This window comes from Rhodohalobacter sp. 8-1 (assembly GCF_038150125.1).
Lineage (GTDB): Bacteria > Bacteroidota > Rhodothermia > Balneolales > Balneolaceae > SW132.
The window spans coordinates 1-115,343 of record NZ_JBBVMF010000004.1 but is presented as its reverse complement, the minus strand read 5'-3'; the positions used below and the strand labels follow the sequence as shown (position 1 = coordinate 115,343).

The 115,343-nt window shown below is 44.6% G+C and carries 87 protein-coding genes and 1 pseudogene (1 of these 88 running past the window's edge); 49 read left to right on the top strand and 39 right to left on the bottom strand.

Annotation, left to right across the window (positions count from 1 at the left end; genetic code table 11):
• Together AABW11_RS05140 and AABW11_RS05135 are read left to right on the top strand one after the other, a co-directional pair.
• Positions 1 to 34, top strand: the 3' portion of a protein-coding gene (locus AABW11_RS05140; protein WP_340103716.1) for a T9SS type A sorting domain-containing protein. 233 nt of this gene lie to the left of the window's left edge; 34 of the gene's 267 nt are visible here — the last part of the coding sequence; the start codon falls outside the window, past its left edge; it ends in the stop codon at positions 32 to 34.
• Between the two features lie 550 nt (positions 35 to 584).
• The gene (locus AABW11_RS05135) at positions 585 to 2,282 is read left to right on the top strand and encodes an Ig-like domain-containing protein (RefSeq protein WP_340103715.1); all 1,698 of its coding nucleotides are present in this window, start codon (positions 585 to 587) and stop codon (positions 2,280 to 2,282) included.
• Between the two features lie 179 nt (positions 2,283 to 2,461).
• On the opposite strand, the gene AABW11_RS05130 is transcribed toward AABW11_RS05135, so the two are convergent.
• From AABW11_RS05130 to AABW11_RS05090, 10 genes and pseudogenes are all read right to left on the bottom strand, one after another.
• Positions 2,462 to 2,980 carry a hypothetical protein gene (locus AABW11_RS05130; RefSeq protein ID WP_340103714.1) on the bottom strand — a complete coding sequence of 173 codons (519 nt, stop codon included), beginning with the start codon at positions 2,978 to 2,980 and terminating at the stop codon, positions 2,462 to 2,464.
• Positions 2,981 to 3,345: 365 nt separating this feature from the next.
• Positions 3,346 to 3,549: a BspA family leucine-rich repeat surface protein gene (locus tag AABW11_RS05125; protein ID WP_340103713.1), complete on the bottom strand. Its 204-nt coding sequence runs from the start codon at positions 3,547 to 3,549 to the stop codon at positions 3,346 to 3,348.
• Positions 3,550 to 3,875: 326 nt separating this feature from the next.
• Positions 3,876 to 5,258: a magnesium transporter gene (gene mgtE / locus AABW11_RS05120; RefSeq protein ID WP_340103712.1), complete on the bottom strand. Its 1,383-nt coding sequence runs from the start codon at positions 5,256 to 5,258 to the stop codon at positions 3,876 to 3,878.
• A gap of 200 nt (positions 5,259 to 5,458) precedes the next feature.
• Positions 5,459 to 5,680, bottom strand: a pseudogene (locus AABW11_RS20090) (cation-transporting P-type ATPase); the annotation flags it as partial.
• Between the two features lie 207 nt (positions 5,681 to 5,887).
• Positions 5,888 to 8,323, bottom strand: a complete 2,436-nt coding sequence (ppsA, locus tag AABW11_RS05115; protein WP_340103711.1) for a phosphoenolpyruvate synthase — start codon at positions 8,321 to 8,323, stop codon at positions 5,888 to 5,890.
• A gap of 75 nt (positions 8,324 to 8,398) precedes the next feature.
• Positions 8,399 to 8,848 carry an Hsp20/alpha crystallin family protein gene (locus AABW11_RS05110; RefSeq protein WP_340103710.1) on the bottom strand — a complete coding sequence of 150 codons (450 nt, stop codon included), beginning with the start codon at positions 8,846 to 8,848 and terminating at the stop codon, positions 8,399 to 8,401.
• A gap of 528 nt (positions 8,849 to 9,376) precedes the next feature.
• On the bottom strand, positions 9,377 to 10,048 hold the full coding sequence (locus AABW11_RS05105) for a response regulator transcription factor (protein ID WP_340103709.1): 672 nt from the start codon (positions 10,046 to 10,048) through the stop codon (positions 9,377 to 9,379).
• A 44-nt stretch (positions 10,049 to 10,092) separates the two neighbouring features.
• Positions 10,093 to 11,487, bottom strand: coding sequence for a PAS domain-containing sensor histidine kinase (locus AABW11_RS05100; RefSeq protein ID WP_340103708.1), 1,395 nt, complete (start codon positions 11,485 to 11,487; stop codon positions 10,093 to 10,095).
• 844 nt (positions 11,488 to 12,331) lie between these two features.
• On the bottom strand, positions 12,332 to 13,519 hold the full coding sequence (locus AABW11_RS05095; RefSeq protein ID WP_340103707.1) for a chemotaxis protein CheB: 1,188 nt from the start codon (positions 13,517 to 13,519) through the stop codon (positions 12,332 to 12,334).
• A gap of 165 nt (positions 13,520 to 13,684) precedes the next feature.
• Positions 13,685 to 22,375, bottom strand: coding sequence for a GH36-type glycosyl hydrolase domain-containing protein (locus tag AABW11_RS05090; protein ID WP_340103706.1), 8,691 nt, complete (start codon positions 22,373 to 22,375; stop codon positions 13,685 to 13,687).
• Between the two features lie 166 nt (positions 22,376 to 22,541).
• Here AABW11_RS05090 and AABW11_RS05085 point away from each other — a divergent pair, with 166 nt between their 5' ends.
• The 3 genes from AABW11_RS05085 to AABW11_RS05075 all read left to right on the top strand — a co-directional run bounded on the left by AABW11_RS05085 (position 22,542) and on the right by AABW11_RS05075 (position 25,271).
• Complete coding sequence (locus AABW11_RS05085; RefSeq protein WP_340103705.1) at positions 22,542 to 23,213, top strand: CDP-alcohol phosphatidyltransferase family protein; 672 nt, start codon at positions 22,542 to 22,544, stop codon at positions 23,211 to 23,213.
• 165 nt (positions 23,214 to 23,378) lie between these two features.
• Positions 23,379 to 24,857, top strand: a complete 1,479-nt coding sequence (locus AABW11_RS05080; RefSeq protein WP_340103704.1) for an SLC13 family permease — start codon at positions 23,379 to 23,381, stop codon at positions 24,855 to 24,857.
• Positions 24,858 to 24,863: 6 nt separating this feature from the next.
• Positions 24,864 to 25,271 (top strand): hypothetical protein, encoded by a 408-nt coding sequence (locus tag AABW11_RS05075; RefSeq protein WP_340103703.1) that lies wholly within the window; start codon positions 24,864 to 24,866, stop codon positions 25,269 to 25,271.
• A 367-nt stretch (positions 25,272 to 25,638) separates the two neighbouring features.
• On the opposite strand, the gene AABW11_RS05070 is transcribed toward AABW11_RS05075, so the two are convergent.
• From AABW11_RS05070 to AABW11_RS05050, 5 genes are all read right to left on the bottom strand, one after another.
• The gene (locus AABW11_RS05070; RefSeq protein ID WP_340103702.1) at positions 25,639 to 26,931 is read right to left on the bottom strand and encodes a ferredoxin reductase family protein; all 1,293 of its coding nucleotides are present in this window, start codon (positions 26,929 to 26,931) and stop codon (positions 25,639 to 25,641) included.
• Between the two features lie 589 nt (positions 26,932 to 27,520).
• On the bottom strand, positions 27,521 to 28,705 hold the full coding sequence (locus AABW11_RS05065; RefSeq protein ID WP_340103701.1) for a hypothetical protein: 1,185 nt from the start codon (positions 28,703 to 28,705) through the stop codon (positions 27,521 to 27,523).
• A 664-nt stretch (positions 28,706 to 29,369) separates the two neighbouring features.
• Positions 29,370 to 29,852: a hypothetical protein gene (locus AABW11_RS05060; RefSeq protein ID WP_340103700.1), complete on the bottom strand. Its 483-nt coding sequence runs from the start codon at positions 29,850 to 29,852 to the stop codon at positions 29,370 to 29,372.
• 195 nt (positions 29,853 to 30,047) lie between these two features.
• The gene (locus AABW11_RS05055) at positions 30,048 to 33,533 is read right to left on the bottom strand and encodes an ATP-binding protein (RefSeq protein ID WP_340103699.1); all 3,486 of its coding nucleotides are present in this window, start codon (positions 33,531 to 33,533) and stop codon (positions 30,048 to 30,050) included.
• Positions 33,534 to 33,536: 3 nt separating this feature from the next.
• Positions 33,537 to 34,826: a metallophosphoesterase family protein gene (locus tag AABW11_RS05050; protein ID WP_340103698.1), complete on the bottom strand. Its 1,290-nt coding sequence runs from the start codon at positions 34,824 to 34,826 to the stop codon at positions 33,537 to 33,539.
• A 568-nt stretch (positions 34,827 to 35,394) separates the two neighbouring features.
• On the opposite strand from AABW11_RS05050, the gene AABW11_RS05045 reads away from it, so the two are divergent.
• Positions 35,395 to 37,698 (top strand): BspA family leucine-rich repeat surface protein, encoded by a 2,304-nt coding sequence (locus AABW11_RS05045; protein WP_340103697.1) that lies wholly within the window; start codon positions 35,395 to 35,397, stop codon positions 37,696 to 37,698.
• Positions 37,699 to 38,713: 1,015 nt separating this feature from the next.
• Here the strand turns inward: AABW11_RS05045 and AABW11_RS05040 are convergent.
• The gene (locus tag AABW11_RS05040) at positions 38,714 to 39,367 is read right to left on the bottom strand and encodes a class I SAM-dependent methyltransferase (protein WP_340103696.1); all 654 of its coding nucleotides are present in this window, start codon (positions 39,365 to 39,367) and stop codon (positions 38,714 to 38,716) included.
• A gap of 220 nt (positions 39,368 to 39,587) precedes the next feature.
• Here AABW11_RS05040 and AABW11_RS05035 point away from each other — a divergent pair, with 220 nt between their 5' ends.
• The 3 genes from AABW11_RS05035 to AABW11_RS05025 all read left to right on the top strand — a co-directional run bounded on the left by AABW11_RS05035 (position 39,588) and on the right by AABW11_RS05025 (position 43,267).
• Positions 39,588 to 41,048 (top strand): phytoene desaturase family protein, encoded by a 1,461-nt coding sequence (locus AABW11_RS05035; protein ID WP_340103695.1) that lies wholly within the window; start codon positions 39,588 to 39,590, stop codon positions 41,046 to 41,048.
• A complete protein-coding gene (locus AABW11_RS05030) occupies positions 41,041 to 42,750 on the top strand; it encodes an ABC transporter permease (protein WP_340103694.1) in 1,710 nt (569 codons plus the stop codon). The genes AABW11_RS05035 and AABW11_RS05030 overlap by 8 nt, the downstream gene beginning before the upstream one ends.
• A 349-nt stretch (positions 42,751 to 43,099) precedes the next feature.
• Positions 43,100 to 43,267, top strand: a complete 168-nt coding sequence (locus AABW11_RS05025) for a DUF2283 domain-containing protein (RefSeq protein WP_340103693.1) — start codon at positions 43,100 to 43,102, stop codon at positions 43,265 to 43,267.
• A 179-nt stretch (positions 43,268 to 43,446) separates the two neighbouring features.
• Here the strand turns inward: AABW11_RS05025 and AABW11_RS05020 are convergent, their stop codons facing one another.
• Positions 43,447 to 45,894 (bottom strand): hypothetical protein, encoded by a 2,448-nt coding sequence (locus AABW11_RS05020; protein ID WP_340103692.1) that lies wholly within the window; start codon positions 45,892 to 45,894, stop codon positions 43,447 to 43,449.
• A gap of 47 nt (positions 45,895 to 45,941) precedes the next feature.
• On the bottom strand, positions 45,942 to 46,676 hold the full coding sequence (locus AABW11_RS05015) for a protein-L-isoaspartate(D-aspartate) O-methyltransferase (protein ID WP_340103691.1): 735 nt from the start codon (positions 46,674 to 46,676) through the stop codon (positions 45,942 to 45,944).
• Between the two features lie 526 nt (positions 46,677 to 47,202).
• Between AABW11_RS05015 and AABW11_RS05010 the strand changes: the two genes are divergently transcribed.
• Positions 47,203 to 47,673 (top strand): DinB family protein, encoded by a 471-nt coding sequence (locus tag AABW11_RS05010; protein ID WP_340103690.1) that lies wholly within the window; start codon positions 47,203 to 47,205, stop codon positions 47,671 to 47,673.
• A gap of 41 nt (positions 47,674 to 47,714) precedes the next feature.
• Here the strand turns inward: AABW11_RS05010 and AABW11_RS05005 are convergent, their stop codons facing one another.
• Positions 47,715 to 48,611 carry a patatin-like phospholipase family protein gene (locus tag AABW11_RS05005; RefSeq protein WP_340103689.1) on the bottom strand — a complete coding sequence of 299 codons (897 nt, stop codon included), beginning with the start codon at positions 48,609 to 48,611 and terminating at the stop codon, positions 47,715 to 47,717.
• 210 nt (positions 48,612 to 48,821) lie between these two features.
• Positions 48,822 to 49,841: a Fe(3+) ABC transporter substrate-binding protein gene (locus AABW11_RS05000; RefSeq protein ID WP_340103688.1), complete on the bottom strand. Its 1,020-nt coding sequence runs from the start codon at positions 49,839 to 49,841 to the stop codon at positions 48,822 to 48,824.
• A 163-nt stretch (positions 49,842 to 50,004) separates the two neighbouring features.
• On the opposite strand from AABW11_RS05000, the gene AABW11_RS04995 reads away from it, so the two are divergent.
• The 7 genes from AABW11_RS04995 (at position 50,005) to coaBC (ending at position 56,271) form a co-directional block, all read left to right on the top strand.
• Positions 50,005 to 51,378, top strand: a complete 1,374-nt coding sequence (locus tag AABW11_RS04995; protein WP_340103687.1) for an APC family permease — start codon at positions 50,005 to 50,007, stop codon at positions 51,376 to 51,378.
• A 120-nt stretch (positions 51,379 to 51,498) separates the two neighbouring features.
• A complete protein-coding gene (locus tag AABW11_RS04990; RefSeq protein WP_340103686.1) occupies positions 51,499 to 52,494 on the top strand; it encodes an asparaginase in 996 nt (331 codons plus the stop codon).
• A gap of 2 nt (positions 52,495 to 52,496) precedes the next feature.
• A complete protein-coding gene (locus AABW11_RS04985; RefSeq protein ID WP_340103685.1) occupies positions 52,497 to 53,207 on the top strand; it encodes a ribonuclease H-like domain-containing protein in 711 nt (236 codons plus the stop codon).
• Between the two features lie 109 nt (positions 53,208 to 53,316).
• On the top strand, positions 53,317 to 54,198 hold the full coding sequence (locus AABW11_RS04980; protein ID WP_340103684.1) for a YicC/YloC family endoribonuclease: 882 nt from the start codon (positions 53,317 to 53,319) through the stop codon (positions 54,196 to 54,198).
• Positions 54,191 to 54,769 carry a guanylate kinase gene (gmk, locus tag AABW11_RS04975; RefSeq protein WP_340103683.1) on the top strand — a complete coding sequence of 193 codons (579 nt, stop codon included), beginning with the start codon at positions 54,191 to 54,193 and terminating at the stop codon, positions 54,767 to 54,769. The genes AABW11_RS04980 and gmk overlap by 8 nt, the downstream gene beginning before the upstream one ends.
• Positions 54,770 to 54,778: 9 nt before the next feature.
• A complete protein-coding gene (locus AABW11_RS04970) occupies positions 54,779 to 55,072 on the top strand; it encodes a DNA-directed RNA polymerase subunit omega (RefSeq protein ID WP_340103682.1) in 294 nt (97 codons plus the stop codon).
• Entirely contained in the window at positions 55,072 to 56,271 is a 1,200-nt protein-coding gene (gene coaBC / locus AABW11_RS04965) for a bifunctional phosphopantothenoylcysteine decarboxylase/phosphopantothenate--cysteine ligase CoaBC (RefSeq protein ID WP_340103681.1), read from the top strand. The genes AABW11_RS04970 and coaBC overlap by 1 nt, the downstream gene beginning before the upstream one ends.
• A gap of 508 nt (positions 56,272 to 56,779) precedes the next feature.
• On the opposite strand, the gene AABW11_RS04960 is transcribed toward coaBC, so the two are convergent.
• The 3 genes from AABW11_RS04960 to AABW11_RS04950 form a co-directional block, all read right to left on the bottom strand.
• A complete protein-coding gene (locus tag AABW11_RS04960) occupies positions 56,780 to 57,211 on the bottom strand; it encodes a cytochrome B (RefSeq protein ID WP_340103680.1) in 432 nt (143 codons plus the stop codon).
• 150 nt (positions 57,212 to 57,361) lie between these two features.
• Positions 57,362 to 58,843 (bottom strand): dihydrolipoyl dehydrogenase family protein, encoded by a 1,482-nt coding sequence (locus AABW11_RS04955; RefSeq protein ID WP_340103679.1) that lies wholly within the window; start codon positions 58,841 to 58,843, stop codon positions 57,362 to 57,364.
• On the bottom strand, positions 58,830 to 59,180 hold the full coding sequence (locus AABW11_RS04950; protein ID WP_340103678.1) for a hypothetical protein: 351 nt from the start codon (positions 59,178 to 59,180) through the stop codon (positions 58,830 to 58,832). The genes AABW11_RS04955 and AABW11_RS04950 overlap by 14 nt, the downstream gene beginning before the upstream one ends.
• A gap of 190 nt (positions 59,181 to 59,370) precedes the next feature.
• Here AABW11_RS04950 and AABW11_RS04945 point away from each other — a divergent pair, with 190 nt between their 5' ends.
• From AABW11_RS04945 to AABW11_RS04925, 5 genes are all read left to right on the top strand, one after another.
• Complete coding sequence (locus AABW11_RS04945; RefSeq protein WP_340103677.1) at positions 59,371 to 59,682, top strand: hypothetical protein; 312 nt, start codon at positions 59,371 to 59,373, stop codon at positions 59,680 to 59,682.
• Between the two features lie 106 nt (positions 59,683 to 59,788).
• Positions 59,789 to 60,646 carry a hypothetical protein gene (locus AABW11_RS04940; RefSeq protein WP_340103676.1) on the top strand — a complete coding sequence of 286 codons (858 nt, stop codon included), beginning with the start codon at positions 59,789 to 59,791 and terminating at the stop codon, positions 60,644 to 60,646.
• A 45-nt stretch (positions 60,647 to 60,691) separates the two neighbouring features.
• Entirely contained in the window at positions 60,692 to 62,929 is a 2,238-nt protein-coding gene (locus AABW11_RS04935; RefSeq protein ID WP_340103675.1) for a TonB-dependent receptor, read from the top strand.
• 100 nt (positions 62,930 to 63,029) lie between these two features.
• Positions 63,030 to 64,205, top strand: coding sequence for an MFS transporter (locus AABW11_RS04930; protein ID WP_340103674.1), 1,176 nt, complete (start codon positions 63,030 to 63,032; stop codon positions 64,203 to 64,205).
• 225 nt (positions 64,206 to 64,430) lie between these two features.
• Entirely contained in the window at positions 64,431 to 66,029 is a 1,599-nt protein-coding gene (locus AABW11_RS04925) for an amidohydrolase family protein (protein WP_340103673.1), read from the top strand.
• A gap of 934 nt (positions 66,030 to 66,963) precedes the next feature.
• Here the strand turns inward: AABW11_RS04925 and AABW11_RS04920 are convergent.
• Positions 66,964 to 68,043, bottom strand: coding sequence for a hypothetical protein (locus AABW11_RS04920; RefSeq protein ID WP_340103672.1), 1,080 nt, complete (start codon positions 68,041 to 68,043; stop codon positions 66,964 to 66,966).
• A 90-nt stretch (positions 68,044 to 68,133) separates the two neighbouring features.
• Between AABW11_RS04920 and AABW11_RS04915 the strand changes: the two genes are divergently transcribed.
• The 5 genes from AABW11_RS04915 to AABW11_RS04895 all read left to right on the top strand — a co-directional run bounded on the left by AABW11_RS04915 (position 68,134) and on the right by AABW11_RS04895 (position 72,737).
• Positions 68,134 to 69,312: a glycosyltransferase gene (locus tag AABW11_RS04915; protein WP_340103671.1), complete on the top strand. Its 1,179-nt coding sequence runs from the start codon at positions 68,134 to 68,136 to the stop codon at positions 69,310 to 69,312.
• Positions 69,313 to 69,381: 69 nt separating this feature from the next.
• Entirely contained in the window at positions 69,382 to 70,299 is a 918-nt protein-coding gene (locus tag AABW11_RS04910) for a tyrosine recombinase (RefSeq protein WP_340103670.1), read from the top strand.
• A gap of 15 nt (positions 70,300 to 70,314) precedes the next feature.
• On the top strand, positions 70,315 to 70,614 hold the full coding sequence (hpf, locus tag AABW11_RS04905) for a ribosome hibernation-promoting factor, HPF/YfiA family (protein WP_340103669.1): 300 nt from the start codon (positions 70,315 to 70,317) through the stop codon (positions 70,612 to 70,614).
• An 11-nt stretch (positions 70,615 to 70,625) separates the two neighbouring features.
• On the top strand, positions 70,626 to 71,654 hold the full coding sequence (gene hprK, locus AABW11_RS04900) for an HPr(Ser) kinase/phosphatase (RefSeq protein ID WP_340103668.1): 1,029 nt from the start codon (positions 70,626 to 70,628) through the stop codon (positions 71,652 to 71,654).
• A 108-nt stretch (positions 71,655 to 71,762) separates the two neighbouring features.
• Positions 71,763 to 72,737: a M23 family metallopeptidase gene (locus tag AABW11_RS04895; protein ID WP_340103667.1), complete on the top strand. Its 975-nt coding sequence runs from the start codon at positions 71,763 to 71,765 to the stop codon at positions 72,735 to 72,737.
• A 2,682-nt stretch (positions 72,738 to 75,419) separates the two neighbouring features.
• Here AABW11_RS04895 and AABW11_RS04890 read toward each other — a convergent pair.
• The 8 genes from AABW11_RS04890 to ccsA all read right to left on the bottom strand — a co-directional run bounded on the left by AABW11_RS04890 (position 75,420) and on the right by ccsA (position 82,219).
• Positions 75,420 to 76,148, bottom strand: a complete 729-nt coding sequence (locus AABW11_RS04890; RefSeq protein WP_340103666.1) for a response regulator transcription factor — start codon at positions 76,146 to 76,148, stop codon at positions 75,420 to 75,422.
• A gap of 61 nt (positions 76,149 to 76,209) precedes the next feature.
• Positions 76,210 to 76,929: an alpha/beta hydrolase gene (locus AABW11_RS04885; RefSeq protein ID WP_340103665.1), complete on the bottom strand. Its 720-nt coding sequence runs from the start codon at positions 76,927 to 76,929 to the stop codon at positions 76,210 to 76,212.
• A gap of 29 nt (positions 76,930 to 76,958) precedes the next feature.
• Complete coding sequence (truA, locus tag AABW11_RS04880) at positions 76,959 to 77,693, bottom strand: tRNA pseudouridine(38-40) synthase TruA (RefSeq protein WP_340103664.1); 735 nt, start codon at positions 77,691 to 77,693, stop codon at positions 76,959 to 76,961.
• Positions 77,693 to 78,364 (bottom strand): hypothetical protein, encoded by a 672-nt coding sequence (locus AABW11_RS04875; RefSeq protein ID WP_340103663.1) that lies wholly within the window; start codon positions 78,362 to 78,364, stop codon positions 77,693 to 77,695. The genes truA and AABW11_RS04875 overlap by 1 nt, the downstream gene beginning before the upstream one ends.
• Before the next feature lie 36 nt (positions 78,365 to 78,400).
• A complete protein-coding gene (locus AABW11_RS04870) occupies positions 78,401 to 80,911 on the bottom strand; it encodes a heme lyase CcmF/NrfE family subunit (RefSeq protein WP_340103662.1) in 2,511 nt (836 codons plus the stop codon).
• Positions 80,912 to 80,916: 5 nt separating this feature from the next.
• Positions 80,917 to 81,312: a cytochrome c maturation protein CcmE domain-containing protein gene (locus AABW11_RS04865; protein ID WP_340103661.1), complete on the bottom strand. Its 396-nt coding sequence runs from the start codon at positions 81,310 to 81,312 to the stop codon at positions 80,917 to 80,919.
• Positions 81,309 to 81,563 (bottom strand): CcmD family protein, encoded by a 255-nt coding sequence (locus tag AABW11_RS04860; protein WP_340103660.1) that lies wholly within the window; start codon positions 81,561 to 81,563, stop codon positions 81,309 to 81,311. Before AABW11_RS04860 ends, AABW11_RS04865 begins: the two co-directional genes overlap by 4 nt.
• On the bottom strand, positions 81,560 to 82,219 hold the full coding sequence (gene ccsA, locus AABW11_RS04855; protein WP_340103659.1) for a cytochrome c biogenesis protein CcsA: 660 nt from the start codon (positions 82,217 to 82,219) through the stop codon (positions 81,560 to 81,562). Before ccsA ends, AABW11_RS04860 begins: the two co-directional genes overlap by 4 nt.
• A gap of 217 nt (positions 82,220 to 82,436) precedes the next feature.
• Between ccsA and glmM the strand changes: the two genes are divergently transcribed.
• Entirely contained in the window at positions 82,437 to 83,783 is a 1,347-nt protein-coding gene (gene glmM, locus AABW11_RS04850; RefSeq protein ID WP_340103658.1) for a phosphoglucosamine mutase, read from the top strand.
• Positions 83,784 to 84,311: 528 nt separating this feature from the next.
• Here glmM and mtnA read toward each other — a convergent pair.
• Positions 84,312 to 85,373: an S-methyl-5-thioribose-1-phosphate isomerase gene (gene mtnA / locus AABW11_RS04845; RefSeq protein ID WP_340103657.1), complete on the bottom strand. Its 1,062-nt coding sequence runs from the start codon at positions 85,371 to 85,373 to the stop codon at positions 84,312 to 84,314.
• A 127-nt stretch (positions 85,374 to 85,500) separates the two neighbouring features.
• A complete protein-coding gene (locus tag AABW11_RS04840; RefSeq protein WP_340103656.1) occupies positions 85,501 to 86,049 on the bottom strand; it encodes a PH domain-containing protein in 549 nt (182 codons plus the stop codon).
• Between the two features lie 163 nt (positions 86,050 to 86,212).
• Between AABW11_RS04840 and AABW11_RS04835 the strand changes: the two genes are divergently transcribed.
• Complete coding sequence (locus AABW11_RS04835) at positions 86,213 to 86,713, top strand: cupin domain-containing protein (RefSeq protein ID WP_340103655.1); 501 nt, start codon at positions 86,213 to 86,215, stop codon at positions 86,711 to 86,713.
• Between the two features lie 16 nt (positions 86,714 to 86,729).
• Here the strand turns inward: AABW11_RS04835 and ytxJ are convergent, their stop codons facing one another.
• Positions 86,730 to 87,167, bottom strand: coding sequence for a bacillithiol system redox-active protein YtxJ (ytxJ, locus tag AABW11_RS04830; RefSeq protein WP_340103654.1), 438 nt, complete (start codon positions 87,165 to 87,167; stop codon positions 86,730 to 86,732).
• A 273-nt stretch (positions 87,168 to 87,440) separates the two neighbouring features.
• Positions 87,441 to 88,118, bottom strand: coding sequence for an L-threonylcarbamoyladenylate synthase (locus tag AABW11_RS04825; protein ID WP_340103653.1), 678 nt, complete (start codon positions 88,116 to 88,118; stop codon positions 87,441 to 87,443).
• A gap of 179 nt (positions 88,119 to 88,297) precedes the next feature.
• Between AABW11_RS04825 and AABW11_RS04820 the strand changes: the two genes are divergently transcribed.
• Entirely contained in the window at positions 88,298 to 89,005 is a 708-nt protein-coding gene (locus tag AABW11_RS04820) for a metal-dependent hydrolase (RefSeq protein ID WP_340103652.1), read from the top strand.
• An 86-nt stretch (positions 89,006 to 89,091) separates the two neighbouring features.
• Here AABW11_RS04820 and AABW11_RS04815 read toward each other — a convergent pair whose 3' ends face one another.
• The gene (locus AABW11_RS04815) at positions 89,092 to 89,661 is read right to left on the bottom strand and encodes a DUF420 domain-containing protein (protein WP_340103651.1); all 570 of its coding nucleotides are present in this window, start codon (positions 89,659 to 89,661) and stop codon (positions 89,092 to 89,094) included.
• Between the two features lie 447 nt (positions 89,662 to 90,108).
• Between AABW11_RS04815 and AABW11_RS04810 the strand changes: the two genes are divergently transcribed.
• The 15 genes from AABW11_RS04810 to AABW11_RS04740 all read left to right on the top strand — a co-directional run bounded on the left by AABW11_RS04810 (position 90,109) and on the right by AABW11_RS04740 (position 108,654).
• Positions 90,109 to 90,753, top strand: a complete 645-nt coding sequence (locus AABW11_RS04810; RefSeq protein WP_340103650.1) for a cytochrome c3 family protein — start codon at positions 90,109 to 90,111, stop codon at positions 90,751 to 90,753.
• A gap of 58 nt (positions 90,754 to 90,811) precedes the next feature.
• Positions 90,812 to 93,865 carry a TAT-variant-translocated molybdopterin oxidoreductase gene (locus tag AABW11_RS04805; protein WP_340103649.1) on the top strand — a complete coding sequence of 1,018 codons (3,054 nt, stop codon included), beginning with the start codon at positions 90,812 to 90,814 and terminating at the stop codon, positions 93,863 to 93,865.
• 34 nt (positions 93,866 to 93,899) lie between these two features.
• Positions 93,900 to 95,330 carry an NrfD/PsrC family molybdoenzyme membrane anchor subunit gene (gene nrfD, locus AABW11_RS04800; protein WP_340103648.1) on the top strand — a complete coding sequence of 477 codons (1,431 nt, stop codon included), beginning with the start codon at positions 93,900 to 93,902 and terminating at the stop codon, positions 95,328 to 95,330.
• A gap of 2 nt (positions 95,331 to 95,332) precedes the next feature.
• The gene (locus tag AABW11_RS04795) at positions 95,333 to 95,887 is read left to right on the top strand and encodes a DUF3341 domain-containing protein (protein ID WP_340103647.1); all 555 of its coding nucleotides are present in this window, start codon (positions 95,333 to 95,335) and stop codon (positions 95,885 to 95,887) included.
• Between the two features lie 36 nt (positions 95,888 to 95,923).
• Positions 95,924 to 96,910 carry a c-type cytochrome gene (locus tag AABW11_RS04790; RefSeq protein ID WP_340103646.1) on the top strand — a complete coding sequence of 329 codons (987 nt, stop codon included), beginning with the start codon at positions 95,924 to 95,926 and terminating at the stop codon, positions 96,908 to 96,910.
• 23 nt (positions 96,911 to 96,933) lie between these two features.
• Positions 96,934 to 98,133 (top strand): hypothetical protein, encoded by a 1,200-nt coding sequence (locus AABW11_RS04785; protein ID WP_340103645.1) that lies wholly within the window; start codon positions 96,934 to 96,936, stop codon positions 98,131 to 98,133.
• Positions 98,134 to 98,155: 22 nt separating this feature from the next.
• Positions 98,156 to 98,677, top strand: coding sequence for a hypothetical protein (locus AABW11_RS04780; RefSeq protein ID WP_340103644.1), 522 nt, complete (start codon positions 98,156 to 98,158; stop codon positions 98,675 to 98,677).
• Positions 98,678 to 98,690: 13 nt separating this feature from the next.
• On the top strand, positions 98,691 to 99,521 hold the full coding sequence (locus AABW11_RS04775; protein ID WP_340103643.1) for an SCO family protein: 831 nt from the start codon (positions 98,691 to 98,693) through the stop codon (positions 99,519 to 99,521).
• Positions 99,518 to 100,459 carry a cytochrome c oxidase subunit II gene (gene coxB, locus AABW11_RS04770; protein WP_340103642.1) on the top strand — a complete coding sequence of 314 codons (942 nt, stop codon included), beginning with the start codon at positions 99,518 to 99,520 and terminating at the stop codon, positions 100,457 to 100,459. Before AABW11_RS04775 ends, coxB begins: the two co-directional genes overlap by 4 nt.
• Positions 100,460 to 100,467: 8 nt before the next feature.
• On the top strand, positions 100,468 to 102,207 hold the full coding sequence (ctaD, locus tag AABW11_RS04765) for a cytochrome c oxidase subunit I (protein ID WP_340103641.1): 1,740 nt from the start codon (positions 100,468 to 100,470) through the stop codon (positions 102,205 to 102,207).
• Between the two features lie 15 nt (positions 102,208 to 102,222).
• The gene (locus AABW11_RS04760; RefSeq protein ID WP_340103640.1) at positions 102,223 to 102,879 is read left to right on the top strand and encodes a cytochrome c oxidase subunit 3 family protein; all 657 of its coding nucleotides are present in this window, start codon (positions 102,223 to 102,225) and stop codon (positions 102,877 to 102,879) included.
• Positions 102,880 to 102,898: 19 nt separating this feature from the next.
• Entirely contained in the window at positions 102,899 to 103,201 is a 303-nt protein-coding gene (locus AABW11_RS04755) for a cytochrome C oxidase subunit IV family protein (protein ID WP_340103639.1), read from the top strand.
• A 266-nt stretch (positions 103,202 to 103,467) separates the two neighbouring features.
• Entirely contained in the window at positions 103,468 to 104,361 is an 894-nt protein-coding gene (locus AABW11_RS04750; RefSeq protein WP_340103638.1) for an MBL fold metallo-hydrolase, read from the top strand.
• Positions 104,362 to 104,621: 260 nt separating this feature from the next.
• A complete protein-coding gene (locus AABW11_RS04745; protein WP_340103637.1) occupies positions 104,622 to 107,819 on the top strand; it encodes a DUF4175 family protein in 3,198 nt (1,065 codons plus the stop codon).
• A 25-nt stretch (positions 107,820 to 107,844) separates the two neighbouring features.
• A complete protein-coding gene (locus AABW11_RS04740) occupies positions 107,845 to 108,654 on the top strand; it encodes a uracil-DNA glycosylase (RefSeq protein WP_340103636.1) in 810 nt (269 codons plus the stop codon).
• A gap of 115 nt (positions 108,655 to 108,769) precedes the next feature.
• Here AABW11_RS04740 and AABW11_RS04735 read toward each other — a convergent pair whose 3' ends face one another.
• Positions 108,770 to 109,057: a hypothetical protein gene (locus AABW11_RS04735; RefSeq protein ID WP_340103635.1), complete on the bottom strand. Its 288-nt coding sequence runs from the start codon at positions 109,055 to 109,057 to the stop codon at positions 108,770 to 108,772.
• Positions 109,058 to 109,402: 345 nt separating this feature from the next.
• Here AABW11_RS04735 and AABW11_RS04730 point away from each other — a divergent pair, with 345 nt between their 5' ends.
• Positions 109,403 to 111,124 (top strand): serine hydrolase, encoded by a 1,722-nt coding sequence (locus AABW11_RS04730; RefSeq protein WP_340103634.1) that lies wholly within the window; start codon positions 109,403 to 109,405, stop codon positions 111,122 to 111,124.
• A 26-nt stretch (positions 111,125 to 111,150) separates the two neighbouring features.
• Here AABW11_RS04730 and AABW11_RS04725 read toward each other — a convergent pair whose 3' ends face one another.
• The gene (locus tag AABW11_RS04725) at positions 111,151 to 111,582 is read right to left on the bottom strand and encodes a Dabb family protein (RefSeq protein WP_340103633.1); all 432 of its coding nucleotides are present in this window, start codon (positions 111,580 to 111,582) and stop codon (positions 111,151 to 111,153) included.
• 270 nt (positions 111,583 to 111,852) lie between these two features.
• On the opposite strand from AABW11_RS04725, the gene AABW11_RS04720 reads away from it, so the two are divergent.
• From AABW11_RS04720 to AABW11_RS04710, 3 genes are all read left to right on the top strand, one after another.
• A complete protein-coding gene (locus tag AABW11_RS04720; protein WP_340103632.1) occupies positions 111,853 to 113,262 on the top strand; it encodes an NAD-dependent malic enzyme in 1,410 nt (469 codons plus the stop codon).
• Positions 113,263 to 113,500: 238 nt separating this feature from the next.
• Complete coding sequence (locus AABW11_RS04715; protein ID WP_340103631.1) at positions 113,501 to 113,737, top strand: hypothetical protein; 237 nt, start codon at positions 113,501 to 113,503, stop codon at positions 113,735 to 113,737.
• A gap of 157 nt (positions 113,738 to 113,894) precedes the next feature.
• Positions 113,895 to 115,343, top strand: a 1,449-nt coding sequence (locus tag AABW11_RS04710) for an FG-GAP repeat domain-containing protein (protein WP_340103630.1), incomplete at its 3' end; no start/stop codon positions are given.

The following is a 115,343-nucleotide window of genomic DNA, read 5'->3' as shown; positions in this document are numbered from 1 at the left end:
GTGGGATGCGAGACGTGTGGCAAGCGAAACGTAAACGTACTTTTATAGAATTAAGGCTAGCGAATTTACGGCTGTAAAGCAGCTGGCGCTACTAAAATGAGGTTCTTTTATAGTCATTTAGAGCTCCTAATTTTGACTGGAAGCAAAGCAACACCGCTTGAGAGTTTACGTCGGTGAAGAAATTGACACCAGTGAAATGAATAGTTGACACATAAAAAAATAAATGTAGTCGTAAACCCTGGAATTTTTACCAGAGATTGAGCTAAATGAAATCAAAACTAAGCATATCCAGCAAATATATACAGGATTTTTTATTTAACTGAACTTCATTAGATGAAATTTAAATTTCTCGATACCAATACATTGAAGTTAAATTTATTGATCTATATAATAGAATTAAAGATGAATATTAAATTATACTAATTCATATTTATTAAATAATTCCATTCATTTGTCTAGGAGTGATAATATAGAAATATGTCTAAGTCAATTACTCTTTTAAATTACTTTTTGCTGAAACTTGTAAAGCTTATTCGAGTGTTGGCTAAAGATTAATCAATCAATAATAACCATTGGGGAATATCATGAGAAACTTTAAACTTTCAAGCATAATACTAATTGCTTTAGGGCTTCTATATTTTACTGCTTGCGATAATACACTTAATAATGCACCTGAACTTGAAGATTCTCTCGAACTCTTTGCTGGACTGGAATTGATACCGGAAACTGAAAAGAGTACTGTAAAAATAAATAAAGGAACTGATCTGCATAAAGACGGCTACTTTAAGGTAAAAGTGGAAAACGTACTTCCAAATAAGCATATCCAAAATGTTGAGACCGAAGCCTGGTGCCTTGAGTGGAAAAAGCCACTTCGTGATAACAACGATATTCATACCGGTGTCAAGATGTTTGCAACAGGTAATAATGATAAGTGGAAACCATTGAACTATCTATTCAGCATTCGCCATGAGCTTCAGGCGAATGATCCTGATTTAACCTATCGGGAAATACAAGCAGTGGTTTGGTCCCTTGCCGGGTATATGAATATCGCTCCTGAATTTAACCTGGACAAGTTACCTGACAGTGAACTGCCAAGTCGTTTGAGAACAGATGGAACAGCTAACTTTAGTCGCGATAAAGCCAAAACCATAACTCAAAAAGTGCTTAGTGAATATTCTACGAGCACGACTATGGTGGGTGGATTTGCACTCCAGACCGCTGCGAATGAGCAGGATGTGATCATACCAGGCGATCCACAACCTGGTAATGATGTGGCAACAATATCATTGGACCCTGAAGAAGGTGAAGTAAAAGTATCCGAAACAATACAGTTGATTGCCACATTCTTTGATGCAGACGGTAATGAAGTTGGATGTGAAGATACCCAATGGAGCAGTGATGATGAGTCAATAGCTACGGTAGATTCCAATGGGGAAGTTTTCGGCGAAAATCAAGGTGAGGCAAATATTAGTGTTGAATGTGATGGAGTAACAGCAACATCCTCTATTACTGTTGAACGTGAAGATATACAAATTCCGGGAAGAGACATCATTGTTTTTAACGATGTAGAACCATTTGATCAAATCAGATTACGAAATCCAAATAACGTCAGTTTTATAAAAAATCTAATCAATTTTTCAACTACTGGCTCCAGGAATGATGGAGATACTGTTTTGTGGGATTGTGGACGTAATACAAGATTTAATGGCTGCACGTCGGGAAGACATATAAATGGAGCCCAAGAATTAATTAAAAATGAAGGTTATATATTTTCTACAATTAATTCATCTTCAGGAACTTTAGTTGATATTCCATCAAACGTTAAATCACTATGGTTGTGGCTTCCTACAGTTGCATATACCGTTGATGAAATTAATGCATTAAAACAATTTGCTGCGGAAGGCGGACGAATTGTATTTATTGGTGAATGGGATGGATTCTATGGGTCCCAAGGCCTTGCAGTTGAAAATCAGCTCTTGATAAATTTGGGTGCAGTGATGAGAAATGTGGGAAATCAAGTTGATTGTGGAAGCGTAGTACTGCCAGGGACTTCAATTAGGGAACATCCAATTACCGAGGATGTAACTAATCTGACAATAGGATGCGCTTCAGTAATTGAATTGGGTCCTGATGATTTCCCTCTTTTTTATGATACTACAAATAGATTTGTATTAGCAGGCGTTGCTAAGATAGAAACAGTACCAATTACTGAACTACAAAATGCTGTATCAAAAATAGCAATCACCCAATCTGGAAATACAATGTCGACTATGGGTGAATAAATTATTTAAAATCTATAAATACACTACAAATAGTATAAAGAGTGCTGACGAATATTTAAAAAAGGCTAAATCATTTTGATTTAGCCTTTTTTTTGATGGAATTCAGCTTAACAAACACAGTTTGAATCAGCATAAATGTTTGATTAGCCGAACTCAGATGTTTCCCTATTTCATCAGCGTCAGTTTCCGAAATGCTGTAAAAGAACCTTATTCGAGTTGGACCATGTAGATGCTGCTGGAGATGTTGCCGGCATAAAACTGAACCTGGTGGCTTCCCCCCGCATCATGCCGTCAACCAGGGTTACAAGATTACGTTCGAGCATATCGTAGATTTCTACTTTAACATGAGCTGACGTCGGCAGATCGTAGGGAATCATTGTGGCCGGGTTAAAGGGATTGGGATAGTTCTGCAAAAGCGCCGCAACCCTTGGGATTTCATCCTTGGGCTGATTGGATGTTACCGTGCCCACTTCAAAACTCCAGACAGCACTCCAGCTGTTGGTTTCTCCATTTCCATGAGAACAAACAAGCCGGTAGTAGGGTGAGCCGACTTCATGTTTAATCACCTCAAAAGTTGTCTCGGGTATGGAATCAGCTTCAGCCACAATCATCAAAAACTCATCATCAGCGGCAACCTCGAGTCTGTATACCTCCGCATGATCTGCGAATCTCCATTTCAGGGTTACAGGAAGCTCCACATCTACGGCAATATTGATGGGTAAATAAAGTTGCGGGATGGCAAGCGTACTCTTTGAGTCGTCACATTCTTCTGTATAAGAATCACCTTTTATGATCCAATTTGAGGCTTGCCCATCTGAATATCATGTGCATCGGAGCCTGCGCAGTAAGTCAGCCCGTCCGCTCCAAGTTTCACGTCACTTTGAACACCGCTGCTTTCTGCCAATGCCACCCAGCCGTTAATGGGGCATCTTAATTTTGCACAGACAGACCCGAATTTTCAAAGATTCTTGGCATTCTCGGCGTTTATGAAATATCCCATCCACTCAGATCCTGCTTGAACGACGTCGCATTTCGGAACACTCATGTCAAAGAAGTTACTCCGCTAATACCCACCCGCTAATATTTGTCTGAATGAGGTTGCACCTCTGAAAATGTCGGTGATTGAAACAAGGCTTTCCGTTTTCCAGCCGGACATATCCTGGTTGAACAATATCGAATTTTCAAGCATATCAGCCATTTGGATTACTTTTCTCACACCACAGTCACCAATGTCGCTTTTAAAAGCCCCGTCATGCATTTGATTCACAGAAGTGACTCCGCCGGATTGCTATGCTTTTGGATGATAACCACCCTGCCGGGTATCATAACATAGATTGGAACGGAGAAAATGTTTCCAGCGGTACATACATCTCGGATTCAGGCAGGTGAGTTTTCTTCGGTGAAGAAGCTTTCGCTATTGGGATGAGATTATTTTATTGATGTTTATTGTTTTGACAACAGTAAGATGCCGAAATCGAGTCAGGGTATAAGTCATCCATAGATATTATAGTAATCCAATGTGACTCAATTCTTCGAAAAACTCATCCGATGATCTTTCACAATTTCATCAAAAACACTACAAAAGAGAAGTTTTTAAAGCACAACACCGGTCAGTAAAAACACCGCAATCGAAAAATAGATTATAATACCCGTTACATCAACGAGTGTTGCAACAAATGGAGCAGACGTCACTGCCGGATCAAGTCCAACCTTTGACATAATGAAAGGCAGCATCGCTCCGCTAAAATTCCCAAACATTACAACTCCCACCAGGCTGGAACCAACAGTTAAGGCCTGCATAAAAACAGCGTATGAAAATACCTCACCTCGTAACACCATCCATGCAGAAATTACCACGGTACCCATAATTCCCAGTATTGACCCCAGTAATAAACCTGAAAGCAACTCCCTCTTTAAAACGGTCAGCCAATCTTTAAGTTTTATATCATCAGTGGAAATGGCCCTGATAATCAGGGTTGCGGCTTGCGACCCGGAGTTCCCGCCGCTTGAGATAATCATAGGAATAAAAAGTGCCAATACTGCAGCGGCAGCCAGTGTATCCTCAAATCCCGCCATTGCAGTTACTGTAAACATTTGTCCCATGAATAATAAAATGAGCCACCCCGCTCTTTTCCGAACCATTTCCACGATTTTGGTTTGGGAATAGTAGTTATCCAGAGCACTCATACCTGCCATCAGCTGCATATCTTCAGTTGTCTCCTCTTCGGCAACATCCAGAACATCATCAACCGTTACAATTCCAACCAAAACACCATCGCTGTCTAAAACCGGCAGAGCAACCCTGTCGTATTTGCTGAGCATTCGAACAGCCTCTTCCTGATCATCAAAAGCACTAAGTGCTTCAAATGATTTATCCATGATACTTTCAATAAGAGAGTCGGGATCCGCAACAATCAACTGATTCAGCTTTAAGTCATCAATCAGCCTTTCCTGTTCATTTACAACATAAATTACGTTGACCGTTTCAGCAATCCGGCCGTATTTACGGATATGATTAAAGCCCTCATCAATCGTCCAGTCTTCTCTTACTTTAACATAGTTGGTTGTCATTAAACGACCGACACTTTCAGGCGGGTAACCGAGAAGCCGCCTGACCTGGGCAATATTCTCGGGATCCATTGAGCTGAGCACTCTTTGAGTCAAATGGCCAGGAAGCTCCTCCATGAGTGAAACACGCTCATCAGGCTCAAGATTGTTCATTACATCACTCAGCTGCTGCCTGGAGAAAACTTCAAGAAGTTCAACACCCTTTCCTGAACTCAGATACGTAAATACATCAGCGGCTTTACTCTTTTTCAGAAGCCTGAACACCACTACGGCTACTTCCGGCTCCAGATCTTCGAGCAGCTCGGCAACATCAACTGCTGGTACATCATCCAAGATGTCTTTGAGCGTAATCCAGTCTTTCTTCTGGATCAGTTCATCTATTTCAGGTTTTAGTAATTGTGCAAGCATAAAGAACCTTTTTCTAAAGCTAAGTGCGTACTTTTTCGATTCAAAGAAACGAAGGTTTAGGTACAAAACACAATCAGAATTTCAGGCTGTTTTATGAATTGCGCCGAAATATTCAAAAACCAAAAGCGACAACCACCAGATTGTAAAATATTAGTGCCTGTTATGGAACTGTAAGGCTTGTTCAGTCGATAGCTAAATACTTATTCAGAGAGTACTTTGGTCTCTTGAATGTAACCAATTACGGCGTTAAATATCACCACGGCCATAATTACACCTGAATCGATATAATCCCTGAGAACCAGGGTGATAAAAGCTGCAAAGAGAAGAATATAGATCAGGGGATCTTTAAATTGATGAACCAGGATTTGCCAGCGGGTCAACCCTTCTTCCCTCTCAATTTTATTTAGTCCAAAGTGTGCAAGCCTCTGAGCCGCTTAATTATCGCCCAGCCCCTCTCTTAATGAACTTTTCAACTTATCCAGCAGCTCTTCTTCGGAAAAGCATACCAGATCTCAGGCTTTTTTAACTCCTCGTACCGCACTTGGTTGTTCTTGTTCATAATAGCTGGGTTACGTCATATAGAGACATCTTTTTGCCAGATTAAAAACTTATTGAAGTTTAGACTTACCTCAAACCAGGGGTAGTTTTTCTGATTGTTTTTCAGCCTCTGCGATTTTTTGCACAACCCCGACCACGCTGTCGGGCACTACGGATATCGAATCGATGCCACAATCAACGAGGAATTTTGCGTATTCAGTGTCATCACTTGGCGCCTGGCCGCAAAAGCCTACTTTGATCCCTCCTTTGTGCGCTCTTTCAATGACTTCTCGTATAACTGTCTTCATGGCCGGATCATTTTCATCAAACAGATGCGCCATCGAACCCGAATCCCGGTCAACACCGAGCACGAGCTGGGTCAGGTCGTTTGAGCCAATCGAGAAGCCATCGAACTTTTTGGCAAACTTTTCAGCTAGGATATAGTTGGATGGAATTTCGCACATCATAAAGATTTGAAGCCCGTTTTCACCCCGTTTCAAACCGTAATCAGCCATAACCTGCAGTACCTGGTCAGCTTCGTATAAAGTGCGGCAGAATGGAATCATCACAATCAGGTTCTCCAGTCCAATATCTTCCCTCACTTTTTTTAACGCACGGCATTCGAGCTCAAACCCTTCGCGGTAGTTGTCGCTGTAATATCGTGAGGCACCGCGCCACCCAAGCATCGGATTTTCCTCATGCGGCTCAAAATAGCTGCCGCCAATCAGTCCCGCATATTCATTCGTTTTAAAGTCACTCGTTCGTACTATCACGGGATGCGGGTGTTGCGATGCCGCAATTTTAGATATTCCACTTGCCAGCCGATCGATAAAGTACTCCTTCAGATCCCCATATCCGGCTGTCAGTTTCCTTATTTTCCGAATCTCGTCTTCATCTTCAATCCTCTCGGGGTGAACAAGCGCCATCGGGTGAATGCGGATGTGATTGCTTATGATGAACTCCATTCGTGCAAGTCCCACCCCTTTTACCGGCATTTTCCACCATTTAAATGCCGATTCAGGTGTTGCCAGGTTCAGCATTACAGAGGTTTTTGTATCGGGTAAAATTCCCAGGTCTATCTCTTCAACGCTGAACTGCAGCAGGCCTTTATAGATTTTACCCTCATCTCCCTCAGCGCTCGAAATAGTGATCTGCTCCTCCTCTTTCAGCGTCCTGGTCGCCTTGCCCGTTCCTACGACAGCAGGAATTCCCAGTTCCCGGCTTACGATTGCTGCGTGACAGGTACGGCCACCAAAATCGGTAACAATTCCCGCAGCATTTCTCAGGGCGGGAACCCAGTCGGGTTCTGTCATTTCGGTAACCAGTATAGTGTCACTGTCAATATTTGAGAGATCTGTTGTGTCATGTACGATTTTTACTTTTCCGCTTACAATCGTATTCCCCACGCTCAATCCCGTCAGTATCAGTTCGGGATCTTTCTCTTTAAGCGAATAGTTTTTAAAAGTCCCGTTGCTGTGCATAGAATGAATGGTTTCCGGCCGGGCCTGAACGATATACAGATCACCGGTCAGGTCGTCTTTTACCCATTCGATATCCATCGCCCGGCCATAGTGCTTTTCAATGATCACTCCCCATCTAGCCAGCTTCAGCACTTCGTCGTTGGTCAACACAAACGACTGGCGTTCTGAAATAGACGTGGGTATATTTTCAGTACTCCCCCCTTCATCTGAGGCATAAATCATCTTCACCTCTTTCGACCCAAGTACTCGCTCCAGTATGGGATTCTTGTGATGGTCATCGAGTGTTGGTTTAAACACATAGAACTGATCCGGGTTCACGGTCCCTTTCACCACATTTTCGCCTAACCCCCAGGAACCGTTAATAATCAATGCATTGGGAAAACCGGTTTCAGTATCCACGGTAAACATCACTCCTGAAGAACTATTATTAGCACGAACCATTTTTTGAATGCCCACGGAAAGTGCTACACTCATGTGGTCGAACCCCATTTTTTCACGGTAAGCTATCGCCCTGTTGGTGAACAGGGATGCGAAACAATTTTTACAGGCTGTTACCAGTGCTTCCCTGCCGCGTATGTTAAGGTAGGTTTCCTGTTGACCTGCAAAACTGGCATTAGGTAAATCTTCTGCCGTGGCACTGCTTCGGACCGCTACATCCACGTTGTAGAATTCATGATGATCCTGCAAATCGGGCATAAAATCCAGGCTCAGTTCACGATACGCCTGCTGGATACTTTCTGCCAGAGCGATTGGAAAGATGCTTTTTTGAAACAGCTGACGAATTGAACAGCCGGCTTCATCCAGCTTTATCATATTTGAATTATACTCATCGAGAATCTTTTCGATTCGTTCATCAAGGTTATTCGATTTTAAAAAATATCGATAGGCATCGGATGTAGTTGCAAATCCATCCGGAATATTCACTCCAAGTGGTTCAAGGTATCTTACCATTTCGCCAAGTGATGCGTTTTTCCCACCAACTTTTGGTACATCATCAATAGTCATTTCTGAAAACGGAATGATATATAGTGTTTGAAGTGATTTCATAACCTTTTGAATTAATCTTCAACCATAAATTAAGTACCGAAGTATCACCCTTCGGTACTATCGAAAATTCAACATTCAGCTGACTTCAATTGATTTTGGTTTTACAACTTCAGCTTTGGGAATCATAACTTTCAGTACCCCATCTTCAAAGGAGGCTTTGATGTCATCTTCTTTCACTTTTTCAGGAAGCATGAAGGATCTGTAAAAACTGCCGTAGTATCTTTCCTGACGAATGAAATCATCTTTCTCATCTTTCTCTTCTGATTTCCGTTCTCCTGTGATCGACACTCTGCCATCATGGTAGCTGACTTTAATGTCGTTTTTATCCATTCCAGGCATATCCATCATAACTTGATATCTCTCCTCATTCTCCGTGATATCAGCATTTGGCGTCCATGTACCTAATGATCGTCCGCTTTGCTCACGGTTCCATGAGAATGGCACTAAATCATCAAAAAAATGATCCATCTCACGCCGCAGGGTATCAATAGTGTTGGGTCCGTTTCTGGTTTTTGTAAGTTTCATAATAGTACCTCCGTTTGATTTTGTTTTTGGTGAAAAAAAAGCATCCCGTTTTATTGGCTGGTTGCTAAAATCAATTAAAGCAGAATTTGACTGAGTCTATGAAATCACAGTCTGAAACTTTTTGTAATACATAAGAGAGATAATGTATCAGGATTCCTTTACAAAAAGGTTCTTTATGAACCGTTTAAAACGATGCCTTGCGACTATTTGAGATTTTTTAGTCTTTGCAGAAATAAGTTCATTGTTACAAACTACCGGATATTATCAGGGGTACACATCCCGTAGTGAAGAAAGCAGCAAAAGATCTACGAGAATAGCTGTACGCTGAAGGGTTTCTTTCAAAAAAATTCTTTCCGCAGGTCTGTGTTTTTACCAAACTCTATTGTGAACGTGACATTGAAATCTTCACGTAGAGTATATACGATTTGGTTCTTTGTAGCTATGGGCTTGGATTACGTAAAAATCTATAGTTTTGAAAGACCCTTTTATGTCGTAACGAAAGTTGCTTATCCTGTTTTAAAGCCAAACTTATTGCTTAACAAACTTCTCATTTTCCACCCATTTAACAGCATAGTAAATGAGTTCTGTTGAATTTTTGAGATTTAATTTCTCTTTGATCCTGAAGCGATACGTTTCTATAGTTTTAATCGCAAGATGGAGCTGTTCTGCAATTTCGGAACTGCTTTTGCCTCGTCCTGTAAGATCAAAAACTTCCAGCTCTCTGTCACTTAATACATCAACAGGAGATTCAGATGCCCCCGATTTACCTGTTATTGCATTCTGAAGAAGTTGTTCACTGATCTCTTCACTTACAAAAATCCCTCCGTTTAAAATTTTTTTAACAGCTTTGAGAAGGATTTCACTCGGTTCAAATTTCATTACATACCCTTTAGCCCCGGCCCGCAGGGCTCTTTCTGCATACAGGGAGACTTCATGGCGAGAGACAATCAAACACGGAAAAACAGGAAATTGAAATAGAAGATTCTTAACGAGCTCAATGCCACTCATTCCTGGCAACGACACGTCAACAATGATAAGATCAGCTTCCAGACTTTTAAAGTCATCTAAAACATCTTCCGCTTTTTCAAATTGTGCAACTACTTCGTACCCGGGCTCAGACTCCAGTGTACTTGTCAGTCCTTTTCTCATTAACGGATGATCATCTACAATTACGATCCTTTTATTAAAACTCTGTGCCATGGTTAATCCGGTTTTAAATTTTGCAAAAGGCATTTTAGTTCATACTACGTGAACTGTTCGTAACTGAGCGGAACTATGCACTTGACCATCGTCTTGTTAAGGTCCGTGCGAACCAGATCAAGATTTCCTCCCATCATTCTCGCTCTGTGTTTCATAATCTGAATACCTTTTCCGTTATGATCTTCCGGCAGATTGGTAAATCCTACACCATCATCCTGGACCACGACCGAGAAATGGCGGTCGTTCTCCGATAGCCGGACATCAATGTTTTTAGCGTTTCCATGCTTTACAGCATTATTAATTGCTTCCTGAACAATTCTATAAAGATGAAGTGCTCTTGAGTGATTTTCGATCTCAACGCCTGATCCGTTCTCAAGGTTACAAGTTACCCCAGTCATTCTCTCTGTTTTCTTGCAAAGCTCTTCAACTGCGAATTGCAATCCTTTTTTCTCAATTTCAACCTGTACCATATCTCTGGCAATGGAACGAGCTACACCATCTGCTTCATTAATCATTTCGGCAATTTCTTTCACCTCATCAGCTCCCGGTACTGCATTGGCATGAAGTTTCCTTGCCAGGTTCTCTGCAAGCATCCTGATCCCTGTCAGCATCTGCCCTAATCCATCGTGAAGATCTCTGCCGATACGTCGTCTTTCTTCATTACCAATTTCTATTATGCGATGTTCTAGTTTCCTGCGCATGCTTAAATCTCGTATAATGCCTGCAAACATCTGATCTCCGTTACAAACAATTTCACTTACGGCGAGTTCAATAGGAAAGATGGTATGATCTTTTTTTAAGCCCTGTGTTTCCTTACCCTTATCAGTAACTTTCCTTTCTCCGTTGAACAGATTGCTGTCGGTATGTTCATTCTGATTAATTTGATAATGATAAGGCATTAACATTTTTAGGTTTTCACCTAAAAGTTCATCAGATTCATAGCCGAACATTCTTGACGCTGCTTTATTAACAGAAAGTATCTTCCCGTTAGAATCGGCGGTAATGATGGCATCAGTACTTGTACTGAATATGGCTTCAGCTACGGCTTGGGTGTGATTGAGCCGTGTTTCGGTATTCTTCAACTTGTCTATATTTACAAGTGTGATAACACAATGCTGCGGCCTGCCTTCAGAATCTTTTACTACTTTAGCTCTTACTTCCAGCCATATTGATGAACCTTGCTTGTGGATTCCATGCCAGCGCCCCTTAACAGGTTCAGAGAGGGAACATTTTTGAAGAAGTTCTTTTAGCGGAAGGTCGCTTTTATCATCAAAAAGCACATTTATAGGGCGGCTTATAATCTCTTGTTTTGAATATCCAAATATCTCTTCATTTGCAGTATTCCAAAACAGGATGTGACCCCTCTTATCGGTCAAAATTACGCCATGAAGAATATTATCCAGAATACCTTTTGTTTGTTCTGTGAAATAGTTGCCCATGACACTCTCCTATTTTTTACAATATACAAATTATTAGATTCAGATCATTTAATCGCCATATGTTATCGTGATAAAGTCAAAGCAGAATCTGCCTGCGTTACTTTACTCTACTATTTGATTTTGAGCCGCCCCTAACGATCAGCTCAAAGTGAATGTATATCAATTTTGACCCATTCACTCTTGTTGTTACCGGACCTATCCCGGTGTTTGGTCAGAATAAAATCCAGAGAGGCCAATAGAAAATGGATTTCCAAGTAAATTGATCTCCTTAAATTAAGATTTCTCTCAGCTTCAGCTCTACCAGTTCTTATAACTCACCTCCGTCTATTCCCTACTCGGCCTTGGTACGAATAGGAGTTTCATAATAAATCCCTGACCTCATAAAAGTTAAGCTAGTGTTGCGTCATATATGTTCTCGCATGCGAATCATCGGATGAGTCACCCCTGAATACTATACTGATCCGTTATACCTCGAATTTTCGAAAAACTCACCCTAAAATCGTTCGGGGTTATACAACATTTCATATATGAGATGACACTAACCGGAACTTATTTTGTATTTCTCACAATCTCTAAAGCAGAATTTAATGACGAGCATTTCCAGTGAATATTCCCGCTGAGCCAAATTTGATGCAGGGGTACTCTCAGGCTGAACACCTGCAAGCAGAATCATTCTGAGGTGTTTCATTGACCGGCTTAAAAAGACGATCTAAAAGAGGGCTTTGCTAAACCTGACTGCAGCGTAATCAGGCGCTTTTGCACGCCCTTTAATCGCTGAAAAAAATCGGAGGATAGTTATCAGAATACAGATGACAGTTGCTGGAAGGGTTTTGCAAAGCCATCCTCACATTGTCATACCAACACCAGGTTCTGACATCGTCCTATAATCCGGGTTGATTGAGACCTGAGCATTTTTATAATCAGATACATTTTGCAGCGACAGCTGTTTTAAAAGATCCGCTATCTCCTGCGGCATAAATTCAGCAGCCATCTCTTTAATTTCACTATTAAATATTTTCACCTTTCGGGGTAGTTCTGATACCAATGCACTTTCCTTGCTCTCGAGCAGCAGTGTTCCGCCGTGTTCTAAAACGGCCAGTGCTCCCAAAACGCCATCATTTCCCATTCCCGACAGTAAAATTCCCAGCACGTTACCGCCGTATTCCTGAACGGCAGAACGGTATAAAACATCAATAGAAGGTCGGCACTTGTGCTCCCTGGGACCTTTATGCAAAACTAACTGTTTACGGCCCTTATCATTCTTTATGACGGTATGAAAACCACCTGGTGCTATATAGACATTACCAGGAGCTGGTAAACATCCGTTTGAGGCCTCCTTAACAGTTAGATCTGATTGCTTGTTAAGATCTGCAGCGAACTCTTTTGTATAAACTCCGGGCATATGCTGCACTATAACAACTGGCACATGTAAATGCTTGGGAAGTGACGAAATAACTTTATAAAGTGATGAAACACCTCCCAAACACCCACCAATAGTTATTAAGTCGATGTTATCTGGAGCCATTAGGCCCACATTAGGAAAAGACTCCTTCGATACTGCCCGCTCGGTTTTATCTTTTTCCCCATCTACCCGGTACTTGTGGTTTAGTCCTGATATGGTCTTCAAAAGTGGCATCACCCGTTTATGAAAATGCCTTTCGGCAAACAGTAGCCCAAAACTATTTTCGGGTTTGGTTACATAATCTATAGCGCCATATTTTAAGCCCTCGATAGCCACAGCCGCTCCTTTCTTATTGAGTTGGGTCATCAACACAATAGGCAGATCCGGATGTCTGTCTCTAAGCTTGTAAAAAAGTGTCATCTCATTCGAATCCAATTCATCCACCCCCAGAAACAGCAGTGCGGGCTTCTTATTTTCCATCCTGGAAATCACGGTTCCATAATTAGCTTTATCGGACGAGTATGATATGAAAACGCGTCTCTCTTTATGCAAAATATTTGCTAAAACCCGCCTCATCAGTACGTTCTGATCAATAATAAAAACTGTGATAGGATTTGTTTGCTTTTCCACGTGATTTCAGTTTTTTAAAGATTTAGATAAGCCTCTCAAATCTTAAAATATCACAATCGAGCCATACCTTTGGTAGGCCAACTCCCAACTAAAAAGTAGTGCATCCCTGAGACATCTTGTAATAAATACATTACAACCGCCATGGCCTTTCTACGTTTCCGCCGATTACTTAGCAGATGCAAGTATTAACGACACTGTATGAATCTGCCCATCTTTTTTAACGGGAATAGATCTCTCTTCACTGATGGATTTTTCCGGCTTACCATCAATTTCTCCATACAATTCCCCCGTTACGAGGCCATCCGGGTTTTCAACATGGATCTTGTACTCTGTGGCGCCATCATCAAGCTTAAGATGAATTTCAAACTCTTTCCATGCAGAGGAAATTGAAGGTTTAATTAGGATCGAATTCTTTTCATAGCTGAACCCGAGGATCGATTCCAGTGCAACACGATAAAACCACCCACCTGAACCGGTATACCAGCTCCACCCCCCCATCCCGATCAAGGGCGCTTCCCCGTAAACGTCAGCTGTTATTACATAGGGTTCAACTTTAAATCTTTGCACATCCTCCGGCTTTAAAGCATGATTTACAGGATTAATCATATTCAGGTATTGTACAGCCCTTTCTCCCATGCCTTGCTCTGCCATTGCTTTGATGAGCCAGAGAGCGGCGTGTGTATACTGACCGCCATTTTCCCTTACCCCCGGAATGTAGCCTTTGATATATCCCGGATTCTTTTCGGTTGCATCAAATGGAGGAGTAAGCAGCCGGATAATACGATCCTGTTCCGATACCAGGTATTTTTCTGCCGACAACAGTGCCGATTCAGCTTTTGCCGCATCAGCAGCTCCGGTAATTACCGCCCATGCCTGAGATATGGCATCAATCCGGCACTCTTTGTTATCAGATGAACCCAGCGGTGTGCCGTCATCATAGAACGCGCGTATAAACCAGTCGCCATCCCATCCCTCCTTGTTAAGGTGGTTATGCAGCTGATCTGCCACTTTATCGTAACGTTCGGTTCTTTCATCTTCTCCACGAGCCGCTGCGTAATCTTTAAATCTTTTCAAAATTCCATAGAGGAAAAAGCCCAGCCATACACTTTCACCTTTCCCACCTTCCCCCACACGATTCATTCCATCATTCCAATCACCCGCACCGATCAGCGGCAGGCCATGTTCCCCAAACTTCAGTGAGACCTCAATCGCACGGCAGCAGTGTTCAAAAATCGAATCCTGCTCATCAAGTTCTTCAGGATTCAGATACACTTCATGTTCATAATCCTCTAATGCGCGGGCTTCAATCCAGGGTGCTTTTTCATCAAATATCGATATATCTCCGGTTGACCGGATATAAAAATCGGTTACGTAGGCAAGCCATAGCCTGTCGTCTGATATTTTGGAGCGGATGCCCCTGCCGCTTGGCGGATGCCACCAGTGAAGCACATCTCCTTCTTTGAACTGTTTTCCGGCATGTAACAGAATCTGGCTTCTCGTGATGGATGGATCAACGTAGAGCGCGGCGGCAGAATCCTGAAGCTGGTCCCTGAATCCATAAGCTCCTCCCGCCTGGTAATAGGCCGTTCTGGCCCACATTCTGCAGGACAGGTTTTGGTACATGAGCCACCCATTCATCAGCAGGTTCAGCGATTCATCGGGCGTGCTTATAGTAATTTTTCCAAGCTTTGATTTCCAGAACTGTCGAACATTCTCAAGAGAATTTCGGGCCGTTTTTTGGTCACTGTATTTGTCAATCAATGCCTCAGCCTCTGAGTCTGTTTTTGCTTCACCCTCCACAAAATGAAGATTTTTGCTTTCGCCTGGCCTCAGATTAAGCGTGACCTGAAATGCAGCACAGGGATCCGGCCCGGGATCAGAGTATCCATCAAGTTGTATATCTGATATAACTGCTTTTGGCTTATTCAGTGACATATTCCGACCAATAAAAGCCTGCCTGTTGGTTGTAAAACTAAGCTCATCAGCCTGCTCAAACCCTCGAACAGATGAAAAAGCCACACGGCCCGCAAATTCATTATTGTAGTTATTTCGCGCTAAGATTGTGGCCCCATCATCAATCACCTCCTGTGTTACCGTCCGGCTTGCACGGTTTCTGCTTACGCCAAGAACTCGCTCCATATACCTGAATACTGATATCTGCCTCTCTTTGTCCCCGTTATTTTCTATTCTGAGCATAGAAATTTTCACCGGGTCGTTCTCATCTACAAACTGCACCAAATGGTGTTCCAGTTCGTCAAACGCATGCTCGTATCGTGTAAATCCAAACCCGTGGACAATCTTGTATGGACCGCTGCCGGCCGCCGGGCCAGGCGCAGGCGACCAATACTTTTTTCTTCCTTCATCACGGATATAGAACGCTTCAGAGTGAGGATCTGTCACAGGATCGTTCGACCATCCGGTGAGCTTATTCTCCCTGCTGTTTTCACTCCAGGTGTACCCTGCACCTTTCTCTGTTGCGATGAAACCGACATTCTGATTTGAAATCACGTTGATCCATGGCGCAGGCGGGTATTCGAGATAACCTGTGCCGGGATTAGGCTTCACCATGATGTGGTACTCGTCTCCGGCTTCTGAAAAGCCTCCAAAACCGTTGAAAAATTGCAGATTTTCTGCCTGATCTTCACGCCTTTCATCATCTTTATCCTCTTGATACTCGGGCAGCGTAAACTTTTCCTCTTCAATATTTAATAGCCAGGATTCGGTCTCATATTCACGCTTCATTTTTTTGAAATCGGGCAGCTTGTTTTCGAAAATCAAGTGGGCAACAGCAGATACAAGTGTAAGGTCTTCATTCGGCATTTTATCCGACCTGTGAACAAAAACACCTGCGCGTTTATCAAGCATATCCCGTTCCGATGAATTCTGAATTGCATTAATGACACCCTCCTGTAACTCATCGATATAGCCGGGAGCATGGTCATTAATAATCATCAATTCCGTGTCTACACCTTTTGCCCGCCAAAAACCGTGCGCCTTCACCAATGTTTTCACATTTTTAATTTGATCCATCTCTTTTATTCTGAACACCACAAGCGGATAATCTCCGGAAATACCATATGCCCACAGATCCTGCTGTTTCCCTTTATTTTCCCGCAGCTTACGAACATCAGCCCTAAAAGCCCTGTCGGAGTAAAGAACATATGAGGCCAATTTTTGAAAGCTATGGGCTTCTTTTGATGTCACTCCCAAATGGTTGAGCTCCACAGAACTAAACACTTCCGCAAGGTCAAACGCGCGACCTGCTGCATGCAGATTATCATAAACGTCTGCGAGCTGTACTGCCTGATCTCTCGACTCCGCATAGCCGACACCGAAGATCAGATCTTTTTTCTCCCCGGGGCCAAGTTTTATTGTTGTATGCAGGCTCATAACTGGATCCGATATATTTCCGAGTGAACCGGAAAGACGGCTGCCCGGATCCATAGCTGCAGGGTGACTCAGTGTCCTTCCGCGTCCGATAAAAACGGACCGGTCTGTTTCGAACTGAAGCGGCTCAGTCAGGTTATCGTGCTTATCACCGGCAAAGGTGTGAACCATCCAAAGCGGTTTTTCATCTTCGCTCCTTGGCCTTCGTTTTGCGAGGATGGCGTGATGCTCGGCAAGATAATCGGTTTGCACAAAAAGCTTCGAGAAGGCAGGATGGGAATTATGACTTTCCAGCTGGTTTAACACCACTTCTGCATAGCTGGTTATGTCCAGAATTCGGTCTTCCTGCGAATAATTTGTCAGAGTGAGTTTTCTAAGCTCTAATGGATCGTCCGGAGAAACAATAATGGTGGTTGTTGTTTCAATCCAGTTGTCAACCCGGGAGGTTACAATTTTACCATTATGGAACCAGGTGTCGTAACGATCTGGCTTTCTCTTTACAGGCTGATGCATTGCTGACCAGAATTCCCCGCTCTCCTTATCCCGGATGTAGAAAAACAGGCCAAGGGGATCAATTACCGGATCGGGATCCCAGCCGGTCAGCGTTCTGCTATTAATTCGTGAAGAGCCCGTACCTGCATGTGTTAAAAACAATGAGTAGTCTCCATTAGACAGCAGATGAAGCCTGGGAGGCGAGATATCCAGTTCATCAATGCCGGCATGTTCAACAACCCGTTCCACTTCCTTCTGCTCGCCAGGCTCCAGCTCTACGTCTATCGGGTGCGGCTCTTTAACCGGAACGCCTCTCGGTACTTTTTCCTGGAGGATCAGTTCACACCCTCTAACACGTGGATCGCTGTGAAAACTCTTCTGAACCTCCTCGTTATTTAATACGTTTTCAATTGACAGAAGGCTCATACCATGGTGATGCACCATATAGGTTTGCACCCATTTACATTCGGTATCTTTGGTCATGTGTGCCGGTGTGTAATCAATTGCATCATAAAATCCGTAGCGCCCGAGTCCCCCAAGCTCTTCCAGCCTCTTAAGGTTTTTCAATGATGCCTCCGGGTCAACCATAAGCGATAGCATTGAGGCGTAAGGTGCTACCACATAATCTTCCGTAAGGCCGCGACGGAGCCCCAGACCCGGAGCGCCGAATGCCCTGTATTGGTAGTGCATCTCGATATTTAAAAAGTAGTATGCGCTCTCCGAGAATCCCCAGGGTCGTTTTCTTTTTTTCCCGTACTCCCTCTGCCACCGGACTACGTTTTCATCTGTATGATTAAGTAGTGTATCGGGATATGTTTTCATGAAGAGCAGCGGCATCAGGTATTCAAACATTGTTCCGCTCCACGATAGCAAAATCTCATTTTGATTCAAGCTGGTGAGCCGCCGGCTGAGCCTGAACCAGTGCTCTGCGGGAATATCACCCTTAGCGATCGCAATATAGGACGCAATTCGTGCTTCGCTGGCAAGAAGGTCGTAAGTGCCTTCATCGAGCTGTGATTTTTCCACATTATATCCGATACTGAAAAGCCCGCGCTTATTCAGGTAGAGAATCGAAAAGTCCATCTCATCAATAAACCGGCCGCATAATTCCTCGATCTTATCAGCGAGATACATCCACTTATTTAGTAAACCGGTGGCCTGGGAATCTAAAGCATTACCTTCAGCAACCTCTATTAGTTCTTGAGGTGAATAATTTCTGATGTCCGTAATCGCAGGATCACAAAGCTGTTTCATCTCATCAATTGCCTGCTCAATTAAACGCAGTGGCCGTTCCTGCCAAAACAGTATATCGTGCATGATTGAATCACTCAGTTTGCTTCCCAAAGGCAGCAAGTCGATGGAGGTTAGACTTATTGCTTCAGCTTTCAAGCTCTTCAGTAGGTCAAGATTCTTTTGAGGTGCACCTTTGTCACGGGCTTTCAAAAGTCCAAGCATTGATTCACTCAGCATGTGCACTCTTTTCTTAAAATTCCGAGGTAGTACATCCTCATCCCAGGCATCGTACATCACCTCGCGTACGGTAATCACAGTATCTATCAAGCCTTCCCAGATCTTATGATTTATACCTTTTTTATGCATGGAACTACGAATGGATTGCCGAATTGAAATAAGTCCGGCTGCAAGATTTCCCGAATCAACCGCTGAAATGTATTTCGGGTAAAGAACTTCTCCCAATCGTGTTTCGTACCAGTTGTAGAAATGCCCCTGATGGCGCTCAAGATGCTCCATTGTGCTTAACGTATTTCGTACTCTCTGCAATAGCTCACCAAGGGTAATATAACCCATGTTGTAGGCCACCTGTGTTGCCACCAGAGCAAGTCCGATATTTGTGGGTGACGTTCTTGCTGCAACCGGTAAATTAGGCTTTTCCTGGTAGTTGTCGGGGGGCAGCCAATTTTGCTCTTCATTTACATAACGTTCGAAATAGAACCAGGTATGGCGTGCATATTTACGAAGATCAGCTTTATCTTCCTCCGAAAGTGAATAGCCTTTCTTCGTAATAGGTCTGCTGATTAACCACAACCAGATAGGGGCTCCCGTCCATGCAATAGAAAATGGCACCACAATCCAGAGATAGTGCTGAGCCGTTGCAATAGCCACAATCAAAATTGTGATACCAAGCACTATAGGAATGATTTGACTTTGGATATACGCCCCCAGAGAGTTCGGGCTGGTGAATTCGGTATGTGATGCGGTCGTCCATTCAAGCAGTGATTTACGCGATATTTTAAGTCGGTAGAACGTACGCAGTGCGGCATCAAGCTGTACAACCGCCTGGTGAGGCAGGATGATTACGACACTAAGTGCCTGAAGTGTGTTTATTCTTAGATTGGCTCTTACCTTTTCAAAATAGAGCTTCCATTTTACACGGGCGGGACGGTTTAATATATCGCTGTAGAGGCTGACATAGATCGGGAACGCCAAAATTCCAAATGCAGCTGCCGTCCAGATCCAGGCGCTGCCCGGCAGCAAAAACCACCCGGCTATAAAAAAGACTGTCAAAAAAAATGGGTTCAGAGACCTGCGCAGATTATCAAAAATCTTCCATTTAGACAGTAAATTAATAGTATTTCGCTCTTTCCCGTCTTTGAAGGGGACACGGGGAAATAGCCAGGCGGCAATCTGCCAGTCCCCCCGGGTCCAGCGGTGATTACGTTTGCTATAGCTCATATAAGTTGTCGGGTAATCATCGAACAGTTCAATGTCCGTTGCCAGGCCGGCCCTAAGGTAGGTGCTTTCAATAAGGTCGTGCGATAGTATTCTGTTTTCCGGAAAACGGCCATCAAGCACTGTGTGGAAAGCTTCTACATCATAAATCCCTTTTCCCGTAAAAATTGCCTCGCCGGCGAGGTCCTGGTAGATATCAGACACCGCGGTTGAGTATGGATCCAGCCCGACATTGCCGGAAAAGATCCGGGAAAACCAAGTTTTCCGTGACGATTCGGGCGGAATAGAAATTCTTGGCTGAATGATACCATACCCTTTTGTGATCCTCTTTTTATCTGAATCGTAGCGCGCACGGTTCAGCGGATGTGCAATTGTTCGCACCAGGTTCCGCGCACTGTCGGGCGGCAGCTTCGTATCTGCATCAAGGGTAATGACAAACTTAACAGGTAACATCTTAACTGTCTCAATAAAATCTCCGCCTTTGTGCGAGTAAGTTGTTTCCGCATCCGCATTACGCAACAGCCTGTTAAACTCCTCGAGCTTACCCCGCTTTCGCTCCCAGCCCATCCATACTCCCTCCTGTTCATTCCAGCATCTTTCACGGTGCAGGAAAAAAAATTTATCACCATATCGCGATCGGTATTTTTTATTCAGCGCTGCAATGGTCTCCCTGGCGGTATCCAGTATTGCCTTGTCTGAATCTTTCTCTTTAACAGAGGCATCCGTAAAATCAGACAATAGGATAAACTGGAACGCCGGATCGGGATTAGCCAGCGAGCGTATTTCAAGATTTTCGACCTGTCGACGAACGTCCTTTGGGGACGTGAACATCGTTGGAACTATCACAACCGTTCTTGATTCGTCAGGAATATTATCTTTGTATTCCATTTTTGGCAATAACCTGGGAGGTAAAAGAAATGCTAAAAAACGGTTTACTGCCGATACAGAAAGGTCCAGGGCCGGAAAAAGGGCTACAGCAAGCACCAATGTTGCTACCAGGGTGGAATTGCTCATTGAGCCGGTAACCCCCCATAAAATTGACATCAGAATAATTGTAGTAACGATAACCGACGTTACATACCATGCCGTATTTTCCTCGAGTATGCGATTCAATCTCTCACGAAATGTCATCTTATAACCAAGATGCTTTACCAGCTTCTTATACCCTCCTCCTTTCAAAAAATATCCCACATGACTGCGGGCAGTTGAGGCATTTTGGAGAGGGGTATCCTCACTATCGTGTTTACTCTCCCTATCTACCATCTCGAGTACCTGCTCGGCAACCTCTTTTTCACTGTGGCCGGATCTCCGGCTGAGTCTTTCCACCACACTACGATAGCTGTCACGTGACTGAAAATCTATATCAGAATACACTCCTGCAGAATCAAGGCACAGGATTTTCTCTACAACCGAATTTTGTTCGACAAAGTCTGACCAATCCGACTCTGAAGATTTCCGAAGTGAATGTACCGCATTCTGTATACTGACCTGCAACCTGGATTGCTTCTGTGCTTCAATCTTCATTGCCTCTTCAAGCGTCATGTCGTATCGACGAAACCTGAACACTAGCCACCGTTTTTGCTCGTCCCATAAACGGCCTGAATTCTGGAGCTGATTGTAGATCTCAACAAGATATTGTGGTTCTTTGCTATCGCGCTTGTCTTTTAGCCATTTGGATACCACACTTGAAAACACCCCCGGTTCCTCCTGGCTCTCTTCATCTAGCTCTTTTAACAGGTTGTTGACCTCATCTCTCACGCGCTTGCGGGCAAGTATACCAGATGCTTTTTGGGATAGTTTTTCGATGAGGATAAGGCGAACCATGATTGGAATTGCCCAAAGTTCACCCATCATCAGGGTCCGTTTTTCCTGGTATTTTTTAATATATTCAGCAAATACGTCCAGATCCACTACATTATCGGTATGATTCAGCAGGTTCAAAACCAGTTCATACACTTTGGGGAGCCCGCGGAACTCTCCATTTTTAAAAAGTGGTAGGCTTTTTTGGTACTCTTTAGGAAAATCCACCCCCACCTGAACAATCTGCTCCTGTATGATGTAAAAGTTATCAATAAGCCATTCGGCGGCAGGTGAGATCTCTTTATTTGATTTGGCGAGCTTTGAGAGTTCTCTGTAAGACTCTTCTAGAATCTTCCTGGACTCCTTCAAAACCGGACTCACCGGCTTATACCGAGTTCCATTTTCCAAGGCAAGATGATTTTCCGCAAGCCTGACGGCACTCTCTTTTAAAAAACCGATATTAAATGAAACCGCATTATTTTCTCTCATTTGGCATCAAGTATTATCGTTAATGCAACATATATTTAAATATCCCAAGCACAATCTTTTTAGTGCTAATGTATTCTTGACAACGAATGAAGGGGAAAACCTTACAATTGAAAAACTGTAAGCTTTGTTATTGCTTCAATTGAAATAATGTAAAACGTCTGAAATAATGTTAAAAAAAATACGTGCTTATTCAGTGCATCTCTTCACGGCCGCTGGTGCCGTTCTGGCCTTCTGGTCACTTATCCTTATTGCCCGGGGAGATCTCCAAAGTTCCCTGTTTGTAATAGCTGTTGCAGTCGCTATAGATTCACTTGACGGCACCTTGGCGCGGGCCGCTGATGTTCAAACGTATTCTCCAAATATCGACGGCGGTCAAATGGATAATATCGCCGACTACCTTAATTGGGTATTTATTCCTGTTTTTTGGGCCTACCAATTTCTTGATCTCCCGTTTTGGGCGGGAAGTTTGGTTCTGCTGGCAAGTCTTTTCGGCTTCAGCCATAAGCAGGCCAAAACAGAGGATCACTTTTTCAGGGGGTTCCCCTCCTACTGGAATGTTGTGATTCTCTATTTATATATTCTCGATGCCGGTGCTGTGGTATCGTCTGCTGTGGTGCTTATTCTTGCTGTGCTGGTTCTCCTTCCGGTAAAGTTCATTTATCCAAGCCGGACTCCGCGCTGGAAGAAAGCAACCATCATTCTCTCTGTTCCTTATGCTATTATGATATTCGTCATGCTGGTCTATCTAAGAGAAACACCTCTTTGGCTCATCCTTATTTCTTTTTACTACCCTGTGTATTATGTTGTTGCCTCCGTTTACCAATCAAAAAATAATTAACTGCTTGAACAATCTCCGCCCGGTTTAGCCAACTTGTCATACAGGTTAATGTGGAAAATTTATACGGGTACATCAGCTTCAAATCGTAATTTTGTCTGATCAATAGGGGATTCATCATTGGCGATGGTCTATTCATATGTGCATATTTTTTAACCAAATGATACTATGACAAATCGAACGATCGATTCATCTCGATTAGGACTATATCTTGGGCTCTTACTTTTTCTTGTTTTTCTATTCCTGCCGGCCCCGGAAGGACTTGACGAATCCGCCTGGCGAACTGCTGCCGTTGCGCTACTCATGGCCACATGGTGGATTTCGGAAGCCATACCCATCGCGGCCACCTCTTTGATACCCATCGTGGTGTTTCCTGTTCTGGGTATTTTGCCAATAGGAGAGGCAACTGCCCCTTATGCAAATCCTCTGATATTTTTATTCATGGGTGGTTTTATAATCGCCATCGCAATGCAAACGTGGGGACTGCATAAACGAATTGCCCTGAACATAATAAATTTCATCGGGTTTAAGCCCACGTCTATTATTATAGGTTTCATCATCGCATCCGCGTTCTTAAGCATGTGGGTGAGCAATACGGCAACCGCATTGATGATGCTGCCTATCGCTGTTTCTGTCCTTCATTTTGTCGGGGTCCAGAAAGAGAAGGACGCTCCTGCAGTTACAAATTTTGAAATAGTGCTGCTGCTCTCTATCGCTTACGCGTGTAACATCGGAGGAATAGGCACCCTCATTGGTACTCCGCCCAATGCCCTTCTGGCTGCATTTATGCTCGAAAATTACGGGCTTGAAATCAGCTTTGCCCGCTGGATGATGATCGGCGTTCCGCTCGTTATTTTACTTCTTCCTATAATGTATATCGTCTTAAGCCGCTTCATTTTTCCAATTAAAATGAAAGTACTGCCGGGCGGTAAGTCGATTATCCTTGATCAGCTAAAGGGTCTTGGGGCCATTTCAAAGCCTGAATTCCGTGTTGCTATAGTTTTTGCGGGAACTGCTCTTTTATGGATTTTTCGCCCCCTTATTTCTGAAATAGTCCCAGGGCTTTCGGATGCAGGAATAGCAATTGCAGCAGGACTCGTATTATTTTTGATTCCAAGCGGCAAAAAATCAGAGGGAAATTTACTGCAGTGGGATGATCTGCAGGATCTTCCGTGGGGCATACTCATTCTCTTTGGAGGCGGCCTGAGTTTAGCCTCCGCCATCAGTTCAACTGGCCTGGCTGCCTGGATCGGACAGGGAGTAAGCGGGCTGGATACCCTTCCCATAATCCTGCTTCTCTTCGTTGTAATTCTGATTATCGTGTTTCTCACAGAAATTACAAGCAATACAGCCACAGCAGCAGCATTTCTGCCTATACTGGCATCGTCGGCAATCGGTATCGGCCAGAATCCAATGTTGTTTGTTATACCTGCTGCCATTGCCGCAAGCTGTGCCTTCATGCTCCCTGTTGCCACGCCTCCTAACGCCATTATTTACGGAAGCGGAAAGGTTTCCATCCCCCAGATGGCTAAAGCCGGAATCTGGTTAAACATTATCGTTTCCGTTATACTGAGCATCGCCTGCTACACGCTATTTGCATATGCATTCGGAATAGAAATAGGAATTATACCTGACTGGGCAAACTAACCATTTATGAATTTTCTGCTTACAATAACTTTTGCTCTTCTGCTGCAAAGTCAGCTTCAGGTCTCAGATAAACAAACCCCGGTAGCTATCCAGAGAATTTCATCCTCAGTTACAATTGATGGCATTCCTGATGAGAATGCATGGAAGAATGTCAAACCCTTTCCACTGGTCATGTATCAACCTGTTTATGGGGGTGATATGTCGAACCCCACGATCATAAAGGTCGCTTACGATGATAAATACCTCTATGTGGCCGGCGAACTTTACGATTCGGAACCGGAAGGGATTGTTGCTACTAATCCCAACACACATATCAGCATAGCCAGTTTTGATCAAACCTCTGAACTATATCCGGCTGATGATAGAAGTGTTAAAATAAGCAGTATTACTCCAAGTAGTCCGTATATAAGCTGAAGTGGCGGTTCCGAATAATAACCAAGCATCCATATTTCAACACTAATCCAGATGATGAGTGCTGCACTGACTATCAAAGCACCTGTCCAGGCCCAATTCAATCTCTTCCAAAGTCCATAAAATACTATAATGGGAAAGATCCCCAGGATTGATAGTAAAATTATCCCAGGAACCAGAAAGTTTTCAAAGGGTGAGCCATCCAGCATTGAAATCGGCATATAAAGAAGTTCACCGGTCGGGTCAACCACAAGTGCAATCCCTCCAAACAAACCGCTGATTCCCTGAAAGAGAATCAATCCCATTAGTAAATATAGGCCAAAAGGTTTTTTATTTTTCAAGGTTGGTTAAGTTTTGCTGAATGTATTTATCAGGAAAAATCGAAATCCTCATAATGAATAGATTCTTTTGAAACTCCATGTTTTGCTAATTTTGGTAGTAAAGCTTTTCGCATCTCTTTAGGCCCGCAAATAAAAATTTCTTTTTCACTAACGTGCGGGATTTCCGCGGGGTTCAAAAAACCTTCCACATCAGCTCTGATCAGGTTTATTCTGAAACTTTCCATTTGCATTTCCAAATCTTTAAAAACAGGGAGATGGGTGGCTTCTTCCTCGGTATTTACGCAGTAGTACAAGTCCACATTTACATTAGAATCAGCCCTCCGTTTCAGATCATTGGCCCAGCTGATAAATGGTGCGATTCCCACGCCCCCACCAATCCACACCTGATTCCGGCTACCCTCGCGATAATCAAATCGGCCGTAAGGACCTTCCAGATAAGCTATTGCTCCGTGCTCCAATTCTCTGTAAAGCTGTTTTGTATAATCGCCCAGTGCCTTTACCATAATGGTTATTTCACCTTCCTTAGTCATATCGCACACTGTATAAGGGTGCGATTCACGGGAGATACCTGCAGCACGAAAACTGAAAAAACAGAACTGACCCGGTGTAAAATCAAACGCTTCTTCTATTGGTTTTAGCGTTATCTGAATAATCTCGTCGCTCAGGCGGTCAACTTTAACCACCCTGAAATGATATTTTTTTATAACGAAATCAAAAAGAACCGACTTATACACCCAGGCTGTTATGCCCGCAATTGAAAGAACTGAAAGATAGATCGTCAATGCCGTGTTTGCACTCAAAGAAAGATCCAGATAATAGATATGTACCACCCCCAGAATAAAGAAGATCCCCATGAATTTATGTGATATTTTCCATTTATCGTACGGCATGCGTATCACAAGGGTGAAAATCATCAGGAGGATAAGGCTCCACAATGCCCAGCTGCCAATGTTGATCTCAAACCGTCCGTGAACGGGAAACAGGTACCACAATAAACGCCCTGCATCCTCAGGGACCCAACTTATAGCCAACATTATGGGATGTATTAGCAACAGCATAAAGGCGGCTTTACCCATCTTGTGATGTTGATGATACATCTTATCGAGACCACCGAAATAGTCTTCCAGCCATTTTAATCGTGCCGACAATACAAAAGTGATAGCAAATAATGCAAATCCCGTCAATGCCGTAACCTGACTTACGTAAACAAGGAAAGGATTCAGATTATGCCGTATAGTTGACTCGGGAAAAGAGATCAGCCAAAGAGGAAGTACCAGAAACGCAGCAACCCAAAATAGCCATGGTCCTACTTTATTATTCATGATTCTTAGTATTTAAATTTGCACTAAAAATATAATCACAAAGTCTTTCTGAATCGGATTATGGACAACCATTCAGATTCAGTTTTTTTGGCTTTACATATTCATTAGAGGACTTTGCAAAACCTTCCAGTACTGTAGTTTTAAAAATCTTCATTAATTGTAAGTGAATTTTCAAGACTTATTCTTATAACCCGGATTATTCACCAAGCTCATTTTTTGCACGCGTAGCGAAATTATGCCGGAAGCGAGGGGGAGGGAAAAGCGATGGAAGAGTACATGACGTACCCTGAGTACGCTTTATTTCCCTACAACGACCCCCTCGGTAAAATGTCACTTTGTGATAATCGTTACGCTCTTTTAGACTTCGGAACGCCGCAAAACCTGTAGCTCAAATTTGGGCTACTAATCATTTTACATAAGTACCATATTTTTAGTTGTTGAAACCTGACTTCAGAGTAGTCAGGTTTCAACAACTATTCTTTCGCACCCTGCTATTACAAATATGAGTAACAGAACAATCAACGTAACCGGTATGTATTGAATGATTTTCATCCAACCTCGGATTTAACGTATCAGAAAAAATATCAGATTATGTCTCTGAAATAGATTCTCTCAGCAGATCTTCAAGAAAAACATCTTCATCAAAAATTTTATGCTTCCAGTCCGGATAAACTCGGTCCAGGATCATGGACTGAAGCATACCTCCATAGTAGAAACGGCTCTCACCACTACGGCCGGCAGCTCTTGGCACCTCACTTAATTGATTTTTGAAATATTTACCCCATCTGCTGTAGTTATTGAAATCTCCCAGCTCTTTAATTTCGGTGACAGGTTCATAACCCTGAGTTTCACCCGCAACCAGCCCAATTTTCAACTCTGTATATTTAGCCAACCCTTCCAGCCACTCCCTGTTTTTCTCATATTCTATCATCTCTTCAGTCAATTCTGCTTCCTTTCTCCTTTGATCTCTGACAGAGATATACTCTCTTATGCACTGATTAGCATCTGTGTCATTTTCAGCCTCAAATGCTTTCATTAATAATTCAGCTTCATGAATCCAGCCGGCACTGTTTTTATCCAAATACCAGGGGTAATCATTTGACAACCATGCTATTGATTCGGCTATTGAAAACTTCTCTATTGATTTGATACCCTGAAATCCATGAAATGCTTCGTGGATCAAACCGGAAGTATAGCTTTCCGCCTCACCCATAATAAGATTCCAAAATATCTTATATGGAAATACCTGGTTGATAACCGGTGGAAGCTCACTCTTAAATCCGGTATAAAACGAAACCTCCGCAAACTCTCTGGTCTGCATCGTACTTACCCAGGCAGACCCCACTTTTACTGTAAAATTTTCGGGATTGATTGACGGATCGTGTAAATATTGGCGATAGTAAGGCTCACCACGAAAGTCATCATTATCTACCACATTCCATTCATTTCCCCTGTGTTCGTTTGAAGGCATTTTAAGCCACCCCGTATTTGGATCTTTCATCCCGACCAAAAATGCATACTCCTCATTATATACGATAACAGGTATCTTTATCTCATCAAAAGAAGGCCAGATATCACCGATAATTTCTTCCTGAAGATTAAAATATTCAGCGATGTAGGCTTTTTGTGATGGCGTTAATTTTTCTGTTACTGTTGAAGAGCTACTAAGCGTTGTATTGTAAATTGCAGACACAGCCATCAGAACAATTAAAAGTATGGCTACCCATTTAAGCATCTTTGCGATGATTCGAAATCCTCTTTTCAATACGTTCATTTTTTCACTCTTTATTAAATACTTATCTAACTAAACAGAATTTCACTTTCACCTCCGCTCTCTCGTATTCGGGCCAGTCCCCAGTAGCTGTCAGGATATTAGCTCACAGTATAATTACCGGTCCCTACCTATATCTTTTAAGGCGATCTTTTTAGCGAGATGAAAGCTCCAACGGTATAAAAATCATCATATGTAGTCATGTCAATTTTTGGCTCCATTGTTTCAGGGTTTTATCCGTCTGCCATATTGATGATCATTCTTTTCATGATGATCTCCTTAGACATTTATGTTTAAATGCTTCTATATAAAATTGATAAATACTAGTGTAATCATCGTATGACAAAACCTGACATTCATGTAATCTTTTCTCAGACATCAACGTCACAGATTATGGAGCATTCGGTCAGAGGAGTTATAGAATGCTCTTAACTAATAGGAGATCTTTATTGCATCGATTTTTAATAGAGAAGAGCTGCTGATCAAAAACGTTTTTTATTTTGCGACATCAGGGTTCGTAAATTTTTTGAATAAAACAAGCAATGCTGATTTGTCGCGAACACTAAGTTTTTGAAATTTTATAAGACACAGGGTCGAAAGGAAAAGAGCCATGAAAGGAACTGAAACAGGCCGCAGTCATCACATTTTTCGCCCGCAAGCATAAATCTCAAAAAGACACTCTTAAACCTGCACCGGATCCGCTAAAATAAACATTTACGTCAGGATTGAATTCTGATGCAGGGCCTAATGAACGACCCTTATTATACAACTCAACTGCTTGTTGCGCTTTACTGGCCGAACTTTTGTAGATAGGAATTGATAACACGGCAATACCCGCACCGATACCCGCAACCGCCCAGTTCGGTTCTCCCCCGCCAACTGCAGTGCCAATGGGCCAGCCTATCATAAATCCGCCAACTCCAGCAACAATTTGACCGAACGTATTCGTCGACCGGGCGGATGCCATCAGGGCTTGAGCTTCACTATTTTCCTGCATAACGTTCTCCACGGTCCTCATCGGAATATGTATTCCGTCTCTTGAGAATTGGTGGCCGGTAAACCAGCTGGTCTCCATAGTGATTTCCTGAGCCTTACAGGCTAAGACCGAAATCAATATGATAACTACCGTAAAGCATGCTTTTTTAATCATACTCGTTTTTTAGGATGCGGTTGAAAGACAAGAACAAAATAATATGTACATACAATTAAAATTCAAAGCGTTCTTAACAGAAAATTCTATACGGGGTTGAAATAATCCATACTCTTCTTATTTCTGTGTTTGCCAAAACGGTTGTTACTACCGAATTTTTTAAAATACAGATCTCTACGTATTTAAACTGGTAGGTTACAGATCGGTCAGCCGTTCCAAAAATCGCTCCGCCTCTTCCGGTGATAATTCCAGATTTGATATAAACGCCTGCAGAGCAACGGTCAAACTGTTCTGCTCCAATGGTTCTCTCGTATCCAGATAGCCCTCTTCCAGAAGATAGTTTTCAAGTTCATCCATTTTATTAGTCCTGAAACCTGATACTTCACTATTCCTCAACGCAACGATGAGATCTGCCGGGTTCCCATGTAACTGCTTGAGCTTATCTGAAACAGCGTCGATAAAACTATCCGACACCGCCCCCGACTGCTCCAGTACGCTCCGGTTAATTGGCCGTGGCCGTCCCTGCCTGTAAAGCTGAAGGTAGCGCTCCAGCAGATCCGTTTTTTCTTCCATCTCTTTGATAGTTTGATCACTCAGTCCCTCTATCACACCACCCGCTTCAAGGTAGCTTTTCAGCGATCCCCAAAAGTCAATGCCAGCGGAAAGTGCTGCATGCAGTGTCCCCGGATCATCGATTAAATACCATAAATGAAGCTGCTCCGGATCGTCTGTCAGCAGATCAAATTTGGAAACATTCAGCACATCGGCGTACTGAGTATGGTTTAGCAACCCTGGCTCAGCTATATCTCTAATCAGCCGAATTGGCTCTCGACGGGTCAGAGGCCGGGCCTGTACATTCTCTTTCTCGGCCCTTTCACCTGACAAGTAGTACACTTTGTGATTGACGCCACCTTTCTCTTTCAAATAACTGTCCCACTTGGCTACCTCATCGCCCTGGGCGGTAAAGTAAAACACCTGTCGACCTTCCCGGCTGATTTCGGTCAGAGCTTCAATAATCGCCTCGGCCCGCACGTCGTCACTATTGGCCAGCAGTTCATCTGCCAGTATCGGCAGTTTGATGGAGGTCTCCTGTGTTTCTACAAAAGCCAGCCTGACCGCCATCAGCAGCTGAATGCGCGTACCACTTGATAGCTGATCAAGGTTCTTTCCAATATTTTCTACCGTGTCAAACGCGATAAACTCAGGTTCATCCTTTTCATCCATTCGAAGCTCATAGCGCCCTTTTGTGATGCGGTTGAACAGACGGCTCGCCTCTTTAAACACCTTTGGTCGATTTTGCTCTCGCATCTCCTCTTTGATCGTGTCTGCAAGGAGCCTTCCGGTGATCTTTTGAAGATTCTCTTCGTAGTGATCTCTCAGGTTTTCGACCGCCTGATCCCGTTCTGCCAGTGCATGTTCAAGCGAATTCCCGGATTTCACTGTTTTTACTTCCGCTACAATCTCAGCGATTCTATTTCGAAGCGGTTCAAGTTCTCTTGCCTCTTCAACCAGCTTTGTTTGAAGCGTTTCAGCTTCATCTATAGTCAACTCCGCCAGCCGGCTCTGCTCCTTATCGTACAGTGAGTGTTCCTCCAGTGTCTGCTTGAACGTATCAAACTCACCTTTTGCACGATCATACTTTTTCCTAACGGTTTTAAAATCATCCAGCTGTTCCATGAACTGACGAAGCCGGTTCTTTTCATCCGTGCTGAGCCCAAACTTTTTATAAACCGACGCCCTGGCCTCATTTTTCTTATCTATAAGATTCTGATGCTTCTCAATTGACGATTTTTGCCTGCCGATCTCCGTAGTTGCACGGTCACGGATTTCTTCCTGCCGTTTCAGCTTCTTCCAGACCGCTTGTGCTTCAGCTGAATCTTCTGGCGCTGCCTCACTATAAGGTTTGACCAACTCCGATACTCTGGACAGCTCTTCTTTGAGTTGCCTTTTTATCTCTTTGAGTTTCTGTTCCACAGCAAGCAGGTCGGAGTCAGCGTCCTGCCATGTTTGAACGGCTGTGATATACCAGGCAAGCTGACTGTAGCTTTCGGGATTGTCAAATGGAAGCTCCGGTAAGACAGATAGTCTCTCTTCAAGATCTCTCTTCTTGCTTTCAATATCTTTAATGGCGCTATTCTTTCTGTCCAGCCGCTCTTGCAACGATTTCAAACTGTACGATATTTTTTCATCCCGTTGTGCAGCACGCAGGTCTGATACCAGCCCGTCCAAACGGGCACTAACCTTATCAGGACTCCAGTTATCGGGGGCAGTCAATCCTGTATTCTGAAAATCCTGGATTCGTGTTTGTTCGGTCTGATCATCGGCCGTTTTACCAAGCTGTATCCACCCGTAAACAGCCAGGATCAGGATAATGGCAAGACCTACAGCACCAGCAACAGGCAGAAAATAGCCTGACACAGCAGAAATAATGGCTAAAACACCAATTGTGAGAATGATCCAGCCGGGGAACTCAGGCTTTTCCGTTGCTTCTTTAAGCCAAAAGCTTAACTGGCTGATCCCTTCACGAACTCTCTCCGGATCCGGATTATCATTACCTCTCTCCTCTTCCAGGTTTTTAACTTCCTGTTCCATCAGCCGTTTCTCACTTGCCAGCCGGTGAGCCTCTTCAAGAAATTTATCAAGGTCTGCAATATCTTCCAGATCAATCTTGCGAAGGCTGTCTGCATCAGCGCCGTTTCCGATCCTCTTCAGTGATTCAGATCGCTTTTTTTCAAGACCCTCTTTTTCGATTTCAAGTGAGTTGAGCTCACTCTCTGCCTTTTCCAGGCGATCAGCTCTCTTTTCCAGTTCGTCGATGACGTTCATGGGAACACCCGACTGCGGAATCGTCAGCCGGGCAATCTCCTGCTGTGACTCACCAATTATGTCTTCAGACTCCCTAATATTTCCTTCAGCACTCGAAATCTCTTTTTCAAGCTCTTTAACCCGTGTTAACTCCTCTCCATGAGCAAGATCAAGCTCTGACGGAAAAGTGTCCAGTTCGGTCTTAAGTACCAAATATTTCTTTTCAGCTCTTTTTGCATCAATTACAGCCCGGTAAAATGCCGCTTTCTTTTCAGACGCTTCTGCATCCTCTTTTTGGTTGTATAGATCAGACAGTTTTTGCTCTTCAGCTTTTACTGCTTTCTGTGCCTTCTGACTCTCCCGCACCGACTTCTCTGCACGCTCAAAATCTTTATATACGCCAATTCCCGTGGTGCTAACTTTAGAATCATAACCCAGATCCTGAGCAGCTTTCTCAGGATCATAGCCGCCAACCGACTCCCTGATAATCTGCTTTGCCAGGTCTTTTCCATCGGCCGTCATCAATGTATGAAGCGCCAGCATATAGCGATTCTGTTCCTCCGCAGCCGGAACACCGCTGATCTCGTCCGGCACCCCATTTCGCTGGCATATTTTTTGGCCGGAATCGACCCGAAGCGTCCATCTATCGCCATTCAGGGCAGCGTGCCCTCCGAGTTTAATTCGTGCGGTATCATTCTGCCAAATCAGTTTTTGAATGGCATGTGCCGTGGTGCTTTTTCCGGATGCATTCGGGCCGGCAATAATATTGATGCCTTCCGAAAAATCCTTAAAGGGTTTCATCCCGTCACTAAAACCGGGCATTCTACTGATGCTAAGATCCTTAATTTGAAGGGGCTTCTTAACTGAGTTGCTCATTGTTTACATCACCTCTTTTTGTGAAAGGAGTTCACTTAGCAGCTGCCTGCTTTCACGAAGGAGCAGCTCTTTGGAAGCTTCTTCGGTGTCTGATTCGTGATCACCAAACCTATTAAGCGGCTGGTATGTGGCTGATCTATTGGCGCGCCTATGCTCTTCTCTATGATTTGCAATTAGGCTCTCAAGCAGTTCGGATGAGCTACCTGATTCGAGATCTATGATAAGCTTTGCAAGCAAGCCCGGGGGCGTGGGCTGCTGAGCGAGTTCCTCAAGGTTTTCGACGGCCGGTTTAGCAAGGTTGGTCACTTTTCGGACGCTGACCAGAACCTCCGGCTCCATCCGCTGTTCGAGTTGATCCGCAAGATCTGTCCAGTTTTCCAGTTCAGTTAAATCAGGGTGATAACCGGTCAACTCAACATCAAATATTTGGTACGATACGTGCTCTAGGGCTTCAAACTGATTCTGAACAAAATCATCCATCCGCTCGGTCAGCCGTGTTCTGAACTGAGATTTATCCTCTATCCCACTTACATCCAGATGTAAAGTATCATATCGCACAGGTGAGAGAATAATACGCTTTGATGCCACGCTCCGACCGTCTAAAGTCAAAATCGAGGCCCCATGCGCGCCTGGCTCCTTTGAACTCAGCGCCTGTGGCGAACCGGGATAGAAAATCATCGGATTCCCGGCTTTAAGAAGATCCGGTTTATGGATGTGGCCAATCACCCAGGCCTGAATTCCTTTAGATGGGAAACCTGACATATCTAAGGGAGCATATTGACTTTTTTGATCGTACAAATCACCATGCAACAGGCCAAGCGCCGGCAAATTGGGATCCAAGTTCAATGCCCCTGGTTTAAGCTGAAGCAAAGGATCATCCATGACGTGCTGAGTTGGAAATGACCATCCAACTGCCTGAAAATCACCGTTTTTGGTATTAATCGTCTTAGCCTCCCAGTCCCCTTTTTCTCCCAGCAGATACACATGGTCATACTCACGGTTTTTGACAATATCCGGAAGCACATCGTAGTCGTGATTACCCGCAACCATCACGACCGGAATCCCGGCTTCGCCCAGTCTGCCAAAGGCTTGCTGCAGCTGGCCCACTGCTTCGTAGTAGCGGTTATCCCGATCAACAACGTCACCCGCCAGCAGCAGGGCATCTATCCCTTCACGAATCGCATAATCAACGAGGCGGTTCAACGTAAACGCAACAGAACTCTCCCGAAGGCCCTTTTCTAAATTTGATGACTGTCTCCCTAAATGAAGATCTGCCGTGGCAAGTATGTTCATATTTATATTTTCAAATTCGCCGAAATTCATGCAACGCCGGAAAGATAAATGTCGTGGGTGACAATATCTGTCATCCTTCAAAAAAATCAATCTGACGGATTTTGATCCGTCAGCTGATGGAGAGATCCTTTCAGAATCGCTGTGTGAAACGAAAAACTTTCACTTTAAATCTACTTAATCAGTTTGTCTTATCGATCAACTCAAACAAGAGTGCCTGAAAGCGGAACACTCTGGCAGGTTGAAATTCATGAAATCAAAGATAAATCTGAAGCACATTAATAGACATTTGGAACAACCCAAATTTTAAATATTTTATCATTTAAACATATACTACGTTGCTAAACACTACCTACGACTGATCAGAATACACCCGGAAAAACTTACAGCTGCTGAGAGAGGTTGGAACAGTAAGCTTTTTTGCCAACTATTAACTATACCAGTACGAGACGTGAACGTGAAAACTTTACCAATTCTATTCTTATCAATATTGCTTTATTTATTTCTAATTCCACACCTACTCCTCGCACAAAGCGAAAACTTTTATCTCGCTGATAATAAAGTTACTGTCATGTGTCCTGAAGCGGAGATTGGTGAAACAGGCGAAGTGAATGGCACTGTTTATACAAAACGATCAAGCGACCAAATAACAACAGATAACGCCACTACTACCTGTACCTCTGATATAACGGATATGAGTCGTTTGTTTTCCGGCAGGAATTTCAACAAGGACATAGGCAGTTGGGATGTATCTTCTGTGACGAATATGAGAGACATGTTTTCCCGGACTCCTTTTAATCAGGATATTGGCAAGTGGAATGTATCATCGGTTGTTAACATGAGTTGGATGTTTAGCCAAACTCCATTTAATCAGGATATCGGCAAGTGGGATGTGTCATCTGTTGAGTACATGAACACAATGTTTGCTTCATCAAGTTTCAATCGAGACATAAGCAGTTGGGATGTCTCTGTAGTTTTTCACATGAGAGGAATGTTTATGGGCTCTGAATTCAATCAGGATATTGGTAATTGGGATGTGTCTGGAGCCCAAATCATGAGCAATATGTTTCAACACACCCCTTTTGACCAAGATATCAGTAACTGGGATGTTTCTGCTGTAGTTTCAATGTCTGAGATGTTCGCTGATACTCAATTTAATCAGGATATAAGCATTTGGGATGTGTACGCTGTTCAGAGTATGGCCGGGATGTTTATCAATTCCACATTCAATCAAGATATCAGTGACTGGGATGTTTCAAGTGTCAAAAGCATGAATGCAATGTTTTATGAATCCAGTTTCAACCAGGACATTGGAAATTGGGATGTGTCGTCAGTAATAGAAATGTCAGCAATGTTCGGCAAATCAGGTTTCAATCAAGATATTGGAAATTGGGATGTTTCTTCCGTCAGGGAAATGTCTGGAATGTTCGCCGAATCCAGGTTTGATAAAGAGATTGACAGTTGGGATGTATCATCAGTCACACATATGAGAGAAATGTTTGCTTATTCCAGTTTTAAGCAAGATATAGGCAACTGGGACGTATCGAAGGTCAAGTATATGGAGAGGATGTTTATTGATACCGACTTCAATCATTACATAGGTGATTGGGACGTATCTAATGTCAGAGATATGAGTGAAATGTTTGCTCAATCAAAGTTTGACCAGGATATTGGCAGTTGGGATGTCTCATCAGTTACAAATATGAGTGGAATGTTTGCCGAATCTCCATTTAACAAATTCATCGGTAACTGGGACGTCTCAGCTGTTATTGATATGAGAGGAATGTTTAAAAGTGCTGAAAGCTTTAATCAGGATATTGGCAGTTGGGATGTATTATCAGTCGGACCTATGCAAGAAATGTTTTATGAAGCAAGCAGCTTCAACCAAAATTTACGAGCCTGGTGTGTATTTTATATCAATCACGAACCTTACAATTTCTCCACAGGGAGCTTACTTAAAGAGGCCAATAAACCATTGTGGGGAGTCTGCCCAAATGTCCCGTCACAAATCCAATTAACCTCTCCTGCCAACGATGAAATTAATATCTCTTTAAATCCTGAACTAAGCTGGGAAGAGGATTCAAATGCAACGGGTTATCAACTAATACTAAAAGAATCGCCTGATTTAACTATTGTTGATACAGTTCTTATAGATTCTTCCTCATTTACAATTTCAGAAGTTCTCAATACAGGAATAACTTACACCTGGAAAGTGAGAGGAGTAAATTTATTTTATGACGTTTATGGCAAATGGTCGACTGAGTGGTCATTTACTACAAGAGCTCGTTTCCTGCCCTCACCTCACTTAACATCACCCTCTGACCGCCAGGAAAGTGTTAGTCCTCACACCAAGTTTCTGTGGTCTGAAGTGAAAAACGCATCCTCTTATCATCTTCAAGTTTCTTTAGATAACTCATTTAGTACTTTAGTATTTGAATCTTCCGATATAGATTCAAGTTCATTCACTCTTCAAAATCCCCTCACTATTGGGGCCGGTTACTTCTGGCGGGTAAAAGCATTGAGTAGTGTTGAAGGGGACGATTCTGATTGGTCCGTTACCTATAGTTTTATAACAGCATTTACCACCTCAATTCAGGATGCCGAGCATCCGCATTCAATGACATTGTCACAAAATTATCCCAATCCGTTCAATCCTACTACACAGATCCGCTATGGCTTACCTAAAGCCTCTCATGTGCAACTGGAAATATACGACATGGCGGGCAGGCGAATGACTATGTTACAAAATAGTCTGCAACCGGCCGGATGGCATGAAGTAAATTTTGATGCGTCAGAATATTCAAGCGGAATGTATATCTACCGCCTGCAAACAGACAATAATGTTGAAATAAAAAAGATGATATTAGTGAAATGATGAGTGGATCTGCCTGATAGAATTTCCATCTGCTTTTTATGGATTGTTTGTCCCAACCAGTTTTGTCAAGTATCGCTCCAGTGCTCCCGCCACTTCAAATTATCGGTTTTCATATTCAGCAACGTCCACTGCATTCATCTTTCTTGCAATAAGCTAGTCAACCAGTCGGTACCGGGTTTACCGGGTTACACGTTTTGATGTGCTTTTCCCCTCTCGGAGAGGGGATTTCAAAGGCTTCGTCTATTTCTATCTTCAGCATCACGATCTAATGTAGGGCATCGACAAATCCCATCTTGCCCCGTAGGGATTCCTTTGGAAAGAGGGGACAGATTAACGAAACGGCGCGCAGCGTCAGTTTCGGGAGTCAGGGGTGTGTCCGGAGCCTGGGTTTAACGTCGATGTCGCGCCACGGCTACCGCCCCATCAACACACCCCTCGCCATCATTACTTGCTTTGCACGTTTTGATGTGCATTTCCCCTCTCACAGAGGGGATTTCAAAGGCTTCGCTATTTCTATCTTCAGCATCACGATCTAATGTAGGGCATCGACAAATCCCATCTTCAGAGGGGACAGACTAACGAAACGGCGCGCAGCGTCAGTTTCATGAGTCAGGGGTGTGTCCGGAGCCTGGGTTTAACGTCGATGTCGCGCCACGGCTCCCGCACCATCAACACACCCCTCGCCATCAAAATCACGCTTTGCACGTTTTGATGTGCATTTCCCCTCTCACAGAGGGGATTTTTTGAGGCCTAAATTCAATTTTAAGATGTGATCACTTCATTTCAACAATACAAATTCATTTGATCAGGAAAGCTTCATGTGATTTGTACTCTTATTGATCTAACAATTTGTGAAATTTCCAATTTTCGATCTGACTCCTCTCCCCTCCATGCGGCGTGCTTTCTCCGCCAGCCGGCGGATAGGGAGAGGCTCCGAGCGAAGCGATTACCACGCAGTGAGACCGAGAGGGGTGGGTCCAAACCTATCGGCGTAGAGAGAAGATCATTTGGTGGGTCAGGACCCGAATATCACCACATCACTCCTCAAAAATTCCGGCTCTGAATCCCATCTATTTCCAAGCCATCGAAAGGTATCTTCATGATAAAACACCACATGCGTGTCATCATTTTTGTAGTGCCAGTTTTTGAAGTGCTCTGCCCCGCGGTGGCGCTTGGTCATGATGCCAAGATAGCCGCACGGTTTCAGACAGCTCCATAACCGGTCTAGTTCGCTAAGTGGATCGTAAAGGTGTTCTGCTGTCTCAGTGGTTGTGATGAAGTCATATTGATCATCAAAAACAGATGGATCGTCAGCATAAAATGGATCATAGATCCGAACCGTATGCCCTGCTTCTTCAAACATCAAACTAAGCGTAGGGCCCGGACCTGATCCAAAATCGAGACCATAGCTATTTGGCTCAATCCGCTGTGACATCGGCTTGAACAACCGGCTCAAAAATTTTCGATAGCCCGGGTCATCAGGATCATTTTCATGCATCTCATACCGTGATTTCTCCTCATCAGGATCCAGACGTTGCTTTGGATCCACAAAAATCAGATTACACTCGTCACATATATAATAATCACGAACATAATCCATCCTTGTATCATCTTTCAAAATCCACTTAGTGCTCTTGCCACCACATAAAACGCATCCAAGATTTTTCATAGTTTAAACATATGAATTAATCATCAATAATATCGCTCATGTTAATTAAAAACGTCAACTGTATTTAGGCATCTACAGACAGCACCTAAAAACTAAGCCTTCAAAACTAATAATTCTTCCCTCTTCTTCATCAATTCCACAAACAAACCCTTTACATTTCAGGTTTGATAGCCGTTTGCGTACCTTTGTAGTGCATTATTTCTAATTAATCTACATCCAATTGAGCAGTCAATCTTCATACGATGCAATCATTGTCGGGTCTGGCCCCAACGGCCTTTCTGCCGCAATTCGTCTTGCTGAGCAGGGACTAAGCGTCAAAGTATTTGAGGCATCATCCACGATTGGCGGTGGTATGCGTACAAAGGAACTGATGCAACCTGGTTTTCATCACGACATATGTTCCGCCATCCATCCGCTGGCGGCCTCTTCGCCCTATCTGAAACATCTGCCGCTGGATAAATTCGGACTTGAGTGGATCATACCTGAATTTCCCGTCGCTCACCCCATGGACGACGGTGATGCAGTTGTCATGCATCATAGCATGAGCGAGACAATCGATGAGCTTGGATCCGATGGAGCAGCCTGGCGCTCGGCATTGGAACCGATTTCTGACAACTGGGATTCGCTGACAGCAGACTTTCTCGGACCGCTGCGGTTTCCCAAACACCCGATTAACCTGGCTCTTTTTGGACTGAAGGCGCTTCAGCCCGCCTCCATGTTTAAAAAGCGTTTTAAGGAGCCGCGGGCGAAAGCTTTATTTGCAGGACTGGCAGCTCATAGTATTCTTCCGCTTGATGCCATTTCCACATCAGCCATCGGGTTAGTGCTTGGCGCTGCGGGTCACGCTGTGGGTTGGCCACTGCCAAAAGGCGGATCACAGTCCATCGCCAACGCCATGGCCGGTTATTTTAAATCACTGGGCGGCGAAATCGAAACTGATTCAGAAATCACATCACTCGATCAGCTCCCCTCCCATCGGGCACTGCTGCTGGACATCACACCTCGACAGTTTATTCAGATTGCGGGTGATCGACTGCCGGAAAATTATGTCAGTCGTCTGAAAAAATTTCGCTATGGGTCCGGCGTTTTTAAGATTGATTACATTTTGAGTGAACCTGTACCATGGAAAGATTCTCGCTGCAAGCGGGCCGGAACGATTCATCTGGGCGGAACTTTTGACGAAATCGCAGCCGGTGAAGCGGTGATGGATTCCGGCAAGCATGCCGAAAAACCTTACATTCTGATCGCTCAACAGAGCAATTTTGATGATACCCGAACCCCGGATGATCGGCACACGCTCTGGGCCTACTGCCATGTACCAAATGGGTCTACACGTGATATGACGACTGAAATTGAAAGCCAGATCGAACGATTTGCCCCGGGTTTTAAAGATACAATTGAAGAGCGTCATACGATGAATACGGACCAGTTTCACGACTACAATGCTAACTATTTTGGAGGCGATATCAATGGCGGTCGCCAGGATATCTGGCAGCTGTTTACCCGCCCTATTCACCTGATTAATCCGTACGCCACACCTGCTGAAGGTGTGTATCTCTGTTCGTCATCAACTCCTCCCGGCGGTGGTGTCCACGGCATGTGCGGATATCACGCGGCAACACTGGCACTTCGGCAGGAATTTGGTATGACTACAAAAAGCCTGACTTCCGGGAATGATTAAGAATCTCCTCGAAATCACCAAAAATTCAAAATTTTGGTCGTCTCAGTCCCGTTCATTTTCGGGATCGTCTGCCTGGAATATTGCAACGGTAGCAATCGCCCTTTTAGTTGCCATTCCAATCTTCACCGTTATTTCAAATGTTTTTGTGTCCAGCGGTGATATCTGGAGCCATCTCGCATCCACCGTTCTGCCTCTTTATGTGATGAATTCATTCTGGCTGATGATTGGCGTGGGTACCGGTGTCTTTCTCATCGGAGTTGGAACGGCCTGGCTTGTGACGATGTGCTCATTCCCGGGAAGCAAACAATTCCAGTGGCTGCTGATCCTGCCCATGGCTGTTCCCGCTTATCTCCTGGCGTACACTTACACTGATTTCCTCGCCTTCACTGGTCCTGTTCAGGATACGCTGCGAATGCTGACCGGCTGGGGCTACGGTGATTATTGGTTTCCCGATATCCGTTCGCTTGGCGGCGCTATATTGCTTATGTCACTCGTCTTTTTTCCATACGTCTACCTCCTTACGCGAGCTGCTTTTCTTGAACAGTCATCCTCTCTCCTTGAAGCCGGCCGAAGTCTTGGGGCCTCATCAACAAAAAGCTTCTTTCAAATAGCACTACCGCTCGCGCGACCATCCATCGCAGCAGGAATGGCCCTCGCGCTGATGGAAACCCTCAATGATTTTGGGACAGTGGATTACTTTGGTGTCCAAACCTTTACGACCGGTATTTACCGCACCTGGTTCGGCCTTGGTGAACGTGTCGCTGCTGCTCAGCTATCGGCTTTCCTGATGATCTTTATCCTGATTCTCATTCTTCTCGAGCGCTGGTCCCGAAACAAAATGGATACGCGGCAATCAGGCACCGGCCGTTATAAACAGCTGGCACTGTATAAACTCAGCGGCTGGAAAGCCTGGGGGTCCACGCTCTTTTGCTCCATCCCCGTTGTTTTCGGATTCATTGTTCCTGTTTTGATCCTGGCCGAAATGATGATTTCCAATTTCGATGCAGCCGTTGATACCCGGTTCCTGCAGTTCAGTCTGAACACGATTACGGTTGCCGTCATTGCCGGATTTGTAGCCCTGCTGGTTGCATTGATACTGGCGTACGGCACACGACTTCGACCCAATCTTCTTACAAAATCAGCCACTAAAATTGGGTCGATGGGGTATGCCATCCCTGGTTCAGTGATTGCCGTTGGCATTCTAATCCCGTTTGGCTGGGCAGACAACGCCGTCGACAGCTGGGCCAGGGAAACGCTCGGATTTTCGACGGGACTTTTGCTCAGTGGCACCATATTCGCGTTGATTTTCGCCTATGTGGTAAGATTTCTTGCCGTAGCATTTAACACCGTTGAAGCGAGCCTTGGCAAAATCACCTCAAATATGGATGAAGCGGCCCAGGGAATGGGCTACAGCTTTCTGAAGACACTTCGCAAAGTTCATATTCCTATGATGTCAGGCAGCCTGTTTGCAGCCATCATGCTGGTGGTGGTTGATGTGATTAAGGAGCTGCCGGCAACGCTCATCGTGCGGCCGTTTAACTTCGATACGCTTGCCGTCCAGGTGTACCGCCTTGCGTCTGATGAGCGCCTCGCTGAATCCTCAGGTGCTGCATTGGCAATTGTACTCGTCGGCTTGATTCCCGTCATCATCCTGAGCCGGTCGATTGCAAAATCGCGCAAAACGGACCGGGAAAGCACCTGAGGCAGAGTCAAAGAATTTCTTAAAAACAAAAGGCTTGGTTTCTTATAATGTTCGAATGGACATTACCTATTCGTTTTCAAAACATGCTAAGGAGCGAATGCGGAGTCTCGGAATTAGTGATTCTGAGATTGGGATTGCCATAAATAATTCCGACAGTGTGATAAAGGAAACAGATTGCAAATCAGTCTAACAAAAATTATGTGAAAGTTTGAGAGTCATTCCGCATCGGGATGTGGAATCTCCTATAGTTAAAATGGCATTGTGCACTGATTGGCAATTGATTTTATGTTAAAGGCCGGTTTTGAAAAGTCCTCCATTCTGCCCTATAAAACTTCCAAAATCGACAAATATGACTATTAAATACGATAAAGAAGCAGATGCCATGTATCTGAAATTTTCTGATGCTGAAGTCGCTGAAAGTGACGAGGATAAACCGGGTATTATTATTATTGACTATGATAAGAAAGGGAAAATTGCAGGAATTGAGCTGCTTGATGCGTCCCAAAAAAACCGATAAATCCGGCGAGTATCGTGTATGAGGTTGCTTAATCAACACTAACCGATGTGCTTCGAAAGGATCTGCCCGGCCGGCTTCTGCCGTGAAAAGTATCCGAGTAAAATTTGATGATACAATTAGTGAAGAAGGCAAATCTCTGTTAGCTGATAAGATTCGCTTGATTGAAATTTTTACAATCTCTATTTCCAAAGAAAGTTATTCACCATCGTGATGCCATAACATCCGGCAGCTATCAGGATGACCGCATGAAACCCAATCGACATGGAAAGCATCACGGCCAGCGGGGCCGACATCACGGACGCAAACCCGTTAATGCCCCACGCCCACGGCACCAGCTCGGGTGATCGATTTTCGAGGACACCAATCCCGGATACAAACATCCAGCCCAGCATAAATGTTAGAGGAAAGAGCAGTAACAGGGTGACCAAAAAACGGCCCCAAAGCGGGAAATTGATAAAAAGAGCCAGCAGAGGATCGAGCGTGAGCAAAAACAGGATGGCGATTCCCATAATAAGTACCGCGGCAATGTTGATGCGGGTTACAGGAGGCCACGGCAGTTTCTTTTGTATACTGCTGCCAAACCCGGAGAAAACCAGGATTGCCGTCATGGCTACCGCCACGCTGTAGATGGGATCACCCATAAAGTTTGTGAACTGCTGGATAAACACCATTTCCAGGAACATGAATCCTATGCCGATGAAGCCAAAATGGATGAAAGTCGGCAGCTTGTTATTGAGCCTGCCCAGACGCTGACGCAGGAAAAACAGCGGCAACAAAATGAGGAGAAATGCAGCCAGGGTTACCTCAGCAAACGTTACGACCAGCACCACATATCCTAGTTCGAGGTGCTGAAACCAGTGCCTTCCATACGCCTCCATAATTTCATCGACTGACGACCATTTGAAAAAATCATAAAAATAGGGCCGGTTGTCGGTGGGTGGCTCCACATCATACGCCCACGCATCGTAGAAAGACTGCGGCTGATCGCCGAGTATTTGTGTGGCGGCATGATGAAAATAGGAGTAGTTTTCCCCCTCAGGACCATCAATCTGGTTGGTTTGGGTGAGTGAGTCGGATTGGATGCCGGGATAGTGCTCGAAGTCCATCAACTGGTCTTTGGCTTCTGCAATGTATTTACTCAGGCGGAATTCACCTACCGGACTTTTACTGAGCATCGTGTTCATCGCCAGGTAGTTTCGGCCCTGTAACAGGTGATTACCCGGATTCTCAATGCCTTCATGCCGGAGAGCTTCTGCGAACAGGCCGAACAGCTTGATGTTGTCCCGCGGCGGCGATTGCAGGCCTCTTGTGATGGTAACCACACCATCGGGCGTAAGATCCTGCATGGCGTCTCCGATTCCCTGGACTGTGAGCAGATAGTTCTCGCTCAGCGATTGCAGTCCCTGAGTGCCGGCAGTCATCGCTTCGCCGCTTACCAGCTGGATGATGTCAAACTGCTCTTCATTGCGCTTAAGGAAAAGACGCGGCTTCAGATCTACGACTTCTACATTTGGCTGAAGAAAAATACGCCCGCTTGAATCGGCCAGTTCATTTTTCATCAACCCGATAATCTGTGGGTTATTTTGTACAACCGTGATTTGCCGGGCACCGAATCGTTTGGCGAGCCAAATATTATTCCCGGTGATTTCACCCAGCAGCAACACTTTAGGTCTTTCGACAAGCCGGTACGGAATAGATTGTGGAGTAAAATCCATGATGGACGTTTCTTCCAGGCTGTCTACGTTAAAAATGCCCCCAGCCGACTCCCCATCAAGCAACAGCGATAATTGCGGCGGCGGATTGGTGGTAGATTGTAGTCCCGCAAAGAGCGTTTGATGAACTCTTTCAGATTGGAAGACATCAATTTGGGCCCGGGGGCCGAAGCGTGTCAGGACTTTTTCGGCGTCACCCTGAGCACTCAACCGCGCCATATGAGCATAGGTTTTGTATTGATCCACGTTAATTTCAGGCTGAAAAAGAAAGGCACCAACGCCAACTGTAAGACTCAATACTATAGCTGTGATACTTAACACCCTTTGTTTACTGAAATAGAAGCTGATGTTTGAACAGAGTTGCGCTAACACGGCAAAGGCGGCAACTACGGTGATTTTAACCGGCAGTTCATAGGCCGGGAACCAGAACATGAAGAGAAGCGCAACCAGGGCACCGGCCCCGCTTCCAAATAAATTGGAGCCGTAAATGGAAGGTGTAAATTCCTGGAAATAGCTCAGGTAAAACCCGATCACCACGGCTCCCAGGAAAAACGGGATAAACATGAGCAGGTTGTACAGCAGCAGCCAGAGTTGCTGCTCATGGCTGTACAGGATGTACTGAATATCGACGGGAAGTGCCTGGGCCGACAAGTACGTGACGGGAACACTAATCAAAAAAAGGACCATGAACACCAACGCCCAGGCAGAGAAGTTTTTTGCCATCTTTTCGTAGAAGAAACTGAGGAACGTGCCACTCACCCCAAACCCCAGCAGCGCCGTGCTGATGACCAGGTAGGTAAAGTGGTAATACATGCTCACCGAAAGTGCCCGCATAATCAGCAGCTGATGGGCGATCAGCACGATGGAAAGCAGAAAGACCGTCAGAAGATGAAAGACATTTGTTTTCTTCGGCATGGTGATCGTCTTGATTGGAAACAATCGTATTTATCATGCAAGTTACTTCAATTCTGCGCCTCACCCATCATAGGGACGAACCGGACGGCCATCAGGCTTTTGGTACTCAAGTCTCCCTCTTCCGATTTGGTGACCTCCATTAGATTCTGGGTTTGGTAGATGCCCCCAATGGGAATCACCATTTTGCCTCCGGGTTTAAGCTGATCTACTAACGGAGGCGGCACGTGACCGGATGCGGCTGTGACGATGATGGCATCGAAAGGTGCATGTTCTTCCCATCCGAAATAGCCATCGGCAATTTTAACGGTTACGGAGTCATAACCCAAGTCCTGCAAATCATTTCTCGCCCTCTCCCCCAATTCCTCGATAATTTCTATGGAGTAAACGTTCGGTGTGATGTGAGCAAGTACAGCCGCCTGGTAGCCGCTTCCGGTTCCTATTTCCAGAACCTTATCACCGGCTTCGATGTCAAGAATCTGCGTCATGTAGGCCACAATGTAAGGCTGAGAAATGGTTTGCCCGTGGCCGATGGGTAAGGGAGTATCGGCGTAAGCCTGTGCCCGGTTTTCCTCCGGGACCAGCAGATGACGGGGCGCACTGCGCATTGCGTCCAGCACGTTTTCATCGGTAATATTACGGCCTTCCAGTTGATTTCTGACCATTTCATTTCGGTCAGATTGCCGTTCGGAGAAGTCAGGCGGGGACCAGCCGGCCTCTTGTGGAAATGCCAAAAAAGGCGTCAAATAAATGATCAGAAATAAAGCAGCCCATGCGTTTTTCATATCAATCCGCTCTTTTCTAACTAAAAATAGATCTCACGGTAAATACGTTCATTTGATGGGTTTAGATGAATTAAAAGTGATTCTCAAGGCAATCATTTTGGGTACCTTATAAGGCATATAATTACTTTCATTCTAAGATTCCTCTTCAATTCCTCCCCTCTCCAGTTTGGGCGTTTACATCATCATACTCGTCTGGATCTTATTGGAAATTAATGTCAATAAAACCTGGAATTTATATTGGTCACCAAATTTTGAATCAATAAACAGTGGTTCAATCCGATTTGAAACCGTTGATGTAGCACGGATCTACTAAGTTGAATCTGCCTTTTTCTTTGGCTGAAATTTTTTGACTATCCCGTTGGAATGTTTCTGCTCTTTTTTTGAAATAGTCGAAAAGCTTATCCAAATCATTGTCAAATCGAGCGAATAAGTCCTCCGGGGTTTTTTACCCCGAACTTAGAATCCGGTACATACGTTTTCCTGTGTAGATTTAGTCACAGATTAACAGCTAATCCATCCCAGAAAAATGTCTTATCAAACATCCATCAAACAGCAGCTCGAAAAACATCTCACCGGCGGGCAAGCATTCTCTCCCATCGACACCGTGCTTGATAAAATACCTTACGAGAAAATTGGGATCGTGCCAGATGGCCTGCCCTACTCGTTTTACCAGCTCTTTGCGCACATCCGAATCGCCCAGCTTGATATCCTCGAATATTGCACACGGGACGACTACAGCGCCGGAAACTGGCCGGATGACTACTGGCCAGACAACCCCGCACCAGAATCCCGCGAGGCATGGAATGAACTCACCGAGGCCTACCTCTCAGAACGAAAAGAGTTCTGCGACCTGATCCTCGACCCTGACTCAGACCTGATAAGGCCGTTCAAAGCAAATCCGGACCACAACCTGCTCCGTCAGGCCGAACTCATCATCGAACACACCGCCTATCACATTGGACAGCTGTATGTGGTTTATCGATTGCTAAATAATTGACAAGTAATTTTTCTCTATCCAACCCATGGAGGGTTTTTAATTCAAAGCTCAATCGGCTCAGCTTCCAAACCAATATTTATATTCCGGTTCGCCTGTTCATTGGAGAAATTCAGGCTATCGCCAAGAGGCTCATGCGGCTGATACAGCGTTGACTTATACACTTTAAACGGTTCTCCATTTGATTTTTTCAACACCGCTCCTTGTTCTTCTGCCTGCCGGACGAGCTCATTAATCCGAATAAACTCCTGGAGATCTTTCATGAAAATTTCTTCGAGAAGTATATTGAGGGTCTGAGTGGCAACATCAACGATATCGTCAACTTTTTTAGGTTTGTTCGGCTCATCAAACTTACGGGTGGTAATAAATATGATCTCATCAGGATTGTGCTCCAGTAAAATCTTACCAATCGGATTCATATGCCGAACGCCGCCATCCACGTGCAGTTCGCCATCCAGATTGACCGGATCAAACACGACCGGAATTGCTGTGCTTGCAATAACGGCGTCAAGATAGTTCCAGGGCACCATCATGGGCCGGGCAATATGCTCTTGATAAGCGCCCGTTTCGATGTTGACCGTGCCGCAGTAGTAGTGCTTGGTAAACTGTCGGCCCACCGATTCCTTCAGTTTTTTCTTGAGTGGTGAGTTGTCAAAAAATCCGAGTGTCGCTTTTTCTACACCGATCTTATGGAGAAGATAATTTTTCGCTTTCCGGTCGATCCTGCGTTTTTTCAGCACCTGTTCTTCCCGTAAATTCTGCCATATCTGAATCAGTTTATCCGATTGGCCGGTGGCCACCATCACGCCGTTTAACGCACCAACGCTGATACCCGCTACGGCATCCGGCTCCCACTCTTTTCGGTTAAGCTGTTCAATAACCCCGGCCTGGAAGGCCCCTTTTGATCCGCCCCCGCTCATGATCAACACTCGCTTTGTCATACTCTGTTCCTCTGTTTTGTTATGGTTTCATCAGACGATATCTCTCTGCATTTCTTTTGATATCAATCGGAATGTAATAAAATTGGATCTCAATTTCCGAGTGGCTCTTTTGGATGCATAAAAGTCATAAAATCAGGAGCATAAGAAATAAAAAAACCCATCACATTTCTCAACATGACGGGTTTTTGAGGAAAAACAAATCGGTAGTTCTTATCGCCAGCCGGCACGGTCCATCAGGCGGATTGCCTCGGGATTATTTTCACCGTATGCAGTCACATTCACCGCATCACTTTCAAATGTACCAAACTGCTCAAGGACCGGGGGCAGCTCCATTCCGCCAATAATCGGGAATTCATTATTCGCGACGGCGTAGAGCCGCTGTGCTTCTTCGGTGACCAAGTACTCCAGAAACCGCGTTGCATTTGCCTCGTTTGGAGCATTTGCTGCAATGCCTGCTCCGCTTATATTAACGTGACTTCCGCCATTCTCTTCAGACGGAAAATGCATCGCCACTTGGTTTGCAACCTCCTGGTCTTCCTGATCCTCAGATTCCATCAGCCGCGCCAGGTAATAGTGGTTCACAACAGCCACATCACAAACTCCGGCTGCAACCGCTCTGATCTGATCTGTATCTCCGCCCTGTGGATCTCGTGCAAAATTCTCAACAAAATTGGTTGCCCACTCTTCTGTATCCGCAACTCCGTGGGTTTCGATGAGTGATGCTACCAGCGATTGGTTATAAATATTGTTTGATGAGCGTATGCAAACACGTCCTTCCCAATTATCATCGGCAAGGTCCCAGTAGCCGGCAAGTTCATCAGGTGACACGCGTTCGGTGTGATACACTATCCCGCGAACACGCCGGGACAGTCCCACCCATTCACCGTCACGATCGCGCAGTTCTTGTGGTACAGCTTCATTGAGCTGCTCCGAATCGTACGGCTGCAGAACACCTGCCTCCTTTGCACGCCAGAGTCGTCCTGCATCAACAGTAATCAGCAGATCAGCCGGGCTGTTCAAGCCTTCGCTGTCGATACGTTCAATAAGTTCATCACTTCCGCCCTCAATCAGGTTAACGGTAATACCGGTCTCCTCCGTAAAATTATCGTAAAGCTCGAGGTCTGTGTCATAATGACGGGCAGAGTATAGATTCACCTCTTCTTGCGATGTGCATGAGATGGCGACTGCCGACATAAGCAGCAAAATTGCCAGGTTCTTTAAATGTATCATTGAGTAATAACAGTTAATTAAGGTTACGTTTTAATTTAGATTAATTCTAAATAGATTGCGTCCAAAAATCAACATTTAATTTAATAATAGAGGGCTTTGCAAATCCTGCGGATTTCAGCGTTCTTACAGTTCTTAATTTTTAGCATAAAGTCATATTCACTTTTTGAATCACCCACTAACAACATCACAATCAGATGAAAAGCTGCCCCGAAAATTAACCGTCTGGGCACTCTGGCTCCTTGTTGTTAACGGGTTTATAGGGGCTGGAATTTTTGGCCTGCCGGGAGGCGCTGCTGATCTTGCAGGCGAGTACAGCGTCTGGATTTACCTGGCATGCGCCCTGCTAATGTTTCCCGTGATTCTCTGTTTTGCAGAACTGGGAAGCTATTTCCGAGGCACAGGCGGACCGGTTCGATATGGAACCGAGGCATTCGGGCCTTTTATCGGTTTTCAGGCGGGATGGCTGTTTTATGTTGCCCGGCTCATCTCTTTTTCAGCCAATTCCGTACTTCTGACTGACAGTATTGGCTACTTTTTTGAACCTGTTTTGCAGGGTGGCGGTCGTTTAATTACCCTTGCCCTGATTATCGGACTTCTCACGCTCATCAATATACTCGGATCGATGGAGTCAATCCGGTCACTCGCTCTATTCACGATCATTAAATTCTCGGTACTGATACTGCTTGTCTTTGGCGGACTCCTTTATATGGGAGGCGATGTATTTCCATCCTTCAGCGCCCCTGTTCCGCCCGTGGGAGATCTTGGTGCCGCTACACTTCTGCTTATCTATGCATTTGTAGGGTTTGAGGGCGCCGTTGTACCGGCGGGAGAGGCAAAAAATCCCGAACGCGATATGCCCGTCGCCCTGCTTTTAGGCCTTGGGAGCGTGGTGTTGCTCTACATGTTGATTCAGCTGGTATCACAGGCTGCTGTACCCGACCTGGCATCATCTGTGTCACCCCTGTTGGATGCTTCCGCTGCACTTTTTGGAGGAATCGGGGCTATCATTCTTATGATCGGGGTCGTCACATCCGTCACGGGTAATCTTGTTGGCACCATTTTCTCTACGCCGCGTCTCACGTATGCCTTGTCGATCGAGGGATCTCTTCCGGCCTGGTTTGGAAAAGTACATCCCAAGCTGCTGACCCCGGCCAACTCAATTCTCTTTTTCGGCGTTTTCGCATTTGCCGCAGCCGCTGCGGGAACTTTCACTTTCCTGGCGGCCATGACGGTGCTGTCACGAGTTTTTCTGTTCATCATTACATGTGCTGCAGTCCCCGTTCTGCGTCCCACTCTTGGCAGCAAAGCCAAATTCAAACTACCCGGCAAACTGCTCATTCCCGGACTGGGAATTTTAGCCTGTCTCTGGCTCATGTTTCAGGTCAGTTTTACATCTATTTGGTTGACCATCGTCTTTATCGCAGCAGGCACTCTCCTCTACTATTTCAGCAAACGACAGCAAGGTTCAAGGCGCAAGATACAGGGCACAGGGTGTAAGGTGTCAAACCCAGGACCTCCAAGCGTGCGAACGGAGTGAGCTCCTTGAAGCGTCCGATTCCAGGTTCACATCTCACATATCACATCTAATGTCTCAAATCTAGCCCCCACATTTGTCGGCCCGTCCTGTTATATTCAGCCAAATTTAAGACGCATCCTGATGAAAAAAATTCAACTTATTCAAACCGGCGGAACCATCGCCATGCATTCGGGCAACGGAAAACCGGAGCTCGACATCGACAGGTTCACCAATCTCCTGCATAAAGAGATGCCGGAACTTTCCAGCATAGCGGAGATATCCACGCACCAGATCTTCTTTGAAGACAGCTCCGATGTAACACCCGATCACTGGCAGAAGCTGGCGCGGCATATCCACAAAGACTATGAAACCTATGACGGATTTGTGATCCTGCACGGCACTGACACGATGGCCTACACTGCATCAGCCCTCTCTTTTTCTCTCATCAACATTGGCAAACCGGTTATTTTTACCGGCAGCCAGGTTCCCATGAGCAATATCCGCAGTGATGCCCACCGTAATGTCATCAACGCAGTAGAGCTCGCCACGCTTCCTATTTTTGATGTGGCCATCTGTTTCAATGACAAACTCTACAGGGGCAATCGCGCCTCAAAAATGAGTATCGGTGAGTTTGATGCATTCGCGTCGCCCAACTACCCGGTTCTTGCCGAGGTTGGAATCGACATCAGCCTAAAACAAACCTACTCCCGGCCCTCCAGCGATCTTCGATGCAACCCTGTTTTCAACGATCAGCTGCATGTTATTAAACTCTATCCCGGCCTGAATCCTGAAATGCTCAACTGCATTGATCTAGTCAAGACGCAGGCCGTCATTTTCGAAGCATTTGGCAGCGGAAACTTTCCCATGGCAGGAACGAACAGCCTGCTGCCGTTTATGGAATCTTGCAGGGAAGCCGACTGCCACCTGATCATCACATCGCAGGCAGCCTACGATTCGGTTGACCTCAACCAGTATAAAAGCGGACGGGAAGCCAAGAATATCGGAGCGTTAAGCGCCGGTGAAATGACAATGGAAGCAACCGTCACAAAAACAATGTATCTTTTGGGGTGCGGATTAAGTGAAGAAATGTTCAAATCTCAGTTTGAACTCAATTTAGCTGGAGAACGGAGCCAATAGCCATGTTTTTTGTATTTGATGTAGAGACGATACCCGATTTTTCATTTTTACGGCGCGTGCTGGACGACACCGAGTCATCAGATGATGATCTCCTCATCGCGGCCAGCGAAGCATTAACGCGCAATAACAGCGGGTTTTTACCCCCGATGTACCATCGCATGGTATCTTGGGTAGGGCTTTGGGTGGAAAACTTCGGCAAACCTGTCAGGAAAGTGAGTTGGAACGGAACAGATGAAAACGAGGGCCTTGTTCAGCTGTTTGATGCGCTTGGAACCTACAAAGATTTTGGGCTGATTCACCACAATGGCCGGGGGTTTGATCTTCCCTTGATCACTTACCGCGCCATGCACCATAACATGCAGATGCCGGTGCGGCTCAGCCACTACGACATTCGATACCGTTTTAGTAGCGCCAATGTTGATTTGATGGACGAGTTCAGCAACTATGGGGCAAGTTCATATCCCAAGCTAAAACATCTTGGGCATCTCATCGGCGTGCCGTTCAAACAGACCGGTGAAGGAAATGAAGTTTTAAAAATGTATCGAGACGGTGAGCTTGCACAAATTGAGCACTACTGCTACGAAGATGTGATGGCGACCTATGTAGTTTGGCTGCGCATGAAATACACCACGGGTGATATCGCTGAGGATGTATTCGAAAATTTAAACGAACGCGCTATCAGCAAACTGAAAGAGATACAGTCCGGTAGCTGATTAGGTTTACGAAAGCAGCCGGTTCAAAACGTTTATAGATTTTCTTCGCTTTGATATCTACCTTCTAACTGAAATCATTCAACTTATATACAGACCCTGGTACATATTTATGATACGATCCATGACGGGCTTTGGACGCGGTGAAGCCACAAAAAATGACATACGGGTAACAGTAGAAGTAAAGACTCTGAATAGCAGATATCTCGATATTTCGCCCCGCATGCCCGGATCCATTCAAGACAAAGAACTGGACCTTAAAGAGATCGTTCAAGAAAATCTCTCCCGCGGAAAAGTGCTTCTGAACGTATACGTGGATAAATCAAAAATGGGTCTCACCGATACTACCTTTAACGCGGATAAACTCAGAAGCTACAGTAAGATGCTCGAGGAGATGCGTTCGCTGGCCCATATCGATGAACCACTGAAGCTGAGCGATCTGCTGGAATTTAACGACCTGTTTGAATCCCGAAAGGAAGATGAGAAAAATCTCGAGATCATCTGGGAGTGCACCAAAGAAGCGCTCGAATCGGGCCTTGAACTGCTCAACACGATGCGTGAAAAAGAAGGGAAAGAACTTGAAGATGATCTGAAGAAGCAGATAACCGATATTTCCGACCTTCTTGAAAACATCAAGGAAAAATCAAGCCAGAGAGCACCGGAAACCCGGGAAAAGCTTACCGAGCGGATCCAAAAAATGGTGTCTGATGAGCACTTCGATCCCGACCGTATGGAGATGGAAATTGCGATACTGGTTGATAAAATGGACATTAACGAAGAAGCCGTTCGCCTGCAGAGTCATCTGAAATTTTTCCTCGAGGCCCTCGAGGGTGAACAGCCCGTGGGACGCCGCCTGAACTTTTTATGCCAGGAGATCAACCGGGAACTCAATACCATTGGCTCCAAAGCAAACGATTCGACCATAGCCCATGATGTGGTTATTGGTAAAGAAAAACTCGAACAGATAAGAGAGCAGGTTCAGAATATTGAGTAGCACACACGGAAAGATTGTCATTCTTGCCTCGCCCAGCGGAGGCGGAAAATCTACCATGGCAAAAAAATTACTGAACGACTTCGACAGGCTTAAATTTTCTGTCAGCGCCACTACCCGCCCGCCAAGAGAAGGTGAAGTGAACGGCAGAGATTATTATTTTATGTCTGAAAAAGAATTCCAAAAACGGGTTCTGGATCAGCAGTTTCTTGAGTGGGAAAAATTTTATAATGGTACGATGTACGGAACTCTGAAAGCTCACGTTGAATCTGAACTTAAGAAAGGCTATTTTATTATGCTTGACGTTGATGTACTTGGTGCACTTAACGTGAAGAAAATTTTTGGTGAAGATGCGTTAACGATTTTCATCAAACCGCCCTCTATGGATATTCTTGAACAGCGTTTACGTAACCGGGGAACAGAGTCCGAAAAGTCGCTTTCCGTACGGCTTGAGCGGGCGGAAAAAGAAATTAAATACGCAGATAAATTTGATCTCGTTGTAGTTAATGACAAAATGGAGACGGCATATTCGGAAATTAAAAAGGCCGTCCGGAAATTTATATCAAACCAGTAGTAGACCAATATGCCTGTAAAGACATTAGATTTAGATAAGATGGGAGAAGAAGGTGGCAATAAGTACGAAAAGATTGTCATAATCTCAAAACGTGCCCGTCAGATTGCCGCCCAGGAAAAACTTGAACTGGACGAAAAGCTCAAGTATTTCGAAGGATTCGAAGATGAAGACGAATTTACCTTCAATGAAGAGCAGGAGCAGATTTCAAAATCATTTGAAAAACTCCCTCATGCTACTCAGCGGGCTGTAGACGAGATGATGGAAGGTAAAACAACCTACCGTTACCCAGAGAAAGAACTTTAATGCTAACCGGTAAACGCATTTTACTCGGCGTTACCGGAGGCATTGCCGCCTACAAAGCGGTTTATTTATTACGCGAATTTCAAAAAGCGGGAGCAGATGTTCGGGTCACAATGACCCCATCGGCTACCCGCTTTGTTGGTTCTGAAACATTCTCAGCCCTCAGTCGAACCCCTGTTGCCGTAGATGTATTCAGTGAAGATGAAGACGACAGCTGGACCCGGCACATCCACTGGGGTGAATGGGCCGACTTGTTTGTAATTGCTCCCTGTACGGCCAACACTCTCTCCAAAATTGTACACGGCACCTCCGATAACATGCTCACCGCCACCGTTCTGGCGGCACGATGTCCCGTTCTGATCTGCCCGACAATGGATGGTGAAATGTATGAGAGTCCGGCGGTTTCGAAAAATCTTGAATCTGCACGTTCTATGGGATTTCACATCCTGGAACCTGAAACAGGCTACCTGGCCAGCGGCTTGGAAGCTCAGGGACGCCTTCCAGATCCCGACGTTATTCTTGAAGAATCTGATCGGATCATACAGAACTATCTGACAAAGGGACCTCTCTCAGGAAAAAAGGTTCTCGTGACTGCAGGCCCTACACGCGAGTATATCGATCCGGTTCGATTTATATCGAATCCAAGTTCAGGTAAGATGGGGATTTCCATGGCTGATGCTGCAGCACGACTTGGTGCTGATGTCACATTGCTAAAAGGCCCGGTGTCTGTGAAAGAGTCCGAGCGGATGAACACGGAATCGTTTGTATCTGCCGATGACCTGTTTGAACTCGCAAAAAAACATTCGGATGCCGATGTAATTATCATGGCTGCAGCTGTTGCAGATCTGAAGCCGGCCGAAATTCATCAAAATAAAGTCAAAAAAGAGAATGCGTCGGAAGAACTGAAGCTCACACGAACTCCCGATATTCTGAAATGGCTTGGCGATCAAAAAAGAGAGAATCAAACACTAATCGGCTTTGCCATGGAGACAGAAGATCTCGAAAAGAATGCGCAAGGCAAACTTGAGAAGAAGAATCTAGATTGGATTTGTGCGAATTCCGTTTCCGGTCCAGACTCAGGATTTGAAGCCGATACGAATAACATAACCCTGATGGGCAAAGAGAGAAGAAAAGAGTACAGTGGCCCCAAACAGGAGATTGCCGTCAGGATACTTCGCGATATATTTGATTCCAAGGAGTGATTGGATTATTCCCTCCCCCGTCTGCATGCTGCTTCTGCAGGCTGACGGGTTGTACTCACTGTTTTGTATCGCAGGTACCCCTAAGGACAGAAGGGTTTACACGCCTTTTCAAAACTCCTTCCCATTACAGGGAGATCTCTCCGTGCACTCACTCCGTTCGCTCAGTCGAGATGGCAGAAGCTTGGGTTGGGTTAAGCGCAGCGCATCAGACACTGCTATTGGACTAAATTTCTTTTCGCGCCGCGAAATTTGTTCCTATTGGCGGCGTAATGATGAATGTTTTGGTGAATCTCTGTGCCGGGAACGCCGCCCGACACAACTATCAAGCCCTGTCATTTCGAGTGAGCCCATCTTTTTCGGGCGAATCGAGCTCATCTTTTCCCCATGAAGCGTAGCGGAATGAAATCTCCAGGTTCAAAGAGCATTCTTAAACAACGCACAATTGAACTCTTCAAAAGAACAGGGAATCCATCTTAAACAAAGCATTTTTGGCAATTCAATCCAATAACTAAGACGGCCACACTTGCCATGGAATTCTAAGCAGAATCACTACCAGACCGAGTGTATAAAACAAGATAATATTCCTATAGCGCCGTACATCATCACCGGGTTTCTTAGCTTTAATGTAGCCTATAGAAATCAGTATAATTCCGATGATCATCGTCAGCGGATGTTCGAGGATGTAGAGCCGAGAGAGGGTGTCTCCCATCGCTTCGCTGCTGAAATTAGACAGGCCAACCGGCGATATCACATAAAGTATAAGCCCAATAAGCAGTTGCAAGTGGGTGGCTATAAATCCCACGAGAGCCACTTTTCTCACTTTTTCAGTAAAAGGTTTTTTCCTCACAAACATTACAACAGCATAAATAAGTGAAAATGCGAGAACGGCTAATAGCAAGTAGGCAAGATAGGAGTGGAGATGTTGTAGTCCGGTGTACATAGATAGCAGTTTTTTTATCGGCTTGAATCCGGTGATTAATTAATGATGCCTGAATATCACGTAAAAATTTCACCCTTACAAGTTCGCTACCCAATATTAACAGAATTGTTACTGAAAGTTCTTACTCAACTGAACACGATACAGCACTGATTAAACAATTCGGTCCGGATCACTATAATCCGGAATCTCGCCTCTGTAGCCAAAAAATCGTTTAATCCATTTGACCAACGTCTCGGATTGATTGCGGATATACCATTGATCAGCCGCTCGTCGGGCTCCAAGCCCATAGCTTGGATAGGGATGAATAGTATCCGCAAAATCACGGAGTGACACGCCATTCCTCATGGCAAGTGCATATTGCGAAATCATCTCTCCTGCATGCGCTCCAAGTATTGAAGCGCCCAGAATTTTTCCGCTCCATTTTTTGGCGTACACTTTTATGAGCCCCGTTGTGTTGCCGTCCGTTATGGCCCTGTCTATTTTTGAAAACGGGAATTTATATACTTCAAACGTTTCTCCTGCTTTCCGAAGCTCCTTTTCGGTTGCGCCTACATGTCCAAGTTCTGGCTCTGTGTATGTTACCCACGGCACGTGCTTTTTATCGATTTTCATAGGTATTTTTATGAGTGCATTCGATGTAGCCACTTTGGCCATGTGCTCACACATGTGCGTAAACTGGTACCGCCCAGTAACATCCCCTACCGCGTAGATATGCTTAATATTTGTCCGGCATTTATCGTCTACCGTAATGCCGGCACGCTCTGTTTTAATTCCCGCAGCATCAGTCTGGAGTGAATCGATATTTGCCTTGCGCCCGGTGGCCATCAGAATTTTATCGGCTTCCAATTTTAACTCTTCTCCATCCCGAGTGATGGTAACCATAACTCCGCTTCCTGATCTTGATACGTTTTTGAGAGATGAGTTAAAATGATAGGTAACACCCTCCTCTTCAAGTCTGTCTTTAAGTATGGATGTCAGCTCAGGATCATCATTACTCAGAATGCCGGGCATCATATCAATAACAACTACCTCAGAACCAAGCCTCACAAACGCCTGCGACATTTCTGTACCAATTGGTCCGCCTCCTACGATAATCAGCTTATCAGGTAGATCTTCAATTTCAAACAGTGATTCATTGGTTAGGTAATCAATGGTATCAATGCCATCTACCGGAGGCACAAACGCTCGGGCACCGGTACAAATAAAAATATACTTGGACGACACCTCACGCTGAAGACCTTTGCTGTCAGTAATTCTGACCGAATGATCATCTATAAAGCTTGCCGTTCCTTCCACGACATCAATACCCATCTCCTGAAATATTTTAGGATCATCAGCTTCTTCATAAACGTCCAATCGAACCCTGTCCACATGTTCCATGACCGATGCTGCGTCAAGTTCAACCGTTTCCGCTGTTAGCCCGTACTTCTCGGCCTGTTTGGCATTATGCATCACAGAGGCGGCTTTCAATAATGTTTTACTTGGCACACAGCCGGTCCATGTACAATCTCCGCCCAGTTTGTCTTTTTCAATTATCATTGTTTTGGCGCCGAAGTTCGCTGCTATTCCTGCCGTAGTTAAACCGGCAGCCCCACCCCCGATGACCAGTGCATCATACTCAAATTTTGCCATTGTCCAGCTCCACGTCTTCTTTAATTTGAACTTTTACTTTTTTATAGGTCGACCATGCGCCATACGCAAGCATTGCCACAACCACAGCGTAAATCCACCAGGGCACATTTTGGCCGGCAATCATCAGGTAGAGATAAGCCGAGATAAAGAAAAATGACGCGCTAAGAACAGGCATTACAATTGAAATTCCCCTCCTGTAATTTCTGATGAGCCAGGCAATAGACAGCGTAAAAAACGGGATTGCTCCTACGTAAATGACTCCAAAAATAATAGGGTTAACACCGTATTGCTTCCCCAGGCTCATAAACCAGATGTACGCTTCTTCAAACAATTCCATACATGTTGTTTCAGTTAATTCGTATTAGCACCTAATTTCGTATATCTCACAATCTTTTTTGTAACAGATTCGTTACATATGCATCGCAGAAGAGCAAAATGACAAATTTTTGAACGCTATTTACAATTTTTTGTTTGTGATGCTTACGAACTATGAAGTATATTCACTTTTATTTCCATAAACTATCAGCTTGATTAAACAGAATCGCAACATATCACTGATCATTTCCATTTGGGTTGCTCTTGGGATGTTTTTATCTCTGGCGCATAACCATATCATCGACACTATTGTTGATAATGGAATTGAAGTTCAGGTCACAAAAGACACCAATGAGTGTGTCATATGTGCATCACACTTCAAGATATCTGTCGCATCTGATAAGGAATCCAGCCCGCTTACTCTGCTATGGGAACGTGTTGAATTAAGCACACTTCCTGCCGCAAAATCTCCACGAGTAGGCATTCATAATAATCGTGCTCCCCCTCTTGTTGTACACGGATAAACATCCGGCTTTTCTTTTCTTAAATTACTACATCATAGCATCAATGCATATATCGGTTAAACACCGCTATATCATCAATATTGTACAACATACATCATTTTCTATTATGGATATTCTAAAAAATAAATTAACTGTATTATCACTAGCGCTTTTCACACTTTTTGCATTTACATCGTGCAGTAACCCGGCCTCATCAGATGACGATGAAGAACATTTAACACCTTTCGGTGTTGCCCTGATTTTAAACGGTGTTGAAGTTGCCGTTCAGGAAAATGGCGAGGTTACTTACGCAGATGGCGATCACCTTGAACTTGAGATTGGTGAAGAAACAAATCTCATTACACTTCGATGGATCGCAGAAGATGGTGACCGGTTCGTCCCAAACACGGATGAAGGATATTCCCTCAGTTGGATAGTGGATAATGAAAACGTAGTGGAGGTTGAACAGCACGAAGAAGATGGTGCATGGGCATTTCATATTGTAGGTTTGAGCGCTGGTGAAAGTGATATTCAGTTTCAACTATTCCACAACGATCATGCTGATTTCACCTCGTCACCGTTTGAAGTTCATGTTGAGCAGGCTGTCAGCGGTATGGCAGTTCGCGACCAAGCCGGAAACGCTGTACTTTCTATTGATGAAAGCGGCACCATTACCGGTTCCTTAGAATTGACCACAGATGAAACCACCGAAGAGCTCACAGCCGTGTTTCTGGATGAAGAAGGAACTGAAATTGATACCGGATCAGATTATGAGCTGGAATGGCATGTTGAATCAGGCTCCGAGTTTGTAACCATTGAACGATCCACTAGCAATCCATTTGCTTTCACCTTCACAGGTACGGCACAAGGCCAGGCTACATTGCACTTTGAGCTATTGGTTGAGCATGGGGACCACGAAGACGAAGGCGAGGAGCATGGAATCGCTGCTTACGAATCTCCCGACATTACAATCACAGTAAACTAACTCTCTAAACATCGGGATTGCTTTGAACGGCGTCCCGTTTTCTTTATGATCAAACCTTTGCCTAAACTTTTCCTGATTTTTCTTGTGTCGCTCACGCCGGCTGTTCTCTTGGGACAGCTTCGCGGCGAAATTCGCGATGCATCTACAGATGAACCGATATCTTTCGCATACGTTCACCTTGAAGAAATTAACCGCACAACCACGGCCGATCGCGACGGTACGTTCCGGTTTCAAAATGTACCCGCGGGCACGTATGTAATCTCTGTTCACAGAATTGGCTACGATACATATTCCCGTCAAATAGACTATGAAGGTGCTGACGAGGATCCGATTCAGATTCAAATGCAGCCTCAAAATATCAGCGGTGATGAAGTAACCGTTACAGGCACACAGGATCAAACCGGAGGTGCCCGTCTCGAACACGCCTCAACCAAAATTATCGGAGAAGAGCTGCGCCGTAATCTTGGCACCACACTATCGGAAACACTCACCAACCAGGCCGGATTCAGTGAACGGTCATCAGGCCCTGCGCCCGGCCGGCCAGTTATTCGCGGCCTGGGTGACGAACGCGTTCTCATTCTTCGCGATGGAGAACGAACCGGCGATGTCTCAGCTCAGTCAGCTGATCATGGAGTAAGTATCGACCCTATGGGAGCTGAAGAGATCGAAATTGCCCGGGGGCCTGCAGCTCTCGCTTACGGTGCCAACGCCATTGGCGGCGTGATCAACGTGGTGAAAAATCAGATTCCCAATACTGTTCCCAACCAATTTACAGGCTCGGCATCACTCAATGGAAAATCTGTAAATAGTGAAGCGTCCGCTGCGCTTGATATGATTGTACCATGGAATAACTGGGCGGCCACTCTCGATTTAAACGGCCGAACCGGACAGAATTTTTCAACACCTGATGGATCCATTGAAAATTCATACCTCAGAAATACGCACAACACTGCCGGCCTCAGCTACGTGGGCAGCAAGGGATACATAGGCGGCTCATTTTCTGCTTACCTTTCCGATTATGGTATTCCGCCGGACCCCAATGGCGGCCACCCGAGCGGTGTGGATATCGAAATGCGAAAATACCAAGCCGATATTCGTGGCGAACGTATTCTTGATCACTCGTTTTTCAAAACTCTCGAAGCGCGATATTCTTTCGTCAATTATAATCATGTAGAGCTGGAGTCTAACGGTAGTTTGGGAACTGAATTTGGCAAGCTGACAACAAATGCCTCCGTTAAGACAAATACAAACGGCTGGGCAATTTTTGATGGGGGTTCAATGGGAATCTGGGGCGAGCTACAGGATTATGCGGCACGAGGAGCAAGAACGCCCGACTCAGATCTCTATAGTGCCGCTGCATACGTCATTCAGGAAGGTGACGCCGGAGATCTTCATTACGAAGTCGGTGCCCGGCTTGAAGCCGTTCAATCACGCCCCGCAGTAGAACGTACATCCTCAATCATCGGAGACATTGAAAATCGCTCATTCCTCGGACTGGCCTCTTCGGCATCTTTGATCTATGGACTCACAGATCACTTGTTTGCAGGAACAACGGTAATGCATTCGTTTCGGGCCCCTACTCTTGAGGAACTCTATTCTGAGGGACCACACCTGGCAGCCTATAGTTTTGAAATTGGCAACCCTCAGCTTGATCCGGAACGTGGCCTCGGTACAGAACTTTTTCTCCGATATCGCTCTGGCCGCTTGAATGCTGAACTTGCCGGGTATCGAAATAAATTTCAGAATTACCTGTTTCCGCGAGATACAGGTGAGCAAAGCGTCTCGGACCCGGCCCTCAATAGATTCGAATATAACGGGACAGAAGCTGAATTTCTCGGCTTCGAACTTTCAGCAGATCTTCAGCTGCATCCACGGGTAACTGTTGGCGGAAATCTCTCCTACACACGCGCAGATCGCACTGTCAGTGAAGAAGAGCAGGATGTAACGGGATATACAGAAGACACGCGTCCCTTGCCAATGATACCGCCTCTCAAAGGATCTGTTTTCGCTCGCTATAACCGCGGCAATTTTATCGCTACAAGCCGAGTGGAATTGGCCGATGAACAGACACGCCTTGCTCAGTTCGAAACCAAAACGAATGGCTACACTCTGCTAAATACATCACTTCAATACAGATTTGATCAATTTGAAATGCTTCATACCGTCACTCTGTCGGGCAAAAATCTGCTGAATACCACCTATCGCAACCATCTCTCCAGAATAAAAGAAGTATTTCCTGAACCGGGGCGGAGCGTCAGCCTGCTCTACAGGCTCTATTTTTAATTTCAATTTATCTGTAGTCGGAACGATTTTCCAACTTGGTTCTTTACCGTACACTCTCTATCATGGCTTCGTCTGATGAATCGTAATAGAAAACATTTTTTTGGAACCAAGTAATCCTCAACCACCGGTACTTAAGGATAAAAATTTACACATCATTTTCGGCATTACCCTTAGTGCTGTTATGGGCGTTTCGAGTATTGCACCCGCCCTGCCTGTTATTTCCCGTGCGCTTGATGTATCCACTTCTCAGATTGGCTATCTCATTACGGTGTTTGCCCTGCCCGGAATTTTACTCACGCCATTTTTGGGCGTGCTCGCTGACCGGTTTGGCCGCAAACGGATCCTGATTCCATCTTTATTTCTGTACGGTATTGCCGGATTCATGTGCGCATTCACCACATCTTTCTCAGAATTACTTTGGCTTCGGTTTTTCCAGGGAGCAGGAAGTGCTGCCCTCGGTGTATTAAATGTAACGCTCATTGGTGATTTGTTTGAAGGCAATCGGCGCGCTACCGCGATGGGCTACAACGGCAGTGTTCTGAGCGTAGGAACCGCCATTTATCCCGCTATCGGGGGTGTTCTTGCCTCCATCGCATGGAACTATCCCTTTTTTCTCAGCGCCATTGCCATACCCGTTGCTATCTACGCCATGATCTTTCTTGATCCGGTTCCAATATCATTGAACCTGGACTTAAAAGAGTACTTCCAAAAAATAAAAGACAGGATTTTCACAAAAAAAGTCCTGGGCCTGTTCAGCTGTGTCTTCCTAACTTTTCTGATTCTCTACGGCGGCTACATTACGTATCTGCCTATTTTACTGGATGAAGATTTTGCTGTCACCTCCACCGTTATCGGGCTCATGCTCTCTGGTTCGTCTCTGATTACAGCCTTCACATCATCTAAGCTGGGCGATCTCACAAAACGATTTTCAGAACAGCAGCTCATTCTTACAGCAGCCTTTTTGTATACCTTTATTTTTCTCTGCTTTCCGTTTATAGAAAATATTTGGTTTATGGCAATTCCCATATCCATTTTTGGCGTGGCACAGGGCATTAACATTCCAAGCCTGTTAAATCTGTTAACCAGTGAAGTGCCCTCTGAATTCCGCGCCGCTTTCCTTGCAATAAATTGGGTGGTTATCAGGGCATCACAAACCGTTGCGCCTGTTATTCTTGGGCTGATGTATCTTTGGTTCGGCATTAACGGAACACTTTATTTCACAGCGGGTGTGGGTATTCTGTTTATTCTGATCGCCTACCTGGCCGTAAAAAGGTGAGGAAAAAATAAAGCCCGGGAGTATCAGTCCCGAGCTTTCTGCTTTAGGTTCAGCATAGGAGTGACTAAACTAATCGTTAGAGATAGATTAGCTGATGCTGTACTATAAAGAGATTCTCGGCGGTGCTTTGTTACAAATTATTTCAAATAATTTTGAGATTTCTTTTTTAAACCCTTTTTGACGTTATTTTATCCGTCGCTTTAACCGTAAAAAAGTTCTTCTTTCATGAAAAAACGTCTCTTTTTACCTGTTTGTCTTATTTTCTTATTTACCTGTTTAACCTCTCCTCTGCTTGCCCAAATGGCCGATGCACCGGATCGTACAAAAGGTGAGGGCCCATATGAAAGACTTATCATTCGCGGCGGTACCATGATCGACGGTACCGGCTCTCCAGCCCTTGGCCCCGTGGATATCGTGATCGAAAGCAACAGAATAGCGCTGATCCAGAATGTGGGCTACCCCGGTGTTCCCATCAGCGAAAACCGCCGGCCAGAGGTTGATGATCAGACTAAAGTGATTGAAGCGGAAGGGATGTATATCCTGCCCGGCTTTTTTGATATGCATGCCCACACCGGCGGAAGTTCACAGGGAACCGCGCCTGAATATGTGTATAAGCTCTGGCTTGCACACGGCATCACATCTATTCGTGAACCTGGATCATTTAACGGCCTCGACTGGACCCTTCGTCATGCCGAACGAAGCAGAAATAACAGTATCACAGCGCCGCGGATCTTTCCGTACATAGGATTTGGCAGTGGTGCGGAATCGCCCATCCGAACCCCGGAAAAAGCGCGGGAATGGGTGCAGATGATTCACGAACGTGGTGCAGATGGCATAAAATTCTTTGGAGCTCAGCCTGATATTTATGAAGCCGCTCTTGATGAAGCTAACAAAATGGGACTTGGATCGATGGCGCATCATGCACAAACAGGCGTGGTCTACGCAAACGTGGCTAAAACAGCCGAAATGGGACTCAAAGGCATGACCCACTGGTACGGCCTGCCCGAAGCCTTGTTTACGGACCGCATCATACAGGACTACCCGCTCGACTATAACTACAGCGACGAGCAGCACCGGTTTGAAGAGGCCGGACGACTTTGGAAACAGGCTGCAGAACCCGGAAGCGAGACTTGGAATTCGCTGATGGACAGCCTGCTCGAAAACGATTTTGAGATGAACCCGACCTTCACCATTTACGAAGCGAGCCGCGATTTGATGGCCCAGCGCCGGGCAGAATGGCACGAGCGGTACACGCTGCCATCGCTGTGGGAATTCTACAAGCCGGACCGCAGAGCACACGGTTCCTACTGGTTTAACTGGGGAACTGAGCAAGAAGTAAACTGGAAAGAGAACTACCGCCTCTGGATGCAGTTTATCAACGAGTATAAAAACCGCGGAGGGCGTGTCACGCTTGGGTCCGACGCCGGCTACATCTATAAGCTCTATGGGTTCGCATACATCCAGGAAATGGAACTGATGCGTGAAGCCGGGTTTCACCCGCTCGAAATTTTTCAGTCAGCCTCCATCAAAGCAGCCGAAGTGCTGGGTGTTGATGATGAACTCGGAACCATTGAAGTGGGCAAACTGGCTGATCTCGTGATTGTTGATGAAAATCCGCAAATGAATCTGAAAGTACTCTACGGCACCGGTGCTATACGAGTGAATGAAAACAACGAAGTAGAGCGGGCCGGCGGCATAAAATACACCATCAAAGATGGCATTGTTTACGATGCTCAGCAGCTTCTTGAGGACGTCAGGGAAATGGTTGATAAAGCCAAAGCAGAACAGGATTACGAGATTACACAGCCGGGGCTGGATTATTAGAGTTGTATCTTATGTCAATTTTAAGAAAACTGGTGTATTTCGGTTTTCATATACAAGGACCTCTTGGAAGCTCTCTTTGTTGTATTTAATATACTAACTCAACTTCCGCAAAATGGGGATGTAGTGGCTACAAAATAAGTTTCATTAAACCTTTAGACCACAGACAAAAAGAATGGAATTCACCTATTCAGGGATGAAACCAGCCCCGTTTCGGGGTGGCATAGCCGTAGCCCTACGGGAATGCGCAGCATTTCCGTGGGGTATAAAGAAGGCAGAATGAAAAGAAGCGCCATAGTTGCGTCATCATTCGTAATCTGAATTCAACCTCAGTTATAAAATTCGAACAGATCGTCTGAATCGGATTCAATAAAATAATATATGGGTAAAGATGGGTTGGTAATTTCGCAAGGGCGCGGATATACCGCACCTACGGCGCTCTCAAATTTAATGCCTGCTCTTAACCCAAAGCCCCCGCTGCGCAGTGACTTTCGGCACACCGGATATGTCGCACCTCTGGTGCTTTGGTTATCTGTGGTATTTGGTATAATTGCTTTTTAGTATCCTTATGAACCTAAATGCCTTCAGATGCGGTTTGGGATGGAAAGCTGAACGGGAAGCTTATCCAGATGGATGTAGCACTACAGAGCGTTGTTTAAAGGTAATTGAGACTGATTTTTAAGATTTTGCGGAAGTTGAGCTAATGTTTAAGTGTATGAGACAAACCATGATTTAACCAAAAATAGTTGCCTGATCATAAGTAAAAGCAGGATAAGCATTTATAGTCAATCAATCTTTTAGCCACCAAGCCACAAGGGCCCAAAGGTACACCAAGTAATTCTTATTTGTAATTTCCTTTGTGTCGCCGTGTCTTCGTGGCAATATTTTAAGGCCTCGGTTTCCCACAAGAGTAAATAGTCGGAAAAGCACCTATGAACTACCACGTCCATCGGTATAACCGCGGACTCTTCTGAACCCAGTGCACCTTACCAGGATATTGAATTCGCATGTTCACAAGCGGGCGAAATAGCTTCATGTGAATCCTGCCGGGACAAATATATTCACTGATTCCCTTCGCCTGATGCAACTCTCCATTAAGGTTCAGCATCATCCGGCTCCTAAATCGCTGATAAAACGGACCGTCATCAAGTGTTTTTTCCTGCTGAATGAGAAAACTGTCGTCAACTGCGTTCATTTCAATTTTCCTTGCAGATTTTAGCCCGAACATATTCAAACCAACATCTGACAACTCGCACTCACCATTCATCTCGGTTACTAAATTGTTAGAATCGATGAGCCAGGCACGATTATCAACCCCCTTTTCTTCATTCATCAGGTAATAAATGAGCGTACTGCCATTAAAATGAACCCGCCCCCAGTACCAGTCTACAAAGCTCTCCTTCATCGGTTCCATACCTGTATTGTGGTCGTGATACCCGGTTCCTGCTATTTTTATTGTTTCGGGATGCAGTCCTTCAATGCTGAGCTGACCATTTACGCTCGCTCTCGCCTGAACAAGATTCCATTTATGTAACGACTCGTTATTTTGATCATCATTTTTAGTTACATCTGAAAATGGTCCTTTATCACTGCTTTCAAATCGTAAATTTCCAACCAGACGATCGCCATTGGGTATGATTTGATCCAAATTAAGCCGGTACGCCAGCGCTCCGTTTTCTGATGGCACCTGCTTGAAACTGTTTCCTTTTACCCGTCCAAACGGAGTATCCGAAGAAAATTCCGCGTTACCGGGCATCACTTCTTCAAATGAATAAAAGATCGGTTCATCTTCTTTATATATAGAAATACTTATCGCAGGATAGTCATCAGCCCGATCATTTTGTCCATCTTGGATGGCATCAATATATCGCCGGGAAAATGGATTTCCTTCATAAAAAATAATAACCAGGCTGTATTGATTATCGATTGATATTGCATCAAAATACCACCACTCATAACTTCCGGGGGTAGGCTTTGGCGTAGATACATCTCTGTTTGGATTTGAAAAAATCTGCATATTCGGTGTATGAATGCTAACTAATATAAAATCGTTGCGCGGGAACAAATTACAATAATAAACTGCATAATCACATAATCAGAACGTCGTTTGACTGATCCGTTAACCCTTTTTTGGCTGACATCATTTTCTCTGATATTTCTTCTTTTAACCTCTGTGGTTCTATTGCGAAACAGAATTGAATTCACTCCTCTTGCCTCAGAAACAGATCGGCCGATTGATGACCCGCGTGTCTCCATTTGCGTACCTGCACGAAACGAACAGAATAATATTGAGCGTTTGCTTTCATCCATCGTCAATCAATCATACTCAAACATTGAACTCTTGGTGCTGGACGATTTTTCAACCGATGCAACTCCAGAAATCATATCCCGTTTTAAAAAGGAATACGACGGCACGTTTATCTCAGTACCTGCAGTTGAAGCGCCTCGTGGATGGCTCGGAAAACCATGGGCGTGTCAGCAGCTGGCTAATCATGCCAGCGGTAAAATTATTCTATTTCTTGATGCTGATACTGCCCCCTATCCCGGCTTGGTGCAACACACAGTCAATGCCTTTTCAACCTATGCGCTCGACATGATAACCGTCTGGCCGGAACAGGAGCTCAAGAGCTTCTGGGAGAAAACGGTAGTACCTCTGATCTACTATGCACTTGTCACCCTTCTTCCGGCAGTTTATGTCTACCGGCCGCCCCGATGGCTGCCGAAGTTTCTCAGAAAACACATCGCACCGAAATTTGCGGCTGCTTGCGGTCAGTGTATTGGTTTCACAAAAGAGGCCTATAATACAATCGGCGGTCACAAATCGGTAAGAAATGAGGTGGTAGAAGACGTGGCGCTTGCCAAGCACGCAAAATCAAAGGGACTTACACTTCGAATGTTTACCGGAATTAATTCCATTCGCTGCAGAATGTACCGCTCGGAACAGGAGATATTTAAAGGGTTGAGAAAAAACTTCTTTGCCGGTTTCGACCGATTTATGCCGGTTTTTATCTTGATGGGATTGATTCACATAATCGTGTTTGTACTTCCTTTTTTTACTTTACCCTACTCCATCTATATGCAAAGCCACGCGCTTACGTTTGTATCTATTGGCTCGATAACTCTGATACTTTTGCATCGATTCATATTAGCCATTTGGTTTCGATGGAATCCATTATATGGATTTTTTCATCCCTTAGGCGTGTTATGGTTTCAAAGGCTGGCATTTAATTCAATTGTTGATCACCTTTTGGGGCGCAAAGCCATATGGAAAGATCGCGAGGTTTAAATGTTGCAAAAATTTACGGTTGGTTCTTAATAAGTTGGTATCTTTATTACAATAGCTTAACATTTTCAGATGGAACAAATTGTCGAGAAATTTTTGCGATATCTAAAGATCGAACGAAACAGTTCTGAACATACGCGTACTTCCTACAAAACAGATATAAACCAGTTTGTTGACTTCCTGAATTCATCAGATGAAACAAGAAGTGCTGCAGCAGATATAAATGCCATTACCCGACTTGATATTCGGCTATGGCTTGGGGAACTCTCGGAGATGGGATTAGCCCGAAATACGATTGCCCGGAAAGTCGCTTCGCTTCGTTCGTTCTTTAAATACTGCTACAAACGAGGCCATATCGAAAAGAATCCGGCCCATTTATTGCTCGTTCCTAAAAAAGAAAGTCGCCTGCCTAAGACCGTAAACCCGGAGGGTATTGAACGTATGATGGAGCTTGCAGATGGCGAGGAGCCAAGTGATCATCAAAACCTTGCAGTCCTGGAGTTGTTATTTGGAACAGGTATCCGGCTCAGCGAATTAGTACAGCTCAGTTTAAAGGATCTGAATTTCAAACAAAAACAGATACTCATACAGGGAAAAGGCAATAAACAACGAATTGTTCCATTAGGAAAACAATCGTTTAATACATTAAAAAGACATTTAAACACGCGATATTTACTTTTTGGGATTAAAACGGATGCAGATGCAAAAAAAGCTGTCTTTATTGCACCTGGCGGGCAGCGTATCTATCCGAGATTTGTTCAGCGACTGGTAAAATCGTTTATTGAAAAAGTAAGTGAAATATCACAAAAAAGTCCCCACGTACTCAGGCATAGTTTTGCGACCCACCTGCTCGACGCCGGTGCCGACATTCGGGTTATTAAAGAGTTATTGGGGCATACCAATTTATCATCAACTCAGATTTATACGCATACCAGCGTTGAACATCTGAAGAACGTATATAATCAAGCCCATCCACGGGCGGAACAATAAGTACAGGAGTTATCTATGAAGACCACTTTCACTGCACGACATTTTGATGCAAGTCCGGACCTTAAACAGTACAGCCTCGATGCTGTCGAGAAACTGGAGCAATTCATTGACAAAATTATTGTTTGTGATGTCATTCTCCAGCCTAGTCAAAATGACGAAAATCCGTATATAGCTGAACTTAACGTGAAAGTCCCCCAGAAATTAATAAACGTATCTGAGGAGGCTCCCTCCTATGAGCAGGCAATAAATGGTGCTGTAGACACCGCGGTCCGGCAAATCCGTAAATATAAAGCAAAACATTTCGATCGACAGTAAACAGGCCATCCATGCCCCTAGAAAACCAAAAGCCAATTCCCGGTAAAGAAAAAATATCGGTTGATAATCTCATAAGCCGTCTGAATTCAAAATTAAACATTGATATTCAGCTCGTAGAAGGAGATGAATTCGCGGATCAGCGATTCGTGACAGGTGCCGATCTTCATCGGCCGGGACTGGCTTTGGCGGGCTACCTGGAGCTTTTTACATTTGAAAAAGTACAGGTCATTGGGAACACCGAATCCCAGTATCTTGAGCACCTTTCCGCAGAAGAACGTTCTGAAGCGTTTAAAAAACTGGCAGAATTCGATATTCCCGTCATAATCTGTACGGCAGGGAACACTCTGGATGATGATCTTTTGGAAATTGCCCGTAATCACAAGATTCCAGTAGCCTACACATCAGCAAATTCCACCAAATTTATGATGTTGCTGCGGGATTTTTTGCAGGATTACTTTGCTGTTCAAACCATGATACACGGCACTATGGTCGATGTGTACGGAATAGGTATTCTCATTTCGGGTAAATCAGGTATTGGGAAAAGTGAGGTAGCACTCGACCTGGTTGAACGAGGACACCGGCTTGTATCAGATGATATTGTGATGCTCACGAAAAAGAGCAACATCCTTATCGCCTCTGCCACCGAAATGAACAAGCACTTTATGGAAATCCGCGGGCTGGGTATCATCAACGTTATGTCCATGTTTGGTATCCGGTCTATAAGATACCAAAAGCGGCTTGAAGTAATTCTTGAACTCTCCCTTTGGGAAGAGACCGCAGATGTTGAACGCACCGGCCTTGACAACGAAACAATTGATATTCTCGACACATCCATTCCACTGATTAAACTCCCCATCACACCCGGAAAAAACATCACTGTTATTGCAGAAGTTATTGCCATGAACTACCTGCTCAAACATTACGGGTATGACGCCGCAGAGGAGTTTCAAAATAAAATCCATTCCCACATTTCTAAGAAAAAATTCAGCCCTGAGATGCCTGAACGGGCAGTTGAGTATTTTGAAGGAGATTTTGAGTAACAAATAAGCTCCGAGATACTCTTGTATATAGAAGGTTAGAAAATTTTAATATATCACCGAGAATCTCTATCTTTCTATTGGCTTTTATCTTTAGGTAAGGAATGTACAATGGCTACACACGAACATTTTATTTACGATGATGATCAGTGCAAATTTGTACCGGTTGCTTACGGCAAGAGTGAACGGTACTTACACACATTTTCAATCTGGCTAGTTAGCAGCGTTATTTTTGCATGCATTGGTCTTGCGGTTCTATCTCAAAACGTTGGTACTCCAGCCGAACTCGCTTTAAAAGCTGAAAATCAGATCCTGACCAGTCATCTCGAAAACACCAAAACATCTATCCTCACTCTAGAAGAACAGCTTGATGGAATAGCCGAAATGGATAGCAAAATGTATCGGTCTGTTCTGGGAATGGAATCTATCCCCGAAGAAAAACGTGAGCCAGGTATTGGCGGCGCTGATATCTATTCCGAGTTTGAGCTCTACAGTGAAGACGCATCTGAAATTTTAAAGTGGACGGCATCCCGAATCGACAATTTAGAACGGCGGATTAATGTGCAAAAGATGTCGTTCGATGAAATTCAAAACTTTTACAATGACAACCAGGAACGTTTGAAGCACGTGCCCGCCATTCGTCCGCTTGAAGGTATTCTGCTTAGCGGATTTGGGATGCGTGTGCACCCGGTGTTCAAATATAAAAGAATGCATTCCGGAATCGATTTCAGAGCTGATATTGGCACTCACCTTTTTGCAACCGGTGATGGCGTTGTGAAGTATGCAAAGCGTAATGGAAACTACGGAAATCTGTTAATTATTGATCACGGATTTGGATTTGAGACCCGTTATGCTCACCTCTCGGGCTATGCAGATGGCGTTCGCGTCGGAAGTGAAGTAAAACGAGGCGACCTGGTTGCTTTCTCCGGGAATACCGGCCTCACCAACGGTCCTCATTTGCACTATGAAGTATACCTGAATGGCGATGCGATTGATCCTCTCAACTATCTTTTCGCAGACGTCACACCAGAAGAATACCTGATGTACCAGGAGATCGCCAAAAACAATCCAGCTTCGATGGACTAAATCCCGGATAGCGTAAACAGAAATTTTAGTTCGATATGAAGGCATGATATCTGAAATGAATCATGCCTTTTTTGTTGGGTTAATATCCGGAGTATTCGATGTTGATGGGGCCGATTTCCCGGTCGCTTGACAGTTCTTTTTCTCGACTGCAGAAGACAAGTTTTACCCGGATTATTCACCAAGAAATTTTGTCGGGGGCTTCGTTGTATGGAAAAAAGCGTACTCTGAGTACGTCAGGTACTCTTCCGCCGCTTTTATCCTTACGCCTTGCTCCCGACAAAATTTCGCCGCAATACATGTAGCCCAAATTTGGACTACTATCCATTTTATATATGTGTAATATTTTTAGTGCATTACATTGGGTTACGCTTATCATCGTGAATAATCCGGGTTTACTAAGACTACCTCCCTCCCAATTACACCTCCCGTCATTCTGCCTGTCCCCAAAAAGGCTAGGTATCGGAAGCGTGCTTTTCGCCAGAGCAGAAAGATCTCCCAGTCATCGGCATGAGGGAGTATTGAAGAGACTTTGTATCTCGGTGCGCTCACAATCCGCTGAGGATTCTCTTAATCGAGATTACAAGGCGTTCTAATTATAATGGGCTTGAACAGAACAACTGAGTTATTTGCAAAGGTCGGTTCATTGCCGGATTTGCTTACTCCTGAACTTATTCAACGTCCTCCCTCTCTATCCGTTAGAGAAGGAGACAGAGGGTGAGTACCCGCGGTATTCCGGTTTCTGGAAGGAGCTTGAAAAAGAGTTTTGTTCAAGATGGATTCCCGGCACGAGGAGATATCTCGGCTACTCACCGGCGCCGAAGGCATCCCTTGGGAAAAATCACCAGTGCTTCGCTCTTTTATGACAAGGTTTTTGGATGGAAGTGGGCAGCATATCACACTTCTATTCTTGCAAAAATTTGGACCTCGCCGCCAATATAGTTTGTCACACGGCGCGGCAAAAAACTTAGTTCGTCTTCTGTGTCTTGCGCGCCGGGCATCCCCCTCATCGCGAACTTGTCATCTCGACCAAACGAACGGAGAGAGTGCGTGGAGTTCATCTTTTCCCCATGTAGCGTAGCGAAATGAAATCTCCAGGTTATCGGAAGTCGTTATGAAAACCCGTTGTTAAAATGGATACCAGCACGGGGAAATCCCTCGATGCGTTCACAGTCGGTTGTCGGTTGACGGTTCTCTTACTACCAGTGACAGTTTTTTAAAACCTCGACTAACTTACTGGACACCCCTCCCTCCGCCAGCTGGCGGACTACTCCCCTCTTCAAGGGGAGAATCAATCCTGTCGCTTTTCAAATGGTGTTGCCCGGCTTTTGGACGAAATTAGGGCCTACAATGACAGTTTGTAAAAAGTATTGCTTTAGGCTTTAGACAACGATGTTATTTTTTTGAACACAAATCTAAACATTTGAAAATTTATAAACGGTTTCGCGCCTGTGCGAAACAAAAAGCCCCTGCAGGGGCGGCCCATATTATAGCCCCGTACAAGCGCCGTGGTTCTTCGGCGCATAGTGCGGGGTATGAGAAGGTAGGCGTTTCAAGTTCCCCGAGGCAGTTTATTTCGCAGAAGAAACCAATCCAGTCGAAGGGGGATCAGATGATCTAATCCGTGGATTTATCATGGCCTGAGTATGTGCGTTTTGAGCGTTAAGTCTACCCGGAAGACCGCATACTACTCACCACCGCAAATCGCATACTATCCCTGAATCAGGGTACGTACGCTGTCACTTCTTAAATGGTGTTGCCCGGCTTTTGGGCAAAATTAGGGGCTACCGGTGACAGTTTGTAAAAAAGTGTCGTTATTGATCAGATTTCAAGGATTCAAAAGCTCGGCTTCATCTACGACACCTCCACTTGTTCTGTCACCTCTGAAATCAGTGTTGCCCCGTTTTTGGGCAAAATTAGGCGCTCGATATGACAAGGTTTTTGGATGGAAGTGGGCGGCATATCACACTTCTATTCTTGCAAAAATTTGGACCTCGCCGCCAAGATAGTTTGTCACACGGCGCGGCAAAAAACTTAGTTCGTGTTCTGTGTCTTGCGCGCCGGGCATCCCCCTCATCGCGAACTTGTCATCTCGACCAAACGAACGGAGAGAGTGCGCGGAGTTCATCTTTTCCCCATGTAGCGTAGCGGAATGAAATCTCCATGTTATCGGAAGTCGTTATTAGAACCCGTTGTTAAAATGGATACCAGCACGGGGAAATCTCTCAATGCGTTCACAGTCGGTTGTCGGTTCTCTTACCCGAAATGACAGAGCTTTTATAGTAGAAAGGGCGGCGTGAATAACTCAGTTATGTGTAGCAGCCTGTTCTACACCGCCAGAAAGAGTAGTCTCCCGCGGCGCCAAATAGTTCATTATTCAACTTACCGTTCTTGTGCACCGCATCTCAACTCAAACGTGGCACTGACTCGTTTCGTCTTGATCGAGTCTCAACTTATATTTTGGTGAGTGAACGGAAAGATTACCCTGCTACTGACTGGAGTTTTGAAGAGACACTTTTACAGATCTTTAATCACACAAATCCAATGATCTGGTGTAGATGTAGATCCATAGTCGTAGAGTAAACTGTTAGATAAATCAACAGTATTCATCATCAGGATAACGGTGGAGATGAGGATCTGAAAAGATGTAATCCTCAATTTATGGTTATCGGGGGCCAGACTTTGTTAAGACTTCTGCTTCTCGCTTTTTGAAGAGTGCGAATTGAAGAGAAATCCTTTTTTACGAATCGTCTCAATGTATTCGTATTCAGAATACTCACGAATTTTCTTACGCAGATAACTGATATACACATTGATGTAATTTGTCTGCGTATCAAAGTGAATATCCCAGACATTCTCAGCAAGTTCTTCCTGGGATATTACTTTATCCCTGTTTTTCATGAAATAAACGAGCAGGTTGAACTCATTATTCGTGAGAGGCACTTCATGACCTTTAATGGTCATCTGCCGGTTGATAAGGTCAACCTTCATATCGCCGCAGGAGAGCTCTTTTTCAAGCTCTTTTGAGCTGCGCCGGGCAATGGCGTCAATCCGGGCCATCAGCTCTTCACTATTGAACGGCTTGGTTAGATAATCATCAGCCCCAACGTTCAGAACTTTAATCTTTACGTCCGTTTCATGCTCGGCTGACAAGACAAGGACAGGAGTTACAATTCCCTGTTCCCTGATATTCGCGCAAACGTCGTATCCGTTGCCGTCGGGTAGTCTCAAATCAAGGACAATCATGTCAAATTCGTCTGAGAAAGCGAGTTTTTCACCCTTCTCAGCCGTTTCAGCAATCGACACGGTATTACCTTTATGTTCAAGTATAGCTTTAACCAGTGTGCGAACTGTTGGATCGTCCTCTACTACGAGGATACTCATTGCTTTTTTTTCGTCTGTTGATGCAGTCATAAGAATGATTCAAATGGTGGTCTTATTCAACCGTCTAAGTTAAAGAAATTTTAATAAAAAGCTATATTGGGTCACAAGTATAGCCTTTATCGTTAAGCCAATCCAATATTTTCTCTATAAATGCCTGAGAAAATTTGTGCGTATCAGCAAGTGCTACAAACGTAGCATCTATGCCATGCTGCTTCAAACCCTCTATTTCGTTTCTTTGCGGACTTGATTCAACTTTCTTATCGGCATTTCCGTGTAAAGCTAAAATGCTTTGGTGATTTATTTTCTCATATTCCCCTTCCAGCAGCTCTGATTTGTACCGGGCGCTGCAAATAATAAGATCCTGAACATGCTCCGGCCATTTAATAGCATGATAGCCGGCCAGGTAGCCACCCATAGAGTAGCCGAGAATGGCAGTGCGGGTTGCCGCTGTCGCATCTATCGTTTTTGTTATGATCTGGCCGATGAACCGGGATGCATGATCCATTGATCGAAGAAACTGGTCCTGACTTCCATCATATAAATACCACGATCTCCCCCACTCAGAAACCGGTTTTTCCCGGCTTCGGTCGTAAATAGGATATGGAGCCTGAATAAAGAGGTGATACGCGTGTACCTTAAGCAGATTCCTGCAATCTTTACGGAAACTCTTTTCGGTTTGATTAAATCCGTGAAGGTATACGATAAGAGGTTTAGGGGCCTGTTTCGTGCCGGATTCAATGAGTTTGTACGGCACCTCAATCTTAAATGATGCCTTACCGGACTGTATTATTTCATTATCTGTGTTTTTCATACATCTATTATAATGATAGCTCAAATATTTTAGTACGACACAGAATCCAGATATAGGCCGCGAGCCGGAGCTGAATGCCCTTTTCGGGTAAGTTGGTTACCATCAAGCAGTTCCTCAAATAATGCCATTGGTTTCCGACCTGAGGCAACCTGAACCATAGACCCAACCAGGCGCCTCACCATATGCCTTAAGAAGCGATTAGCGCTGATTGTGTATGTAAGTACATCGTTATTCATTTTCCAGCAACTCACGTTAATTGTGGACTCCGTTGTTAGAAGCTGATCCTCATCAGGAATACAAAAATTAATAAAGTCACGTGTGTGTTTTACCATCTCCGCCATACCCTCTAATTGATCCTGATCGAGCGAATATCCACAGCTCCATGCTCGTTTTCGCATCAGCGGACTGGGCCGGTTCAAGACTGAATAGCTGTAGCTTCTTTCGGTGGCACTGAATCGTGCATGAAAATCGTGCTGGGTTACCTCGGCTTCAAGGAGCGCAATATCTTTCGGCAGAAGGCCGCGCATTGCGTGAATAATTTTATTTGAGGTGAATTTAGAAGGGAGGTCAACATGAGCAACCTGGCCCCGGGCATGAACACCGGCATCGGTTCGCCCCTGGCCTATGATGTCTATATCGTTCTGATAAAGAGTTGAAAAAGCCTTTTCAATCTCCTGTTCAACCGTTCTTGCATTCGGCTGTCGCTGCCAGCCAGAAAAATCAGTGCCGTCATACTCAAACACGAGTTTCCAGCGATCCGCCATCAGAATTTAAATGATAGATTAGCGATAATTCCTGAATGTAACCTGTCATTAAATGCCGGCAGCAATGTAAGTTCAGGGCCGCTTGTCATATCCCGGGCTTGTCTATAGGCGCTGATGGCACTTAGAACGCGATTCACAACCATGAGGCCTGCAATGGCGGGAAGCTGATTTCTTGCCCGGTCACTGGTTTCACGAAGATCAGAATAGCGTTCACGATCTTCCTCTGATTCCCACTGCCAGCGATTTTCCCGGGTATCGTCAAGAAGCTGGTCCCAATTACGGCTTCTCAATTGAAAATCATTATACGCTTCAAGATTGTTATATTGGCTTATTGCCAGCTGAAATTTTCTGCTTCTGTCGGAAATGCTGACCCCTGCATTTAGCTGAGCAAACGTGTGGTATTGCCCTTCAAGGTTTGATGCCCTGGCATTAAGACCAAAATAAGAGCCAATCATAATGATATCTGCACCGAGATGCACTTTACCTCGAGTCCAGTTATTTGAATCGTTGTAATAGTGACCCCAGCCGGGAATAGCAAGCGATCTGAGAAAGGAACCACGGGGATCAGGCTGAGTTTGAGCATACAGCGGAGAGCTCACTAAAAGGATAATGAACCCTGCGATAAGCCCTGCTTTAAATTGAGATGCTGAACGTCCGAGTAATATTTTCATAAAAAAGTCTTTGGCTTGATTTGCCCGAGCAGAATTTTACGATTCATTCTCGTTAAAATCATCCTGCTTTTTCTTTTCCCGTGACCAGTGACGGAATATGGATACTGAAAAGCCGGCCATCAGTAAAAACGTACCCAGCCAAACAATCGACACAAACGGTTTGATTTCAGCTACTACCAACACCCAGTCTTCTTCAAAATCCTCAACTGATCCGGCAATACTAATTTCAATAGATTCACTTTCGGGAAGTAACCGGGTAAACTGCAAGTCCATATCCCACGCTTCGATTGACAGAGGCGGTGAGTACGTAAAACTCCTTTCATTTTCCGTGTAAACAGCAAACAGCGGCTCAACTTCATATGCACTGCCGGATGGCATGTGTTCAACCTTAATCAGCGCGCGAATACCCACCTGTGTATTCTCAGGAAGCTGATTTTCGGTTGCTGGTTTGAAATCAACAAACTGGAGTGAAAAATCACCTGCTTCAATGACCTCTCCGCGGGCAATTTCAATGGTCTGTGTTGTGTCTGACTCAGCAGTATCAGTTCCGGATACCGGCATCATTTGCTGACTCTGCTCGGTAATTCGTTCATTCTCTTTTTCAACATATTTACTGCCGGCTACATAAAAGTAGATATCTTCAAACATGCCGGTCCGAACATGCGGATCAACAGACCACTCAACATTTGCCCGGCTTGATGTGGTTAGCATCGGGTATACAACCGGATCAACATAAAATGAAGAACCTCCATTGACGGGCTCAAATTTGACTCGGTATGACTGCTGCCCCGGCCGTGGTGAATCATTTACTTCGTAGCCTTCATACGTTACCATCCAGCGATCATTCACCAGTTTTGGCTGATCTATATTAAGTTGGAACATCTCTATAGGCTGAGTGACCGGAAAACCTTCCTCATCAAAAACAGTTCCTGCTGCTACCCGCTCGTTATAATTTGTTGCCCGCTGATCAAGCAGTGGCTCCGTGTATACAGATGATGCGATAATCCCCAGCAGCAATACACCAAATCCAATATGATTGAGTGCACCTCCAATCAATTTCGGCTTTCTCTTCAGGAGATAGAATAAAATAGCCCCGTTTCCAATGACAGCAAACCATCCTGCAAAGATGAATATCATGTAGGAAATGTTGCTTACTTCCCCTAAAATTATAGATAAGATTGAGGCGATAGATGTGAGCAAAAGCGGAAATATCATCGCCCCTGCCAGAGTTTCCCAGGTGTGTTTGTTCCAAAACAGATGCTGGCCGATCACCGTGAATATTGCCATGATAATAGCAATGGGCATACTCCACTGGTTATAGAACGACAACTCGGGCGGTGTTGGATTATCAACAAAAAACTGTCCGATAAGAGGAGAACTTGTCCCGAAGATAATAACCAGTCCAAGAATTAACAGCAGCATCGAGCCGGTGAACGTCATAAACTCACGGCTTAATAGTTTCGATTCTTTCTCGGGACTTGGTATCTCTTTGTATCGATACAGGTAAAACCCAATTCCCATCAGCGTCATCACAAGAATAAACATCAATAGCTGAGCATACAGGCCGAGATCAACAAAACTGTGCACAGATTGCGCCCCGAGCACGCCCGATCGCGTTAAAAAGGTTTGATAGACAACGGCGATGTACGCGAGAATAGAGAGAAAAAGCGCCGCTTTATGAGCTCTGGAACTCTTTCGCTGGATAATCATGGCGTGTATGCCTGCGGTACCAATCAGCCAGGGTACGAGTGATGCGTTTTCAACCGGATCCCACGCCCAATATCCGCCAAATGAGAGTGTTTCATATGCCCAGTATCCGCCAAGAAAAATAGCGGTGAGCAGGCACAGGTTAGCGGAAAGCGTCCACGGTAGTGCAGGCCTGATCCATTCGTTATAAGTTTTGGTCCAGAGAGATGCGATCGCAAAAGCAAAAGGCACGGTCATCATCGAAAAACCGACAAAAATAATCGGCGGATGAATCATCATCCATGGACTCTTCAGAAGGTCGTTAAGGCCAGAGCCGTCAGCAGGTACAAAATCAGGGTTGGCCTGGATAAACGGTGCATTTGGCATCTCCTGGGCAATGGTTCGGAATGGAGAGGCTCCGAGTGTCATTCCAAAGAGGTCCCAGCCGGCCACCATCGAGAGAAGGAAAACCTGTGTAAGCGCCATGACAGCCATCACGGGAGCTTTGTATGGCGGGCGTGTCCAGCGAATGAGCCCTAACCCTACCATAAAAGAGCACAGAATCCAAAGCATAAAGCTTCCCTCCTGTCCTCCGTAAAATGCAGAAAACAGGTATTGGGGTTCCAGGTCAAGGCTTGTATAGTTCCATACATAATAGTATTGGAACTGATGGGTCATGATCAGATAGATTAATATTCCGCATGAAACAAGCAGCGTCGCACCTTTCAGACGCCACAGCCAATCAGAGATCTTTTCAATTGACTCATTATCCTTGTACGCTGATAGTGAGTATGCGATCAAAGCCGCAATTGACGCTACAAATGCAGCTGATAAGAAAATGTGCCCAAACGTCCCGGTCATAAATATTATCCTTGTTCAGCTTGTGTAAATTCCGCTTCATCTGCGTCGTTATACTTCGACGGGCATTTCAACAACATATCGTTGGCGTAAAAAACATCGTTTTGCATCTCTCCAATAACGACTAATTGAGTAGCCTGCTCAAAATTATTGGGCTTTGGCTTTGGATAAATGACACGCCTTACATTCCCCTCCTGATCCTTCATATAAAAAGAGAAGCGCATGTTCTCACGTGAAAATCCCCATTCCTGGGAATCGTCCCACGTACCCACAACATGTGCCGACCCGCGATCATCGGCCTGTTCAAAATTCACGTAGCTATCGATGCTGTTGCCAAAATTATACATCAACAGCGATGTAAAAAGCACGATTGATGTAATACCAAGAATTAATTTTAGATTCATTTGCTGTCTTCGTCTACTGTTTTTTCAAGATTTGAAACTTTCCGGTCTACCCTGATGATAAAAAAGAGCAAAACAAACCAGATAATTAAGCTGACCCCAAGAACCACAAAAATCAGGTCGTTTGAACTCATAAACTGTATAAATTCTGATGACTGTTCCGGGTTATCCACACCGGCCCACTTATCAGAGTAGCTCGATGAGAGTGTATCAACGGTTGTTTGGCTGAAATCTTTTACAGATTCAATGTTCATTTTTCAGTACTGCTCAGATGTTTAACTTTCTTATACCTGTTTAAAATATCCATCAACCAAACAGCAAGCCCAATAAATCCAATTATGGCGGGATAAAAAATGTACCTGAGTTCAGGAGCGGTAATTTCACTAAATGCCGGGTTCCCTTCCGCTCCGGGATGCAGGCTCGGCAGCTGCCGCGGTATGATGTACAGTAAAAATGGAACTGTTGTGATGCCAAAAATATTGTAGACCGCTGAAATTTTTGCCCGTTTAACCTCATCATTAAAAGCAGATCGCAGAATAAAATAGGCAACAAATATCATCATGGAAAGTGCTGCAAGATTCATTCTGGGTTCGGCAAATGTCCACCACGCTCCCCAGGTGAATCGCGCCCAGAGCGAGCCGGTCAGAAGCCCGCAAATACCAAATAAAAGACCAACTGCCGTGGCTGTTTCCGCTTTACGATCAAGGCGTAAATCTTCACTGTTCAGGTAACGAACACTGTAGACAAACGCCGTACCGAATGCTACCATCATCGTGAACCACATCGGGACGTGTAAAAACAGGTTACGAGCCGACTGCTCGAGAATATCTATTTCCGGGATGGGAATTAGAAATCCAGAAACAATGACCAGTGTCATCCAAACAGCGACAATATATTTCCAGATTTGCAAATCAGAAGGTTTAAATTTAGCGGAAGTATATAGCTTCTTAAGATATCATAAAAAACTGAAAATTTATGAATTGGTTGTGAACCATATTAATTAAATCTATAGCTGTTTGAAAGGTTTTAAATTGATATCAATTCCTCCAAGAGGTAAGTTCCCGCGTGTTTAAATCAGATTTTCATAAGAATCTACCTGATAACTTTTAATTAAAAATGATCGTCATATGGCACTCATGATTTCAGTATCCGGAATCCGGGGAATTTTTGGAACGCACCTTACACCACAAAATATCGTTGAATTCACCGCTGCCTATGGCACATGGTTAAAGGGCGGTACCGTTGTGGTGGGCCGTGATTCGCGAGTGACCGGCCAGATTTGTGAGGATATTGTTTGTGCCACGCTGCAAAGTGTGGGTTGCGACGTTGTAAAGGCAGGTATTGTGCCAACACCGACCGTTGCAATGGGCGTGCTTAAACATAAGGCGAAAGGCGGATTGATTATAACCGCGAGCCATAACCCTGAGCAGTGGAATGCTCTTAAGATGCTAAATGAAAAAAGTGAATTTCTCGACCCCAAACAGGGTGAAAAAGTGCTTGAAATCGCTGATAAAAAAGAATTTGAATACAGCACATTTGATTCGATCGGGTCTGTATCATATGACGACGATATCATCAACTACCATATTCAGGAAATACTTAACCTGCCCTACATTGATGCTGAACTGATTAAAAAACAGAGTTTCACAGTAGCTGTTGATGCAGTGAACGGTGCCGGAACTAAAGCCTTGCCCGCCCTCCTTAAAGATCTTGGAGTTACCGTTCACGAATTGAACTGCGAGCCAAACGGTATTTTTCCACATAATCCCGAACCACTGCCCGCCCACCTCGAAGAGATTTGTGAGTTTGTAAAAAACAATGATTGTGATCTTGGTATTGTCACCGACCCGGATGCCGACCGTCTTGCACTGGTTGATGAAAGCGGCCGGCTGTTTGGAGAAGAATACACCCAGGTAGCTGCGTTCGACTTTATGCTTGACAATAAGGCCGGTGATACAACAACAAACCTGTCATCTTCTCGTGCAGCAGATGATGTATCACAAAAATACGGACAAGTCTGCCACCGGGCCTCTGTGGGTGAAATTAATGTTGTGAAAACCATGCAGGAACACGGTGCCGTCATCAGCGGGGAAGGAAATGGCGGCGTCATAAATCCCGATCTCCACGCCGGCCGAGACGCACTGGTTGGTACGGCTATGATCCTTCAACTTCTTGCACAACGCGGACTCAAAGCATCTGCCTACCGCGATTCCCTGCCGCAATATGAGATGGTCAAACAAAAAATTCAGCTTGCTGATCTTGGTATGGATGCAGATGATCTTTTGAAGAAAGTAGCTGATGAGTTTTCTGACGAACGTATCAACACGCTTGATGGTGTAAAGATCGATTTTGATGAAGGATGGGTACACTTCCGGAAATCAAATACTGAACCGATTGTTCGCGTCTATAGCGAAGGGAAAAACGAATCTGATGCACGAAAGCTGGCCGATAAAGTGCTGAATGTGATTCGGTAAACACGCACAATGGAATATATAACCGTCAGTCGCAGATAAAATCTAAAAGATAGAGTTTTAAAAATTCATCTATAATAATCAGAAAATTAGCCTTTAAAATACGAAGGACATATCGTCCGTTTCACGGACTTCTGGTCTTGGAGCCATACCTTGATTCCTCACGTTATCCAGTGGATGCCTTCGGCGAAACGTGAGGCTACTAAGCGCTTGTCCCTCACGGGACTGACATATTACGATGGATCTGTTTCCGTGGGGTATTGAGTTTATACTCATCTTCAAAACCGATTTTGTAATCATGGTTGCATTTGTTGGGGCATAGTAACCCAAGTCTCGAAGAGTCATTCGCTTCGTAGCCCGACAATTCATTGTCGGGTTGGGAAGTGCCAGCCCATCTCCATTAATCCGCGAAGCGGATGACACCTGAGTTTGATCCTGGGACACCCCAATGTTCAATGAATGAGCATCTAAATATTTTTTTTGATCGATAATATTTTCGACTGAAAAATGTCAAACTCAGGAAAAGCCCTCCTACACTTCAGCTACGCTAAATCGCTCCCTGATGTTTTTCTCAAACTCAGGATATATAATCCCTTTTTCAGTAATAATCGCGCTGATATTTTGATGGGGCGTGATATCAAATGCAGGGTTGTACGCTTTCGTGCCTGATGGAGTTGATGGCTGATGATTGAAGGCCAGCACTTCTTCCTCATCCCGCAGTTCAATTTCTATTTGCGATCCGTTGTCGATATTCATGTCGAGTGTTGAATATGGAGCGGCAATGTAGAATGGTATTCCGTGTTCTTTGGCGAGTACCGACAGCGTGTATGTCCCGATTTTATTGGCAGTATCTCCGTTTTTCGCAATTCGGTCAGCCCCGGTAACAATCATATCCACTTTGCCCCGGCTCATTAAAAAACCGGCTGCAGAATCTACAATCAGCGAGTGCGGTACGGATGCTTTTTGAAACTCCCATGTGGTCAGCCGCGCACCCTGCAGCAGCGGCCTAGTTTCATCAACCCACACCTGCTCCACTTTGCCCTGCAGATGCGCATGAAAAATCACCGAAAACGCTGTACCGTATTGCCCTGTGGCGAGTCCGCCTGTATTGCAGTGTGTCAAAATATTTGCGCCGTCGGGTACGAGCTCTCTTCCGTTTTCCCCGATCTGCTTACAGAGCTGCCGGTCTTCATCGTGAATGGCGATGGCTGTATGAAGGATTAGCTTTTTTAAATTTGACAAAGATGTTGATCCGTCTTGACCAGATATTTTTTCCAAAATATGATTTAACGCCCAGGAAAGATTTACGGCCGTAGGGCGAGATGAATTCAGGTAGTCGGCCAGTCGCCGGGATTCCTGTATAAAGGATTCGTAAGACCCCTCTTCAAAATCACGGATTCCAAGATATAATCCATAGGCACCGGTAATTCCGATCGCCGGGGCGCCGCGTACTTTTAGCTGACGAATGGCCTCCCACACCTGTTCGGCGGTCTCGAGTTGGATAATCAATTCCTCAGCCGGTAATTGGGTTTGATCAATAATGTAAAGTCCGCCGTCTCTCCACTCAATGGATTGATAAAGCTCGTCTTTCATGGTCATAACTATTTAAATCTTCTTTTCTGTTTTAAACTCAAAGATATCGCTGACGGCGTGATATTAAAACCGTATTCAGGCCAATTCACAGGTTTAAGGCTCAATGAATTTTGTGATAGAAACCAATCTACCCTCTTTTTTCCAAACGCTTTAATGTTTCAGAAATTTCAAGAAGAATAGGTTTGAGTGGATGATCTTCATCGGCTGCTCCCTGTTCACTGCGGCCGCCTCGATTGTAGGTAATCTCGTCCCGCTGTTCAATAACCATTTGACGAAACTTTGGAGCATCCACTATTCCAATGAGTTTCATATCGGTCATATTTGCCGCGCTGTTTCCGGCTGTTTCGATCATTAATGAGCTGAGGCCAAAATAGCGGAGCAGCGGTCCTTCTTTAAATGTAAGATCCTGGATCTTATCAAGTGGAATGGTTCGTTCAGTTGTAAAAAGAACGCCTTTTTTGAAATGAAGTGCGCGCGTTGTGAGTTCACAATAGAGATTGTCGAAATAGCGGTTCAGGTAGTACGACCCGGCGACCAGCCAAACAGGAATCAAAATAATGCCAAAAATAGATACAGCCATCGTTATAATGACGCTTGCATGAACATATGTTTTAATCCTTGGCTCAAACGACGCTTCAAACAACTGCTTGGATTTTGATGATCTTTGTGGATCCATTTATTTAGAATTGATGAAAATTAGGTGTATCAAATTGGTGTATTCATACTTAAAAATTTTCCAGTTGTTACACAATATTTGAACTTTCACCGGTTTATTTGTGATATGGTCTGTCCCTGATTTTTAAGCTCAAAACTCATATTCAACCAACCCAATTTTCCAGATGAAACAACACATAGAACGCCTTATCGAAAATTTGAACCTTTCCCCCCATCCCGAAGGAGGATATTACAAAGAGACGTACAGAAGCGAGGGTGTGATTCAGCCTGAAAGTGATGAGAGCTTTTACCCGGTTGACCGCCATTTTTCAACGGCCATCTACTATTTGCTTGAAGGAGCCGACACTTCCTCCTTTCACAGAATCAGGTCAGATGAAACGTGGCATTTCTACAGCGGCTCACCCGCAACTATTCACATCATCCATCCCGACTCACTATACCAGGCACTTCATCTCGGACCAGACATCGAGCAGGGCCAGGCGTTTCAGCACACTGTTCCCGGCGAAAGCTGGTTTGGTGTATCGGTAGACAAACCGGATTCCTATTTGCTTGCTGGATGTACCGTAGCGCCCGGATTCGATTTCGATGATTTTGAGATGGGCGATCCGTACAAGCTCAAGCAAGCTTTCCCGGAACATGCGGCCATTATTGAAAAGCTTAGCTAGTGCGGTTTAATGTCAATCATTCCACATCTGATGAGCCGTTTAGCTCATCCAGCGCCTCCAGGAGAGGTTTTATACGTACATCGCCATGAGAAGCATGCCAGTATGGATCTCCTTTATACATAATTATTATTTGAGGGGACTCATGCCGGATACCTGTTTTCGACGCTATCTCACCCGATAGCTGACGATTTGCAATCACATCAACCAGGTGAATATCAGCTTTTTCAGCAATTGAAACCAAATCGCTCTCGAGACTGCTTTTGGAAAACAGTGAAACAGCGCAGCTGTAGCTGTGCTTGTAGATGACCTGGGGTGTCGGAGATCTCTTCAGAATTTCATTGATCTGATCAACAGTCTGTGGCTGATTCCACAGACTGTTTTCCTCTGCCCGGTTACTAACCATGTTTCTTAGTGACCCGAATATACTCATACACTTCACCTGTGATTTAATCATAAGTGGTTTAATTCCCCGACCCTCTGGGTCGGAAAAGATAATAGTCCCCCTTTGAAGGGGGAAGCGAACGGAGTGAGCTGGGGGATGACTTTCTGAGTGTCGTGGTGCCCTGAATTTCGTTCAGAAACATAACTGATCATCCCCCATTGCCCCCTTCAAAGGGGGACACTCCAGAATAAACTCTATTTTGGACAAAAAGTTATAGGTTCTAAGTTGATACCTCGTGGGCTCTGCCCCGAGGTAGTTTATTGTCAGTTTTAGAACCATAACTCCCTATACTGGATGCGACTCTTTAAAAGTAAGCCCCTGAAGTGCAACTGCCTCCCGAAGAGTTTCCATTCCGAGCCCTTCACGGATAACTTCCGGTGAGGGGCCGGTCAAGTCTACGATGGTTGTCTCCTGCCCTGACAGCTCCTGCTGGTGATCGACCACCAAATCAACAATCTGATCAAAACGGCTCAGATAAAGCTCCCTGTCTCCGCTATCGGGCTGTCCATTCTCTACGTTAGGCAGCTTTGCGGTAATTGCCATGATCGGCCGGCCCAGTTCCTGGATCGTTTCCAGACAAATTGGATAGTCGGGTATTCGTATGCCAACCGTTCTCTTTTTGGGATGAGTGAGCAATCTTGGGACTTCACGCGTTGCCGGGAGTATAAATGTATAAGGTCCTGGTATAAGTCGTTTAATGAGTTTAAAGTTATCATCAGACAGATTGGCAAACGTGGATGCATGCTCAAGGCTGTGGCACATCACTGAGAGATGATCCTTTTTTCCCATCTGCCGAATTTTTCTGATTCTATCCATTCCGCTTTTATTTTGATAATCACATACAAGCGCATATTGACTATCGGTAGGAAGCAAGAGGACACCTTCGTCTAAAAGAATATCTACCAGGTCAAAAATTTGTTTCCGTTTGGGATTATCAGGATTGATCTTAATTCGTTCTGACATATAATTTTAGGTTAGTTGAGCTTAGGTTTAAATTTCAATGTGTAGGGTTGCTCGGCAAATAGTTCTAACGTGTTAACATAACTACTTATTAATACTACAGATTTTTTTGTTTGTCAACGATAAGTTTTCGATCTGTGTTATTTTTACACTAAACACTTACTAAATAAAAAAGGAGATAAATGAATACAAATATCAAAGCATGGTGGCTTGGCCATTCAGCATTCAAACTAGAATCACAGAATGGTACAATCATTTACATCGACCCATTTCTGTCACAAAATCCCACAACACCTGATGAATTTAAAGATCCGGATGACGCAGATATTATATTACTGACACACGGACACGAGGATCATGTTGGGGACACGCTTGATATTGCTAAAAAAACGGGATGCGACGTTGTTGCCCAGGTTGAACTTTCTCAACTACTTAAAAAGCATGGCCTTGCTGAAGAACAGGCTATAGAATTCAACAAAGGTGGTACTGTTGATTTTGATGACTTTTCAGTCACTCTTGTAAATGCCAACCATAGTTCATCATTCAAAGGCGAATATGCCGGTGAAGCAGCAGGCCTGGTACTCTCGTTTGACGATGATATAGCATTTTATCATCTCGGCGATACAAATATTTTCAGCGATCTCGAGATTTATCGCGAAATCTATCAGCCTCACGTGGTGGCTGTACCGATGGGCGACCATTATACGATGGGTCCTCAGGAAGCTGCCATTTGCTGCGAAATGCTCAATCCAAAATTGGCTATTCCTATTCATTATGGAACATTTCCCGTGCTTACAGGTGATCCGGAAGAATTTAAAGAGTTCACCGAAGATTATTGTGATGCCGACGTTGCTATTCCAGAAGCCGGTGAACAGTTCTTAGGAAACTGAATCCACTATATATATTATTTGATTTACGATGTGCCGATCGCAGCTAAAGCGGTCGGCTTTTTTTATGCAATTCTACCTGAAACTTATCAAACGTACGAATTCAGAATAAAGAAAATTACGACACCGGTAACCGATACATACAGCCAGATCGGTAACGTCCACTTCGATACTTTTCTGTGGGTTTTAAATTTTCCAGAAAATGCGAAATAGTAGCTGGTAAGCACGAGGGGCACTACAAAAGCAGATAAAATAATGTGAGAGATAAGTATTGAAAAGTACACCGGCCGAATCCATCCTTCTCCCGGAAATATCGTATGCCCAACAAAGTTGTGATACAGTAAATAGCTAATCAGAAATAACGATGAGGTTACAAAAGCCGTCAGCATCAGTTTCATGTGTGTGACATACTTTTTCTTTTTAATCGCAATAAACCCTGATATGATAAGAACAGTACTTGCACTGTTGAGCAAAGCATTCAATGCCGGAAGCTGATTTACCCATGCCGCAGTTGTAGCGGCAGTATCTTTATAATAAATCAGCCAAATCAAAAAAAGGAAAGCAAGTGTACTAATGAGAATAATAACACTAATTGCTTTTGTAATGCTTACTTCTTTAAGAAAGCGAACGGTAAGTTTATCGTTAGTATTTGGATCCATTCCTAAATTTTTGGGATGTTGTCAGATGATATTGGTGCTCACTAAATCGTTATAAACGTCGGCCGAAAGTAACAATTATATAGTAAAATATCGTTTCGTATGGCAGAATATAATCGATTGGCTTCTGCTCTGTATAAATCCTGATCTGCTAAATTCAACTCTTTCAGCATCTTTAGATAGTCGTTAAATATTAAACATTCTAAAGCGATTAATCTTCAGACACCCTATAAATATGTATGTATTTTTTTACACATTTGATGAATCTGTCCCCTATATTTAGGCCTTTAGGTCAACCCTTGATCAAGCCGTAAATCGTATTATTTAGAATGATTTTAAATACGGTTGCCGGCATCTATTAGGTATGTTCGTTAAGAATTTTTCGGTACTTTCTTTCCAACATAAAATTGGCCCACTACTACTAATAACTGGTAATATTTATCACCTTTTATGGCTCAGATTTTTCCTAAGTGGACAAATGAAGCTCCACGCAGAATACTCATAGGCGCTATTATCATACTAAATGCTATTGTTTTTGGTGTTTGGTACTTCTTTTCTCCGGAATTTACCAATGTAGGCTATGCTCCGGAACAGCCTGTTCCTTATAGTCACCAGTTGCATGTTGGCCAACTTGGCATGGACTGCCAGTATTGCCACACTCAAGTTGAGGAATCGCAATATGCAAATATTCCTGCAACTCAAACGTGTATGAACTGCCACAATCAAATTGCTACTAATAGCGAGAAGCTTGCGCCCGTTCGCGAAAGCTGGGATACGAATGAACCTATTGAATGGGTACGGGTGCACATGCTTCCCGACTATGCTTACTTCAATCACTCGGCTCACGTTAATGTTGGCGTCGGTTGTGAATCTTGTCACGGCCGGGTCGATCGCATGGAAGTTGTTTACCAGGCAGAACCCTTAAGTATGGGCTGGTGCCTCGATTGCCACAGAGAACCTGAAAAGCATGTTCGTCCCGTTGATGAAGTAACTACAATGGGATATCAAGTAGAAAACCAACTGGAAGTAGGCCGCGAGCTTGTAGCGAAGCACAATATTAAAGCACCTACCTATTGCCAGGCCTGCCATTACTAATCTTTCTGATTCGAACCGAATTTCGAAATCGTTTCAATTAAATAGTTTTCCATAAAGAATGAGTGATCAAAAGACCAACGATACCACTTACTGGAAAAGCCTTAACGAGCTCGCCAAGAATAAAGAGTATCAAAAATATGCGGAGCGCGAGTTTCCCGAAGACGCTTCTGAATTAACCGACCAGGTTTCACGCCGAAGTTTTCTCCGTGTGATGGGTGCATCTATTGCACTTGCCGGATTTGCTTCATGCCGAAAACCCATGCAGAAAATACTGCCGTATTCCAGGCAGCCTGAAGAACAGGTGCTCGGAGTTCCCAACTTTTACGCCACAAGTATGCCGTTTCAGGATACGGTGGCAGGCCTTCTTATCGAAAACAGTGAGGGGCGCCCTTCAAAAGTAGAAGGAAATGAGCAGCACCCATCAACCCGTGGAAAAACAAGTATTTACCACCAAGCCGCAATTTTAGGGATGTATGATCCCGATCGATCGCGCAATCCACAACTCGCTGGTGAGCAAGTCTCTTATAGCGACTTTGCCGAATTTGCGGCATCCCACTTTGCCGAGACCGACCGAAATATTTTATTTATCAGTGATGCAAGCTCATCACCAACCCGTCATCGGCTTAAAACCGATATTCAGTCCCGATTCCCAAACTCGCAATGGGTTACTCACGAACCTTTTAGTGACGACAACCGGGTTGAAGGAACTAATCTCGCATTTGGTCAGCGCCTCAGAACAGTTAATCATTTTGATGAAGCCAATATCGTTGTTTCGTTTGATGACGACTTTATGACTCCGTCAGGCCATAAAAACAGTGTTGAAGCTGCATGGCAATTTTCAATGGCCCGCAATGTGAATGCCGTGGAAGACACCATGAGCCGTCTTTACTCTATTGAGAACTCCTATTCTATTACCGGCTCAATGGCAGATCACAGGCTTCGGCTGAAGTCTTCGGAGATTGAGGCAATGATATTTGCCCTGGCTGCCCGATTGTCCCAAGATCTTAACGGTCTTGATGCATATACCGACTACTCAAACAGTATGAGTGGGCACGAAATGGTTGAAACGCTTGCCGGTGAACTCATCGCTAATCGATCAAACACCATTTTAACAGCTGGCACCGGCTACAGCCCGGCTGTCCACGCTACCATTTCTGCACTAAACAGCGCACTTGGAAATATTGGAACAACAGTAACGCTGCATAATCTGCCATTCCGGGATAACGTCGATAATACGACCGCTTTCGCCGAAGCCGTATCTCAGGCGCAAGCGGGTGCTTTCGACACCGTGGTGATACTTGGAACCAATCCGGTATTTACTGCGGCGGCCGATCTGCAGTTCGCAGACGCTATCTCTAATGTAGAGACTAAAATTCATCTCTCAGAATATGTCGATGAAACATCAAGAGCGTGCGACTGGCACGTGAATCAGGCCCATTTTATGGAAGCCTGGGGTGATGGGTATGCATATACAGGCCAGCGATCGATTATACAGCCACAGATTGCACCTCTATTTGAAGGAGTCAGCGATATTGAACTTCTTCACACTATTTTAACGGGTGAATCCGGCAGCGGATATGACCTGGTTCAGAACACCTGGCGCAATGTGCTTTCCGGCAATTTTGAGCGGGAATGGGAACGTGTACTCCATGATGGAATTGATGACAACAGCGATGGTTTCTCAAACGCGTCTGTTAGCATTCAATCTGGATTTGCCTCTCAAATCATCCCTATGCTGGAAACAAGCATTACGGATAGAATAGAAATTACGATTAAACCTGACCCCACTCTATTTGATGGCCGCTATGCCAATAATGGCTGGCTACAGGAGCTTCCTGACCCCATGACCAAAATTACATGGGATAATGTTGCGCTGATGAGCCCTTCAACAGCCCGGTCACTCGGCCTGCCGGCGGAACGCGATTTTGCCAGCGATGAAGTTCCCATGGTTCGGATTGATACCGGAGATGGTGCTATTGAAATTGCCGCCTGGGTTCAGCCCGGTCATGCAGATGATTCAATCACACTCTATGCAGGCTATGGCCGAAATACAATTGGCCGGGTAGCCGATGGCGTTGGCGTGAATATCTACCCGCTGCGCACAACCGGTGCACCTTATTACAGAACAGCCGACATATCTGCCGTCGACCGCATGTACGAAATTGCGTGCACGCAGGATCACAACAGCATTGAAGGCCGCGACATGGTTCGTGCCGCAACGCTTGATGAGTATCGAGAAAATCCAAATTTCTCTACTTATGAAAGTGTCCACGGATATGAAGTTCCAGGAATAGATGCAGCCGAGCGTGAAAGTGATGACTATCTTGCAAAAGGCGGACCTATTTCTCTGTTTGATGAGCAGTATGGCCCTGATTACCAGCCACAATGGGGAATGGCTATTGACCTGAATACCTGTTTTGGTTGTGGCGTCTGTACCATTGCCTGTCAGGCCGAAAACAATATTCCTGTGGTTGGTAAACGGGAAGTGAGTCGTCGGCGGATCATGCACTGGATACGAACGGACCGCTATTACGAAGGTGATGAAGATAATCCCGGTGTATACCATCAACCGGTACCCTGTATGCACTGTGAACTGGCTCCCTGCGAACAGGTTTGCCCGGTTGCGGCAACCGTTCACAGCGAAGACGGCATGAATCAAATGACGTACAATCGTTGTATCGGAACCCGGTACTGCGCAAACAACTGTCCATTTAAGGTTCGCCGGTTTAACTTTTTCAACTATTCTGATGAATATCTGACCACCGGCGATGATCCTGAAATTATCCAGATGGCAATGAATCCGGAAGTAACGATTCGTTTCCGCGGTGTTATGGAGAAGTGCAGCTATTGTGTGCAGCGTGTCAACCGTGCAAAAATTGAAACCCGAAAAGCGACAGGATCCAGAAAACCTGAAGATGGCACCGTGAAAACCGCATGCCAGCAGGCATGCCCGGCTAATGCCATCAGTTTTGGAGATCTGACGGACAGAAACAGTGTTGTATCACAACATAAGATGAATGAGCGTAACTACGTGATGCTTGAAGAGATTAACGTAAGACCTCGCACATCTTATCTGGCTAAATTACGAAACCCGAATCCTGAATTGTCATAATTCAACCAAGATATTTAATCGCAACAACTACAACATGAGCAAAACGTACGAATACGTTCCTGAACCAGCACTGGTAAAGGGGAATCACGATTTTAGCAGTATCAACTCCCTGATCACGGATATCAACCTGAGGCCTACGCCTAAAGGTTGGTATATTGCGTTTGGTCTGTCTAACTTGCTACTTTTTGTACTCCTGGGATCAATTGCATACCTGATTTGGGAAGGAACAGGAATCTGGGGTCTTAATCAGCCCGTTGGATGGGGTTGGGCAATTATCAACTTTGTATGGTGGGTTGGTATTGGTCACGCCGGTACACTTATTTCAGCGATTTTATTCCTCTTCAGACAGGATTGGCGGACAGCCATTAACCGTTTTGCGGAGGCAATGACCATTTTCGCGGTGATGTGTGCGGGTATTTTCCCCGCTATTCACGTCGGTCGTATCTGGGTTATCTATTGGGTGTTCCCCATTCCAAATTCCATGGTCATGTGGCCGAACTTCAACAGTCCCCTCCTTTGGGATGTTTTTGCCGTATCAACTTATTTTACGGTTTCATTGCTTTTCTGGTATGTAGGCCTTGTTCCCGATTTTGCGACTCTCAGAGACCGCATTAAAAGCAAAGTTGGAAAAATGGTTTACGGAGTTGCAGCACTCGGATGGAGAGGCAGTAACCGGCACTGGTGGAACTACGAAAAGGCCTATATGATTTTGGCCGGCCTTGCCACGCCTCTTGTACTTTCGGTTCACACGATTGTATCGTTTGACTTTGCCGTTTCCATTATTCCAGGATGGCACACCACTATTTTCCCACCCTATTTTGTTGCAGGAGCGGTGTTCTCAGGATTTGCAATGGTACTTACGTTGATGATCATCTGCCGAAAGATTTATGGCCTGGAGGACATTATGACGGTTGACCATATTGAGAAAATGAACCTCATAATTCTTGTGACCGGCTCAATGGTTGGTTTTGCCTACCTGATGGAATTTTTCATCGCCTGGTATAGTCAGGTAGAATATGAAAAAGCGATATTTATTATTCGTGCAACCGGTCCCTACGCCTGGGCTTACTGGATTATGATTAGCTGTAACGTGATATCGCCCCAATTTTTCTGGTCCAAGAAGCTCCGCCGAAATGTTACATTCACTTTTATTATTTCCATTGTAGTTAATATTGGGATGTGGTTTGAGCGGTTTGTGATTACCGTTACCTCCCTGTCGACAGATTACCTGCCGTCATCCTGGGGTTATTTCTCCCCTACGATTTGGGATGTCCTGACCTATGTGGGTACCTTCGGACTGTTTTTTACATTCTTCCTCCTGTTCCTCCGGTTCATGCCAATGGTAGCAGTAGCTGAAATTAAAGGAGCAATGCCACAGGCCGATCCTCACAATTATGATCCCGAAACGGGTGACTATTCTCCCCAAGAGATAGAGATTCCTGAACCTAACAAAGAATCTGTATAACCATGAGTACTGAAACTTCAGATAAAAAGATATACGGGATTCTGGCTGAAGTCAGAAACCCTAAGGAACTTATTGATATTGCCCGGACCGTTAACAAGAACGGCTACAAAAAATACGACACATTCAGCCCGTTCCCGATTCACGGTATTGACAAGGCGATGAGCCTTCAAAAATCTAAACTTGGCTGGATTGTGCTAAGCCATGGTTTGATCGGGTTAACAGGTGCCCTGGCGATGATCTATTTCATGATGGTGGTTGACTACCCCCTAAACATCAGCGGGAAATCGTTGATGAATATCCCCGCATGGATACCGGTTACGTTTGAACTTACGATTTTACTCTCAGCTTTTGGTGCAGTTTTTGGCATGTTTTTCCTCAATGGGCTGCCGAAACTAAACCATCCACTGTTTACATCAGAAAATTTCAAAAAAGCGACCAATGACGGCTTTTTTATCTGTATTGAAGCTGAAGATCCGCAATTTGAACCAGAAAAAGTTCATCACCTGCTGTCTGATGCCGGTGCAACCAATATCGAAGAAATTCGCGACGACACCTGAAATTATTGATTACCTTTTAAGTAGAACGACAGAATTATGAGATTGTCAACTTCACATATAGCTTCCCTGCTTTTATTATCCCTGCTGCTAATGTCATGCCGCGGCCAGCTGTCCGAAAAACCGCCCATCAGCCCGCAACAAAATATGCAGTTCCAGAACAGGTTTAATGCACAGGAACAGAATGAATTTTTCGCCAATAATATGGCCATGCGCCCACCGGTTGAAGGCACCATTGCACGGGGGAAGCTTCGTCAGAACAGTGAACTTTATCAGGGTCGTGATGAAAACGGGAATTTTGTCACCGAGATTCCATTTGAGCTCACCCAATCCTTTCTTTATAGAGGAAAAGAGAGGTATGATATCTACTGCACACCGTGTCACGGAAAAACAGGAGATGGACAAGGAATTATTATGACAGGCCAGTATGGCTATGTACCGGCTCCAAGTTACCACCGCCAGGCCAGCTACGATATGCCCGACGGACAGTTTTATTCCGCAATAACTGAAGGAATCCGAAGTATGCCGGCTTACAACACCCAAATTAAGGTAGAAGACCGCTGGGCTATTGTTGCCTATATCAGGGCGCTGCAAGAAAGTCGGAATGTCCCCCGGGAAGAGCTTGAAGAATACAATGTTGATATCGCACAGCTTGAAACTGAATACCAGGCCCTGAAGGAGCGGCAGGAAGCTCTCGCCGAAGAACGTGCGGCCGGTGCCGGTGAAGAAGAAATTTCTGCAGAACGCGGCCAGCAGCTTTATACCGCAAACGCTTGTCAGACATGTCACTCTCTGGACGGCACACGGCTTGTAGGCCCGAGTTTTGCAGGGCTTTACGGCAGTGAACGTCAATTTGCGGATGGCTCTTCTGCAGTGGCAGATGAGGATTACATAAGTAACTCTATTATAAATCCCGGCAGTAATGTTGTTGAAGGTTATAACAATGTTATGCCTCCATATAATTATTTGTCAGATGGCGAGATTCAATCGCTTGTCGAATTTATTAAAGCACAATCAGATAACTAACGAACAGCGAAAGACCTTAATCAATGGCTTCACATAGTCCACAACTTACAGATTCTGTTCAACTTCCATCACAGGTTGATCTCACCAAGACATTCTTTGGTGTAGGTATCGCTGGGTTAATTGCCAGCGGTGTTGGATATTTTTTAAACCCGTATCAGTTTTTCTTCTCATATCTGACAAGCTTTACGTTTTTTACAAGTTTTGCTCTCGCATCCATGATTATGGTAATGATCCACCATATCACGAAGTCGTCATGGGGCACTGTACTTAGACGTATACCAGAAACTGCGTCATCCTATCTTTGGATATGGGGGTTGTTTTTTATCCCGCTTTTATTTGGGATGAGCAACCTTTATTCGTGGACAAGCACTGAGTATGTGATGAATGACCCTATTCTGCTGGGCAAAGTGCCTTATTTGAATGAGCCATTCTTCATCATTCGCCAGTTCATTTACTTTGGTATCTGGGGTTTTCTGGGCTATAAACTTCATAAAGTATCCATTGATATGGATCGCACCAACGATTGGGGTTTAACAGCCCTTCTCAGAAAAGTAAGTGCCCCCGGTATTCTCATATTTGCTTTAACGGTAGCATTTGCAAGTTTTGACTGGCTGATGTCGCTCGACGCGCACTGGTTTTCCACCATGTTTGGTGTTTATTTCTTTGCCATGAGTTTCCAGGCCCTCTTCCCTGCCCTGATTCTTATAACATTTTGGCTGCATAAGAACGGGCTTCTTAAAAATACAATTACCAAGTCGCACATTTATGATCTTGGCGCCTGGTTCTTTGGATTTACAGTGTTTTATGCCTATATCGCATTTAGCCAGTTCTTGCTCATTTATTACGCGAACATTCCTGAAGAAACACTTTGGTTTTACCACAGGCTTGAAGGAAGCTGGTCGATTGTTACTTACAGTCTTCTTGCCTGCCGGTTTATCATTCCGTTTGCGTTGCTTCTGAACAGAGATAAGAAGCACAATAAAACGTTGCTGATCATCGTATCTTCACTGATTATTATCATGCATCTGATTGAGCTTCACTGGATCGTTATGCCGGTACTGCATCACAGCGGAGTATCTCTGAGCTGGCTCGACGTTACAACTCTGATTGGGTTAGGCGGCATTTTTATGGGCCTGTTTTTCAGACGGTTAAGAAATCACAAAATTGTGCCGGTTAATGACCCAACATTAGCTGAATCACTTGACAAGCACTACCATCAATAACAGTTGAATTTTGAATGCTGATATGAGTAACGACTCTAAAAAATTTACACTCGATGAAAAAACCAAGATTGCACTTGAAGCTGCATCTGGAGATCGCGGTACAATCATCAATCTTGCAGAAAAGCACGATGTTACCGTTGAAGAAATCGAGGAATGGATACGCGAAACAGGCGTCACTAACGTTACATCACCAGACGCTGATGACCAGGAATCTGTGTCGATCCTTGCAACTGAAGAGTTCGCAAGCGATTATGAGTTTGGCGCAACGCCTGACAAGCTAAATTACAGTCGACTCTTCTTCTGGACAATTTTCGGTACAGCTGTGATTTTGTTGTTCATTGTCGCAGTTTTTAACGTTTACGATTATACCTATGATGGCGTAATACAACGAAATGCTGAAGAAAGCATGTACTACGAGATTGATCAACTTGAAGCATCAAGCACAGAAGAACTTAACTCATTTGGAGTGGTTAATTTAGAAGAAGGTATTTACAGGATTCCCATAGACAGCGCAATCACAAAAATTGCTCAAGAATCAGAATAGAGGTTAAAATCATATGAAAATCACACTGAATATCCTTGTGATTATTTCAGTGTTTCTTTTTGTTGAATCTGCATTTGGTCAGCTCAACAATAGAAAACCTGCTAAGCTTGATGAGGTAGGTGTTGAAGAAAAACTTGGCGAGACGATCCCTTTGGACCTGACTTTTGCCAACTCCAGCGGTGACTCTGTTTCTATTGGTGACCTTTTTGAAGAAGGAAAACCGATTTTACTAAATCCACTCTACTACGAGTGCCCTACCCTTTGCGGGCTGGTATTGGATGCCGTTTTTAATGTAGTTAATGAACTGAAATGGAATCCCGGTGACGATTATACGATAATTTCATTTAGTATAGATCCAGATGAAACGACATTTCATGCTGATTCAACAAAAAAAATCATCATGAATGATCTTAACCGGCCAAACGCCGCCGACGGCTGGCATTTTCTTACCGGAAATGAGGAGTCGGTTAAAACGTTGGCTAATGCTGTTGGATTTAACTACAGTTACGACGAAGACACCGATGAGTATATGCACATGGCCAGCATCATGCTCATCAGTCCCGAAGGTATAATAACAAGATACCTTTACGGACTGAATATGAGGGAGTTTGATCTCCGTAATGCGCTCTATGAAGCCGCAGATGGACAGATTGGATCGACCCTCGAAAAGGCCCTTTTATACTGCTATACCTACGATCCGTCCTCGCAAAGTTATGTGCCCGTTGCGAAAAACATAATGAAGCTTGGCGGCTTGGCTACGATGCTTATTCTGGGTATATTTCTAACTATTTTATGGAGACGCAGCAGCGGCACTTCAGAACCAAAAATTGAAATTCAGGAATGAATAGACTTACCGAATATATGCTCCCGCCGGCCCGTAGTACCCTGGCCGCCGAAACGGATGCATTGTTTCATTTCATAAATGTAACCAGCATCATCTTTCTTGCGGGAATTACAATTGCCATTATCTATTTCGCATGGAAATATCGCAGAAAATCAGACGATGACGTAACCCCTGTAATCACGCATAATAGCAAGCTTGAAATTGCCTGGTCCGTCATCCCACTCATTTTGGTAATGATTGTGTTTGGCTGGGGATTTACGGGGTATATGAATCTTGCAACACCGCCGGATGATGCTTACGAAATACATGTTGAGGGAGTAAGCTGGCGATGGGATTTTAAATACGAAAATGGAGCCACGAGTGTAAATGAACTTATTGTTCCTGTGGATCGACCCATTAAACTTATTATGAGCTCTGCCGATGTCATTCATTCATTTTATGTGCCCGACTTTCGTGTAAAACGTGATGTGTTGCCCAACCGGTACTCCTCTGTCTGGTTTGAAGCCACAGAAACCGGGGAATCAACTATTTTTTGCACTGAGTACTGCGGCACTCAGCATTCCAATATGGATGGCATCGTGAATGTGATGAGCCAGGATGAATTCGATACATGGCTTGAAACCGGTACAGAAGTTGACGAGTCTATCCCCCCGGCAGAACGCGGCGAAGCATTGGTTGCACAAAATGGCTGTAACGCATGCCACTCTGCAGACGGATCGAGTGGCGTTGGCCCCTCCTTTGCTGGACTCTGGGGAACCGAACGAACGTTTGAAAGCGCCGAGCCTGTTGTAGCAGACGAAAACTACATTCGCGAAAGTATCCTTGAATCTAACTCAAAAATTGTAGAAGGATATGATCCGGTTATGCCTTCTTACCAGGGCGTTATCGATGATCAGCAGATCAGCGATATCATAGAGTATATTAAAACATTAGAATAATAAGTACTATGGCTACCACAGACGCATCGAATATTAAAAGACTTCAAGTACGGCGGTTTAAACCCGATGAATCTCCCAAGGAACATTATCTGAATGCTGAAAAGGGGCTCTGGTCTTGGCTCACATCAGTTGATCATAAAAGAATCGGGTTGATGTATCTGGCCTCGATCGCTTTTTTCTTTCTGCTTGGAGGAATTCTCGCCCTTGTGCTCAGAACTGAACTGTTAAGCCCGGCTCGATCATTTATCGATGCTGATGTTTACAACCAGATCTTTACCCTGCACGGGGCTATTATGATCTTCTTTTTCCTGGTACCCTCCGTACCGGCTGCACTCGGTAACTTTGTTCTGCCACTGCAGCTGGGGGCAAAAGATGTTGCCTTCCCCAGGTTAAACCTTGCCAGTTTCTATATTTACACAATTGGTGCAATCTTTACTCTTATTGCCATTTTTACTGGCGGTATTGATACAGGCTGGACATTCTACACGCCATATAGTGCTGAAACAAGCACAAACGTGATGATGATGACGCTCGGAATATTTATTCTCGGTTTTTCATCGATCCTGACCGGTGTCAACTTTATTGTAACAATTCATAAGATGCGGGCTCCCGGACTCACCTGGAATAAGCTCCCACTTATGTTATGGGCTCTGTATGCAACCAGTATCATCCAGGTGCTTGCAACGCCCGTTCTTGCCATTACAGTGCTTCTTCTTGCGATGGAGCGTGCACTCGGAATTGGAATTTTTGATCCGGCACTCGGAGGTGACCCTGTACTCTACCAGCACTTTTTCTGGTTCTATTCCCATCCGGCTGTTTATATCATGATTGTACCCGGCTTTGGAGTAATCTCTGAGGTTATATCGACCTTTTCAAGAAAAACCGTTTTTGGTTACTGGGCTATCGCGCTCTCTTCTCTTGCAATTGCATTTATTGGTTTCCTCGTGTGGGGTCACCATATGTTTACTGCAGGTCAATCATCGCTTGCAAGTATGGTCTTTTCATTTCTGACGTTCCTCGTGGGAATTCCGACAGGAATTAAGATTTTCAACTGGCTGGCAACCATGTACAAGGGATCCATCGACATGAAAACACCGATGCTTTATGCCATGGTTTTTCTGTTTCTGTTTACGATTGGCGGTTTCACAGGCATCATGCTTGGCGCCCTGGTTGTCGATATTCACCTGCATGATACCTATTATGTTGTTGCTCACTTTCATTATGTAATGATGGGCGGTATGGTGATGGCATTCCTGGCAGGAATTCACTATTGGTGGCCAAAAATGTTTGGCAAGATGTACAATGAATTCTGGGCAAAAATTGCGTGCGGAATCATCTTTATCGGCTTTAATATGACATTTCTGCCACAGTTTATCATGGGTGCACAGGGAATGCCGCGACGTTATTACAACTATATCGACCAGTTTCAGCCGTTCCACCAATTTTCCACAGCGGGATCCTACGTTTTAGGCGTTGGATTTCTTATCATGGCTACTTATCTGATCCACTCGCTGCTGAGAGGCAAAAAGGCCGGATCTAATCCATGGGGAAGCCGTGCACTTGAGTGGCAAACATCGTCACCCGCACCGCACCATAATTTCGAGCATACACCGGTTATTGTTAATGGTCCTTATGACTATCATAAACCGATGTCGGAATTCCAGCTTGGTATTGCTCATTCACACAACGGCCACCACGAAGGTGAAAAAGTGGACGTAGAAACAGGAACTGCTCAGGAAAAAGCATAAACTACACGAAAACAGATGTCAGAAACTTCTGCAGTTAAAGAAAGACCGGAACACCTTAAACACTATTTTGTTGATTCCGATCAGCAATTTGATGCGGCCAAAATGGGAATGTGGGTGTTCCTTGTTACAGAAATCCTCTTTTTTGGCGGTCTTTTTGCCGCTTATATTGTGTACCGCTCTTGGTATCCCGAATTATATCTTCAGGCATCAACAGAACTCAACACGTTTTGGGGAACTGTGAATACCGCCGTCCTTATTGGTAGTTCTCTTACCGTTGCTATGGCCATTCGGTCTGCCCAGCTTAATCAGATCAAAGGGTTAATTATTAACCTTTGGATTACCATAAGTCTTGCATTTATCTTTATGGTGATTAAATTTTTCGAGTATACTCACAAGTTTGAGAAAGGAATCTTTCCCGGCGAGTATTACACATATGAAGGAATCGCTCACGAAAAAGCGAATATCTTTTTCAGCATCTATTATATGATGACTGGCCTTCATGGAGTTCACGTATTAATTGGGATCGGCCTTATGATTTTTCTTGTCGTAAAGGCAAAAAAAGGAGCGTTCAGTAGTGCGTATTACACACCGGTTGAGATCACAGGACTTTACTGGCACCTTGTTGACGTCATTTGGATTTTCCTTTTCCCCCTACTCTACCTAATCGATTAATAATTATTATTCTTCTGTTATGAGCGGACATCATATTTCTTCTGCCAAATTTTTGTGGAGCGTCGGATCGGCCCTCTTTTTCCTAACATTTATTACAGTTGCTGTTACATGGGTTCAGATTCCCGCGCCATGGAATATTGTAGTCGCAATTGGTATTGCAGCCGTTAAAGCAACGATTGTCGTAGCATTTTTCATGAATCTCTGGTGGGACAGCAAGTTCAATTCTATGTTATTTGTGATGTCAATTATATTCTTTTTGCTTCTCATTGGCATTACGCTTCTCGATACGCTCTACAGAGTTGATCCTACACCTGCGTTTTAACAGGGTTAAAAAATTGAACGACCCAAAGCCGCATCTTAACGATGTGGCTTTTTTTATATCTACCCGTTAAAGGTTATTTTGACTGAGTATCAATTAAGAATCTTATTTCGATTACTTAATTACTCTTGTTTGGAGTTCCTTTTAGAAAAGGGAATAGGGATGTCTATCAGATTTTGAGTAATATCCCTCTTGCCAAAATCAATCCGGTGCAAGCTCTCCGACAGCGTGCAGACTATTTTTTTACCGCCAATATTATTTAGAAAACAATGCCTGACAAATCCTCTGCAGCAAAGCCTCTCACTATTGGTAACCTGGAACTTTATACCATTGAAACCGGACGTTTTAAACTGGATGGCGGAGCCATGTTTGGCGTGGTTCCCAAAACTCTTTGGAACCGGAAAATTGACTGTGACGAGAAGAACAGAATTTTGATGGCTACCCGCTGTCTTTTGATCAAATCAAAAACCACGGGTCGGGTGTACCTCGTGGATAATGGATGCGGAGATAAATTTGATGAAAAAATGCAGAAGATTTATTCTCTCAATTTCAATCATAGCGAACTCGTACGTTCACTTGAAGCGGTTGGTGTAGCACCCTCGGATATTACTGATATGGTGTTCACACATCTCCACTTTGATCACTGCGGCGGAACCACAACATACGATGAAAACGGCGAGCTCGAGCACAGGTTCCAAAATGCCACCTATCACGTAAACAAACGCCACTGGTATACGGCAACGCACCCCAATGCCCGTGAAAAAGCAAGCTTTCTGCCCGAAAATATCAAACCGATTGAAGAGAGCGGCCGGCTTAACCTCGTAGATGATAACCACGCTTTCGAAGAAGGATTTAATACAATACCTATGAACGGACACACGATCGGCCAGCAGCTGCCGTTTCTTTACGACGATGATATTACCATTGTGTACGGGGCAGACTTGCTCCCGATGCATGCTCATGTTCCACTTCCATGGGTGATGGGCTACGATATGTTTCCACTGCAAACGCTGCAGGAAAAAGAACCGTTTTTAGAGGAAGCCGCCGGCAATCATTGGTATATTTTTCTTGAACATGATGCCCACAACGAAATTATTACCGTTAATCAAAAGAACGGTAATTTTACCATGGATCAATCTTTTACAATGAAAGAGCTTGTATAATTTAGGCCGGCTGGATTAGTTATCATGTCACATCATAATAATACCGTTTAAATTTTTGGACAGACCGGATGCCCCCCAATAGCTCACAACACATTACGAATAGGCTTGAACGTCTTGTTAAGCTATTTCACTCTGCCTACTCAAAAAGCAGCTTAAGCCGGCAAATTAGCGCGCTTTTATTTTTCGCTACATTGCTGCTTATTGGGTTTCTCAGTCTGGCGGTCGCAGAATCTCAGTTTTATCTGTCATCGACAGTTAAGATGTCTACAGCTGTAGGAATTCTTGTCGCTTCAGGTATGGCTGTGTACGCCATTAGTCGCAAACTAAGCCGAAGCTCACGCTCTGAGTTCATTAACAGCTTTTTAAAAACACAAGATGATAAAGGTGAACATATACAGAACGCTCTTGATCTGTATGGCGACAGCAATCAGAAAGAATCCATTTTTTACGAAGCCGCTCTTGAGTCGAACCTGAGAAATCTTGATCTGCCTGCGATCAAATCTGACCTCTCTCGGTATTTGAAAAAAAGACGTAGTGTAATCTATCTCCGGATATCAACAATCAGTCTTTTGTTATCAATAATTGCTCTTGTTTCTGCGCTCTCGTTCAGCCCAGACACCATCAGCCGAACAGCCCAAGCTTGGGAGTCTTTTGAAAAACCAAACCCGTTTACCTATACGGTAGAACCCGGCTCCGGCAATGTAGAGCAGGGACAGACAATTACCCCGACTATTCAGTTTATCGGTGATGAGATCCCGGAATCTGTAACTCTTGCCTTTAAAACCGATGTTGAAGACAGATATCGCAACCGACCTATGACGAGTTCGGAATCCCGGACTTTTGTCTCACGGGGAATTGATGTTACAAATTCTATCAGCTATTACATTCAGATGGATGACTTTCAATCTGAATCTTTCCGGCTTGATGTCGAGATTCTTCCGCGTTTTGAGTCGCTCATCGCTACCATTACGCCTCCATCCTACACACAAATTCCATCCAGGGAACTGGAATACCCATTTTCTAGCATCAGTGTCTATCCCGGCTCCGACATTGCATTCAAAGGTATGTTGAATAAACCGATAAAATCCCTGGAACTTCGCTCAATCAACGAATCCCGCACGTTACCCGATTCAGAGCCTGATTCCCTGCGGGAGTTCACCGGAAGTATTTCGCCCACATCTGCTGACACAATCACGTTTGCGATGGAAGATTTTGATGGGCTTTCGAATCAAAACCCATTTCGGACGATTGTCCGGATGAATGAAGATAAAGCCCCGACAGTAGTCATTCGTGAACCTGCCAGTGATGTGATGATGAACGAACCCGGAGAGCTCGCCATCATCTACCAGGCAACGGATGACTTTGGTATCAGGCGCGCAGAACTCTATTGGGAGCTTCATCGCGCCTATGTGGATGAGCCTGAACAATCCCGCACCCGTTTAAGCACACCGCAAAATGGTAGAAATACACTGCACACCTGGGATTTGTCCCAGATTGATTTGCGGCCAAGAGATGAAATCAGATTTACCATCCGAGCGATGGATAACGATGAGTTCCGGGGCGGTAAATGGGGAACCTCAAAAGAGATTGTGGTTCGGGTACCGTCGCTTGCTGAATTTTTCGATGAAATAGATTCCAAAGAGCGCGATGTGCAGAGCGACCTGGAAAATGTATCAGAGAGTTTCGATCAGATGGAACAAGAGTATGAACGTTTTATGGAACGCCTCAGAAATAACCCTGAAGGTGGATTTGAAGAACAGGAGATGCTTGAAAGCGTATCAGAAAAACAGCAGCAAATTGATGAGACCGTAAAGCAGCTTCAGGAACAGTTTGATGAGCTTCGGAAAGAAATGGAGAATAGTGAATCTATTTCTGAGGAGACCCGCGAGTCGTACCGGGAACTTCAGCAGCTGATGGAAGATCTTGATGATCCTGATCTGCAAAAAGCACTCCAAGAGCTCCGGGAGGCGATGGAGAATATGAATCCCAACCAGATGGAAGAAGCACTCGAAAATGTGAGCTTCAATGAAGAGCTCTACAAAGAACGCCTGGAAAGAACGAAGGAACTGTTCAAAAAGCTAAAAATGAACAGCGATCTAAACAAACTTGCCGAGCAGTATGAAGACCTTGCTGAACGCGTAAAAAGCCGGGATGATGAAACCCTGGAGCAAATGCGTCAGGAAATGGAAACGGCTGAACAGGATATGGATCAGCTGTCGGAACAACTCGAACGGCTGGATGATAACCCGCCCAAACGTGCCGAAGAACGCCTGAAAGAGCTCAAAAAACAGGCACAGAGCGAGCTGGATCAGATCAAAAAGCAGATGCAGGAGATGAGCGACAATGCTGATCAGGATATGCAGGAAGGGGAAAGTAAACCCTCTGAGCAGATGCAGCAACAGCAGGAACAGATGAGCCAGCAACTGCAGCAACAGGCCGATAAGATGCGACAGATGCAGGAGCAGATGAGCGGCGATCAGCTGCAGGTTAACATTCTGGCTTTGCAGCGCGCACTTTATACGCTGCTTGAACTATCCAATACTCAGGAGTTTCTTACACAGGATGCCCAGGAAACTGCCCACAGAAGTGCCGGGTATGTGAGCCTGGCCCGTGAACAAAACTATATTCATGATCAATTTTCAAGCGTTGCTGATTCGATCTTCCAGATTTCATCAGAAATTCCGGGCGTCCCAAACCGGATAAATCGTAAAAAAGAGGAAGTAGAACGCTCACTTAGAAATTCCGTGGAGCAGATGGCCGAACGTAACCAGCGGGGCGCAACTATTGCGTCACGCGAATCTCTGGGCGGTATTAACGAACTCTCCTCGTTAATCGCATCACTCATCGATCAGCTGATGAACCAGAGCGGAGGTGGCAGTGGCAGCGGAAGCATGTCGATGCAGCAGATGATGGAGCAAATGAAAAACATGTCGGGCGACCAGCAGCAGCTCAATCAGCAGCTTCAGGAGATGGTAAATGATATGCAGGGCGATCGCCTAAGCCGGGAACAGAGTGAACGGCTGGACCAGCTAGCAAGACAACAAAATGAAATTAGAAAACAGCTTCAGGAGCTTCAGAGAAGCGGTGCCCTCAATAACGGCGACCGAATAATGAGTGAGCTTCAGCGCATGATGGATGAAATGGAAGACAGTATTAATGATATGCGCGGCGGCGTTACAGATGATCTGATGATAGAGCGCCAGCAAAATATACTCTCCCGTATGCTGAGCGCTGAAAATGCCATGGAACAGCGCGGAGAAGATGAGGAACGCGAAGGCTCCGAGGCTGATCAGCTTAACTATGACCTCCCTCCTGACATGACGCTCGAAGAACTACAGCAGGAAATACGATCAAGGCTTCAGGATCCGGATTACACACGTTTCAGCGAGGAGTACCAGCGGCTCATTGAGCTCTACTTTGAGAGGATACGCCGTATGAACGAAGAGACGATCCCGTAACGCCCAACATTATAAATGATCTCGAATGAGCAACAAACAGCACTCTCTTTTAGACGAATTAATTAGTTTCCTGGAAAATGAACGGGAAATGTATGGCCCGTTTTCTGTCAATGTTGGTTTAAAAAATACACAAACCCTCTCTGAGCCTGACAGCCCCGACAACGGTCAACCTACTCAAGATTCGGCTGACGAATTGGATAATTTCACAAATCAGGAAAATGCCTCAGTTCACGAAACTGAACCATCTACGCTTGATCAAAAACTGAAGCAATGTTCTACTCTCGAGGAGTTAAAAGCTCTTTGCGAAACATCGGACGTACTTCGCACCGATTTAGAGAATACAAACCTTGTCTTTGGCGTGGGCAACCCCGCAGCCGACCTGATGATCATCGGTGAGGCGCCAGGTTACAACGAGGATCAGCAGGGAGAACCGTTTGTAGGTACGGCCGGTCAGCTACTGAACAAGATTCTGAAAGCGATAGAGTTTGATCGTGATGACGTATACATCGCTAATATTTTGAAGCATCGACCGCCTGATAATCGCAATCCGCTTCCCGAAGAACGCGACCGAAGCCTGCCGTTTCTTGAACGACAAATCGACCTGATTTCACCTAAAGTGATTCTCTGCGTTGGGAAAGTATCAGGCACTACCCTTCTTGATAAAGACGAGGCACTAAAGAACATGCGCGGACAATTTTATGATTACCGCGGTGCAAAACTGACAGTGACTTACCACCCGGCCGCCCTCCTTCGAAATCCAAAATGGAAGCGACCGGTCTGGGAAGATGTACAGCAGGTTCGGAAAAAGTATGATGAATTGGACGGCAAGCCGTAAACTGGATCTTAATAGATGTTCATGACAAAGACTGCTGAACTCAATCAGTTAAAAACTGATCTGCTTTAATCCCATTTTCAATTCTCCACCTGAAATAAGCCAACGGGGATTGAATTCACAGAAACGTAGGTTCAGGTGCATTTCCGATCAATTGGGATCTTTTTTCTGTCTCTTTATGGGTAATCGAAATTCTTTGGCATATCTCCCGTTGTTCTTTGCATAATTGTTTGCAAAATTTCTCGAACTCCAATCTATTGAAATAAAAATCGTTCGCCATACCGGCAATCTCTATTATTGCAAAGCGTGATAAATGCAGTGCCGTCTCTTTTTCGGATAGTTCATTTACAATTTGCTCATTTTTCACCTTTCTGGTTTCTCCTAACCTCTTTTTCATATTCATCATGATGTAATGATTTGATTAAGGTTTATTCCGCAATCCGTTATGTGCAGTTAGTGCACCCGGATTAATGAAATTATCTGGTCTAATAGGTAATGCGACTTTTTTATCAGAACTACTCCTAACAATTAACACATATTTAATATCCTTTAAAATCATTATGAAATTTCACAAATAAAGACTTGAACCATAACGATTACTCACTTCTCGGTTTTGTTTATTTTATCCGGTGTTGACACATCTTTACAAAAAACAGGCAAAAGACAGCAAGGTGACACCCAACAGTCGTAAGAATGTCCGGCTTTTCATCATAGATTTCCGGTGTTATCTTTAATGAAATCAAACCGGCATATGGAAAACAAGACTTTATCAAAGAACCTGGTTTATCAGCGTAAGCTAAAAGGACTCACACAGGAAGAGCTTGCCAATCAGACATCAGTTACTGTACGGACGATTCAACGAATTGAAAAGGGTGAGGTGAATCCGCACCTTCAAACCGTAAAGCTGCTGGCTGCTGCACTTAACATTGAAGTAGATGACCTGCTGCAGCTCGAGAATCCTAAAGAGGAGGACATTCAGAAAAAATGGCTGTTGCTTCTGCACGGGTCCCCGCTTTTGGGACTGGGAATTCCCTTATTCAATATTTTGATCCCGCTTTTCATCTGGATTCATAAACGTGAGGACAATTCGATGTATGAGCGACATGGACGGGCAGTTGTAAATTTTCAGATTACGGCGACACTTCTGTTCCTGATTTCATTCATCGCATTAGTTACCATCCAGGGGTACGGTTTTTTTCTCTTTATCTCCGTCATTCCGGTTGTCGTCATTGTGATTCTTGGAAATATCATTTCTGTTTTGAATACTCAAAAGTGCTACTACCCTCTTGCAATTCCTTTTTTAAGATCAAAAAAATCGACTGTCTCTAAAGCAGCTGCTTTACTATTTATTACCTGCTTGATCGGTTTGGCCAGTGAAGAGCCAGTACTGTCTCAATCAGGAACTCAGGCTGAGGAATCTTTCTCAGAGTTTGATGCATTCTCTGCTGAGTTAGATTCTCTGCGTAAATCGAACCACATTCCGGGGCTATCCGTCGCTATCGTAAAAGATCAGGAGCTTGCATGGTCGCACGGATTTGGAAACTCGCATTTCGATACCGGGGATGGTGCTTCTTTTAAAGCCGTTACTCCTGACACGCCGTTTTGGATTGCTTCAGTCACCAAAACGTTCATCGGGCTTCTGTTCCTACAGCTTGAAGAACAAGGTATCGTTGATCTCAGCGCCCCGATAAACGACTTGCCCGGCTGGAGTGATTTCTGTGTCTGGCTTGCTCAATCCACCATTATCTTCGGACAAGACCTTCAGTGTGATATGCCAATCACACTCCGAAACGTTCTGAACCACTCCGTAAACGGAGAGCCCGGAACCGAATTTATGTATAATCCGATCATGTATTCACGACTATCGCGTTACATTGAATATCTGAACGGCAACCCCATCTCAATGGCAGAAGGACGCCATAATACGGTGGCCCGCTTGATTCAGGAAAACATTCTGGGTCCGGCGGGGATGGATCGTACGATGTCGAGCATGTGGCAGCGGGACAAGGCGCTGGTTTTTTTTGATTTGGCGCAGGGATTTGAATACGATAACGGTAGATACAACCGAAAACGGCATATCGAACGACATCTTGCCGGCGGTGCGGGTATTGTCTCAACAGTAAATGATCTTGCCAAATACGACATTGCACTCGACACCGGGAGTCTTGCCTCGGAGCCGGTCATGGAAAAACTCTTCTCCCCTGCCATAACTCCTGAAGGAAATGCTCTGCCCTATGCCTTTGGCTGGTACGTACAGGAACACCGCGGGGAGACACTTATCTGGCACGGTGGATGGGATGAAGACGCCGGATTTTCAGCTCTTTATCTGAAAATACCCGATCGAAACCTCACACTGATTTTGCTGGCAAATAGCGAAGGGATATGGTGGGGTAATCCACTGGACAAGGCAGAAGTAGAAGGATCACTTTTTGCCAGGGCATTCCTTGATCATTTTGTTTTCAAATCTGAATAAATGGCTCTTTGATACAAGAGCTATTTTCACTTCTCAATCAGCTCAGAATCATACACTTTCACATCGGCCCAGAGAGAACTATAGGTATCGATAAACTGCAGGTGATCCGGGTGTTCATCATATGTTTTATAGTCGTCCATGTTTTCAAACCATGTGAAAATAGAGTAGGCAAACGAGTGGTCCGTCACATCTCTTGATTCGGTGTCACCAGGGACGCCAAGCTCAAATTTATAAATAGATTCAATCTCTAGAAGGTCTTTCAGACCTGATTCAAATTCATCGCGCTGCTGATCAGTGACATCATCATTAAGGTAAAAATATACTGTGTGTTGAAGCATACCTGTTGTGTTTTCTGTGGTTGAAATCATTGTTTCTGTAGTAGTGTCTTCCGGCTGTTGACATCCGGTAAAAATAGTGCCCAAAAGCATCAGTGAAAAGACGGTTTTCAGTGTTTTCATAGTTTATAACCCGTTGTGTTTTCATTTGTTAGAGTTTATAATATACATTTTGACACTTCTTTTCACCACGATTCATTCACATTTATTTCCGGTAACTGTTTTTATTCTCAAAGGATAGTTAAACACTGATGAAAGAAAATTGGGATGTCCGGTTCAATCATTAATTTCAAACTAAAGAAACTTTTCAAATTTGTATTTATCTGTTGAGCGCTGACATTTGTATCTTTATAAAATTATTAAAAAAGAAATCCACTAAATCTTTTATTACCAATGAGTGAAATCCAGCCAAGTGTCAGCTACAGTTTTACAATGCGTCTATACATTGAAAACAAACCCGGAATGCTTGCCCGGGTGCTGAATGTAATTGCAGAGCAGAAAGGTGACCCCGGAGCTGTTGATGTTGTTAAAGTAGAAGGAAAATATAAGGTTCGCGATATTACTGTCAGCGCAAGAGATGCTGAGCATTCAAAAGCCATAACCTCTGCCATCAAAAAAATTGATGGGATTAAAGTGCGCAATGTTTCCGACCGCGTGTTCCTGCTGCATCTCGGCGGTAAAATTAAGATCGAAAATAAAGTTCCTGTTGATACGCGCGACGCCCTCTCGATGGCATACACCCCGGGTGTAGCCCGTGTGTGCGAAGCCATTGCCGAAGATAAAGAGAAGGCCCACACGCTTACCATCAAGCAGAATTCTGTAGCCGTCGTGAGTGATGGGTCTGCCGTGCTTGGCCTTGGCAACATCGGCCCGGAAGCTGCCATGCCCGTTATGGAAGGCAAAGCGATGCTATTTAAGGAATTCGCCGATATTGATGCCTACCCTATTTGCCTTGATACACAGGAAACCGAGGATATCATTAAAGCTGTGAAATGGATGGCCCCTGGTTTTGGCGGCATCAACCTCGAAGATTTTTCGGCTCCGCGATGTTTTGAAATCGAAGAACGACTGAAAAAAGAACTGGATATTCCCGTTTTTCACGATGACCAGCACGGCACGGCCATCGTAACGCTCGCGGCTACTATCAATGCGCTGAAGGTTGTTAACAAAAAAATGAGTGACCTGCGTATTGTAATAGTAGGGGCAGGAGCTGCGGGTGTAGCCATCACACGAATTCTTCTGGAAGCCGGCGTAGATGAAATTCTCTGCTCAGACAGCACGGGCATCATCAGCAAAGGCAGACTGCCCGACCTTAACGACAGTAAAAAATGGCTGGCAGAAAACACAAACTCTAAAAACGAAAACGGCTCTCTTATTGACGCCTGTACCAATGCAGATATTCTCATTGGCGTAAGCGGCCCGGGTACGATTCCAAAAAAAGCGGTCGAGGCAATGGGGCGTGATCCGATTGTATTCGCCATGGCCAACCCAACTCCTGAAATCATGCCCGAAGAGATCCAGGATATTGCCCGAATTATTGCTACCGGACGAAGTGACTATCCCAATCAGATTAATAACGTACTGGCTTTCCCAGGAATTTTCCGGGGAGCGCTGGATGCCCGCGCCACCGACATCAACGAGGAGATGAAGCAGGCAGCTGCACAAGCTATCGCCAACTGCATTGATAAGAATGATGTCAGTGAGGAATACATCATTCCCAGTGTCTTCAACAAACAGGTGGTTCGCCAGGTAGCTAAAGCCGTGAAAGCTGCTGCCAAGGAGACAGGGGTCGCACGCAAATAAACCTGACTCTCCATTTCAGAAGTGTTTTCAATCTTAAAGCCCGTTGGATCAAATTAACTGCGGGCTTTTTTTATTTTTTTCAGCATTTCTTCGCTCTTGAATTAATCCTTCCGAAATGGCAACTATTTGAGTCGGCAATTGAATCAGGTTTCGCTCAACATTCTTTCTCCGTTTCCTTTAAGTTCTTGCGCGTATAGAGGGTGTAGCGTACGAATGCAAACCTTTATAAGAGCAGATTATGAATTCAAACCAGTGGGATAAAATCCAAACCTTGTTTAAGGAGATCGTGGACCTGGACCCGGAATCGCGGATCGAACGGCTGGAGTCGGTAAAGACGGATTCACCGCTGTTGTATGATGAACTGCAGTCCTTGCTGGCGGCTGACTCACAACATACCTCCATGCTGGATGGGTTTGCGATTGAGCAGGAAGACCTGTCGTATCTCGTGCCGATGGAAGAGCTGTTTGAGGAGTGAAAAGTTAAAATTTGCAGGTGCCTGAATATGGTTGACGTGAGTCTTACTTTTTAAATGTTTAATGATGCCCTTTGACAAGTATTAACGCAGTTTTTGTATGCTAAATACAATCTGAAATGTTACCTTATATTCAAAATCTCCAATTGAATTTAAGTGGATGGCGTTGTATTCCCGGTTAGCTATTATTACCAGTTTTGTCATTCTTCTCTCTGTCGCATGTACTCCCAATGATCAGCCCGATCCTTTATTCCGAGAACTATCTCCGGACGATACCGGCATCACATTTTCTAATACTATTGTATCCACCGACTCTCTAAACGTCCAGACCGATCATTTTCTCTACAACGGGGCGGGTGTGGCTGTGGGTGATATCAATAATGACGGGCTGTCGGACCTTTTTTTTTCCGGCAACTATGTTCCGAGCCAACTTTATCTGAATAAGGGCGATATGCAATTCCAGGATATTACGGATCTTTCCGGCATTAAAACAGACCGCAAAGTGACGGGGGTTTCTATGGTTGATATCAACGGAGATGGATATCTCGATATTTATCTTTCTATATCCGGTTCTCCATGGTCATCACCTGAGGATAGACGGAACTTGCTCTATCTCAATAACGGAGATAGTACTTTTGTTGAGGCCGCCAGTGAATTCTCCGTCGATGATCCCGGATTTACAACTCATGCCGCCTTTTTGGACTATGATAAAGATGGTTACCTCGATCTCTTTCTTCTTGGAAATTCACCCGGAGAATTTAGCCGTGGAGATACAGGGGAAAGTTTTACCGGAGCAACTGAACCGAATCCTTATGGACTTGATCAGCTTTACAGAAATAATGGAGACGGAACATTTACGAATATTTCGGAAGATGCCGGGCTCTCAAAACGACTTGGATACGGCTTAGGTGTTGCTGTCTCAGATTTGAACGGCGATGGCTGGCCGGATATTTATGTGTCTAATGATATCACACCCAACGATGTACTCTACATCAATAACAAGGATGGCACTTTTACGGATAGAGCCGCTGATTACCTGCGGCATACCAGCTTTGCCGGAATGGGGATTGACATAGCTGACTTTACAAATAATGGATGGCCCGATATTATGCAAACGGACATGATGCCGGAAGAGCTCTCAGTGCAGAAAAAGATGAGTGGATCTACTACCTACGGTGGGTTTATAGACTTGCGGCGCCAGGGTTTTTTTCCTCATTATAACATCAATACTCTTCAAATGAATCAAGGAGTAACTACCGATGGAGAGGTGATTTTTAGTGAGATAGGAAGAATGGCAGGTATAGCGACTACCCATTGGAGTTGGACGTCGCTTTTTGCGGATTTTGACAATAGTGGATTTAAAGATCTGCTAGTCACCAATGGGTATCCCAAAGCAGTAAATGATTTTGGTTATCGATCGGATCTGCATTTTGCCGGCGGCAGTGATAACCGAGATACTGTGGTGCAGCGCAAGAAACAAATTTTAGATGAATTGCATGATTATACTATTCCCAACTACCTGTTTCGTAACAATGGTGATTTAACGTTTACCGATCACAGCGAGGCGTGGGGGATGAATGACCCCGGCTTTTCGTACGGGGCGGTCTAC

What these genes read in the sequence shown, in the direction of transcription:
- AABW11_RS05135 (WP_340103715.1), top strand. Translation starts at nt 585, where the DNA reads ATGAGAAACTTTAAACTTTCAAGCATAATACTAATTGCTTTAGGGCTT.
- mgtE (WP_340103712.1), bottom strand. Translation starts at nt 5,258, where the DNA reads ATGCTTGCACAATTACTAAAACCTGAAATAGATGAACTGATCCAGAAG.
- ppsA (WP_340103711.1), bottom strand. Translation starts at nt 8,323, where the DNA reads ATGAAATCACTTCAAACACTATATATCATTCCGTTTTCAGAAATGACT.
- AABW11_RS05110 (WP_340103710.1), bottom strand. Translation starts at nt 8,848, where the DNA reads ATGAAACTTACAAAAACCAGAAACGGACCCAACACTATTGATACCCTG.
- AABW11_RS05105 (WP_340103709.1), bottom strand. Translation starts at nt 10,048, where the DNA reads ATGGCACAGAGTTTTAATAAAAGGATCGTAATTGTAGATGATCATCCG.
- AABW11_RS05100 (WP_340103708.1), bottom strand. Translation starts at nt 11,487, where the DNA reads ATGGGCAACTATTTCACAGAACAAACAAAAGGTATTCTGGATAATATT.
- AABW11_RS05090 (WP_340103706.1), bottom strand. Translation starts at nt 22,375, where the DNA reads ATGAGAGAAAATAATGCGGTTTCATTTAATATCGGTTTTTTAAAAGAG.
- AABW11_RS05085 (WP_340103705.1), top strand. Translation starts at nt 22,542, where the DNA reads ATGTTAAAAAAAATACGTGCTTATTCAGTGCATCTCTTCACGGCCGCT.
- AABW11_RS05080 (WP_340103704.1), top strand. Translation starts at nt 23,379, where the DNA reads ATGACAAATCGAACGATCGATTCATCTCGATTAGGACTATATCTTGGG.
- AABW11_RS05075 (WP_340103703.1), top strand. Translation starts at nt 24,864, where the DNA reads ATGAATTTTCTGCTTACAATAACTTTTGCTCTTCTGCTGCAAAGTCAG.
- AABW11_RS05070 (WP_340103702.1), bottom strand. Translation starts at nt 26,931, where the DNA reads ATGAATAATAAAGTAGGACCATGGCTATTTTGGGTTGCTGCGTTTCTG.
- AABW11_RS05065 (WP_340103701.1), bottom strand. Translation starts at nt 28,705, where the DNA reads ATGAACGTATTGAAAAGAGGATTTCGAATCATCGCAAAGATGCTTAAA.
- AABW11_RS05060 (WP_340103700.1), bottom strand. Translation starts at nt 29,852, where the DNA reads ATGATTAAAAAAGCATGCTTTACGGTAGTTATCATATTGATTTCGGTC.
- AABW11_RS05055 (WP_340103699.1), bottom strand. Translation starts at nt 33,533, where the DNA reads ATGAGCAACTCAGTTAAGAAGCCCCTTCAAATTAAGGATCTTAGCATC.
- AABW11_RS05050 (WP_340103698.1), bottom strand. Translation starts at nt 34,826, where the DNA reads ATGAACATACTTGCCACGGCAGATCTTCATTTAGGGAGACAGTCATCA.
- AABW11_RS05045 (WP_340103697.1), top strand. Translation starts at nt 35,395, where the DNA reads ATGTGTCCTGAAGCGGAGATTGGTGAAACAGGCGAAGTGAATGGCACT.
- AABW11_RS05040 (WP_340103696.1), bottom strand. Translation starts at nt 39,367, where the DNA reads ATGAAAAATCTTGGATGCGTTTTATGTGGTGGCAAGAGCACTAAGTGG.
- AABW11_RS05030 (WP_340103694.1), top strand. Translation starts at nt 41,041, where the DNA reads ATGATTAAGAATCTCCTCGAAATCACCAAAAATTCAAAATTTTGGTCG.
- AABW11_RS05025 (WP_340103693.1), top strand. Translation starts at nt 43,100, where the DNA reads ATGACTATTAAATACGATAAAGAAGCAGATGCCATGTATCTGAAATTT.
- AABW11_RS05020 (WP_340103692.1), bottom strand. Translation starts at nt 45,894, where the DNA reads ATGCCGAAGAAAACAAATGTCTTTCATCTTCTGACGGTCTTTCTGCTT.
- AABW11_RS05015 (WP_340103691.1), bottom strand. Translation starts at nt 46,676, where the DNA reads ATGAAAAACGCATGGGCTGCTTTATTTCTGATCATTTATTTGACGCCT.
- AABW11_RS05010 (WP_340103690.1), top strand. Translation starts at nt 47,203, where the DNA reads ATGTCTTATCAAACATCCATCAAACAGCAGCTCGAAAAACATCTCACC.
- AABW11_RS05005 (WP_340103689.1), bottom strand. Translation starts at nt 48,611, where the DNA reads ATGACAAAGCGAGTGTTGATCATGAGCGGGGGCGGATCAAAAGGGGCC.
- AABW11_RS05000 (WP_340103688.1), bottom strand. Translation starts at nt 49,841, where the DNA reads ATGATACATTTAAAGAACCTGGCAATTTTGCTGCTTATGTCGGCAGTC.
- AABW11_RS04990 (WP_340103686.1), top strand. Translation starts at nt 51,499, where the DNA reads ATGAAAAAAATTCAACTTATTCAAACCGGCGGAACCATCGCCATGCAT.
- AABW11_RS04985 (WP_340103685.1), top strand. Translation starts at nt 52,497, where the DNA reads ATGTTTTTTGTATTTGATGTAGAGACGATACCCGATTTTTCATTTTTA.
- AABW11_RS04980 (WP_340103684.1), top strand. Translation starts at nt 53,317, where the DNA reads ATGATACGATCCATGACGGGCTTTGGACGCGGTGAAGCCACAAAAAAT.
- AABW11_RS04970 (WP_340103682.1), top strand. Translation starts at nt 54,779, where the DNA reads ATGCCTGTAAAGACATTAGATTTAGATAAGATGGGAGAAGAAGGTGGC.
- coaBC (WP_340103681.1), top strand. Translation starts at nt 55,072, where the DNA reads ATGCTAACCGGTAAACGCATTTTACTCGGCGTTACCGGAGGCATTGCC.
- AABW11_RS04960 (WP_340103680.1), bottom strand. Translation starts at nt 57,211, where the DNA reads ATGTACACCGGACTACAACATCTCCACTCCTATCTTGCCTACTTGCTA.
- AABW11_RS04955 (WP_340103679.1), bottom strand. Translation starts at nt 58,843, where the DNA reads ATGGCAAAATTTGAGTATGATGCACTGGTCATCGGGGGTGGGGCTGCC.
- AABW11_RS04950 (WP_340103678.1), bottom strand. Translation starts at nt 59,180, where the DNA reads ATGGAATTGTTTGAAGAAGCGTACATCTGGTTTATGAGCCTGGGGAAG.
- AABW11_RS04940 (WP_340103676.1), top strand. Translation starts at nt 59,789, where the DNA reads ATGGATATTCTAAAAAATAAATTAACTGTATTATCACTAGCGCTTTTC.
- AABW11_RS04935 (WP_340103675.1), top strand. Translation starts at nt 60,692, where the DNA reads ATGATCAAACCTTTGCCTAAACTTTTCCTGATTTTTCTTGTGTCGCTC.
- AABW11_RS04925 (WP_340103673.1), top strand. Translation starts at nt 64,431, where the DNA reads ATGAAAAAACGTCTCTTTTTACCTGTTTGTCTTATTTTCTTATTTACC.
- AABW11_RS04920 (WP_340103672.1), bottom strand. Translation starts at nt 68,043, where the DNA reads ATGCAGATTTTTTCAAATCCAAACAGAGATGTATCTACGCCAAAGCCT.
- AABW11_RS04910 (WP_340103670.1), top strand. Translation starts at nt 69,382, where the DNA reads ATGGAACAAATTGTCGAGAAATTTTTGCGATATCTAAAGATCGAACGA.
- hpf (WP_340103669.1), top strand. Translation starts at nt 70,315, where the DNA reads ATGAAGACCACTTTCACTGCACGACATTTTGATGCAAGTCCGGACCTT.
- hprK (WP_340103668.1), top strand. Translation starts at nt 70,626, where the DNA reads ATGCCCCTAGAAAACCAAAAGCCAATTCCCGGTAAAGAAAAAATATCG.
- AABW11_RS04895 (WP_340103667.1), top strand. Translation starts at nt 71,763, where the DNA reads ATGGCTACACACGAACATTTTATTTACGATGATGATCAGTGCAAATTT.
- AABW11_RS04890 (WP_340103666.1), bottom strand. Translation starts at nt 76,148, where the DNA reads ATGACTGCATCAACAGACGAAAAAAAAGCAATGAGTATCCTCGTAGTA.
- AABW11_RS04885 (WP_340103665.1), bottom strand. Translation starts at nt 76,929, where the DNA reads ATGAAAAACACAGATAATGAAATAATACAGTCCGGTAAGGCATCATTT.
- truA (WP_340103664.1), bottom strand. Translation starts at nt 77,693, where the DNA reads ATGGCGGATCGCTGGAAACTCGTGTTTGAGTATGACGGCACTGATTTT.
- AABW11_RS04875 (WP_340103663.1), bottom strand. Translation starts at nt 78,364, where the DNA reads ATGAAAATATTACTCGGACGTTCAGCATCTCAATTTAAAGCAGGGCTT.
- AABW11_RS04870 (WP_340103662.1), bottom strand. Translation starts at nt 80,911, where the DNA reads ATGACCGGGACGTTTGGGCACATTTTCTTATCAGCTGCATTTGTAGCG.
- AABW11_RS04865 (WP_340103661.1), bottom strand. Translation starts at nt 81,312, where the DNA reads ATGAATCTAAAATTAATTCTTGGTATTACATCAATCGTGCTTTTTACA.
- AABW11_RS04860 (WP_340103660.1), bottom strand. Translation starts at nt 81,563, where the DNA reads ATGAACATTGAATCTGTAAAAGATTTCAGCCAAACAACCGTTGATACA.
- glmM (WP_340103658.1), top strand. Translation starts at nt 82,437, where the DNA reads ATGGCACTCATGATTTCAGTATCCGGAATCCGGGGAATTTTTGGAACG.
- mtnA (WP_340103657.1), bottom strand. Translation starts at nt 85,373, where the DNA reads ATGAAAGACGAGCTTTATCAATCCATTGAGTGGAGAGACGGCGGACTT.
- AABW11_RS04840 (WP_340103656.1), bottom strand. Translation starts at nt 86,049, where the DNA reads ATGGATCCACAAAGATCATCAAAATCCAAGCAGTTGTTTGAAGCGTCG.
- AABW11_RS04835 (WP_340103655.1), top strand. Translation starts at nt 86,213, where the DNA reads ATGAAACAACACATAGAACGCCTTATCGAAAATTTGAACCTTTCCCCC.
- ytxJ (WP_340103654.1), bottom strand. Translation starts at nt 87,167, where the DNA reads ATGATTAAATCACAGGTGAAGTGTATGAGTATATTCGGGTCACTAAGA.
- AABW11_RS04825 (WP_340103653.1), bottom strand. Translation starts at nt 88,118, where the DNA reads ATGTCAGAACGAATTAAGATCAATCCTGATAATCCCAAACGGAAACAA.
- AABW11_RS04820 (WP_340103652.1), top strand. Translation starts at nt 88,298, where the DNA reads ATGAATACAAATATCAAAGCATGGTGGCTTGGCCATTCAGCATTCAAA.
- AABW11_RS04815 (WP_340103651.1), bottom strand. Translation starts at nt 89,661, where the DNA reads ATGGATCCAAATACTAACGATAAACTTACCGTTCGCTTTCTTAAAGAA.
- AABW11_RS04810 (WP_340103650.1), top strand. Translation starts at nt 90,109, where the DNA reads ATGGCTCAGATTTTTCCTAAGTGGACAAATGAAGCTCCACGCAGAATA.
- AABW11_RS04805 (WP_340103649.1), top strand. Translation starts at nt 90,812, where the DNA reads ATGAGTGATCAAAAGACCAACGATACCACTTACTGGAAAAGCCTTAAC.
- nrfD (WP_340103648.1), top strand. Translation starts at nt 93,900, where the DNA reads ATGAGCAAAACGTACGAATACGTTCCTGAACCAGCACTGGTAAAGGGG.
- AABW11_RS04795 (WP_340103647.1), top strand. Translation starts at nt 95,333, where the DNA reads ATGAGTACTGAAACTTCAGATAAAAAGATATACGGGATTCTGGCTGAA.
- AABW11_RS04790 (WP_340103646.1), top strand. Translation starts at nt 95,924, where the DNA reads ATGAGATTGTCAACTTCACATATAGCTTCCCTGCTTTTATTATCCCTG.
- AABW11_RS04785 (WP_340103645.1), top strand. Translation starts at nt 96,934, where the DNA reads ATGGCTTCACATAGTCCACAACTTACAGATTCTGTTCAACTTCCATCA.
- AABW11_RS04780 (WP_340103644.1), top strand. Translation starts at nt 98,156, where the DNA reads ATGAGTAACGACTCTAAAAAATTTACACTCGATGAAAAAACCAAGATT.
- AABW11_RS04775 (WP_340103643.1), top strand. Translation starts at nt 98,691, where the DNA reads ATGAAAATCACACTGAATATCCTTGTGATTATTTCAGTGTTTCTTTTT.
- coxB (WP_340103642.1), top strand. Translation starts at nt 99,518, where the DNA reads ATGAATAGACTTACCGAATATATGCTCCCGCCGGCCCGTAGTACCCTG.
- ctaD (WP_340103641.1), top strand. Translation starts at nt 100,468, where the DNA reads ATGGCTACCACAGACGCATCGAATATTAAAAGACTTCAAGTACGGCGG.
- AABW11_RS04760 (WP_340103640.1), top strand. Translation starts at nt 102,223, where the DNA reads ATGTCAGAAACTTCTGCAGTTAAAGAAAGACCGGAACACCTTAAACAC.
- AABW11_RS04755 (WP_340103639.1), top strand. Translation starts at nt 102,899, where the DNA reads ATGAGCGGACATCATATTTCTTCTGCCAAATTTTTGTGGAGCGTCGGA.
- AABW11_RS04750 (WP_340103638.1), top strand. Translation starts at nt 103,468, where the DNA reads ATGCCTGACAAATCCTCTGCAGCAAAGCCTCTCACTATTGGTAACCTG.
- AABW11_RS04745 (WP_340103637.1), top strand. Translation starts at nt 104,622, where the DNA reads ATGTCTACAGCTGTAGGAATTCTTGTCGCTTCAGGTATGGCTGTGTAC.
- AABW11_RS04740 (WP_340103636.1), top strand. Translation starts at nt 107,845, where the DNA reads ATGAGCAACAAACAGCACTCTCTTTTAGACGAATTAATTAGTTTCCTG.
- AABW11_RS04735 (WP_340103635.1), bottom strand. Translation starts at nt 109,057, where the DNA reads ATGATGAATATGAAAAAGAGGTTAGGAGAAACCAGAAAGGTGAAAAAT.
- AABW11_RS04730 (WP_340103634.1), top strand. Translation starts at nt 109,403, where the DNA reads ATGGAAAACAAGACTTTATCAAAGAACCTGGTTTATCAGCGTAAGCTA.
- AABW11_RS04725 (WP_340103633.1), bottom strand. Translation starts at nt 111,582, where the DNA reads ATGAAAACACTGAAAACCGTCTTTTCACTGATGCTTTTGGGCACTATT.
- AABW11_RS04720 (WP_340103632.1), top strand. Translation starts at nt 111,853, where the DNA reads ATGAGTGAAATCCAGCCAAGTGTCAGCTACAGTTTTACAATGCGTCTA.
- AABW11_RS04715 (WP_340103631.1), top strand. Translation starts at nt 113,501, where the DNA reads ATGAATTCAAACCAGTGGGATAAAATCCAAACCTTGTTTAAGGAGATC.